The organism is Neobacillus sp. plas4 (assembly GCF_057221695.1).
This window is the reverse complement of record NZ_CM170152.1, coordinates 5,851,223-5,966,565: the sequence shown is the minus strand read 5'-3', so window position 1 is coordinate 5,966,565 and position 115,343 is coordinate 5,851,223. Positions and strand designations below refer to the sequence as shown.

The window sequence follows — 115,343 nt, the reverse complement described above, 5'->3', positions numbered from 1 at the left end:
TACAAGATACCAAGCTGCCGTTTTTAAAAGAAGGAAGGCAATACCTTAGCACGCAGGGCTATCAGTCTATTGTAAGGAACTCAGGCGGTTTAGCTGTGGTCCTTGACGAAGGCGTATTAAATATTTCGTTGATACTGCCGGAAAAGGAAAAAGGAATCGATATCAACCGCGGCTATGATACCATGTGGCAGCTCATTCAAAACATGTTTGCGGAATTCAATCAATTAATTGAGGCAAGAGAAATCGTCGGATCTTACTGCCCAGGAAGCTATGATCTGAGTATTGATGGGAAAAAGTTCGCTGGTATTTCGCAGCGGCGCCTCAAAAAAGGGGTAGCTGTTCAAATCTATTTATGCGTGAATGGCAGCGGCAGTGCGCGGGCAGCACTGATCCAGAAATTTTACGAGATTGCCAAGAACAAGCAGGAGACAAAATTAACCTATCCGGAAATTGTACCGGAAGTGATGGCCTCTCTATCTGAGCTGCTTGGCAGGGAATTTACCGTCTCCGATGTCATGCTTCGGCTGTTAACCCAATTAAAAAACAACAGTGACCACCTTTACGCCGGACAGCTAAATGAGCTCGAATTAGACCTCCTCCCCGGCTATTATCAGAGAATCATCGAACGTAATAAAAAGCTGGATGAAATGTAAAAAGCCGTAAATCTGACTGGATTTACGGCTTTTCCTTAAGAGGATATTGTCCTTCTCCCGATTATTCTTGAAGGCGCTTCCGCCTTATTCCGCGACTTTCTCTAAATTCCCATTTCGGTCCATTTTAAATTTTGTCGCAGGTCTTTCTTCTTCCTCGAACAATACCAGCTTGCGCGCACGGTTCATGATCTTCATGAGTGTCTCGTAATCTTCTTGGATGGTTTCGGTGTTTTGCTCAAGACCCTCAATTTTTGCAGACATTTCTTCATTTTGCTTGCGCAACTCTGCAATTTCGCGTTTCAATCTTTCATTCTCACTTTTTAATGCTTCATTTTGAAGATTGGAATGATTAAAGTTTTGTAAGAAATCAATAACGCTGTCAATTGATAAACCAGATGACGCAACTGGTGTTGGTACAGTTCTGTAAGTTGGAACTGTTGGCTTTACATAGGTTTCAGATGCAGCTTCAGTTGATAAATCTGGCATTTCCATACTAGTCTCCATAGGCATTTCTACGGATGTTGATAGTGTTTCGAAATCAGTTGTTGATGGGACTGGAGGATTATAGAGTAACTTTTTCTTTCCTCCTTGGTCTTTCCCTAAAACTCTTTGTCTTTGTTTCCGTTGCTTTTTTGCTAATTGTAAGGCTTTTTCGTAGCGATGGCGCACAACGGCATTCCATCTGAATCCACAGGCTGCAGACGTCCGATTTAACTTGTCGCCTACCTCTTCAAACGCGTTCAACTGGGTACTGCCTTCACGTACATGGCGAAGGACCGTTTCAGCTAACAATAGATCATCTTCATCTGTCCAAGCATCTTGACGAACTTTCATATCTTTCAACTCCCTTAATAAATAATGATAATGAACTCATGACGAGTTTTTAAAAGTTCTAGTCTTATCTTGGACAAGATATTCAAGCTTTATACCAAAATCTTGCAAGGATAATAGTTTTTTTAAATGAAAGAGTTACAAGGATTGCTAAAGCTCAACTTTGGTGCTTTTTGGAACAAAATTTAAGAAAAGAGCCTGCAAACTAAATCTTAAGCGCAAAATAGCCTTTTGCACGTTAAAATCGGCTTTAAGATTTTAACAACGAAGCTTATTAAACAGCCATTGCTAAAGATTGCAACTTGCAATAGGTGAATAGAAATTGTAAAATACCTAAGGAGTTAAACCGTAAATATATTGGATAAAATAGTAGTAATAGATAAGAAAAGCGCAAGCGCCCTGTTCAGCGGCGTATGGCCTGGAGCGCTCCAACTGAGATAATGGAAACACGAAGAGCCGGAGGCGCATTCGTGCTTGACTTATCGTAGGGCGGAGAGCGAAGGACACTAGCCGCTAGGGCGCTGGAGCTGGACAGTTATCAAAGTTCAAAAACTTATACTATCTTACTTTTTAGAAAGGGTGGAAGTAATGTCAAATGAATTCCGCGTGTGTGATGATTGTCAGGCCGTGAATCTAAAGACATTAATCCCTCGTTTGAAAGAATTGGATCCTGAAGCTGAAATTAAAATTGGCTGCCAATCCTATTGTGGACCTGGCCGGAAAAAAACATTTGCCTTTGTCAATAATCGTCCGGTTGCTGCCCTAACGGAAGAGGAATTAATGGAGAAAGTAAATAAAAAGTTAAAATGATCACCTATGACTAGCGAGCCTTAGGTGATTTTTATTTTCATCTTAATGTCGAAAAATCCTGCAGAAAATTGTTGGAAATTGGGATATAATAGAAGAAAGTTTAGAGGAAGAGGGAAGAGAATGCGATATTCGGCGGAAAAACTGAATGAAGAAAAAGTGTTTAAAGACCCTGTTCATCGCTACGTACACGTACGTGACCGTGTGATTTGGGATCTGGTCGGAACAAAAGAGTTTCAACGTTTACGCCGTATCAAACAGCTTGGTACCACCTTTTTGACCTTTCACGGTGCAGAGCACAGCCGTTTCAACCATTCTCTCGGAGTATATGAAATTGTCCGCCGCATCATTGACGATGTGTTTGCAGGCAGACCGGAATGGAATGATGAGGATCGTCTCCTTACGCTATGTGCCGCACTCCTCCACGATTTGGGGCATGGCCCATTTTCCCATTCATTTGAAAAAGTGTTTGACTTCGATCATGAAGAATTTACCCAAGCTATCGTATTAGGAAATACGGAGGTTAATGCGATCTTAAAAAAGGTAAGTCCAGATTTTCCTCAGCAAGTGGCAGAAGTCATTGCGAAAACATCGGCAAAAAAACTGGTCATCAGTTTGATATCCAGCCAAATTGATGCCGATCGGATGGATTATCTGCAGCGCGATGCGTATTTTACTGGGGTAAGCTATGGGCAATTTGATATGGAGAGAATTCTTCGCGTTATGAGACCGAAGGAAGATCAAGTGGTCATTAAAAAAAGCGGAATGCATGCCGTTGAGGATTATATTATGAGCCGCTATCAGATGTATTGGCAGGTTTATTTCCACCCTGTATCCCGCGGTGCGGAGGTCATTTTATCAAAAATTCTCCACCGTGCGAAGCAGCTATATGAAAACAATTATTCTTTTAAATATGAACCGATTCACTTTTATACTTTCTTTACCAATCAGGTAACGTTAGAAGACTATCTAAAGTTAGATGAATCGATTATTTTGTTTTATTTTCAAATTTGGCAGGAAGAAGCTGACCCGATAATAAGTGATCTTTGCCGGCGCTTTGTAAACCGCAATTTATTTAAATATGCCGAATTTGACCCTGCAAAGGAATATAAGAAGCTCGCAGAACTAACGAGGATGTTTGAAAAAGCAGGGATTGACCCGGAATATTATTTAGTGGTCGATTCATCGTCCGACTTACCATACGATTTTTATCGTCCAGGTGAAGAAGAGGAACGGCTGCCGATTCATTTATTAATGAAAAATGGGGAATTACGAGAGCTTTCCCGGGAGTCGGAAATTGTTGACGCCATTTCTGGTAAACGGAGAACGGACCATAAGCTGTATTTCCCTGCTGATTTTTTAGAGGACGACTCCTCAAAAAAAGAGATTAAGAAACAAATACGTGCTTTATTAGAGATATAACCTTGGATTAGGAGATGAGGAGTGTGTTAAAAGACCACGCCAAACTGATGCAGGCGATTTTAGTATCCGGAGAAATTATCGGGAGAAAAAAGCTGCAAAAGATGATATATATTGCAAAAAAGGTGGAATTTCCATTTCAAGAGCGGTTTCAGTTTCATTTCTATGGTCCTTATTCGGAAGAGTTAACATTACGGGTCGAAGAGCTGTGCAATATGGGTTTTCTCAATGAGGTCAAGGAGAAAAAAGGCGGTTACTTTCAATATCGTTACACCCTGACAGACACGGGAAAAGAGTTTTTAAGCTTGAACGTAGTGGATATGCCGTTTTTACAGGATTGTCTTGGAGATATGAACGAACAAAATGCTAGATTCCTCGAGCTTGTTTCGACTGTTTTATATTTTGATAATCTATCAAAGGAAGAGGTAGCTGAAAAGGTATTTACCTTAAAGAGCAGCCAGAAATATACAGAGGAAGAAATTGACCAGGCTTACGCTTATATTGAATCGCTGAAAGAAAAAGCAAAGCTAACTGTTCAATAATGGAAAAGCGTCTGTGTCTTTGAATTTATGTTCAAAGATACAGACCCTTTTTTAATTAAAAATAAATATGAATTTTTCAACTTTGAGAATTGTCTAGCGCAAGCAGCCTAGGGGCTCGGGTCATAAGCTTGTCTAGTTTCGGCTCCTTGGGACTCGAGTCATAAGCCGCCCCCTGAAGAAGGCAAAGAGCGCCTTCTTGCAGGGTTCGTCTTATGACTTCGTCCCAGAGCAGTCGCCTCCACATTTCTGACAATCCGTCAAGAAGGTTAAAGAACAACCTTCTCGCCGGCTCGTCTTATGCCTGTCGCCCCTGGACGAGGCGCTTCCGCTTTTCTATTTATCGCTTGCTCTTACACCCGCGACTCCGTAATGTTCTTTTTGCATTTCTTCAATGAAAACGACAACGGCTTCTTTAGGGGCTCCGGTTGTTTCGCTGACAGCATCCGTCACTTTTTCAACGAGTGCTCTCTTTTGGTCGTCGGTACGTCCTGGCAGCATTTTTACTGTAACATATGGCATGGTTTACTCCTCCTTTGATTACTACAAAGATAGTTTAGCAAACATTTTCATTTTATATCCAGTTTAAGGTATACTTATAGGAAAAAAGAGGAGAAGGGGAAACGAATTTGGAAGGATTTCTTGCCTATTCACTGAGGGACATTCCCTATGTCGCGATTACGTTAATGATTGCGTTTACGTTTCATGAATTTGCTCATGCCTACGTTGCCTATAAATTCGGGGATCATACGGCACAAAAGCAGGGGCGATTGACATTAAATCCGCTTAAGCACCTAGATCCATTTGGGACGATATTAATTTTCATTGCTGGATTTGGCTGGGCTCGTCCTGTGCCAGTAAACCGCTTTTTCTTTAAAAAGCCGCGCCTCGCAGGGGTGTTGGTCTCTGTTGCAGGACCACTTAGTAATTTAGTATTGGCGCTGATCGGATTTTTAGCTGGGTATGGATTAGCGCGAACTGGATTGGGAGCAAATCTGACAGGTTTTTATGAATTCCTGGATATTTTTAATTGGCTCAACCTAGTTCTGTTTGTATTTAATTTATTACCATTCCCGCCATTAGATGGCTACCGAATTTTGGAGGATTTGGCGCCGAACGATATCCGGGCAAGAATGACGCAATTTGAACAGTACGGTGTATTGATCTTTCTGATTTTGGTCATTACTCCTCTTGACCGCTACACCATCCAGCCGATTTTCCAATTCATACTTCCTGGACTATGGGAAGGAATCGATCTTTTCTTTTATAATTTGTTTTTTTAACTTGACTAGCGCAAGCAGCCTAGGGGCTTACGCATTACTATATAGGAGGTTTCGAGTTTTAATGGAAGAAAATAAGAAGAAATTAGGCTTTAATATAATTAAACCGGACCCGACAGATGGACATAAGGGCTTTGGCAAAGGGGCTTTGAGCCTTGATAATGTTTCTCCTGTAATTATTGATGTTGATGCCGGTGACGCGATCATAGATGTCGGCGCAATGCACGCGCGCAGTGTGGTTGAGAAGGGAATTAAATTCCTGAAGACCAAGGAAGAAGTTCCAAATGCGAAACCTTATTGGCTTGTATGGGTAACGGTGGATCGAAAACAAGAGGGTCCTTATTATGCGGGGGTGACGGCCTGCGAAATGACAGTCGACCGGGAAATTCGCCGCGGTTATAAATCCCTGCCTGAGCACGTCAACCGCATGGATAAATCGTTAAAAAGACATATCATCGTCGACCATATGGATGATAAATCAAAAAAAATCTTATCAGATTTCCTGAAAAATCATAATCAAGATATGTGGAATCATTCGACAGAGGAATTGAAAAAGGGGTTAGCAGTGGAATAAAATATTTTTACAATAGCATTTTTTAGTAATTCGTTGTAAAATTATATACAGTGTGTAAACACTGTAAGACTAGGACAGGAAAAGCTCCGGGGCTTAAATCGCTTCCCGGAGCTTTTCTCATTTTACCAGTTAAATATCCTCTTATACCAAGGGTCCTTTGGATCCTTTTTATTTTTTACAGGCTTTTCATTATTATGCTCTAAATGATCGATGCAGTATTCGGTTGGTTCGGTGCCTGCCACGAAATAGGTAAAGCGGCGGACAGGACAGTCCTTTGAAGCAAGCTTGCCGTTTTCAGGATTGACGTAAACCCCTTTAACTCCCTCTTTCGGAGGGGTAAATCCTTTAACAGGCTTACCCTTCAAGGATTCCTCCATGAACTTTGCCCAGATGTTTTTTGCGTAGCTTTTTTCAGCCGTAAGGGTAATCGGCTTACCAACATCATGACCTGCCCAAACAGCGGTAACCAGCTGCGGAGTAAATCCAATCATCCAGCTGTCTGTTTCCGTTGAACCGGATTTCCCCGCATAAGGACGAGTGATATCATCAATAAGGGAGTTGCCGGTAACCTTCGCATAGCCATTCAGCTTCTTATCAAACATCCCTGTCATCATTTGTGTCATGACAAAAGCTTTAGCTGGATCTAACACCTTTTCGGCTTCGGGATTACTTTCATAGATAACATTTCCATTATAGTCTTCTACTTTTGTAATCAATGTTGGCGTAACCTTTTTTCCGCCATTGGCAAATTGGCTGTAAGCATTTGCCATTTCGATGACCCGGACTCCTGAAGTTCCTAAGGCAAGTGACGGAACTTCATCCATTTTCGTCGATATCCCAAATTTTTTCACCGTTTTGATTAATGTTTCCGCACCTATAAAAAGATGCGTTTTGACAGCGTAAATATTATCAGAAACAGCAAGTGCCTGGGCTAGGGTAATTTCCCCGTCGGCATACTTATTATTAAAGTTATGCGGTGCATATTCTGACCGATTATCATCCATTTTGAAGGTCGTTTTTTCACTTCTTAATGTGGAGGATGGTGTGAATCCTTGACTAAGCGCCGCATAGTATAGGAGCGGCTTAATGGTTGAGCCGGGCTGCCTGACAGCTTGAACAGCTCGGTTAAATGGACTTTGTTCATAATCGCGTCCGCCCACCATCGCACGTACATGACCATTTTTCGGATCCATGGCAATCAGACCGACTTGAATTTCTGAATCACTTGCAATGGTTTCTTGAATTTGTTTTTCGGCTGCTTCCTGCTGCTTCAGATCAAGCGTTGTATAAACCTTTAGTCCGCCGAGAGCAATCGTTTGTTCATTAAGCTTAAGCTGATTTTTCAAGGCGTTTTTAACAGCGTCCTGAAAGTAAGGGGCTGCTTCTACCGTTTTATGTGGATGTTTACCGACAAAAGTAGGTACAGTTTCCTTTGCCTTTTGGGCTGTCTCTTTGTTTATATAGTCATTTTCAATCATTGAGTTTAGAATAATGGTTTGACGCTTTGTCGCATTTTCCAATGATGCTAACGGTGAATATAGACCAGGTCCTTTTGGAACACCTGCTAACATCGAGCTTTCAGCAAGGGATAATTCAGAAGCATTCTTTCCAAAATAAAATTGGCTGGCTGCCTGAACACCATAAGCACCGTGACCATAGTAGATGGTGTTTAAATAGCCTTCAAGAATTTCTTCTTTCGAATAATTCATCTCAATCCGTATTGCATAAAAGGCCTCATGTAGTTTCCGCGCCCATGTTTTGTCGTGCTCTAGAAAGAGATTTCGTGCATATTGCTGGGTAATGGTACTGGCTCCCTGAACCTTTGCCATTGCCTTTACGTCTGCAAGGAGGGCACCGGCAATTCGTTTATAGTCAAAACCATTATGGTCATAAAAATTTTTATCTTCTATTGAGATGGTGGCATTGATTAAATCTGGCGAGATTTCTTCGAGGGGTACCCAATACCGTTTTTGACCGCTATTGCTCTCGCCTATCAGGGTTCCGTCACTTGAAAAGAATAAAGTAGATTGAGGAACAGCAAGCGGCGGAGCACCGAGAATTTTGGCATAACCAAGAATTCCAAGAAAAACAATCATCATACAGCCAAAGCCTATCAAACTAATGAAAATAAACGCACGTAAGTATTTAATTGTTTTTCGAAACCCATGATTTGTTATCAATTCCACAGCAATACCCTCCTTCACCAAATTTGAAAAATCACATTCACATTTTTTCAGAAAAATCCCATAGTAATAGTATTGAAACAAAACCAAGTTTTTAAACGACTAAATAGAAATTTTTTCTAGGGTTTTGATAGATTTTGCTAGACTTTTCTTTATGTTTGTAATTCAATAGTTTGGGTACTATAAAAATGGAATGATTTGATAACGATGGATGCTTAATAAAACAGTATGTGGAAGGATGATGAGGATGTCGATTTGGTTCACAGAGAAACAAACCGAAAACTTTGGAATCACCATGAAAATAAATAGAACTTTACATACGGAGCAAACAGAGTTCCAAAAGCTTGATATGGTGGAAACAGAAGAATGGGGCAATATGCTTCTTTTAGATGACATGGTTATGACCTCTGTGAAGGACGAATTTGTTTACCACGAAATGGTGGCACACGTTCCATTATTCACACATCCAAATCCTGAAAATATTTTAGTTGTTGGCGGCGGCGATGGTGGCGTTATTCGTGAGGTCTTAAAGCACCCAAGCGTGAGAAAGGCAACGCTGGTCGATATTGATGGCAAGGTAATTGAGTACTCGAAAAAATATTTACCTGAGATTGCAGGTAAGCTTGATGACCCACGAGTAGATGTGCGTGTTGATGACGGCTTTATGCATATTGCAAAAAGTGAAAATGAGTATGACGTGATCATGGTAGACTCCACTGAGCCAGTAGGGCCGGCGGTAAACTTATTTACAAAAGGGTTCTATGCGGGAATCTCGAAGGCGTTAAAAGAAGATGGCATCTTTGTGGCGCAGTCCGATAATCCTTGGTTCAAGGCAGATTTAATTCGCAGCGTCCAGCGTGACGTCCGCGAAATCTTCCCGATTACTCGTCTGTATGTAGCAAACATCCCAACATACCCAAGCGGACTATGGGCATTCACCATCGGATCCAAAAAATACGACCCGCTAGAAGTAAGCGAAGACCGCTTCCACGAAATCGAAACCAAATACTATACCAAAGAACTGCACAAAGCAGCATTCGTCTTGCCAAAGTTTGTTGGGGACTTGGTGAAATAGACGCGGTGATAGAGTAGTGGTGACAGTGTTGCGGTGACAGTTGATGCGGTGACAGGCACCGCCCGTGGACACTGTCCATCTCAGGCGGACAGTTAGTGACTGAAACGATTAAAATATGGGGACGACGGTCGTTATAAACTGTTTATAGTGACCGAAATGAGTATGAAATAGGGATTATGGTCACTATAGAGAGCTTATAGTGACCGTAATCTGGTTGAAATTGAAATAAGGTAACATAGAGGTTTATCTGATTTATTACATATACATATAAGGTGAGGTTAGAAAGATGCGTTTTGATGAGACTTACTCTGGTAATGTGTTTATAAAGAGTCATCCGAGTTTTGAGGAGAGCAGGGTTGTGCTTTACGGTATGCCGATGGACTGGACGGTGAGTTTTCGTCCGGGGTCCCGCTTCGGTCCTGCTCGTATTCGTGAAGTATCAGTTGGTTTGGAGGAGTACAGCGCCTATCTAGATCGTGAGCTGGAAGACGTGAAATATTTTGATGCCGGCGATATACCGCTTCCTTTTGGGAATGCGCAAAGGAGCTTGGATTTGATTGAAGAGTTTGTGGATCAAGTTTTGGCTGCTGGTAAATTTCCTTTTGGCATGGGCGGCGAGCATTTGGTATCTTGGCCAGTTATGAAGGCAGTTCATAAGAAATACCCTGATTTAGCGATCATTCATATGGATGCTCATACGGATCTTAGAGAGAACTATGAAGGCGAACCATTATCGCACTCCACTCCGATTCGCAAAATTGCTGAACATATCGGGCCGAAAAACGTGTATTCGTTTGGTATCCGCTCTGGTATGAAAGAAGAATTCGAATGGGCGAAAGAGAACGGCATGCATATTTCTAAATTTGAAGTCCATCAGCCATTAAAAGAGGTACTTCCAGAGCTAGAAGGACGTCCTGTTTATGTCACGATTGATATCGATGTGCTAGATCCTGCGCATGCGCCGGGAACAGGTACGGTGGACGCTGGAGGGATTACCTCTAGGGAGCTGCTTGCCTCCATTCATGAAATTGCCCGCTCTGGTGTCAATGTTGTCGGCTGCGACCTTGTTGAAGTCGCACCTATTTACGATTCATCAGAACAAACAGCGAACACGGCAAGTAAGTTAATTCGTGAAATGCTGCTTGGCTGGGTGGAATAAAAATTTTTTTGGTGCCTGTCCCAATCGAGGGGCAGGCATCTTTTGAATTGTGTGGTTTCTATATGTATAATGATAAAAGTGTGCAATTAGAAAAATTCAAATAGCCTGTAATAGGTTCATTTTTTAAAAAAAGGGTGTGCGTTTCGTTTGTCAATCCCTGAATTACCAGTGAAAATTAATGTAAAAACGACCATTGACCAAGATGAGACTTTTGAATTGTTGGTATTTGGTACATACTTTGAAAAAGGAAATACGGCCTATCTTCGCTACGAGGAAGCGATGGAAGAAGGAAGTGTCCGGACGATTGTGAAAATGGGCAGCGAGGAAGCCTTGATTTTACGCGGCGGTGCGGTTAAGATGCGCCTGCCATTTGAAGTGAATCGTAAGTTGAAAGGCAATTATGAAATGCCGTTTGGTCAGTTCGCAACAGACACAATGGCCAAGAGGATGGACTATTCCTATGAAAGTGGTAAAGGGCGCTTCAGTGTTCTGTATGATTTTTCAATGGAAGGTGCACCGGCGAATACATATGAGTTAGAAATAGCGTTTCAGGAGGAAAAAGGATGAACATTGTTGAACAGGTTCAAAGTAGATTAAAAGAGGAAATTCGGGCTGCGGTTGTGAAGGCAAATCTGGCAACAGAAGAGCAGATTCCAGATGTGATTTTGGAGATACCGAAGGAAAAGGCACATGGGGATTATTCCACCAACATGGCGATGCAGCTGGCTCGTGTTGCAAAGAAGGCGCCGCGCATGATTGCAGAAGCGCTGATTGAGAATTTCGATCATTCCAAAGCCTCAATTGAAAAAATTGAATTGGCGGGCCCAGGGTTTATTAACTTTTATATGAACAATGCGTACTTAACGGATTTGATTCCGACGGTTCTTGAGGCAGGAGAAAAGTACGGGGAAACAAACGCTGGAGGCAAGGAAAAGGTTCAAGTCGAGTTTGTTTCAGCCAATCCAACCGGTGACCTTCACCTTGGGCATGCACGTGGTGCTGCGGTCGGTGATTCACTTTGCAATATTTTAGCGAAAGCAGGCTATGACGTTTCTCGCGAGTACTATATTAATGACGCAGGTAATCAGATTAATAATCTTGCCAAGTCGGTAGAGGCACGTTATTTTCAAGCGTTGGGTCAAGATAAGTCAATGCCGGAAGACGGCTACCATGGAGCGGATATCATTGGAATTGGGAAGTCACTTGCAGAAGAGTTTGGCGATAAGTATGTGAACGTGGATGAGCAGGAACGGTTTGAATTTTTCCGTGAGTACGGGTTGAAATACGAAATGGCGAAATTGCAGAAGGACCTTGAGGACTTCCGTGTCTCATTTGATGTTTGGTACTCTGAAACATCCCTTTATAAAAATGGAAAGATTGATGAGGCATTAAAAGTGCTTCGTGAGCGCGGCTATATTTATGAGGAAGAGGGCGCAACCTGGCTAAGTTCAACCGATTTCGGCGACGATAAGGACCGCGTGCTCATCAAGCAGGATGGATCATATACGTATTTGACGCCGGATATTGCTTACCATAAGGACAAGCTTGACCGCGGTTTTGAAAAGCTGATCAATATTTGGGGAGCAGACCACCATGGTTACATCCCGCGGATGAAGGCGGCAATTCAGTCACTAGGTTATGGTGCAGACGCCCTCGAGGTCGAAATCATTCAGCTTGTACACCTTTATAAGAACGGCGAGAAGATGAAGATGAGTAAGCGTACGGGTAAAGCCGTAACGATGCGTGATTTGGTCGATGAGGTCGGCCTCGACGCCACTCGTTATTTCTTTGCGATGAGAAGCGCTGATACCCATATGGACTTTGACTTAGATTTAGCGGTATCGGAATCGAATGAAAACCCTGTGTATTATGCTCAATATGCGCATGCGCGGATTTGCAGCATCTTGCGTTCAGGTGAAGAGCAAGGAATTACAGTGGATAAACATGCTGATTTTTCATTAATCGGCGCTGAAAAAGAGATTGAATTATTGAAGAAGCTTGGCGAGTTCCCGCAGGCGGTTGGGGAGGCGGCGTTGAAGCGCGTGCCGCACCGCATCACGAACTATATCATGGAATTGGCGTCAACCTTCCATAGCTTTTACAATGCGGAAAAAGTGCTCGACAGCGAGCAGCCAGAGCGCACTAAGGCGCGCCTCGCGTTAATCAAAACCGTACAAATCACACTGCGCAACGCCCTCGCGTTGATCGGTGTCTCAGCTCCAGAAAAAATGTAAAATTGGTATGGCCCCCTTTAAGGGGGCTATTTTTATTGGGCGGCTATTTTTACTATTTACCTCTGCGTGAAGTGTCCATCTGGGGTGGAAAGTGTCCATGAGCGGTGACAGGCACCAATTATTCATCACTGCATATTTGACCGTTTTTTGGTAAATATTATTAAGGTAATTTTATGATGAGGAGTGGCCCTGATGAATGTAGGTAGAGCGAAGGAAATTGCAGAGTCTATGGAGTCTTATAATGTTACTTATGAGGGAAGTTCAGTAATCATTCAGCATGTGGATGAAAATACGAAGATGGCGCGGATTTATGCAAAGTCAGATCCGGAGAATGAACGGGAAGTTCCAGTGTTAAATCTTATTGAAGAGTAGAAAAGAGTCTCCTGCAGAAGGCAACGGGTTCTCTTTAAGGGCAAAATACTGAAACAGGGTACAAAATCGCAATGATTTTTCGTACCCTGTTTTTTATTGAACTATCAACGTTTTTAATCAAACGAAATTTAACTAGAAGATTGCTTACCAAATAAAAAATTGTGAATATATATTAATTTGTATTAGATCTTCGGGCAGAAGAAGGCAAAATTCCCTCGTTTGAGTCTAAAGTCAAAATACAAGAAAAAGCATGGCGACTTCTTATCGAATACCATGCTTTTTCATTTAACTTTTGCACCTTAAAAGAGATTCCATTACACCTATTTCCTATTACACACCTTGTGAATGTTTATGGTTTGGCAATTTGCTTTCCGGGTCGTTATTGCCTTGCTTTCTATTTTTTTCTTGCTTTTTTTGGTTTTCGGCTAATTTTTGTACGAATTGGCTGGTGCTTTCCATCGACAATCCCTCCTTGTGTGAATCTGTTGTTACTTTAACCATTCCTCCTTGAAAAAATGCTGGGAGTTATTTCACCTCAATGGCTGCCCCGCTGATTCGTTTGAAACCGCGCACCTTACTCGTTTCCTCGACCAATCTCAATGTTGCTTGGTCTTTTGCCTTCGCCTCAATCATAAAATCTACATCCTGTCCGAAATCCTTCAGCATTTTTACAAATGGCAGAATAAATTCGAGGTCAACATAGTCGGCGTGAGACCGAAATTCCTTTTCGCCCTTAGGCGAGGAAATATGGATTTTCGGAACGAGGTCAACATGGTCCCATGTCTTAAAAATCCGCGGTATTAACTCCTCAAGCGGTGGTTCACAAAGGTTGGCCATGTGGTGATGAAAGTCAAACACAAATGGCACCTTTTCCTTTTCACAGGCAATCAGTGTTTCCTCTGTATTATAGGTTTTGTCGTCATTCTCCAAGGTCATGGCGCGTTTGATATGGAGCGGCAGCTTTTTTAGGTTTTCGTGAAACCGGACAATCGTTTCCAACTTATCCCCGTAAGCACCGCCAATATGAATATTCATCATGCCCCGGTCCTCGACGCCCATGGCTTCAAACATTCGATAATGATATTCCATATCGATGACGGCATTATCGGTTATTTTCACCTGGGGAGAAGTAAACAAAGTGTATTGATTGGGATGAAAGCTAACCCGTAAATGATGTTTTTTGATTAATTGCCCTAATTCCTTCCACTGTTTCTTAAAGGGAGTTACAAAGTCCCAAAACACCTCGGGATGCGTGGCTAACGGTACAATCGAACTTGAAAGCCGGTACAACTCAATTTCATGGGCAAGATTAAAATAAAACATTCGGAGCGTATGGGCTAAATTGAGTCGTGTGAGCTCTAGCAGTTTATTTTTACGCTCTTTCTCCGATAACTGCTGATAGCGTGTAAATGTTAGTGTCTTCGACGGTGAAGCGTCCCAGAGAGTGATGGCCGTCGATACATAGCCGAAGCGGATTTTCATGAAACAAACTCCTTACTATAAAAAGAATGAAATTGTACCGGCAATGCCTTCCTTTATGGACCTGAGAATGTTTCGCTTATTTAGGTCATTCAGCCTCAATGGTTTTGAATCAAGAACATCTTTATGGAGGACATCCCTAAACCGATCTACAAAGGCAGGGTCATAAAAATAGCAATTAATTTCTTTGTTTAAAAATAAACTTCTTTTATCAAAATTAGCCGTACCGATATCACACAGATGATCGTCAATGATGATTGATTTTGCATGGTAAAAACCATTCTTATACTGAAAAACCTGTGCTCCTGCTTTTAGCATCAAACGTAAATAACGGTATGAAGCCTCTTGTACAAGCATATGGTCAGTTATATAGGGCACAACAATGGTAATCTTAATGCCGCGCTGTGCCGCACGAAGCAGTTCATCGATGAGTTTTTTGCTTGGAATAAAATACGGAGTACCAATGGTAATCGACTTTTTTGCGTTTAGAATTAAGTGGAAATACTTATCTTCAAGGCGGCCTGCCTCCGTTGGAACAAGTTGATGTGGTACCGTCCCTTTGGGCTGCTCAGGAGCATAACGAGAATCAACTACCACATGGTCAGAAGCGTATTCATTCCAATCAATAAAAAATTCACGTTGCAGGTACGGCACACTTTCGCCGGTAATTTTTAAATGATAATCACGCCAGGGACTCAGCTTCGGATCTTGGTCGATATATTCTTTGCCAACATTAAAGCCGCCAAGATAACCAATTTTGCCATCAATAATTGAAATCTTACGGTGGTTCCGCACCTGGGAGGAATAAAAAAGGAATGGAAGCCGTAATCGATTGCTAAAGGCAAATTCAACACCTGCACTACGCAATTCTTTTATTGCCGGCTTTTTCACTTGATAACTGCCAACCCGGTCGACCAGCAGCCTGACTTCGACACCTTCCTTGGCTTTTTCTTTTAAAATATCGAAAAACTGCTGGCCAAAATGATCATCCCTAACGATGTAAAAGAGGATATGAATATGGCTTCGTGCCATTTTCAATTCATGAAAGTAATCAGCAAACAGTCCTTTTCCATGCGGGAAAATATCAAAGTTTCCGTATAGAATCGGGGTTTCCCGTTTGTTGAAAAAGGAGCGATGCCTTTTTCTCCCGATGGAAAGATCAAGATAAAACCAAACAATGATAAGAAGTATAAGAGCGATTACTATGGATGGTAAATTCATTCAGTACCGTCCTCCAATCCTAACTTTTATGTTTTCCAAACAGAGCTTATAGTATGAATCAAAAGAATTAGTGAAAAAACCCTTTGACTGAATGCTCATTCATTATATAATAGGTTTAATAGTAGTCAGAAAATTTTACTGTTTTCAAAATTTTCTACTAAAACCAAACAATTGGATATTACAAAACAAAGGGGGCGTTAATGAATGAATGGGCTTTTATGGGTGAATCTCATTGCATTTCTTGCTGTAACCGCTTACGCAGTCAGTCTGTTCGTTTACGTGGTTAAAACAAGGATTGCATTCATTAAGCTGGGGAAAAAGGTTGAGTTTGACAACAAGGTGAAAGACCGAATGCAAAAAATTTGGGTCAACGTATTTGGGCAGAAGAAACTGTTAAAGGACAAAAAAAGTGGAATCATGCATGTGATGTTCTTTTATGGATTTATCCTCGTCCAATTTGGTGCGATTGATTTTATCTGGAAAGGGTTAGTACCAGGATCTCATTTGCCTTTGGGACCGCTGTATGCTGGGTTTACTTTTTTCCAAGAAATCGTCACACTGATGATTTTAGTTGCTGTTATTTGGGCATTTTACCGACGTTATGTTGAAAAGCTTGTCCGTCTGAAACGCAATTTTAAATCGGGGCTTGTACTGATTTTTATTGGCGGATTAATGCTTTCTGTACTTGTCGGTAACGGAATGGGCATCATCTGGCATGGCCATGAAGCCACATGGACAGAGCCAATTGCCTCATTGATTGCGATTATTTTTTCAGGAATTGGTGAAACAGCTTCGATTGTCATTTTTTATGTCGCTTGGTGGGTGCACCTGCTATTCTTATTAACCTTCTTAGTCTATGTTCCGCAATCCAAACACGCACACTTAATTGCCGGACCGGCAAATGTTTATTTTAACCGTTTAGAGAAACCAGGTAAGTTGAAGAAGGTCGATTTTGAGGACGAGTCCCAAGAATCCTTTGGGGTTGGGAAGATTGAAGATTTTACACAGCACCAAATGATTGATTTTTATGCTTGTGTGGAATGTGGACGCTGTACGAATATGTGTCCAGCAACAGGTACAGGTAAAATGCTGTCACCGATGGATTTAATCGTGAAAATGCGTGACCATTTAACGAATCATGGTGCCGCTGTTACCTCAAAACAGCCGTGGGTGCCGACTTTCGCGTTTGGCAACACCACTGGTAACCAAATCGCATTGGCTGCAAGTGGTCAAGGTGCCCAAGAATCAGCAGCTACACTTGCATACAATCCAAGCTTAATTGGCGATGTAATTACCGAAGAAGAAATCTGGGCGTGTACAACCTGCCGAAACTGTGAAGACCAATGTCCGGTTATGAACGAACACGTCGATAAAATTATCGACCTGCGCCGCTATCTTGTTTTAACAGAAGGTAAGTTAGACGCTGACGCTCAGCGCGCGATGACCAACATTGAACGTCAGGGTAATCCGTGGGGCTTAAACAGAAAAGAGCGCGAAAGCTGGCGTGAGGTTCGTGAGGATGTTGAAATCCCAACAGTAAAAGAGATGAACAAAAAAGGCGAAGAGTTCGAATACTTATTCTGGGTTGGATCAATGGGATCCTATGATAACCGCAGCCAGAAGATAGCCCTTTCCTTTGCAAAGCTCCTAAATGAAGCAGGCGTTAAGTTTGCCATTTTAGGGAATAAAGAGAAAAACTCAGGCGATACACCACGCCGTCTTGGCAATGAGTTCTTGTTTCAAGAGCTTGCAACAAAGAATATCGAGGAGTTTGAAAAGGCTGAGGTTAAGAAAATTGTCACGATTGACCCGCATGCCTACAATATTTTCAAAAATGAATACCCTGACTTCGGTTTAGAGGCAGAGGTTTATCATCATACCGAGGTTCTTTATGAACTGGTTCGTGACGGAAAGCTTGTACCTAAACATGCCGTCAATGAAAAGATTACCTTCCATGACTCTTGTTATTTAGGACGTTACAACGATGTTTATGATCCGCCAAGGGAGATCTTGAAATCAATCCCAGGTGTGCAGCTTGTGGAAATGGAAAGAAACAGAGAGACCGGAATGTGCTGTGGCGCTGGCGGCGGTTTGATGTGGATGGAAGAAGAAACAGGTCACCGCATAAACGTTTCTAGAACAGAGCAGGCACTTGCCGTTAATCCTTCAGTGATCAGTTCCGGATGTCCATACTGCTTAACAATGTTATCTGACGGAACAAAGGCGAAAGAAGTAGAAGAAAAGATTTCTACTTATGATGTGGCCGAATTGTTAGAAAAAGCAGTTTGTGGGGAAGTAGCTTAGGCGCTAGAGCTATACAAGTGTTCAGGCAGAAGTTGAATGTTTAATTAATTCATAAAATTTTGAGAATTTTTTGTAAAACAATTCAATTTTTGCCTTTTTTTATGTAAAATAGATAGTGGATAGGAAAACGTTTTCGGTTAAATTTTTTTTCGTTCTATTTCGAGCGAGCGTTCAGTCGGTAATGATTTAAAGCGATAAAAGGGAGAGTGTTTCACATGGGAAGATCAGTCATATTAAGCGGAGTTCGAACACCTTTTGGAAAGTTTGGCGGCTCTCTTAGCAGCTTAACGGCTTCACAGCTTGGCGGTATTGCAGTTAAAGAGGCGATTGCACGCGCTGGTCTAAATCCGGAAGAGGTCCAGGAAGTCATTTTAGGGACTGTTTTACAAGGAGGACAAGGACAAATTCCATCACGCCAAGCAGCGAGGGAGGCAGGACTTTCTTGGGAAGTAAAAACAGAAACCATTAATAAGGTGTGTGCCTCTGGGATGCGGAGTGTTACGCTCGGTGATCAAATTATCCGAGCTGGTGATGAAGAGGTGATTGTAGCCGGTGGAATGGAATCGATGAGCAATGCGCCATATATTCTGCCGAAAGCTCGCTGGGGCTTAAAAATGGGCGATTCGTCTGTAAAGGATTTAATGGTCCACGATGGTTTGAGCTGCAGCTTCACTGGCGTTCATATGGGAACATACGGGAATTCTACTGCAGAGGAAATGGAAATCAGCCGTGAAGCACAGGATGAATGGGCATTAAGAAGTCATCAGCGGGCAGTTGCTGCCATTGAAAACGGAATTTTTGCAGAAGAAATCGTATCTGTCACCGTACCTCAGCGAAAAGGGGCGCCGGTTGTCGTTGAACATGATGAATCACCACGAAAAGACACCTCTATTGAAAGACTTTCAAAATTAGCACCTGTGTTTAACTTTGACGGCACGATTACGGCCGGAAATGCACCTGGTGTCAATGATGGTGCGGCGGCACTCGTCATTATGAGTGAAGAAAGAGCGCAACGAGAAGGCCGAAAGCCGGAAGCGGTGATCTTAGGTCATGCAGCAGTAGCCGTCGAGGCAAAGGACTTTCCACAAACACCGGGACTTGTCATCAACAGCTTATTGAAAAAGACCGGGAAAACAGTAGACGAGATTGACTTGTTTGAAATTAACGAGGCGTTTGCAGCCGTAGCATTGGCGAGCAGTCAAATTGCCGGACTTGATACCGAAAGGCTTAATGTTAATGGCGGTGCGGTCGCATTGGGACACCCAATTGGAGCGAGTGGAGCTCGTATCATTATCACGTTAATGCACGAATTGAAGCGCCGCGGCGGTGGAATTGGTATTGCCGCGATCTGCAGCGGCGGCGGTCAGGGCGATGCGGTTATGATCGAGGTGCCAAGGAGTTAATTTTTTTCCAGATAATGTCTAATTGTCCAAAAGGACTTGATTTTTAGCCAAAACAGCTTGGAATTTGTCCAAAAGCCGGTAAAAATTGTCCAAAACACTTGGGAAAATAGCCAAAACACTAAGAAAAATGGCCAAAACCAAAATCATCGAAAAAGCTAGCTAGGTATTTTTTAAAAAAAAGGGGCTTGAACAATTTTCAGGCCCCAATCGGAGGGGAAGCAATGAAGGTTCAAAAGATAATGGTAATTGGAGCAGGTCAAATGGGGTCTGGAATTGCCCAAGTTTGTGCTCAAGCAGGCTATCAGGTTTATTTGAATGACTTAAAGCCTGAATTTGTCGAGCGTGGCTTAGGGGTTATCAGCAAAAATCTTTCACGGAATGTAGCAAAAGGCAAAATGACAGAAGAACAAAAACAGGAAGTCCTTCAGCAAATTTCCGTATCCACTGACTTACATGATGCCCGTGAGGTCGACCTCGTTATTGAGGCAGCAGTTGAAAATATGGAAATCAAAACAAAAATCTTCGCACAGCTAGATGAAATCACACCAACAGAAGTAATTTTAGCAAGCAATACATCCTCACTACCCATCACAGAAATAGCTGCAGCTACTAAACGCCCGGAAAAAGTAATCGGAATGCATTTTATGAATCCAGTACCTGTTATGAAACTTGTAGAGATCATTCGCGGATTGGCAACATCTGATGAAGTTTATCAAGTGATTGAAGATATGACGAAAACATTGGGGAAGGTACCAGTTGAAGTAAATGACTTTCCTGGATTCGTTTCGAACCGAATTCTGCTGCCGATGATCAATGAAGCGATCTACACCCTTTACGAAGGAGTGGCAACGAAGGAAGCAATCGATGAAGTAATGAAGCTTGGAATGAATCACCCAATGGGTCCGTTGACCTTAGCCGATTTTATTGGTCTTGATACATGCCTTTATATTATGGAAACCCTGCATGAAGGCTTTGGCGACGATAAGTACCGTCCATGCCCGCTGCTGCGTAAGTACGTGAAAGCCGGCTGGCTTGGCAAGAAATCCGGTCGAGGCTTCTACACATACGAATAGTTTGGAGATGAAACTATGAATCTTAGATTTACAGAAGAGCAGGAAATGATGCGGAAAATGGTTCGTGATTTTGCGGAGAACGAAATTGGCCCGTTTGTACAGCGAATGGAGCAGGGCGAATTTCCTGGTGAAATTCTTTGTAAAATGGGCGAGCTTGGTTTGATGGGCATTCCGGTTCCAGAGAAGTACGGCGGTGCCGAGATGGATTTTGTCTCCTACATCATTGCAATTAATGAGCTTTCTAGGGTTAGCGCGACGGTTGGAGTTATCCTTTCCGTTCATACATCTGTCGGAACCAATCCGATCCTGTATTTTGGGTCGGATGAGCAAAAGGGGCGATTTTTACCGAAGCTGGCATCAGGTGAGTATTTGGCGGCATTTTGTTTAACAGAGGCGGGCTCAGGTTCAGATGCAAAAAGCATGAAATCCCGCGCGGTAAAGAAGGATGATCATTATGTGATCAATGGCTCGAAGATGTTTATCACAAATGGCGGGGAAGCCGATGTTTACATTGTTTTTGCTTCGACAAATCCTGAATTGGGCAGCAAAGGAATCTCCGCCTTTATCGTGGAAAAAAATTCACCCGGCCTTGTGATTGGCAAGGATGAACATAAAATGGGACTCCATGGCTCAAGAACGCTGCAGCTTTCTTTTGAAGATATGCGTGTTCCTGTGGAGAATCTGCTTGGCCAAGAAGGCGAAGGATTTAAAATTGCAATGGCCAACCTGGATGTGGGTCGAATTGGGATTGCGGCACAAGCGCTGGGCATTGCCGAAGCTGCATTAGACGCAGCTGTTCAGTATGCGAAAGGTCGCGTGCAGTTCGGTAAGCCAATTGCGGCACAGCAAGGGATTGGCTTTAAGCTGGCGGATATGGCTACCAATGTGGAAGCCGCCAGACTATTACTCTATCGGGCAGCGGATTTACGTGCACAAGGATTAAAGTGCGGGCTGGAGGCCTCAATAGCAAAATTATTTGCCTCGAAAACAGCAGTAGAAACCGCGACGGAAGCAATTCAGGTGTTTGGCGGTTATGGCTATACAGAAGATTATCCAGTCGAACGCTACTTCCGCGACGCAAAAGTAACTGAGATTTATGAGGGAACCAGTGAGATTCAGCGGATTGTGATTAGTAAGTATCTTTGAATTGTAGATATCTTACTGGAATGTGTAGATACCTAGGCAAAATGTAGAAGCTGTGTGGTTATTTGTAAAAACGTTATGGTTTTTTGTAAAAGCTGTACAGTTTCCATAAAAATGAGAGAAAAATTACTTGAGGGGGACATATAAAATGAATTTTCGCTTAACGGAAGAACATGAAATGATTCGGAAAATGGTACGGGATTTTGCTCGAAATGAGGTAGCACCGACTGCGGCTGAGCGTGACGAGGAAGAGCGTTTTGACCGTGAGATTTTTGATAAAATGGCGGAGCTTGGGTTAACAGGGATTCCGTGGCCAGAGGAGTACGGCGGAATTGGAAGCGATTACCTCGCTTATTGTATTGCGATTGAAGAGCTTTCCCGCGTTTGCGCGTCAACAGGCGTAACGCTTTCTGCACACACTTCCTTAGCTGGCTGGCCGATTTTCAAATTTGGGTCTGAAGAGCAGAAGCAGCAATATCTTCGTCCCATGGCAGAGGGCAGTAAAATCGGAGCGTACGGGCTGACAGAACCAGGGAGCGGCTCGGACGCAGGCGGAATGAGAACAACAGCGCGACGAGACGGTGATCATTACATCCTTAATGGTTCAAAAATCTTCATCACAAACGGTGGGATTGCTGATATTTATGTGGTGTTTGCGGTAACGGATCCATCAAGCAAACATAAAGGAACGACAGCATTTATCGTAGAAAGTGACTTCCCAGGCTTCTCCGTAGGGAAAAAGGAAAAGAAACTCGGCATTCGTTCATCGCCAACAACGGAAATTATTTTTGAAGAGTGTAGGGTGCCTGTCACCAATGTACTTGGTGAAGAAGGCGAGGGCTTCAAGATTGCGATGATGACACTGGATGGCGGACGTAACGGCATTGCCGCGCAGGCGGTTGGAATTGCACAGGGTGCGCTTGACGCTGCAGTCGATTATGCGAAGGAACGCCAGCAGTTTGGTAAGCCAATTGCTGCTAACCAAGGAATCGGCTTTAAGCTGGCAGATATGGCGACAAACATTGAAGCCTCGAGACTATTAACCTATCAAGCTGCATGGCTGGAATCACAGGGTCTGCCGTACGGCAAGGAATCTGCAATGTCAAAATTATTCGCTGGTGACACTGCGATGAAGGTGACAACCGAGGCGGTTCAGGTATTTGGCGGCTACGGCTATACAAAGGATTATCCAGTGGAGAGATTCATGCGCGACGCAAAAATCACGCAAATCTATGAAGGAACACAGGAAATCCAGCGTCTCGTAATCTCTCGAATGATTACGAAGTAAGCGGAAGCTCCTTGGTCGGGAAGAAAACTGGCTAGACGCTAAAGCTGGACAGTATACAAAGTTCAAAAGAAGTTACTTTGAACAAAGGGCGGTAAAAGGGATGAAAAAGCGTGAGGTGCAGGCTTCGGTGAAAGATGAACGCCTTGTACAAAGAAGGCGTGATCAGATGATCAAAGGGGCCGTATCACTTTTTAAAGAAAAGGGGTTTCACCGGACGACGACAAGGGAAATTGCCAAAGCATCGGGATTTAGCATTGGGACGTTATACGAATATATTCGCACGAAGGAAGACGTGCTCTACTTGGTTTGTGACAGCATTTATGAACATGTAAGCGAACGGCTGCAAGAGGACCTTGAAGATATGCAGGGCACATTGGAAAGTCTGAAGTATGGAATCGCCAATTATTTTCGGGTTATTGATGAAATGCAGGAGGAAATTTTGGTGATGTACCAGGAGGCCAAGTCGCTTACCAAGGATGCCCTGCCGTATGTGTTGAAAAAGGAAATTGAAATGGCAGCCATGTTCGAAAAACTAATTACATTATGCGTTGAAAATGAGGAATTAAACTTAACAAACCAACAAATCAAACTCCTTTCTCATACGATTATTGTCGAGGGACAGATGTGGAGTTTCCGCCGTTGGTCATTGCAAAAGCTCTATACATTGGATGAATATATTGAATTACAAACGGAATTATTGTTTTCGGGGATTAACGGAATGAGTCAGGTACAGAAGAAAAGTCCGCGAGCGTTGTAAAGTCGGGAAAAGAATTCTAGGTTCATTTTTAAATAAGGGGGAGACAAATGAGTACTACGGGAATTTATCAGCCGAAGCACCATATTCGTTTTGTAACTGCGTCTAGTTTATTTGATGGGCATGACGCATCGATTAATATTATGAGAAGAATCCTTCAAGCGAGCGGGGCAGAGGTTATTCACCTTGGTCATAACCGCTCGGTCGAGGAGGTTGTCAATGCGGCGATTCAAGAAGACGCGCAGGGGATCGCGATTTCTTCGTATCAAGGCGGCCATGTGGAATACTTCAAATATATGTATGATTTGCTGAAGGAGAAGGGTGCACCAAACATCCGCATTTATGGCGGCGGGGGCGGCGTTATTATCCCGCGTGAGATAAAGGAGCTGCATGATTACGGGATTGCCTGGATTTTCTCGCCGGACGATGGGCGGGCGATGGGGCTGCAAGGCATGATCAATCGGATGCTGGAGGAATGTGATTTTCCAACGGTTTCGGCAGATCACGCAGATCACATTGAAAAGCTGCCAACTGGTGATGTGAATGCCATTTCAAAATTGATTACCCTTGCGGAACTTCATGTTGACAGCAATCGTGAAGCGGCGGCTGCAGCTGAAAGTCTGCTTGAAAAGGTAAAAACCCTAACCAAGGAAATTCCGGTTGTTGGGATCACGGGAACGGGTGGTGCCGGAAAAAGCTCGCTGACAGATGAATTGATTCGCCGGTTTATTAATGAACTACCTGATAAAAAAGTGGCGATTTTATCGGTTGACCCGACGAAGCAAAAGACAGGCGGCGCGCTTTTAGGTGACCGAATTCGAATGAATGCGATTTTCCACCCAAATGTATATATGCGAAGCCTTGCAACGAGATCGTCGAAATCGGAGTTGTCGCTTGCGATAAAGGATGCGGTTACGGTTGTGAAGGCGGCAGGCTTTGACTTGGTGATTGTAGAAACGAGCGGAATCGGGCAGGGGGATGCCGAGATTACTGAGATTTGTGATGTGGCTCTATATGTGATGACAAGTGAGTTCGGGGCACCTTCACAGCTTGAAAAGATTGATATGATTGACTTTGCTGATTTGATTGTAATCAATAAATTTGAACGCAAGGGCTCTGAGGATGCATTAAGGCAGGTGCAGAAGCAATATCAGCGCAGTCATATGCTGTTTGAAAAAGACACAAGTGATATGCCGGTATATGGTACGATTGCGAGCCAGTTTAATGATCGCGGCACGAATGGTTTATTTGCCGCGTTAATTGAAAAAATAAATGAAAAAATGGGCACGGATTGGGTGACTTCATTTACAAAGGCTGCGTTAGTAGAAAAGCAAAACGTCATCATCCCAACCGACCGCCGTTATTATCTTCGAGAAATATCAGAAACCGTTCGCCGCTATCATGCAAAAGCTGAGGAGCAGGCAAATATTTCCCGGAAATTGTTCCAGCTTGAGGGAGCGATTGCCGCAGTCAAAGAAACAGAAAACGAGGAAGTTATAGCTGCCCTAGAGGCGATTAAGATAGCAACAGAAGAGAAATTAACAGCTGAGTCGAAGAAAATCCTCGCGGGCTGGGAAAAAACAAAGGCAGACTATGCAGCGGATAAATTTGTAACGAGAATTCGGGACAAAGAAATCATCACTGTACTAAAAACAAAGAGTCTTTCCGGGATTGATATTCCAAAGGTGGTATTGCCGCGCTATAAAGATTACGGTGAAATTCTTCGCTGGGTGTATCGTGAAAATGTGCCAGGTTCATATCCGTATACGGCTGGTGTATTCCCGTTCAAGCGTGAAGGCGAAGATCCGAAACGTCAGTTTGCCGGGGAAGGGACGCCGGAACGTACGAACCGTCGTTTCCACTATTTATCAAAGGATGATGATGCTAAACGCTTAAGTACTGCCTTTGACTCGGTGACATTGTATGGAGAGGACCCGGACCATCGTCCTGATATTTTTGGGAAAATTGGCGAAAGTGGTGTTAACATTTGTACACTTGATGATATGAAAAAGCTTTATGACGGCTTTGATCTTTGCCACCCATCAACATCGGTTTCGATGACAATTAATGGTCCTGCACCGATTATTTTAGCAATGTTCATGAATACTGCAATTGATCAGCAAGTGAAGAAAAAAGAAGATGAGCTTGGCCGCATTCTGACTGTTGAGGAATATGCTCAAGTAAAGGCATTTACACTAAAGACGGTGCGCGGTACGGTACAGGCGGATATTTTAAAAGAAGACCAAGGTCAAAATACATGTATTTTTTCAACAGAGTTTGCACTGCGGATGATGGGCGATATTCAGCAATATTTCATTGACCAACAGGTGCGTAACTATTATTCCGTTTCAATTTCCGGGTATCATATTGCGGAAGCGGGAGCTAACCCAATTTCGCAGCTGGCGTTCACGTTATCCAATGGCTTTACCTATGTTGAGTATTATTTGAGCCGAGGCATGAAGATTGATGATTTTGCACCAAACTTATCGTTCTTCTTCTCTAATGGACTAGATCCGGAATACACGGTTATTGGCCGGGTGGCCCGTCGTATTTGGGCAACTGTAATGAAGGATAAATATGGTGCAAGTGAGCGCAGTCAGAAGCTGAAATACCATGTGCAAACATCAGGCCGTTCGCTGCATGCACAGGAAATCGACTTTAATGATATTCGGACAACGTTACAGGCATTGATGGCCTTACAAGATAACTGTAATTCGCTCCATACCAATGCTTATGATGAAGCGATTACCACACCAACAGAAGAATCGGTGCGCCGTGCAATGGCGATTCAAATGATTATTACGAAAGAGCATGGGTTAGCAAAAAATGAAAACCCACTTCAAGGCTCGTTTATTGTGGAAGAACTGACTGACCTGGTGGAGGAAGCGGTGCTGCAGGAATTTGAACGTTTAAATGACCGCGGCGGCGTTCTCGGCTCGATGGAAACTCAGTATCAGCGCGGTAAAATTCAGGATGAGTCGATGCACTATGAAATGAAGAAGCATACCGGCGAGCTGCCAATCATCGGCGTAAATACGTATTTAAATCCAAATCCTCCTTCTGCAGAAGAAATCGACAGCATGGAACTGGCGAGAGCTTCCTACGAGGAAAAAGAATTACAAATTACAAACTTACGTACATTCCAACAAACACATGCGGCAGAAACCGGCAAAGCTTTAGAACGATTAAAGGCAGCAGCCGTTAACAACGAAAACATCTTTGCTCAACTAATGGAAACTGTAAAAGTAGCCAGCCTGGGCCAAATTTCAAAAGCACTGTATGAAGTAGGCGGACAGTTCAGAAGGAATATGTAAATCTTTTATGCAATGGCTTATGATTATATAAGCCATTGTTTTTTTATAAGCTGTGTTAAAGCAAAACATTGATATTGGCACCTGTTGATTTGCGCGGAAGGCACGAAGACTCCTGCAGGAGTACGGAGCAAGTGAGACCCCACAGGCGCTTGCGCCGAGGAGGCTCACCGCAACGCCTGCGGAAAGCGAAGTGCCTGGAGCGCAAATCAACAGTCCAGTTTAACACAGCCAACAAAAATAATTTTTTAACTAGTACAAATAGTATCTATTTTTCTTATATAATAGATTAGCGAACATCATTGTGTCCCGGGGCGGGTGTAGATAGATGAAAAGGAAATACACGTTTTTATTTTTACTCATAAGTGCCTGGCCATTATACTATCTCTATCAACATCAATTAGGGGCCATTTCCTTCCTAGTGCTGGCTATTTTCTTCTTTGTACAGGCGATGAAAGAGCTGAAAATGCTAAAAAACGAGAAAAAATTGGATATACCCAGCAAGACTCGGGAAAAAAACAAACAAAACAGTAGATAGAACTAGCATAAACGGGAGAATAATGTTTATAATGAAGAATATGTCAAAAAACTGGCACATAGGTGCCAAAGCTAGACATAGGCGATTTGCCCGTTATCACTCATAATAGAGTGTTAAATAGAGAAAGGAAGTGCCGATATTGAGTTTACAAGGTTACTCAAAAGAGCAATTAAAAGAGTTTTCCCTCATTGAGTTGGCGTATGAATATCTAAAAAACAGCAAACAACCAATTTCCTTCAATGACCTAATCAAAGTAATTGCTGCAGAGACAGAGCTTTCAGAAGATAGTATTAGATCAAGAATTGCACAGTTTTATACAGACATCAACATTGATGGCCGTTTTCTATCCTTAGGTGACAATCGTTGGGGACTTCGCGTATGGTATCCAGTAGATACAGCGGAAGAAGAAGTAGTTACCGTAATTAAGCCGAAGAAGAAAAAGGCGAAAAAGGTTGTCGAAGACGACTTTGATGATATTGATGAAATTGATGAGGATTTCGAAGATGAGTTGGATGACTTTGTCGATGAAGATGACCTTCTAGATGAGGATGAAGATGAGGATGATGATCTGCTCGATGATCTTGATGAGGTCGACGATTTAGACGATGACGAAGATGTCATTGAAGATGATGATGAATTCGAAATTGATGCGGAAGAAGAACTAGATGAGGATCTTGAGGACGAAGAAGATCTTGATGAAGTAGAGGATGAAGACGACGACTTATTATAGGCTTGACTTTTTAATCCTGCACTTGTACAATCTTTTTTGGGCTCCTTAAAAGAGGAACGGATCATAATTAGCTTATAAAGCGCTCCCTTACGATTTTTGTATGTGGAGTGCTTTTTTATTTTTCCATGGAAATGGACATATAGCTCTCTCGGCAAATGCCGAGACTTCTTTATTTTTTAAAAAATTTATAAAAGAAGCCTTAAACAACTTAAAGAATGCACAAACTGAATTAGAGGAGGATTATTTTATGACGAAGTATATTTTTGTAACTGGCGGTGTGGTTTCATCGTTAGGAAAAGGTATTACCGCAGCCTCTTTAGGCCGTTTGTTGAAAAATCGAGGATTGAATGTAACGATCCAAAAATTCGATCCATACATTAATGTGGACCCAGGAACCATGAGTCCGTATCAGCACGGTGAAGTGTTTGTAACCGGTGATGGCGCAGAAACAGATTTGGACTTAGGTCACTATGAACGTTTTATTGATATCAACTTAAACAAGTACAGTAACGTGACGACAGGAAAAATCTATTCTACTGTTTTGCGCAAAGAGCGCCGCGGCGATTATTTAGGCGGTACGGTTCAGGTTATCCCGCACATTACCAATGAAATTAAAGACCGCGTCTTCCGTGCAGGTAACGAAACCAATGCAGATGTGGTAATTACTGAAATCGGCGGGACTGTTGGAGATATTGAATCACTTCCATTCTTGGAGGCTATTCGCCAAATTAAGAGTGATATTGGCAGCTCAAATGTCATGTACATTCACTGTACTTTAATTCCTTACATTAAAGCAGCCGGTGAAATGAAGACAAAGCCAACGCAGCACAGTGTAAAAGAGCTTCGCAGCCTTGGTATTCAACCAAATATTATCGTTGTTCGTACTGAAATGCCGGTTTCACAGGATATGAAGGATAAAATTGCCTTGTTCTGTGATATCGATTCAAAAGCCGTGATTGAATGCCGCGATGCGGATACACTTTACTCGATTCCGCTTGCCCTTCAAGAGCAGCATATGGACGATATTGTGTGTAACCACTTGAAGTTAACGACACCAGAGCCAGAAATGACCGAATGGATTGCACTTGTGGAGAAAGTTCAAAATCTTTCTGGTAAAACACGTATTGGTTTGGTTGGAAAATACGTTGAACTTCAAGATGCCTATATTTCTGTTGTCGAAGCGATGAAGCATGCAGGTTATGCATTTGACGCGGATGTAGAAATTAAGTGGATCAACGCGGAAGAAGTGAGTGCTGAAAATGTTGGAGAGCTTTTGGATGATGTAGACGGAGTCCTTGTTCCGGGCGGCTTTGGTGACCGTGGAATTGAAGGGAAAATCCAAGCAACCCGCTATGCACGTGAAACCAAGAAACCATTCCTTGGAATTTGCTTAGGCATGCAGCTGGCAACGATTGAATACGCACGTCACGTTCTTGGATATCAAGATGCACATTCCGCTGAGTTTGTCCCTACTACTCAGCACCCAATCATTGATTTGCTTCCTGAGCAAAAGGATGTAGAGGATTTAGGAGGAACATTAAGACTTGGACTTTACCCTTGCCGTGTGATTGAAGGGACAAAAGCGTACGCTGCCTATGAGGATGAAGTGGTGTATGAGCGTCACCGTCACCGTTACGAGTTTAACAATCATTACCGTCAGGAAATGGAAGAGGCAGGATTTGTGTTCTCTGGGACAAGCCCAGATGGCCGTTTAGTGGAAATTATTGAGCTGACAGACCACCCATGGTTTGTTGCGTCACAGTTCCATCCGGAATTTGTTTCAAGACCAAATCGTCCACAGCCGCTTTTCCGTGACTTTATTAAAGCGACATTGGAAAAATAATTCTTTTTGGCCAGTTCACTATGTGGGGAACTGGCCTTTTATGCGTATTTTTTTCCAGTAAATGTCTAATTGTCCAAAACCCTTTAAAAATGTCCAAAACCACAAGGAAATTGTCCAAAACGACAGGAAAATTGTCCAAAACCACAAGAAAAACGTCCAAAACAACAAGAAAATAGTCCAAAACTCATAAATACATGTTCAAAACAAAAAAACGACCTCAATTAAGGTCGTAAACATCACTCATATTCCGCTAAAATCTCATCAATGGTAAATTTTAAGCCATAATAAACATACAAAGCTGCCATCGAAGACGGATATCCGTAACGATTCCCGAAATCGTCCGGTAACAAACCTTTTGTTAACTGTAAATTGATATGGACATCTGCCAATTCCGCTAACTTCCCATCTGGAATTTCTGTTGACACCGCAACAAAGGGGATATCTTTTTCCTGAAGTTTCAAAGCCCAATCAATCGCCTCTTGATCACCAGCAGTCCGGGTAAACAGCAACACTCTGTCAGCACTGGTCAATTCTTCAGCATTCGTTAATATCCTCGCTCCCTTTAAGGGTTCCGCTCCTTCCAAGGCATCAAACTCAATTGCCTTCATTTCTCGAAATCCTAGCAAATAAATCGTTTGTCCTTGAGCAAGCAAGCGGGCGCCATCCTCAAAGGAAAATTCTTCTTTATCGCTGATTTTTTTAAATAATCCAGTTAATTGGGTGGTAAACATTTTTAACACATTCAAGCCCTCCTTCACAAGGTTATTATAGCGTTTTAAAAAAATAAAGGAAAATTACCATAAAATACCTCTAAATAATTAGAGGGTTTTCGAAGTAAATGTCGAAGATTATCTAGTGGAAGAAATAGGTATCATTAGATAATTTTAATAGGGTGAAAGAGGTGGAGTTATGAAGGAAAAAATTTTAATTGTTGACGACCAATTTGGGATCCGGATTTTATTAAATGAAGTTTTCTCAAAAGAAGGGTATCAAACCTTTCAGGCAGCAAATGGAATTCAAGCACTAGATATTGTCACGAAGCATGACCCTGATCTCGTCCTATTGGATATGAAAATACCTGGTATGGATGGTATTGAGATTTTAAAAAGAATGAAAGTAATTGATCCTGAGATTCGCGTGATTATCATGACGGCTTATGGGGAGCTGGATATGATACAAGAAGCCAAAAATCTGGGTGCGATTACTCATTTTGCAAAGCCTTTTGATATTGATGATATACGGGCAGCTGTGCGAAAACACATCCCTCAAAATGCAAATTAAAGCAATTTTGCGATAAAAATAATTGTCGAAAACTGGTGCCGCTTTCATTGTGAACATTAAAAAAACTATTCATCTTTAATGGAATTTTATGAATCTGTTTGGTATGATACTTATGAACTTTTGACTTGACCATTATCTTTCTCGGAGAATACATAATCAGTAAAATGGTAGGAAATCCTTAATAGGAAAGCCCTAATTCGAAGAGATAAAAACCTATACCAAGGAGGAAATAAAATGCCTTTAGTTTCAATGAAAGAGATGCTAATCAAAGCGAAAGCGGAAGGCTACGCTGTTGGGCAATTTAACATTAATAACCTAGAGTTTACCCAAGCCATTCTTCAAGCTGCACAAGAAGAGAATTCACCAGTTATTCTTGGTGTTTCTGAAGGTGCGGGCCGTTATATGGGCGGTTTCAAAACAATCGTGAAAATGGTAGAAGGTTTATTAGAAGATTACAAAATTACCGTTCCTGTTGCGATTCACTTGGACCATGGTTCAAGCTTCGAAAAGTGTAAAGAAGCAATTGATGCAGGCTTTACGTCTGTTATGATTGACGCTTCTCACCATCCATTTGAAGAGAACGTAGCAACTACTTCTAAAGTGGTTGAATATGCTCATTCAAAAGGTGTTTCTGTTGAAGCAGAATTAGGAACAGTTGGCGGACAAGAAGACGATGTTGTGGCAGAAGGCGTTATTTACGCAGATCCTGCGGAATGTAAAGAACTTGTTGAGCGTACTGGTATCGACTGCCTTGCACCAGCACTTGGTTCTGTTCATGGTCCATACAAAGGTGAACCACAGCTTGGTTATAAAGAAATGGAAGAAATCGGTAATGCAACTGGCCTTCCACTAGTACTTCATGGTGGAACTGGTATTCCAACTCATGATATTCAAAAATCCATTTCACTTGGTACAGCGAAAATTAATGTAAACACTGAAAACCAAATTGCTTCAGCAAAAGCGGTTCGTGAAACATTAGCAGCGAAACCAAATGAATACGATCCACGTAAATACTTAGGACCAGCTCGTGACGCGATTAAGGCAACCGTTATCGGCAAAATGCGCGAATTTGGTTCTGCAGGTAAAGCTTAATTTTAAAAGTAATAGTGACCTCGGGGGTAAACCCCGAGAACTCTATTGGATAGAATAGTTGAAACCGCCCCTAGTGAAGTGGGCGGTTTTAATGTATAATAAAAAGATTGAATATTTAGAATGATTTTTGGTATCGTCTAAATTTACCATTTTTTAAACTTTTTTTGATATTGATACATGAAAATAATATATTGGTGTAAACTAGAGGTTAGACAAGTTGTCGGATTATGTAATTTGCTATTGGAAATAAATGGTTTATACTAGATTTTATAAAGGTAACAGTCCATCCCAATGGCGTAGAAGGGAGTCGAAAATGGAAAAACTTAAAATTGCGGGCGGATATCCGCTTAAGGGAACCGTAAGAATAAGTGGTGCCAAGAACAGTGCAGTTGCGTTGATACCAGCAACCATTTTAGCAGAATCACCGGTAACAATAGAAGGGCTGCCGGATATTTCAGATGTAGAGATACTGAAGGACTTGCTTGAAGAAATCGGCGGTAAAGTAGAGCTTTCAAATGATTTTGATATGACGGTTGATCCATCAACGATGATTTCGATGCCATTGCCCAATGGAAAAGTGAAGAAGCTTCGTGCGTCTTACTATCTTATGGGGGCGATGCTCGGCCGTTTTAAAAAGGCTGTCATCGGTTTGCCAGGTGGATGTCATCTTGGCCCTCGGCCCATTGACCAGCATATAAAGGGATTTGAAGCACTTGGAGCCCAAGTTACCAATGAACAGGGAGCCATTTATTTGCGTGCGGACGAGCTCCGAGGCGCACGAATTTACCTTGATGTCGTCAGCGTCGGTGCAACGATTAATATTATGTTAGCAGCCGTACGTGCAAAGGGCAGAACGATTATTGAAAATGCAGCAAAAGAACCGGAAATTATTGATGTAGCTACCCTGTTAACAAACATGGGTGCAAAAATCAAAGGTGCTGGTACGGATGTGATCCGGATTGATGGAGTCGATAGTCTTCACGGCTGTCGTCATACAATTATTCCCGATCGAATTGAAGCCGGTACGTATATGATTTTAGGTGCCGCAATGGGTGAAGGCGTTTTAATTGATAATGTCATTCCACAGCACTTAGAATCATTGATTGCCAAGCTCCGAGAAATGGGTGTAACCATTGAAACCGGCGACGATCAGGTGTTTGTCAGCAGTTCGGAAAAATTGAAAGCTGTTGATATTAAAACACTAGTCTATCCTGGTTTCCCAACCGACCTGCAGCAGCCGTTCACAACGCTGTTAACAAAAGCGACAGGATCTAGTGTAGTAACCGACACCATTTATGGTGCCCGTTTTAAACATATTGATGAATTAAGAAGAATGAATGCCAATATAAAAGTAGAAGGCCGCTCTGCGATTATTAGCGGACCTGTGAAGCTTCAAGGTGCAAAGGTAAAGGCGAGCGATTTAAGAGCTGGAGCCTCGTTGTTTATTGCAGGTTTGATGGCGGAGGGAATTACCGAGGTGACAGGTCTCGATCACATTGACCGCGGCTATAGCCAGCTAGTAGAAAAACTGAATGGGCTCGGTGCAACGGTTTGGCGTGAAGCGTTATCAAAAGATGAAGCCGAACAGCTGAAAAATACGTAAATAAGCTATACTAATCTTCCTAATATGTTATACTAAATGATATTAATAAAGGTATAAATGAATTGGGGGATTAGAACATGGAGAGAAGTCTATCAATGGAGCTTGTTCGTGTAACGGAGGCTGCTGCACTTGCTTCTGCACGTTGGATGGGACGCGGGAAAAAGGACGAAGCAGATGGTGCTGCCACATCGGCAATGCGTGATGTGTTTGACACGATTCCGATGAAAGGAACCGTTGTGATTGGTGAAGGCGAGATGGACGAGGCTCCCATGCTCTACATTGGTGAAAAACTTGGTAACGGATATGGTCCGCGTGTGGACGTCGCAGTTGACCCGCTGGAGGGAACCAATATCTTAGCTTCGGGCGGCTGGAATGCACTGGCTGTTTTAGCAGTAGCCGATCATGGCAATTTACTGCATGCACCAGATATGTATATGGAAAAGATTGCTGTCGGGCCTGAAGCGGTAGGTCTTATCGATATTAATGCTTCTGTTCTCGATAACCTAAAAGCAGTGGCAAAGGCGAAGAACAAGGATATTGAGGATGTTGTGGCCACCGTTTTGGATCGTCCACGCCATGCTCATATCATTGCACAGCTTCGCGAAGCGGGCGCTCGAATTAAATTGATTAATGATGGAGATGTCGCAGGTGCCATCAATACTGCCTTCGATGATACAGGCGTAGACATTCTATTTGGTTCTGGCGGTGCACCGGAAGGCGTCATTTCAGCAGTTGCCTTAAAATGCCTCGGCGGTGAAATTATTGGGAAACTGCTGCCGCAAAATGATGCAGAATTAGCACGTTGTGTTAAAATGGGACTAGATGTTGACAAAGTGCTTCGCATGGAAGACCTTGTAAAAGGGGACGACGCAATTTTCGCTGCAACCGGGGTTACAGACGGAGAGCTTCTGCGCGGTGTTCAATTTAAGGGTTCTTATGGATCGACTCATTCCATCGTTTTACGTGCCAAATCTGGAACGGTCCGATTTGTGGAAGGCCGTCACAGTTTGAAAAAGAAACCGAATTTAGTGATCAGATAAATATTTTTTTACACCTATGTAAGAGACTAGATATGGAATCTAGTCTCTTATCTCCATAAAAAAGCGGCCTTCTCCCACAATTAGAAAATTTCCAGTTGATTAATTTTTAACCCAAGGGGTACAATAGATAGTGTTTTATAAATTCTGCTATTCTATTCATTTCTATTTTTCCTCCATTTTTATAGTATTCAAAACCCTCTATTATACGAATAGTAACTCCGGTGACGGGATAGAGTAAAAATTTTAAAGTGTGGTGTACTATGGACTTAACAATATCTAGTTTAGAAAACATGAAGCTGAAGGAGCTTTATGAACTTGCACGTGAATTTAAAGTGACCTACTACAGCAAATTATCGAAAAAGGAACTTATTTTTGCAATTTTAAAATCACGTGCCGAACAGCAAGGTTATTTTTTTATGGAAGGCGTACTTGAGATTATTCAATCTGAAGGATTTGGATTTTTACGGCCAATCAACTATTCTCCAAGTTCGGAAGACATTTATATCTCTGCGTCACAAATCCGTCGTTTCGATTTAAGAAATGGGGATAAAGTATCGGGTAAGGTCCGGCCTCCAAAAGAAAATGAACGTTATTACGGACTTTTACATGTAGAAGCAGTTAACGGTGAAGACCCAGAATCAGCTAAAGAACGCGTTCACTTCCCAGCATTAACTCCTCTCTATCCAAATAGACATATAAAACTTGAAACCACTCCAAAACATATCTCAACACGAATTATGGATGTAGTTGCTCCAGTTGGATTTGGACAAAGGGGCTTAATTGTCGCACCTCCTAAGGCAGGGAAAACAATGCTGTTAAAAGAAATCGCCAACAGTATTACGACGAATCATCCTGACGTGGAATTAATCGTGCTCTTAATCGATGAACGTCCGGAGGAAGTAACCGACATTGAGCGATCCGTATCGGGTGATGTTGTCAGCTCGACGTTTGACGAGGTACCAGAGAACCATATTAAAGTTGCAGAGCTCGTTCTTGACCGCGCAATGCGCTTAGTAGAACATAAGCGTGATGTAGTAATTTTGATGGACAGTATCACACGTTTGGCTCGTGCCTATAACCTTGTGATTCCGCCAAGTGGCCGGACACTTTCCGGTGGTATTGACCCAGCGGCTTTCCACCGTCCGAAGCGTTTCTTCGGGGCAGCCCGGAACATTGAAGAAGGTGGAAGCTTAACCATCCTGGCAACTGCGTTAGTCGACACAGGATCACGGATGGATGATGTTATTTATGAAGAATTTAAAGGGACAGGAAATATGGAACTGCATTTGGACCGTCAGCTTGCAGAACGCCGTATTTTCCCAGCGCTCGATATTCGCCGCTCCGGTACACGGAAAGAAGAGCTGCTTCTTCCAAAAGACCATTTGGACAAGCTCTGGGCCATCCGAAAATCCATGTCCGATTCACCGGACTTTGCCGAGCGCTTCATGAAAAAATTAAAACAAACCAAATCCAACGAAGAGTTCTTTGCGCAGATTGGGGAAGAATTAAAGGGTAGAAGATCATAGGAAAAGCGGAAGCGCCTTGGTCAGCCCCGACAGCTGCTTGCGGACCTGTGGATGAAGTCATGCTTTTCGACTTCATCTGCAGGACCGAAGTGACCTCGAGGGGCTAGGCGCTGGAGCTAGACAATAAAATAAATCCATTAAAACCCATCTTGCCAAAATAGATTCACCTTGTTATAATGGGTGCAGTGTCTTTTTAGTAATTAATGCCGAGTCTTAAGACAGGCATATATATAACTCTGTTTCTCAAGGATTCAGGGCGGAAGGAGATGAAAAGAATGAAAGCAGGAATTCATCCAAATTACAAAACAGTACAGGTGACTTGTGCTTGCGGAAACACTTTTGAAACTGGTTCAGTGAAAAAAGAAATTCGTGTTGAGACTTGTTCAGAATGTCATCCATTCTATACTGGTCGTCAAAAATTCGCTGAAGCTGGCGGACGTGTTGACCGTTTCAACAAAAAATACGGTCTTAAAGATCCCAACGCTCAATAATAATTGCACAAAACAGGCAAGCAGAAACTTACTTGCCTGTTTTTTATTGAATAAAACATGATGAATTTTAAAAATATAGACGTAATAGGGTTCGTACATAGGAAGGAGACGCCGAATTATGTATTTAATGAAGCAACTCGGATGGGTTGAGGTTATCTGCGGCAGTATGTTCTCAGGAAAATCAGAGGAATTGATCCGTCGTGTCAGACGTGCTCAATTTGCTAAACAAAAAATAGCTGTTTTCAAACCGAAAATTGACAATCGCTATAGTGAACAATCTGTCGTTTCTCATAATGGCACCTCTTTTCATGCGAAACCTATCTCTCATTCAATAGAGATATTACACCATGTAGAGGCAGATATTGATATCATTGCCATTGATGAGGTGCAATTCTTCGATGAAGGGATTGTTAGGGTTGTACAACAGCTTGCAGACAGCGGCCATCGCGTCGTTGTTGCGGGTCTAGATATGGATTTCCGCGGTGAGCCTTTCGGGCAAATGCCAGCATTAATGGCCATTGCAGAAACCGTAACAAAACTCCAAGCTGTATGCAGCGTATGCGGATCTCCATCAAGCAGGACCCAGCGCCTAATCGACGGAAGGCCTGCATCGTACCATGACCCCGTCATCCTAGTCGGTGCCTCAGAAGCATACGAACCAAGATGCCGCCACCATCACGAAGTACCGAAAACAGCATCACGGGTGCCTGTCACCGTTTATACAGAATAGGACATTTATGCATTCGTTTATGCATTCGTTCATGCATTTAAAGCCTGGGGAGTAAGTCTTCTCAGGCTTTTTTGTGTTTTGGTTGTTGGCAGGATTTGCTTGGACGTTTTGGATGTGGTGAGGGAATGATAGTGGTAGGAGGTGCAAATGATGAAAAAATCGCTGTTTTTCTTGTTGTTTTCTGTTCTTGTGCTTTCGGCATGTCAGGCAGGAAATGAGCAAACCGCTTATGATTTGCGCAATGATACCACGAGCCCAAATTTAATGTCTAACCCTTCAGGTTACCACCCGAACTATGATGTGGGTCCGAGGTCTGACCAGAATCCGAATTTCCTTAATCTAAGGGGAACTTCTTTAAATGATGCCTCTAATCGGAATAATATGGGCACAGATATTGATATCGCTCGAGATATTGTCAATCGAACAGGTGATTTTACGGCTGAATCTATTTGGATTAATAACGCTGGTGACCAGATGACAGTATCGGTAGATCGGAAAGGCCGGCTAAGTGGAGATGAACGGGATAGAGCTATAAACACCCTTCACAAAAAACTCGTCCAAGCACTGCCGCGTTATGACATTAATATAAGAGAACGTTAACATGCTCTGGCTTCAGGGCGTGTTTTTTTTACATAGGGTGCGGATGATAAGACTTATAGCCAAAATTTCATTCTAGGCGCCGTTCTTGGACGTTTCCGTGCCCAACATAACAAAGCTCAAAGCCTTAATAATAGAACTAAAAAAATTTTTCCCCCTGAATTTGGTTTTGACGGGGGTTTTCACCTATACTATAATTATAATGTTATGGACAAAAACTAGAGGTGGTAACTGTGTTTGATCGTCTTCAATCTGTTGAAGATCGTTATGAAAGATTAAATGAGCTTTTGAGCGATCCAACAATCATTAATGATTCAAAAAAACTTCGTGAATATTCAAAAGAACAATCTGATATACAAGAGACTGTACAAACGTATCGTGAATATAAAGAGGTCCGTGAACAGTTCAACGATGCCAAGGCGATGCTTGAGGAAAAGCTCGACGCGGAAATGCGTGAAATGGTCAAGGAAGAAGTTCATGAGCTAGAAAAGCAAATTGAGGAACTCGAAGCAAAAATGAAGGTCCTGATGATTCCGAAGGATCCGAACGATGACAAGAACGTTATCTTTGAAATCCGCGGTGCTGCCGGAGGCGAGGAAGCAGCTTTGTTTGCGGGTACCCTTTACCGCATGTACAGCCGTTATGCAGAAGCGCAGGGCTGGAAAACGGAATTGATTGACGCCAATCCAACAGGTCTTGGCGGCTATAAGGAAATTAGCTTTATGATCAATGGGCAAGGTGCCTACTCTAAATTGAAGTTTGAGAATGGCGCTCACCGTGTGCAGCGTGTACCGGAAACAGAGTCCGGCGGACGGATTCATACATCGACGGCGACCGTGGTATGCTTACCGGAAGCAGAAGATGTGGAAGTGGAAATTCATGATAAAGATATCCGTTTTGACGCGTTTGCTTCCAGCGGTGCCGGCGGGCAGTCTGTTAACACGACGATGTCAGCGGTTCGTTTAACACATATTCCGACGGGAATTGTTGTATCCATCCAGGATGAAAAATCGCAGCACAAGAACAAGGACAAGGCGATGAAGGTACTACGTGCGCGCGTCTATGATAAATTCCAGCAGGAAGCGCAGGCGGAGTATGATTCTGTTCGTAAATCTGCGGTTGGTACCGGTGACCGTTCTGAACGTATTCGTACGTATAACTTCCCGCAAAATCGTGTAACCGATCATCGTATTGGTTTAACTCTTCAGAAGCTCGATCAAATCATTGAAGGCAAGCTCGATGAAATCATCGATGCGTTAACGTTAGAAGATCAAACGAGCAGGCTCGAAAGTGGTTCAGATGAGTAAAAAGATTTATGAAGCTCTGCAATGGGCTTCTTCTTTTTTAAAAGAAGCCAATCGTGATGAAAATGCCGGCGAGTTGCTGCTGCGTCATATCACCGGGATGTCACGGGCGCAGCTATTTGCCAATGTTCGGGATGATCTCAAGCCTTCTCAATGGGAAGCGTTTGAAGCAGGTGTCACCGAACATGTAAAAGGAACGCCGGTTCAATACATAATCGGTTTCGAAGAGTTTTATGGACGGACCTTTTTCGTAAATGAAGAGGTCCTCATTCCGAGACCGGAAACCGAAGAACTCGTCTATGAAACGTTGAAGCGGATCAATAAACGGGAATTAAAGGTCGTGGATATTGGGACAGGCAGCGGGGCGATTGCGATTAGTTTAAAGCTTGAGCAGCCGTCATTAACGGTCTATGCCTCCGATATTGCAGAAGAGTCATTAGCTGTCGCAAGAGAAAACGCTAAGCAGCTCGAAGCGGACGTCCAGTTTGTGCAAGGGGATTTACTTCAGCCCTTTCGCGGGCAGAAGCTTGATGTGGTGATCTCGAATCCCCCTTATATCCCATTAAGTGATATTAGTACGATGTCAGTAGTGGTCACTGAGCATGAGCCGCACCGGGCTTTATTTGCTGGTGAGGATGGACTTGATTTTTACCGCCGCTTTATGGTGGAACTGCCCGAAGTAATAGCACCAAGCGCGCTGGTTGGCTTTGAGATTGGGGCCGGACAGGGGGAGGCGGTAGCCGACCTTTTTAAAAAAGCGTTTGGAAATGTGAAGGTAGAAGTTCTTAATGATATTAATGGCAAGGACCGGATGGTGTTTGCGGAAATTAGTGAATAACGAAAATTCGTCTTAGAGTTATTATGTCTGTAATCGAGTAACCAGCAAAATTAAAATAAGCGGACATTTTCCGGTTACATGCAGAATGGAGCTCATTTCGGAGTAAATAAGCGTATTTTTCCGGTTATGTAAAACAAAATCTCCCATTTTCGAAGTTTTAAAGTCAATAGGCGGAATTTCTCCGTCTATTTATGCTCTTTTTTATTATAAATACGAATTAAGCGGAATTTCTCCATCTATTATCCGCTCGGGTGCTTACCCTGAACTCCCTCAACCGTTAAGTACGGACCCCTAATGACAACAGGTGCGAAATCAGCAGACCAGCTAATATTAAGCGGAAATTCTTCGTTTACCCACATGGAATATTGAAGTATGTACCATAATCATTGGTGCATACTTTTTTACTTTAGAAACTAGAATTTTTTAAAATTTAATAGTTTAAGATTCTTTGTATTTGTCCACAATGAGGATAGTGAAGGGACGGTGCGGAGAATGAATAGTAAAGTATTGGTTTGGTCTTATTTAATCGTATTATCGTTGGGAACGATATTGAATTTATATATACCTAAAACGGAAGCGTTAGCGAAGGACTCGGTTGTGATTCCGGCGGAGGCCATCAGGCTCCGGATTCTAGCAAACAGTGATAGTGCAAAAGATCAGGAGATTAAACGAATGGTCCGTGACGAGGTGAATGAACAAATCACGTTGTGGGTTCAGGAGTTAACATCATTGGAAAAAGCGAAAAGTGTACTGACTTCGAAGTTGCCGGAGGTACAAAACATTGCGGAAAAGGTTGTGGCGGAGCAGGGATCGACACAGAGTGTAAAAGTAGAATTTGGTAAGGTTCAGTTTCCTACTAAATTATATGGTGAGTTTTTATATCCAGCTGGGGAGTACCAAGCAATCTTGATAACACTAGGTGAAGGGACAGGCGCCAATTGGTGGTGTGTGTTATACCCGCCATTATGTTTCTTAGATTTTTCAAATGGAGTAGCGGTACAGAGTGATGGTTTTGAGGATAGCCATACGGCTCAAGCGGCAGAGATTGAGAAAAAGGTAGAAAAGGAACCGGTTGCTGAGGAAGTTTCCGATGAGCCGAAGAAGAAGGTTATAGAAGAGGAAGTTTCCAACGTGACGAAGGAAAAGGTAAAAGAAGAGGCTGCTCCTGTAAGGAAAGAAGCTCCTTCTAAAAGGATTGTAGAAGAAGTTACCGAGGAAGAACAAGTAGAAGTGAAAAAGCAAGCGGTTGTAGCAGAGAAAAAACAAGTGGTAGTAGCAGAGGATACTGAAGAGGATGTACAACCAGTAGTAGAAAAAGAAACGGAAAAGGTTACGGAAGTAAAAAAGGAAGCAAAGAAAGAAAAAATAGCTCCAGTTTATACTGCAGAGGATGAAAAGCCTGTAAAAGTAAAATTCTTTGTTGTTGAGATGTTTGATAGTATTTTCAGATAAGGGTCATCGCAGATATAATTCAATTAGCGCAGATATATTGGAATGAACGCAGATATATTTCATTTATCGCAGATAAAACGAAAGTAACGCCGATATCTACCAGCCAGTCTCAAAAATGAGGCTGGTTGTTTATTTTTACTAGTTTTTGCATGTATTTAGTTCTAGTTCTCTTAATTATTCATAATCATAGAGTATAAACTAAAAGAGGTGGTAGACATGCAAGGACTTATTCGCTGTGCAAACAAAGAGGATTTGGGCACTTTAAGAGAGTTTCTAACGAGAGCGAACCTTGGGAGTGATGGTTTAACAGAGGGAACGATAGAATACTTTTTATTGCTGGAGGATGAGAACGGGGCCATCAAGGGTACACTGGGGATGGAGGTGATCGAAGGCTGTGGATTATTACGTTCCTTAGTCGTTTCACCAGGTCAGGCAGAAAAGGATATCGTCCTGTTGATTACCCAAATGATGCAATTAGCAAAAGAAAAAGGCATGAAAAGTTTGTTTTTGGCAACCAATAAAGGAGCGACAGTGCCGTTTTTCGATTTACTAGGTTTCGAGAAGGTAGAGCGTGACGAATTACCTGCAGAGCTTTATACCTTAGAACACATAAAACACATTTTAAATGTGGATAACTCGTTATTTTTAAAATTTTCACTATAATTGTGGATGGAATCCACAAAGTTATCCACTTTTTCCAGTAAGTTATCCACAATTTGTGGATAAGGGGTTGTGTTTATACACACCATCTAATATACTTTCAAAGGTAATATGAGACAAAGAGCCTAAATTCGGCAAAATTCGATAACATTTGCGCTTCAGAAAAAAGGTGGATAATTATGAACACAAAAATCTGGATAGTGGATAAATATGTGGATAACCTTGAAAATAATCCACAGGTTGTGGTAGCCGCTCATTTTTTACAGGAAAATGAAGTGGTAGCACTGCCGACGGAAACGGTTTATGGACTTGGAGGAAATGCGGAAAGTGATGAAGCTGTGGAAAAAATCTTTGCTGCCAAAGGCAGACCGAGTGATAATCCACTGATTATCCACATTGCGGATAAAAATCAGATCAACGCGTTTGTTACCGAGCTTCCTAAAAAAGCTGAAATCCTAATGGAAAGGTTCTGGCCAGGACCTTTAACCATTATTTTTAAAAAGAAAGATGGAGTCCTGTCGGAAAAGGCTACGGCGGGTTTAGATACGGTCGCTGTCAGGATGCCGGACCATCCTGTGGCAATTGCGCTGTTAAAAAAATGCGGGCTGCCGATTGCAGCTCCAAGTGCAAATAGCTCGGGGAAGCCTAGCCCGACGAATGCACAGCATGTGGTTGAGGATTTAAATGGGAAAATTGCCGGTGTGCTTGATGGCGGACCGACGGGTGTGGGCGTTGAATCGACGGTTCTTGACTGCACCGAAGAAATTCCTATTATTTTGCGTCCAGGCGGGATAACGAAGGAGCAGCTTGAGACTGTGATTGGTGAGGTTCATCTTGACGCGGCCTTAAGCGATGAAGCTTCTAAGCCGAAAGCTCCGGGGATGAAGTATCAGCATTATGCACCGAACGCACCGCTTTTTCTGGTGAATGGAAGCAGGGAGTTCCTGCGGCGTTTAATAGAAGAAAAGCAAAATGAGGGGCTGCGAGTCGGGGTGCTGGCAACGGAAGAAAGTGTGGAGTACTATCACGGCGACGTTACCATTGCATGCGGAAAGAGAAGTGAGCTTGAAAGTGTAGCCACAGCTCTGTATGAAACGTTAAGGAACTTTAACCAAGAAAAAGTGGATATCATTTTTAGCGAAATGTTTCCGAATACAGGTGTTGGCCATGCGATCATGAACCGGCTGCAAAAGGCGGCAGGGAATAAAATTATCCACGAATAAACGGCAGGTGTCCCATGGAGGGATGCCTGTTTTTTTATAATTCTAAAACCCTTTGGACGTGCATATGTTAAATCAGGGCAAGTCCGAGGGGGTCGAGGTTTAAGTGTACGGGATGATTGGAGAATTAGTGACGCTGTTGTTAATGGCGTTTGCGCTGGGAATGGACGCCTTTTCTGTTGGTCTAGGAATGGGAATGTTCAAGTTAAGGCTGCGGCAAATATTTAAAATCGGAATCACCATTGGTTTCTTCCATGTGTGGATGCCACTTGTCGGCATGCTTGCAGGAAAATTTTTATCCGATAAATTTGGAACGTTTGCATCCATCGTTGGAGGATTGCTGCTGATTGTGCTTGGGGCGCAAATGGTATGGTCAAGCCTTCGAAAAGGTGAGCAATCGGTTATGACGCCAGTTGGATTTGGCCTGATCATTTTTGCAACAAGTGTCAGTCTTGATAGCTTTTCACTGGGGCTCACGTTAGGGATATATGGGGCCAAAACGCTGTTGGTCATTATCTGCTTTGGCGCAGTTGCAACGGTGTTAACGTGGGCAGGGCTGCTGCTCGGAAAAAAAGCACAAGGCTGGCTTGGCTCGTATAGCACTGCGCTTGGAGGCAGTATTCTGTTAGCATTTGGAATCAAATTACTTTATCCGGTTTTTAAAGGCCTTTTTTCATTATAGATAAAGCATGGTAAAATAGTACATATCGAAAGGAGGGGCAGTATGCAGCGCATTTTGTTTGTGTGTACAGGTAATACGTGCAGAAGTCCAATGGCAGAAGCAATTTTAAAAAATAAAAATATTGACGGTTTTGAAGTCAAGTCGGCGGGAATATATGCAGCAACCGGGAGTGAGGCATCTGCTCACGCCAAAAAGGTGCTCGATGACCATCAAATCGAGCACGATCACTCCTCTACTATGCTTGACACTGAAGCTGTCCGATGGGCAGATGTAATCTTAACCATGACAGCTTCCCACAAGTATGCCATTCTGCAGCAATATCCTGAAACATCAGATAAGGTTTTTACGTTAAAGGAATTTACTGGTGAGGAATTTTATGTCGATGTGGTCGACCCGTTTGGCGGCAGCTTGGCCATCTATCAGGAGACCTATCAGGAATTGGATCAATTAATTACTAAAGCAATTGAAAAAATACAAAGCTCTCAGTGATGAGGGCTTTATATTTTTTTACGGGTATGTCAATATTAAGTCAGAATAGCAGAAGGATTCTGGAGCTGGACAGTCATCAAAGTTCAGTTATATAGTAGGTTAAAAGGGATCATAACAGGAGGTTTTTAATTATGAAAGTAGCGTTAGCGTCTGATCATGGCGGTGTCAATATTCGGAAGGAAATTGCCAATTTAATGGACGAGCTTGGAATTGAATATCAGGATTTCGGCTGTGATTGTGAAACATCTGTCGATTATCCGGATTATGCCCTGCCGGTTGCGGAAAAGGTGGCAAGCGGTGAATTTGAAAGAGGGATTTTGATTTGTGGAACGGGAATTGGGATGAGCATTGCAGCAAATAAGGTAAAGGGAATCCGGTGTGCTCTTGTGCACGATACATTTAGTGCCAAGGCAACACGTGCACATAACGACACCAATATCCTCACAATGGGTGAGCGTGTGATTGGACCAGGACTTGCACGTGATATTGCACAGATTTGGTTGACTGGTGAATTTGAGGGCGGCCGCCATGCCACTCGTGTTGGGAAAATCAGCAATTACGAAAACAAATAGGATGATGACAATGATTCAAGAATGGGAAAAAGAGCTTGAAAGTATTCTTTCGGAATTTCAAGCCCAGGCTTCATTAAAGCGTGGTCAGTTATTTGTGGTTGGCTGCAGCACCAGTGAGGTAATGGGTGAGAAAATTGGAACATCTGGAACGGTTGAAGTGGCGGAAATGATTTTCCGTCAGTTGCGTTTGTTCGCACAAGAAACGGGTGTTAGTTTAGCGTTTCAATGCTGCGAGCATTTGAACCGGGCGCTTGTTGTTGAAAGAGTTGTAGCAGAGGCTAAGGCGTTGGACGAGGTATCCGTGGTTCCGGTTCGTAAGGCAGGCGGGGCGATGGCAACCTTTGCGTTTGAAAATTTAGAGGATGCTGTTGTTGTTGAATTTTTGAAAGCAGATGCCGGAATCGACATTGGGCTCACTTTCATCGGTATGCACTTGAAGCATGTTGCGGTACCGATAAGAGTTTCCCAGAAAAAAGTAGGACATGCGCATGTAACGTTAGCGAAAACACGGCCAAAGCTTATTGGCGGTGCGAGAGCTGTCTATGAAAAGACGAAGGGAAATACAAGTTGCAGTTAGTTAAAAAACGAATGTTCAATTGGTTTATTCGTGTAAACGTTCGGATAATGTCGAATTCAGTCTATCTTTAAACGGTTGAAAATAAAAAAAGTGAGGATTTTCCGAAATCCCCATTTCTCTTTTAGAGAGAAACGTGCTATTATATAGAGGAAATTTTCAAAATGTTAATTACGATTCAAACATACAGGGGGGATTACCATGAAGCATTTGTCGAATCAGGACAAGCAGGTATTTGAAGCAATTCAACAGGAATTAGGACGCCAGCGTGGAAAAATTGAATTAATAGCATCAGAAAACTTTGTTAGTGAAGCGGTAATGGAAGCACAGGGATCTGTGTTAACAAACAAATATGCAGAAGGCTATCCAGGCCGCCGTTATTATGGCGGTTGTGAATATGTGGATATTGTAGAAGACCTTGCCCGCGATCGTGCGAAGGAGATCTTCGGTGCGGAGTACGTAAATGTTCAGCCGCATTCTGGTGCACAAGCCAACATGGCAGTATACTTTACTGTTCTTGAACAAGGCGACACAGTGCTTGGTATGAACCTTTCACATGGCGGCCACTTAACGCATGGCAGCCCAGTTAACTTTAGTGGTGTTCAATATAACTTTGTTGAGTATGGTGTGGATGAAACGACGCATCGAATCAACTATGACGATGTTTTAGCAAAAGCGCGCGAACACAAACCTAAGATGATTGTTGCAGGTGCAAGTGCGTATCCACGAGAAATTGATTTTGCGAAATTCCGTGAAATCGCAGATGAAGTCGGCGCATATTTAATGGTTGATATGGCTCATATCGCTGGACTTGTGGCAGCAGGCCTTCATCAAAATCCAGTTCCGTATGCTGATTTTGTAACTACTACGACACATAAAACCCTTCGTGGACCTCGCGGCGGAATGATTTTATGCAAAGAGGAATTTGGCAAGAAAATTGACAAATCCATCTTCCCTGGTATCCAAGGCGGACCGCTTATGCATGTTATTGCTGCAAAGGCTGTTGCTTTTGGTGAGGCGCTTCAAGATAGCTTTAAAGAATATGCTGGTCAAATCATTGCCAATGCAAAGCGTTTGGCAGAAGGTTTAGAGAAGGAAGGCATCAAGTTGGTTTCCGGCGGTACAGATAACCACTTGCTTCTTTTAGATATGCAGACGTTAGGCCTAACTGGTAAGGTTGCGGAAAAAGTTCTTGATGAAGTGGGGATTACAGTTAATAAGAATACAATCCCATTTGATCCGCAAAGTCCATTTGTAACAAGCGGTATTCGTATTGGTACTGCTGCTGTTACAAGCCGTGGTTTTGGCTTAGAAGATATGGATGAAATTGCTTCCATCATTGCGTTTACCTTAAAGAACCATGAAGACGAAGCGAAGCTGAAGGAAGCGGCTGCTCGTGTTGAGAACTTGACAGGTAAATTCACGCTATATCCTGAATATTAAGCATTTTGAAATCGACTCTGATTAGGGTCGATTTCTTTTTTGTGCTCTAGTTGCTACTTAGAAAGTTTTTCTGTAAAATGAGACGGAGTTAAATTTTCGAAAAGGGGCGATTAGTATGGCAAAGGTATACGTCTTCGACCATCCACTTATTCAGCACAAGCTTACATACATTCGTGACAAAAATACAGGAACGAAAGAGTTCCGTGAATTGGTAGACGAAGTGGCAACACTTATGGCATTTGAAATCACAAGGGATATGTCACTGGAAGATATCGAAATTGAAACGCCTGTTTGTCTGACAAAATCAAAGGTGTTATCTGGAAAGAAAATCGGGATTGTCCCAATCCTGCGAGCGGGAATTGGAATGGTGGATGGAATTTTAAAATTAATTCCGGCTGCCAAGGTTGGCCATGTCGGCTTATACCGTGATCCAGAAACATTACTGCCGGTGGAATACTATATTAAGCTTCCAAGTGATGTGGAAGAACGTGAATTCATCGTGGTCGATCCGATGCTGGCTACGGGCGGATCTGCGAATGTGGCCATTGACAGCTTGAAAAAGCGCGGCGCGAAACACATTAAGTTTATGTGTTTGATTGCGGCCCCAGAAGGCGTGGAAGCTGTGAAGGAAGCACACCCTGATGTTGACATCTATATTGCTGCGTTAGATGAAAAGCTGAATGACCATGGTTACATCGTGCCAGGTTTAGGTGATGCTGGAGATCGGTTGTTTGGGACGAAATAGGATAGGTTTAGTTGGCTGAGTGGACTTCATGTTTGCTTGGCTTTTTTGTGTTTGGGTGGGTTTTCTGCGTGTTTTTTGTTTAATTTTTTACCGAAAATTGTCTAATTGTCCAATACTCTTTGAAAAATGTCCAAAAGACACAGAAATTTCGCCAAAACCATCAGGTAATTGTCCAAAACCACCAGAAATTTATCCAAAACACTCAAAAAAATGTCCAAACACATTTTCCCCCCGAGAGCCCACTAAAAGTTCACCGTATCTCCTTATTATGTTCGCAGGGAAATGACCAAAAAAATTGAATTAACCTCTTATTATGAAAAAGAGGTGATGTTTAGTTGATTATGTTGGAGTTAAAGCTGCCAGTTCAGGCGGAACAATGTATCGCATTACTAAAAAGAATGCCAAAAAGACACCCAATGATGTCTACTGTTGAAAAAGATTTAAAAGCGTGGCTGAAGGGATATTATGGGGAACAGGCAGCAGGTTATTACCTTTCGTTTTTACTGAAGATGATTATTATATCTATCATGGATTGCGATTGAAGGATAAAAACTGGTTCCAGATGGATGTGTTACTGGTATCTGCTAAGTTTATCCTAATAATCGAAGTGAAAAATATCTCAGGTAAATTGAAGTTTAATAAGGGATCGGACCTGATGACGAGGGAACTCAATGACCTAGAAGAAGGCATGGATAATCCAATACAGCAGGTGAAAAGGCATCATCTCCAATTTAATAATTGGTTGAAGGGTCACCAATTCAAAGGGATTCCGGTGGGGCATCTAGTGGTAATTAGTAAAACGTCTACAATTATTGAAACATCCCCTGACAACCTACAAATTTTTCGAAAATTAATTTATGCGGAATCATTGCTTGATAAGATCAGAGAATTAGAAGAAAAATATGAAAAACACCGATTACCTAAAAAGAATCTTGCCCACCTGTCAGATACCCTCTTAAATGAACACACTATCCTCATTACAGACATTCTCCAAAAATACAATCTCTCTCAAGATGAATTGAAACCTAGCGCACTGTGTATAACTTGCAAAAAAACGATGGAATTCATATCAGCAAGCTGGCGGTGTTCTGATTGTCAGACCATTTCTAAAACAGCGCATATCTCAGCGATAAGTGATTATTTCCTCCTTTACAATCAGACAATCACAAGGAAACAATTGGCTGAGTATCTAGAGATTACCTCCACTCAAGCAAAATATCTTCTGGAATGCCTTAACCTCCCCTCCACCGGCACAAAACGCAGTACCAAATACTTTCTACCAAAAAACTGCATACTTTCCCCTCATAAAGAAAACGATATGAAAAAAGGGGAATTTTTTACATGAAAAAATGGACACTTCTATTGGTAATGATTTTCTCCCTCCAAACAACTACATCCGCGAGGTCGCTTGAGACACCTCCGATTCCAAAACAAAGGATTGCCATTGTGGTGCTTAAAAACCAGCAATCCCCTCAGGATATTCAACAAATGATTAAACCCTATAAGGACATTCATTTGCGCCGCGTTTTTCAAGAAGCGATATATGGCTTTTCGGTAGAAGGAAACCCAGCGTCGATTGAGAAACTCGGGCAGAACAGCAAAGAAATCATTAGCGTTTCACCGATAAACGAATATAAGGTCCAAACCGAGGAAAGTGTCAAAATTATTGGCGGCGACGAGATTCGAGGCCTTTTTGATAAACAAAATCGCCGTTTGACGGGGAAAGGTGTAACCGTTGGCGTCATCGATACCGGTGTGGATTACACCCATCCGGATTTGAGACGGAATTTTGCGGGCGGGCATGATCTAGTTGATAATGACACCGATCCGATGGAAACCAAAATCATCGGAAGAGCTACAGTCCATGGCACCCATGTGGCAGGAATTATTGCGGCGAATGGAAAATTAAAAGGAGTAGCTCCGGAAGCAAAAATTCTCGCGTACCGTGCCCTCGGACCTGGCGGCGGCGGAACAACGGAGAATGTGCTGGCCGCCATCGAACAGGCGATGAAAGATAAAGTCGATATTATGAATCTCTCGCTGGGTAATGACATCAACGGTCCCGACCTGCCGATCAGCTTGGCACTGAATAGAGCGGTAGAGAAAGGGATTGTCGCGATTGCCGCTTCGGGAAATTCAGGTCCGAATGTCTGGAGTGTCGGTTCCCCAGGAACAGCCTCAAAAGCCATCTCGGTTGGGGCTTCAACTCCAACGATTGAAATCCCTTACTTATTAATAGAAGGAATCCGGGATAAAATGCGGATCCAGCCGCTGGAGGGGTCGAGTAGTTGGAAGCTTGATCGTTCCCTGTCCATTGTGGAAGCTGGTATCGGAACAAAAGAAGAATTAAAGAATGTTATGGGGAAAATTGCTTTGATTAAAAGAGGAAAGATTACTTTTTCTGAAAAAGCGAAAAATGCCCGCGAGGCTGGAGCCAAGGGTGTCATCATTTACAATAATTTAAGCGGGAGCTTTATGGGGAATCTGGAAGCGCCGATGGATATCCCGGTGGGGTCCATAACAAAGAAAGAGGGGGAGCTATTAAAAAGTAAAACCGATTCATTGGCAGGTATTTCTGTCAGCCAGGAAAGGGATTTGCTTGCAGACTTCTCGTCAAGAGGACCGGTGACCGACACCTGGGAGGTAAAGCCGGATATTGTGGCACCCGGTGTGGCCATTAACTCGACGATTCCAGGAGGATATATGTCTTTACAGGGGACCAGCATGGCAGCGCCGCATGTGGCAGGGGCCTGCGCTCTAATTAAACAAGCGCACCCAGAGTGGACACCTGAACAAATTAAGGCTGCACTGATGAATACGGCCAAACCATTATTGAAAAATGGCAAGCTTTATCGGACATATGAACAGGGGGCAGGAAGAATTCAAGTCACAGAGGCAGTGAAAGCAACATCCCTGGTCACCCCAAGTTCGCTCCGATTTGGTAAATATGAAAGTGAAGGCGATATTCATAAAGCTTTTTTGAATGTGGAAAATCTCAGTGATAAGCCGGTGCGTTACACATTTGATATCCCGAAGAATAAAGATGGCTTAAAATGGCGTTTCCCCATGGCGTTCACAGTTGAGGCAGGCGGGAAGCGCGATGTTAAAATTGAATTAGAAGTAGATCCAGCGCAATTAAAAGGAAAAATTCATGATGGGTATCTGACGATTCATGCGGGGGCCAATTCGATTCAAATACCTTATATCTATGTGCTGGAAGAGCCGAACTACCCAAGGGTAATGGGATTTGACTTTAAGGATGGCGACCAAGAAGGAACCTACCAATACGAGGTCTACCTTCCCGGCGGAGCAGAGGAGTTTGGAATTGCCCTATTCAATCCGGATGATTTCCGATTTGTTGGCTTTTTAGCTACCAACCAAAATGTAAAAAAAGGATTAATTAACGGTCTCATAACAGCTGATGCTCTTCCACCTGATGGTGTCTACCTGGCTAAAGTCTTCGCGAAAAAGGCGGGGAAGGAAGACTTTATTGAAACAATGATTGTGATTGGGGAAGTGGTTCGATAATAAGTGGCGAGTAAAAAAATGGTGGTGCACAGTAAAAGGAAAAATGCACCACCGTTTATCATTTTGTTCACAAAATGGTCACAATTTCAGCGGAAAAGTTAGGGTGGTATACACTACAATAATAGTGTTAACTTAAACTTCCAATTGGAAGAAATTACGCAGTATAGATTGTGGATATTTTCACGTAAATTCATTGACATTGCAGAATTGCTATTGTATGCTAACAAAGGGTATAAAATGAGAGGGTTTTCAGATGAATCGACAGAATCCTCAGAATTTCTACCTGTTTTTCTTTGTACATACTACCTCGAACTTTGTATTCTCATATAGCGGGGATGCGATACTTATGAGTAAGGAAAACCGCAATCCATTTAAAGCCTATGCCTTAATGTCCACCATTCTGGCGTCCTTAGTTGGATCGATTTTAATCGGTCTTTTTGCGGGCCGATGGCTGGATAAACAGTGGGGTACAGAGCCAATTTTCTTAATAGTTGGATTGTTTATCGGTTTAGCAACTGGTATTTACACAATGCTCGTTACAATCCGCAAGTTCAACTCGGGAGATTAAAACAACCATGCAGGAATTTCAAACAATGTTTATCCGACAGCGAAAGTGGATGTTTTTTTTATTGTCTTTTTATGTGCTTGGTTGGGGGTTCACTGCGCATCAATCAATCTTTCTTGGATTGATTCTTGGGACAAGTTTGAGCCTCTTTAATTTGTGGTTGATGGCGAGAAAAATCGACAAAGCCGGACAAGCAGCAGCTGAAGGAAGACAACTTCGTTCACTTGGATCTTTTTCACGAATGGCAACCGGTGCTTTAGCGATTGTCATCACAATGAGGTACCCTGAGCAATTCCATCTCATTAGTGTGGTTATAGGATTAATGACATCCTACATTGTCATTATGATAGATTTTTTTAGTCACAATTACTTTTTACATAAATAGTGGGGGAAGCGAGGTGAATACTGTTGCATCATGAAGCTCCAATAGTTACGTTTCTTGGACTCCAATTTAATCTAGCAAACGTTTTGATGATTACGATAGCAAGTGCCATTGTCTTTTTGATTGCCATCCTATCTACTCGTAATCTGGCCATGAAACCAACCGGAATCCAAAACTTCATGGAATGGGTCATGGACTTTGTTAAAAACATCATTAACAGTACGATGGATTGGAAAGATGGCGGACGGTTCCATGTACTCGGAATCACCATCATCATGTATATCTTTGTATCCAATATGCTGGGACTGCCATTCTCGGTAGTTGTGGACGGAGTACTTTGGTGGAAATCACCAACAGCAGATCCGGCTGTTACCTTGACGTTAGCCACATTGATAGTGGGATTATCGCACTTCTATGGTGTCAAAATGAGAGGTGCAGGAGCATATGGAAGGGAATTCTTTAAACCATTCTGGTTCATGTTCCCAATAAAAATTATTGAAGAGTTTGCAAATACTCTGACTCTAGGTCTCCGTCTTTACGGAAACATTTATGCGGGGGAAATTTTATTAGGTTTACTCGCGGCTGGTTTAGCAACCGGTGTGGGCGGAACAATCGCCGCTGCACTACCAACGCTCGTGTGGCTTGGCTTCTCAGTCTTTGTCGGCGCCATCCAATCATTTATTTTCTGTATGTTAACAATGGTGTACTTAGCTCACAAAGTGAGCAGCGACCATTAAGATAAACCGTTCTTAATTATAAGAACAAAAATATATGTATTTATTTTTTCATACACTAAAGGAGGAAATTTTCAATGGGTTTAATAGCAGCAGCAATCGCAATTGGTTTAGCAGCACTAGGTGCAGGTATTGGTAACGGTCTTATCGTATCAAAAACAGTAGAAGGTATGGCTCGTCAACCAGAATTACGCGGTACACTTCAAACTACAATGTTCATCGGGGTTGCGTTAGTTGAGGCGATTCCTATCATCGCGGTTGTTATCGCGTTCATGGTTCAAGGTCAATAATCGAACGCGCTTAGTAGCGTTTATGAAGATGGCGAAGATCATTCGTGAGAACCTTCGCCATTCGTTTATGTTCAATACTGGGCATTAACGATTGATTTCGACAATTATTTCGACTGATATAGAGGTTGGTTTAAGGGAAAGACCTTGAAAGGAGTGAATCGCGGGTGTTAACAAATAGTTTTGTATTAGGTGCAGCAGCCCATACTGGTGTGAACTGGGGAGATATAGTTTTCCAGCTTGTGATGTTCATCATCTTAATGGCATTGCTGAAAAAATTCGCTTGGGGTCCTTTAATGGGCATCATGAAACAGCGTGAAGATCATGTAGCGGGTGAAATTTCAGCTGCAGAGCAAAGCCGCACAGAAGCTAAAAAGCTATTAGAAGAGCAGCGCTCTCTATTAAAAGAAGCTCGTTCCGAAGCGCAAGTTTTAATTGAAAATGCGAAAAAGCAAGGCGATATTCAGCGTGAAGAAATCATTGCAGTCGCTCGTACTGAAGCGGACCGCATGAAAGAATCTGCTAAGCTTGAAATCGAGCAGCAGAAAGAAAAGGCAGTTGCCGCTATTCGTGAACAAGTTGCTTCCTTGTCTGTATTAATTGCTTCTAAAGTTATTGAAAAAGAATTGAATGCAGCAGACCAAGATAAACTCATTAACGAATATATTCAAGAGGCAGGAGATCAGCGATGAGCAACTCCATGGTAGCAAAACGCTATGCGTTGGCTCTTTTTCAAATCGCTAAAGAACAGCAGCTTCTTGGAGTAATAGAAGAAGAACTTCGTGTAGTGAAAGAAGTATTTGTATACAATAGCGATTTAAAAGCAGTTTTAAAGTCTACAAAGCTTTCAATGGATAAGAAAAAAGAGATTTTATCAGCCGCTTTTACAACCGTTAATCCATATGTACTGAATACACTATTGCTCTTGATTGATCGCCATCGTGAAGATGAGGTCATCGAAGTAGCGAACCAATTCTTTGAATTAGCGAATGAAGAGTCAGGAATTGCCGATGCTGATGTCTACAGCACGCGTGAGCTTACCGAAGCAGAACGCGAAGCAATCTCTGCAACGTTTGCTGCAAAGATTGGAAAGAAATCATTAAGAATTGAAAATATCGTGGATTCCGAATTGCTCGGCGGCATTAAGCTCCGAATCGGAAACCGTATATACGACGGGTCTTTGCGCGGAAAGCTAGACCGTTTAGAACGCAAATTATTAAGCTAAGATTCGTAGATAGGGGTGAAACTCATGAGCATCAAAGCTGAAGAAATTAGTGCCCTGATAAAACAGCAAATTGAAAACTATCAGGCTGAAATTCAAGTGAGTGATGTCGGTACAGTTATCTCCGTTGGTGACGGTATCGCACGTGTTCATGGCCTCGACAATGTCATGGCTGGAGAACTTGTTGAATTTTCAAACGGCGTTATGGGTATGGCTCAAAACCTTGAGGCAAATAACGTTGGTATTATCATTCTTGGACCTTTCACTGAAATTAAAGAAGGTGACGAGGTTCGTCGTACAGGACGCATCATGGAGGTTCCAGTAGGTGAGGAACTAATTGGTCGTGTTGTTAACTCTTTAGGACAACCAGTTGATGGTATGGGTCCGATCAATACTACAAAAACTCGCCCTGTTGAAGCAGTAGCTTCAGGCGTTATGGCTCGTAAATCCGTTCATGAGCCATTACAAACAGGTATTAAAGCGATTGACGCGCTTGTTCCAATCGGACGCGGTCAACGTGAGTTAATTATCGGAGACCGTCAAACAGGTAAAACATCTGTTGCAATTGATACAATCTTGAACCAAAAAGGTCAAGACATGATTTGTATCTACGTTGCTATCGGTCAAAAAGAATCAACCGTACGTGGTGCCGTTGAATCATTACGTAGATATGGAGCATTAGATTACACAATTGTTGTAACGGCTTCTGCTTCACAACCAGCTCCATTGTTATTCTTAGCTCCTTATGCGGGCGTTGCAATGGCTGAAGAATTTATGTATAACGGTAAGCACGTATTAATCGTATATGATGATTTATCCAAACAAGCGGCTGCATACCGTGAGCTTTCCCTATTACTTCGCCGTCCTCCAGGTCGTGAAGCATATCCAGGGGATGTATTCTACTTGCACTCCCGTTTATTAGAGCGTGCAGCGAAGTTGAACGACACATTAGGTGCAGGTTCAATCACAGCATTGCCATTTATCGAAACACAAGCAGGTGACGTTTCTGCTTATATCCCAACAAATGTTATTTCCATCACAGATGGACAAATTTTCTTACAATCTGACTTATTCTTCTCCGGAGTACGTCCAGCGATCAACGCAGGTCTTTCCGTTTCTCGTGTAGGAGGATCCGCGCAAATCAAGGCGATGAAGAAGGTAGCAGGTACATTACGTCTTGACCTTGCTTCTTACCGTGAATTAGAAGCATTTGCTCAATTCGGTTCTGACCTTGATAAAGCAACACAAGCGAAGCTTAACCGCGGTGCCCGCACCGTTGAAGTTCTAAAACAAGATCTTCACAAGCCGCTTTCTGTAGAAAAGCAAGTTGCAATCCTTTATGCATTAACACGCGGTTTCCTTGATGATATTCCATTAACGGATATCCGTCGTTTTGAATCTGAACTCCTTAATTGGTTAGACCACAACCGCAAAGACTTGTTAGACCATATTGTGAAGACGAAAGATCTTCCTTCTGATGACGATATGGCTGCTGCAATCAACGCCTTCAAAAAGACGTTCGCAGTTTCCGAATAAGTAGGGTCTGACAATATTTGATGGCGAAGGTGGTTGGGAAAAGGGAAACAGGCACTACAAAAGCGTGCCTGTCACCCTTTTCCCACCATTGTAGCCCCGAACAACATTCTTTGTAAGAGGGTGGTGAGAACCTATGGCATCATTACGCGATATAAAAAATAGTATTAATTCTACAAAAAAGATGAGTCAGATTACCAAAGCAATGGAGATGACTTCTGCAGCTAAATGGAATCGTGGAGTAGCGAATGCAAAAGCATTTGTTCCTTACATGGAAAAAATCCAGGAAGTTACCGCAGCTGTCGCAATGGGAAGCAATGGAGTCAATCATCCAATGCTGCAATCTCGTCCTGTTAAGAAAACGGGATATATTGTTATGACATCTGACCGTGGTCTTGCTGGCGCTTATAACAGTAATGTTATCCGTCGTGTATTCCAAACAATCCAATCACGTCACAAGTCGAAAGATGAGTATGCGATTATTGCAATCGGTCGTGTGGCCCGTGACTTTTTTGTTAAACGCGGAATCAATGTCACTCTTGATATTGTTGGTGTATCCGATCAGCCAAGCTTCGAAAGCGTTAAAGACATTACCAGTAGTACTGTAGGTATGTTCTCCGATGGAACCTTCGATGAACTTTACGTATATTACACTCATTATAAAAGTGCAATTACTCAAGAAGTAATCGAGAAAAAGCTGCTTCCACTAACGGATATCTCGGCTTCTACAAAACTTACATCGTATGAATTTGAGCCATCTGCAGAAGAAATTTTAGAAGTTCTCCTGCCTCAATATGCTGAGAGCTTAATTTATGGTGCTCTATTAGACAGTAAAGCGAGTGAGCATGCTGCTCGGATGACTGCGATGAGAAATGCTACTGATAATGCGAAAGAAATGATCAAAAATTATTCATTAATATACAATCGTGCCCGTCAAGCAGCGATTACACAAGAAATTGCGGAAATCGTCGGCGGTGCGGCGGCACTAGAATAGAACGAAAAGCGGAAGTGCCTTGACCAGGGGCGACAGGCATAAGACGAGCCGGCGAGAAGGTTGCTCTTTAACCTTCTTGACGGATTGGCTTATGACCCCGAGCCCCTAGGCGCTGGAGCTAGACAATAATTTTTGTCGGGGGAACACCCTTTCAAAAACCAACTTTTTTAAAAATGAACCCCACTTGGGGGCCTTATTAAGTCTTGCTGGGCGGGAATGAGTTCATCGTTCCCGACTACATTTCAGGACTATGACTAGTAAAGTGTGATTCACTAGATCCCTTTTTAAAAGGGATTTTGTGAAAAAGTAAGATAGGAGGGAAAATGATGAACAAAGGACGCGTTCTTCAGATTTTGGGTCCGGTTATTGACGTTAAGTTTGAAAACGGCCAATTACCTGAGATTTATAACGCTTTGCGAATTGAATACAAAGCGCAAAGTCAAACTGAAGTTGATATCAACTTAACCCTTGAAGTAGCCCTTCATTTAGGTGATGATACGGTTCGTACAATTGCAATGGCTTCCACTGATGGTGTAATGCGTGGAATGGACGTTCTTGATACAGGGGCTCCGATTTCTGTACCGGTTGGTAACGTAACTCTTGGCCGTGTATTTAACGTATTAGGTGAAGCAATTGACCTTAAAGAAGAAATTCCAGCGAGTGAACGCCGAGATTCGATTCACCGTGAAGCACCAACTTTTGAAAATCTTTCTACTGAGGTAGAAATTCTTGAAACGGGTATTAAAGTAGTAGACTTGCTTGCACCTTACATTAAGGGTGGTAAGATTGGTCTGTTCGGTGGTGCCGGTGTAGGTAAAACGGTTTTAATCCAGGAATTGATCAATAACATCGCACAAGAGCACAGCGGTATTTCTGTATTCGCTGGTGTTGGTGAGCGTACACGTGAAGGTAATGACCTTTATCATGAAATGACGGATTCAGGCGTTATCAAGCAAACAGCGATGGTATTCGGACAAATGAACGAGCCGCCAGGAGCACGTATGCGAGTTGCCTTGACTGGTTTGACGATGGCTGAATATTTCCGTGATGAGCAAGGACAAGACGTATTGTTATTCATCGATAACATTTTCCGTTTTACGCAAGCAGGTTCGGAAGTATCGGCGCTATTAGGCCGTATGCCTTCTGCGGTAGGTTACCAGCCAACTCTTGCTACTGAAATGGGTAAATTAGAAGAACGGATTACATCTACTAAAACAGGTTCTGTTACTTCAATCCAAGCGATTTACGTACCAGCCGATGACTATACGGATCCGGCTCCGGCTACTACTTTCGCTCACTTAGATGCAACGACTAACCTTGAGCGTAAGCTATCTGAAATGGGTATCTACCCTGCGGTGGATCCACTTGCTTCTACTTCTCGTGCATTGTCACCTGAAATCGTTGGGGAAGAACATTACAATGTAGCGCGCCAAGTACAATCAACTTTACAACGTTACCGTGAATTACAGGATATCATTGCGATCCTTGGTATGGATGAACTTTCTGATGATGATAAGTTAGTGGTACTTCGTGCACGTCGTGTCCAAAACTTCTTATCACAAAACTTCCACGTTGCTGAACAGTTTACTGGTCAGCCAGGATCTTATGTTCCAGTAAAAGATACGGTTCGTGGGTTCAAAGAGGTCCTTGAAGGTAAGTATGACCACCTTCCAGAAGACGCATTCCGCTTAGTTGGACGTATTGAAGACGCAGTGGAAAATGCAAAACGCATGGGTGTAGAGGCCTAAAGCCTGTCAGGAGGGTAAAAAATGAAGACGATAAAAGTCAGTGTTGTTACTCCCGATGGCCCGGTGTATGAGTCAGATGTGGAAATGGTTGTTACGAAGGCTCAAAGTGGTGAATTAGGTATTTTACCTGGACATATCCCAATGGTTGCTCCTTTGGCAATTGGCGTTGTGCGTCTCAAGAAGTCTGGAGCTAAACAAGACGATCTTGTTGCTGTCACTGGCGGTATTCTTGAGGTTCGTCCTGAAAAGGTAACGATTCTTGCTCAAGCCGCTGAAAAAGCAGAGGATATCGACGTGGAACGTGCACATAGAGCGAAAGAACGTGCCGAGCAGCGTATGAAAGATCAGAAGACGGAACACATCGATTTCCGTCGTGCCGAGCTTGCCCTGCAACGTGCCATCAACCGTTTATCGGTTACAGGAAAACAATAATAGTTATGATACAAACCCCTGCTGGTCTTTGGACTGGCGGGGGTTTTTTGTGTTTGGATTTGGTAGTAGTTGGAGTTTGGGCTATGGTCAACGGAGGAGGAGAAATGGTAGGTAGGAGGTTGGACGGCAAGTATTTGCTGGATTGAATGGATGGTAAGGGTTGAATTATGGATTTCAGAGGAAGAAAATGACGATGGCCAGTCTGACGACTGGCTTTTTCGGTGTTTGGTAGGGTGTGTGAATTTGTTAGGCAGGTAAACAAGGGGTTTAGGCAGGTGAAAGAAGGTTAGAGGCGGGTAAGAGGTTGAATTAGGCAGGTGGAGGGGGAGAAATGGCAGGTAGGAGGTTGGGCCGCTAGTTTTATAGCTGGTTTGAATGGATGGTGTGGGGGAACTTATGGATTTCAGAGGAAGAAGATGACGATGGCCAGTCTTACGACTGGCTTTTTCGTTGTTTGGTAGGGTGTGTGAATTTGTTAGGCAGGTAAACAATGGGTTTAGGCAGGTGAAAGAGGGTTAGAGGTAGGTAAGAGGTTGAATTAGGCAGGTAGAGGGGGAGAAATGGCAGGTAGGGGGTTTGGCTGCTAGTTTTATAGCTGGTTTGAATGGATGGTGAGGGGGATATTATGGATTTCAGAGGAAGAAAATGACGATGGCCAGTCTTACGACTGGCTTTTTCGGTGTTTGAAAGGTGTGGGAATTTGTTAGGCAGGTAAACAATGGGTCTATGCAGGTGAAAGAAGGTTGGAGGCAGATAAGAGGTTGAATTAGGCAGGTAGAGGAGGAGAAATGGCAGGGAGGAGGTTGGGCCGCTAGTTTTATAGCTGGTTTGAATGGATGGTGTGGGGAAATTATGGATTTCAGAGGAGGAAGATGACGATGGCCAGTCTTACGACTGGCTTTTTCGGTGTTTGTAAGGTGTGGGAATTTGTTAGGCAGGTAAACAATGGGTTTATGCAGGTGAAAAAAGGTAAGAGGCAGGTATGAGGTTGAATTAGGCAGGTGGAGGGAGTGAAATGGCGGGTAGGAGGTTGGGCGGCAAGTATCAAAGCTGATTTGAATGGAAGGTGAGGGAATTCGAAAGGGCAAGTGGGAAGAATATGACGATGGCCAGTCTTTCGACTGGCTTTTATAGGAAGTTAGTAGGATGTTCATTATATTTATTCCATTTTAATAGAAAGTTTTGAATGATTTGGGTAATCTTGAATATGATGGTGGTACAAGTAGATGTTTGTAAATTGATGTTTTGTAGGCTTGGTTACTAGTTAGTGTATTTTTTATGACAATTCTCACTGACATTTCCATTTTTTTGTTGTTAAATGTCGATATGGAGGGAAATCCCGGCTCTTGCGGGCCTATTACTAGGCACGTCATCTTCCGCTACGCTTCAGATCACGTGCACCTATGTACAGGGGTATCAATTCGCTTTTGCGTCATCTCTGAAGTGATTCCTGGGAGCCCTTTCTGCGAGATCACGCAACGCTCAGGGGGTGGGGCCTTTGTGTCTCAAAACCAGTTTTGTGGTAAAATTGAAAATTCTATTGCCATGTACTAACGCACATTGCGCTTCCGCTTTCGCGTCCGCTTGCAAAACTCCCCATGCCAAGACGTTTTTGTGAGCGAGCTCCCAAACGTTTGGCATGGGAAGTTTTGCGGCAATAGAATTTTCAATTTTTATTAAGGTGGTGTTGTCGACACAAGTTTGTAACAATGCTATAATGTTATCGGTTACAAGTTTCATTGTTAAGAAAATTTACAACATTGGAGGGGATGGACATGGAACTTTTGAATTTATATCAGAATAATTATCTGATTGTTTTCGTGTTCTTATGTCTAGGGGTGCTGCTGCCGTTGGTGGCTTTATTTTTAGGTAAATTTTTACGTCCTCATAAGCCGAGTGTCGAAAAATATACCACATATGAAAGCGGTATTGATCCATTTCACGATTCTCGTGTACAATTCAATGTCCGCTATTATATTTTTGCCCTTATGTTTGTTATTTTTGATGTAGAGACTGTATTTTTATATCCGTGGGCGGTTGCCTATGATAAGCTTGGAGTTTTTGCGTTAATTGAGATGTTGATTTTTGTCGTTATGCTATTAATAGGCTTAATCTACGCCTGGAAGAAGAAGGTGCTACGATGGACTTAAAACTAGATGACCTGACGCCACAGGAAATGAAAGAGTTAGAACGAAATGTATTTTTCGCGACGCTGGAGCAAATAAAGGCTTGGGCACGAAGTAATTCGTTGTGGCCAATGACTTTTGGTCTGGCTTGTTGTGCGATTGAGATGATGGGTACGGGTGGAGCCAACTATGACCTTGACCGGTTTGGGACCATTTTTCGAACATCACCAAGACAATCGGATTGTATGATTGTTTCTGGTACCGTTACCAAGAAGATGGCACCGATTGTACGCCGTTTGTATGATCAAATGCCAGAACCGAAATGGGTGATTGCGATGGGATCTTGCGCTACTGCGGGTGGTCCATATGTGAAATCATATTCGGTTGTAAAGGGTGTCGACCAGATTGTCCCTGTTGATGTTTATATTCCTGGGTGCCCGCCGAACCCGGCCGCATTAATTTATGGAATTAATAAATTAAAGGAAAAGATTCGCTATGAGGCGAAGACTGGGAAGAAGGTGATCTAACCGATGAGCGGGGAAAAGGATCTCGATCAATTAAAAAGGGAAGCGGCTGAGAAGGCGAAAGCGGCAGCATTAGCGAAGCGTCAAGCGAAGGCAGCCGGTACGGAATCACAGCAGGACAAACCTTCTGAACAAGGTTTAAGTCAGGAAGTGAAGCCAGCAGAACCAACTTCAACTCAGCCAGCGGGTACGCCTGCAGGAGCGGAGGATGGCGCAGACCTTGCAAAGAAAAAGGCAGCGGCAGCAGCGAAGGCAAAGGCGGCTGCACTGGCTAAGAAGAAGCGTGAAGGTATAGAGGAGGAAGCTGCACCATCTGATCCGGTTCAAGCAGAAGAGGCCCCTGCAGCGGAGGATGGCGCAGACCTTGCAAAGAAAAAGGCAGCGGCAGCAGCGAAGGCAAAGGCGGCTGCACTGGCTAAGAAGAAGCGCGAAGGTATAGAGGAGGAAGTTGTATCGTCTGATTCGGCTCAAGCAGAAGAGGCCCCTGCAGCGGAGGATGGCGACGACCTTGCCAAAAAGAAGGCAGCGGCGGTAGCGAAAGCAAAAGCGGCAGCAGCAGCAAAGCGAAAAGCGATGGAGTTAGCTGCGGGAAATGCACCAGCTGAAGAGACGTCAACACCAGATGCTGAAGCAGGAGCAGGGAATGACAGTGATGACCTCGCGAAGAAAAAGGCAGCGGCGGTGGCAAAAGCGAAGGCGGCGGCAGCGGCGAAGCGCAAGGCCATGGAGCTAGCCGGTGGAGAAGCATCAGTTGAAGAACCTGCTGGAGATGACGCAAAGGCAAAAGCGGCAGCGGCGGCCAAAGCCAAAGCAGCGGCGGCAGCGAAAGCAAAGGCAGCAGCAGCGGCAAAAGCGAAAGCAGCTGGAGGAGACGGAGCTGGCGCGAGTGACGATGAAAAAGCCAAAGCCAAAGCAGCAGCAGTAGCGAAAGCAAAGGCAGCAGCGGCAGCCAAGGCAAAAGCAGCTGGAAAAGGCGGCGACACAGCAGCAGCTGAAACTGCACCTGCGGAACCATCACCAAACCAGCATTTCTTAGATAAGTACAGGAAGGTTATTGAAGAAAACCTTGGATCTGATGTTTTAGAAGATTCTTATATTAATAAATTATCGAAGGACGTTCCAACACTTGTTGCGAAGAAAGATACATATTTCAAGGTAGCACAATTTTTAAAATACAATGAGCTCCTTGGATTCGATTATCTATCTGAGCTTCATGGAACAGATTTTGTAACACATATGGAAGTGTATGTGCACTTATTCTCATACAAAAATCGCCAATCAGTGGCATTAAAAGTGAAGATAGACCGCGATGAACCAACAATCGAGTCCTTGCAGCCAATTTGGGCAGGAGCGGACTGGCCTGAGTGCGAAACTTATGATTTACTAGGTATTAAGTTTACCGGACATCCAAATTTACATCGGATTATGCTTGGAGAAGATTGGGTTGGCTATCCACTGCGTAAAGATTATGAACCGTATGATGTGGAGGTGTAACCAATGATTAGAACTGAAGAAATGCTGCTTAACGTCGGTCCTCAGCATCCTAGTACACACGGAGTATTCCGGCTGGTTGTCAAGATCGATGGCGAAATCATCACGGAAGCAACACCGGTCATCGGCTATTTACACCGCGGAACGGAAAAATTGGCAGAGAGCCTGCAATATACACAAATCATCCCGTACACTGACCGGATGGACTATTTGTCCGCGATGACAAACAACTATGTCATCTGTCATGCTGTCGAAACGATGATGGGCATTCAAGTGCCGGAACGGGCCGACTTCCTCCGGGTAATGGCAATGGAATTAGGGCGTATCGCCAGCCACCTTGTTGCCTGGGGTACGTATATCCTTGACCTTGGTGCCACAAGTCCGTTCATCTATGCGTTCCGTGACCGTGAAATGATTATCAATATGCTAAACGAATTATCAGGTGCTCGTTTGACCTTCAACTATATGCGTGTCGGCGGGGTAAAGTGGGACGCTCCGGAAGGCTGGGTCGACAGTGTTAAGGAATTTGTTCCTTATTTACGCGAACAGCTGAAAGGTTACCACAACCTCGTATCTGGAAATGAAATCTTTTTAGACCGGGTAAAAGGGGTTGGCGTTTATTCAAAAGAAGACGCCATTAACTATTCACTCAGCGGTCCGAACCTTCGCAGTACCGGCGTGAAATGGGACCTCCGCAAAGATGAGCCGTACTCCATTTACGACCGTTTTGACTTTAATGTCGTGACACGTGACGAAGGGGATTGCTTGGCACGTTACCATGTCCGCCTAGAAGAGATTGAAGAATCCCTGAAAATCCTTGAGCAGGCCTGTGAACAGTTCCCTGCAGAAGGCGAAATTATGGCAAAGGTGCCAAAAATCATTAAAGCACCAAAAGGGGAAGCATTTGTTAGAATTGAATCTCCACGTGGAGAGATTGGCTGCTATATCTCAAGTGACGGTAAAAAAGAGCCGTACCGCTTGAAGTTTAGAAGACCTTCATTTTATAATCTGCAGATTCTCCCGAAATTATTAGTAGGCGAAAACATTGCAAACTTGATTGCGATTTTAGGGGCAGTTGACATTGTCCTCGGGGAGGTGGACGGCTAATGGTAGAAGAGTTGCTCCAGTCAAGTCCAGGCTTGATGAACTTTGGTATCTTCTTTTTACTCGCAGTTGTCTTACTATTGGTAGTCTTAGGTTTCGTAACATATGCGATATTAGCAGAACGTAAGGTTTTAGGATACATGCAGGCCCGTCACGGCCCTAACCAGCTCGGCGGTAAGTGGGGATTATTGCAAACCGTAGCCGACGTTCTGAAACTCTTAATAAAGGAAGACATTATTCCAAAGGCAGCCGACAGGCCGTTATTTATCATCGCGCCAATCATTGCCTTCACACCGGCCTTCATGGTGCTCGCGACCATTCCGTTTACGGACAAATTCCAATTCGCGGATATCGGGGTTGGCCTGCTCTATTATATTGCTGTTTCCGGAATGACCGTATTTGGTATGGTACTCGGCGGCTGGGCGTCCAACAATAAATATGCGCTCCTAGGAGGAATGCGTGCGGGTGCACAAATGATCTCCTATGAAATACCGCTCGTTATGTCCGTGCTGGGAGTTATCCTATTAACCGGAAGCTTGAACTTGTCAGATATCGTTGCACAACAGGGAGAAACAGCTTGGTTCATTCTCTTGCAGCCAGTAGCGTTCATCGTGTTTTTCATCGCATCCATTGCGGAATTAAACCGGACGCCATTTGACCTGCCAGAATCAGAGAATGAATTGGTTGCCGGATACTTTGTTGAGTACTCTGGATTCCGTTGGGCATTCTTTATGCTTACAGAATATGTTTATATGTTTGCGATGTCATCCTTAATTACTGTCATATTCTTAGGCGGATGGCTGCCACCATTTGAATTCTTAGGATTTATCCCTGGAGCAGTATGGTTCGCACTTAAATTTTGTACTGTTGTCTTTGTTTACATGTGGTTACGGGCAACACTTCCACGTTTCCGAATCGACCGATTAATGGAATTCGCTTGGAAGGTACTATTCCCAGTTGCACTGGCAAACATCTTCTTAACAGCATTAATCAAAACATTATTTTTTTAAGGCTTCTTGAAAAAAGAACCTAGTGGGGCAATCGCGATAAGCACAGTCCTTAAAAGGGTTTATCATACGAATGTAGTTTGTATTTTTAAAATGAAAAAGGGGTGAAAAACGTGCTTGGATTTACAAAAGGCTTGAAATATACCCTAAAACAGCTGACGAAAGAAAAGGTAACCTATAATTATCCAGATGAGCCGCTTCCGCTTCCGGACCGTTTCCGTGGAATTCAAAAGTTCTATCCGGAAAAGTGTATCGTGTGTAATCAGTGCATGAACATTTGCCCGACGGAATGTATTAATCTAACGGGGAAAAAACATCCGGATCCAACGAAAAAGGGGAAAATCATCGATACCTACGATATCAATTTCGAGATTTGTATCCTTTGTGATTTGTGTACAGAGGTTTGTCCAACGGAAGCGATTGTCATGACCAATAACTTTGAGTTAGCGTCATACAGCCGTGATATGTTATTTAAAAACCTTGAATGGTTAGATGAGAACGACGAAAACGTACGGCAGGTGAATAAACCATGACACTTTCAGGCGAGTTTATCGCATTTATGGGCCTCGCCCTTGTCGCTATCATTGGCGGCGTCCTGTTATTGAACCTTACCAAAGTCGTGCATATGGTAGTTGCCCTCATCTTCACATTCGTTGCCATTGCCGGGATTTACGTGGTACTGTCAGCAGAATTTGTTGCTGCGGTGCAAGTATTGATTTATTCCGGTGCAATTACCATTATCATGCTGTTTGGGATTATGTTAACGAAGCATGATGATAATGAGGAAACAACCACAGGCAAATGGAGAAAGGTGTTTATTTTTCTAGGCGTAGTGGGCTTTGCGGCAGCAGTATACATTGGGATTTATGATTTCAATGTCGTACAGGTTCCAACAGACCTCCATGTCGACAATACAATGAAAATTGGGGAAGCCCTGTATTCTAAATGGGTGATTCCGTTTGAAGCAACATCGGTTTTACTATTAGTGGCACTTGTCGGATCGATTGTTCTGGCAAAGAAAGAAGAGAAGGAGGGTGACAAGGAATGAGTTCAGTTCCTGCTTCAGCCTTCCTGGCACTCGCACTGATTTTATTCTGTATCGGATTGTACGGGGCACTGACAAAGAGAAACACTGTTATCGTCCTCATCTCAATCGAACTTATGCTGAATGCCGTCAACATTAACCTGGTAACCTTCAGCAAATACGGAGTGGCACCATCCATTACCGGACAAATCTTCGCGTTGTTCATGATCAGCGTAGCCGCTGCAGAAGCAGCAGTAGGTCTGGCAATCTTAATTGCCCTGTACCGCAACCGCAAAACCGTCAACATCGACGAAATGGATACAATGAAAAATTAATTTGTAGTGGATATATTTTTTTTAGTAATGCGGTGCCTGTCACCGCAAAAAGACACTGTCCATTCCAGGTGGACAAATTGGTAATTAATGGTGTGTGCCTTTGTTGGTCAGTTAGTGTCCGCCTCAGGTGGACAGTGTCCACGCCGGTGAATTTTATTGAAAAAATTCACCCTGGGTGACAGGCACCATATTTGGGCACCATAGTTGCACCATTTTTAAAAAAGGGGATTGTGATGATGATGGAAAATGCATGGATCATACCGCTTTTCCCGCTATTATCGTTTTTGATTCTTCTTCTATTTGGTAAGCGTCTCCGGGATGCGAGTGCGTATGTGGGTATTCTCGCAACGCTGGCCGCGCTTGTGTATTCGTTGTTGGTGTTGTTCGAGCGTTTTACGCAACCAACGTTTAAAACTTCAACGGAGTGGCTCAGGATAGGAGATATTTCTTTAACAGCGGGCTTTGAAGTGAATCAATTGAATGCATTAATGCTTGTGATTGTCTCGCTCGTCAGCTTCCTTGTTCATACATATTCAAAGGGATATATGCATGGGGATGAGCGGTTTCCAGTATTCTATGCCTATTTAGGACTATTTACATTTGCAATGCTTGGCTTGGTCATCTCGCCAAACCTGCTGCAAACGTACATTTTCTGGGAGCTTGTCGGAGTCGGTTCCTTCCTCTTAATCGGATTCTATTTCAACAAAGAAGAAGCGAAGGCTGCGGCAAAAAAAGCGTTCATTATGACTCGTATCGGGGACGTTGGTCTCTTGATCGGGATGATTTTATTATTTTGGGAAACAAAAAGCTTTGAATACAGTGAAATTTTCCGTGCTGTTGAGGCCGGTGCTGTATCAACGACGATGATTACCTTAACAGCGATCTTAATCTTTATCGGAGCTGTTGGTAAATCAGGTCAGTTCCCGCTTCACACCTGGTTACCGGACGCAATGGAAGGTCCGACACCTGTTTCTGCGTTAATCCACGCGGCAACAATGGTTGCAGCCGGTGTATACCTGGTTGCTGCACTATTCCCGCTGTTTGCAGCGAGTGAAACAGCACTGTTAACGATTGCCGTCATCGGTGCGTTTACGGCAATTTTTGCAGCCAGCATCGGTCTTGTTCAAACCGATATTAAACGCGTTCTAGCATACTCGACTGTCAGCCAGCTCGGCTACATGATGTTAGCATTAGGCTCTGCTGGATATGTTGCCGGTGTTTTCCACCTAATGACACATGCTTTCTTCAAAGCATTGCTGTTCTTAGCAGCCGGAAGTGTGATTCACGCCGTACACACACAGAATATCGAAGAAATGGGCGGACTTTGGAAAAAGCTAAAGTTTACCGCACCGCTATTCTTAATCGGAACACTTGCCATCAGCGGTGTACCATTATTCTCGGGGTTCTTCAGTAAAGATGAAATTTTAATCGCAGCCTGGGAAGGCGGACATCCAATTCTGTTCTTACTGGCGCTGGCGGCGGCATTTATGACCGCGTTTTATATGTTCCGCTTATTCTTCATGGTATTTACCGGAGAAGCGCGGAGCCCAATGAAAAATGTTCACGAATCACCATCGGTTATGACGTTCCCAATGATCGTTCTTGGCGTCCTCGCCATCATCGCTGGTTACGTGCAAACACCATTCAACCACAACCTGGGTGCATGGCTTGTGGATGGAAATGAAGCACTTGGACATAGCCATATCGCAGGTCCAATGTGGATTATGATTGCAGCAACGGTTGTATCCTTAGCAGGTATCTACCTTGCTTACCTGATTTACTATAAGCGTTCCATCGCACGCAACTGGCTTTCTGGCAGCGGCGATACGCTTCACAGCATTTTGCTGAACAAATATTACATTGACGAATTCTATCAAATGTCGGTAGTGGCCATCACAAAAGGAATCAGTTATTTCTTACGCTTTATTGATGTTTTCCTTGTCGAGGGAATCATGAAGGGCGTAGCAGGGATTGTTCAAGGCCTTGGAGCGGCTGGATCGAAGATGCAAAGCGGTCAAATCCAAACCTATGCAGCCGTTGCTTTTGTTGGTCTGGCATTACTAGCGGTCATCTTTGTGTTAACAGGGGGGTACTTATAAATGGATCTTTCTTTCGTTCTATCAATATTAGTATTCTCCCCGTTACTTGGAATCATCGTTTTGGCCCTGCTGCCGAAAACGCAGGAAAAACTGATTAAAATCGTTGGCTTCTTAGCCACACTGCCAGCACTGGGAATTGCCATGGGCTTATATCTCCACTATCTAGCAGGTAAAGCGTTAAGTGACTTTAATGTAGCAAAAGAATGGATTACCTTCGGCGGCCTGCAGGGGACTGAGGCTGGCTATTGGCAAGTAAACTATGAGCTTGGCGTCAGCGGCTTAACCATGCTGTTAGTCGTCCTGACAGCCGTAGTGGCAACACTTGCAGCGATTGCCTCCATTTATATTAAACACGAATGGAAAGGCTACTTCATGCTGTTCCTGTTGCTAGAAATCGGAATGCTCGGAGTATTCACCGCTGAAAACTTAGTTCTATTTTTCTTATTCTTTGAAATTACTTTAATCCCAACCTTCTTCCTAATCGGAAAATGGGGTTATTTTGAAAAAGAAAAAGCTGCTTACAGCTTCTTAATCTACAACGGTTTAGGCTCAGCTGTACTGTTAATCGTGATTATGATTCTGTTTGCAAAAACGGGAACAACCAATATCGAAATCTTGACACAAATTATGAACGATCCGAATATCCCGCTTTCGGGAGACTTAAAACTTGGTCTATTCATTGCGCTTCTGATTGCCTTTGGCGTAAAATTACCAATCTTCCCGTTACACAGCTGGATGCTTCGCGTTCACGTACAAGCACCGCCATCAGTTGTTATGATTCACTCTGGTATTCTATTGAAAATCGGTGCGTACGGATTAATTCGTTTTGGAATGGGAATTTTTCCGGAGCAGTTTGAAACCCTAGCGGTATTAATCGCCATCCTTGGGGTCGTAAACCTCCTCTACGGAGCGTTCCTGGCGTTCATTCAAACCGACTTTAAAATGGTTTTGGCCTACTCCTCGATTTCTCACATGGGAATCGTATTAATCGGGTTAGCTGCCATGAACGAGGCAGGCGTGCAGGGAGCAATTTTCCAAGTGGTTTCACACGGATTAATCTCAGCGCTGTTGTTCTTCCTAGTGGGTGCCTTCTATGAGCGCACCGATACTTCACTCATGGAGAACCTTGGCGGAATGGCAAAGGGAATGCCAATTGCCTCCGGCTTCTTGCTGGCAGGCGCGATGGCTTCGCTTGGATTGCCGGGATTGTCCGGATTCGTCAGTGAATTTATGGCATTCTTAGGATTATTCGAAGAAATGCCTTGGATCGCTGCGGTCGGCTGCATCGGGATTATCATGACTGCCGTCTATTTATTACGTGCCGTACTCGGCATTACCTATGGTCAATCACACCGAGAGTTTACAGGAATCGTTGATTTAAAGGGCGTTGAATTCGTACCGGTTCTAGTCCTGATTGGCTTAATACTCTTAATTGGAGTAGTACCAAGCGTTCTAAGCTCACCGCTTCAAGCCACACTTGAAACGATTATGCTAGGGTTAGGAGGGTGATGAAGGATGAGTCTTGAGGAATTAACATCATACAATTGGGGCATCATGACACCAGAGTTCATCATCGTTGGTGTTGCAGCGCTTCTTACATTAATCGATTTATTTATGCCGAAAAAACAAGACCGCCGCATCCTTGGCTGGGTGGCGATTGCCGCGATTTTCGCCGCAATGGCTTCCCTTGCTGGGCTGGTAGGTGCAGCGCCTGAATCCATTTTAGACGACACGTTCCGTCTTGATTCTTTTGGAAAAGCATTCAAATTCCTGCTTCTTGCAGGTGCGGCACTTGTACTCTTTTTAGCTGTCTCCTATAAGGGAGATGAGGGTCTGGAAGAGTACAAAGGAGAATTTTATTATCTATTCCTAACCGGATTACTCGGCGGAATGATTATGACTTCAAGCGGAGATTTAATCACATTATTTATTGGTCTTGAGTTGTTATCCATTTCTTCTTATATTTTAGCGGGTATTAAGAAGCGCAATTTGAAATCAAACGAGTCGGCGATGAAATACGTCATCAATGGTTCAATAGCCACTGCGATTACGATGTTCGGAATGAGTTATGTATACGGCTTAACGGGAACAACAAATTTAATCGCCATTGCTGGTGCACTCCAGGGCTTAGCAGACCCGCAGCATGCGTATTTGCTCGGACTGGCGTTCTTAATGATCTTCGTTGGATTGGCCTTTAAACTCGCGGCTGCTCCGTTCCATATGTGGGCACCAGATGTTTATCAAGGGGCACCAACGCCGGTTACAGCATTCCTAAGCGTTGTTTCAAAAACAGCAGGCTTTGTGATTGTGGCGCGGATTTTGATTTCTGTGTTCGGTGTAGCAGCTACAGAAGGTCCAGGCTCGATGCCAATTCTTTATAATATGCAGGACTATATCGCGGTCGTTGCCGGTGCAACAATGATTATCGGAAACGTGGTCGCACTAAGACAAAGCAATATTAAAAGAATGTTTGCCTACTCAAGTATTGCCCATGCGGGTTACGTTCTTGTGGCGTTCACGTCATTGAGTTCGAACTTCTTTTATACGGTTTGGTTCTATTTATTAGCTTACTTATTCATGAACCTAGGGGCTTTTGCCATCATTCAGTTGGTGGAGGAGAAGACAGGTTCGACACGGATCGCTGATTTTGCAGGCTTGTATCGCCGCTCACCGGTTCTTGCGGTTGCAATGGGGATCTTGTTGGTTGCACTAGCAGGCTTCCCAGGAACAGCAGGCTTCATTGGAAAGATGAACATTTTTATTGGTGCCTTTATGGTCCAGGAGCCGCATTATGTATTGGCGTCCGTTATGATTGCCACAACAGTAGTGTCGTACATCTATTACTTCGGCATCATGACACAAATGTTCTTCCGCCCAGCAGCGGACGACAGCAAGTTTCCAAAGATTCCAGTTGGAATCGTGGTTGTTCTCATCGTCACCGTCGCAGCGTCGATACTGTTTGGAATTTTCCCAGACATTGCCGTCGACTTCGTGAACGAAAACTTCAACCAATTTGCAGACTTTTTACAATAGGGAGAATCACCGGCCGGCAACTTTGGGGGAAGGACCCGGCCATGGTCAAAACCATTGGGGCTAAATATAAAAAGAAGAGGCAGGGGGCCTCTTCTTAACAAAAAGTAACGGTCCTTCGGAGGGACCGTTACTTTTTGTTTTATTGCAAAGGATCCGGGACTTTTCTTTTTTCCTGCAGATCTTCCTTCGAATCACTATTCTTCATTTCATTGCCAAGCTGCTTTAGTTCGCTCCAATCCTGTGCCATCGAACTATTGTTTGCTGCCGCTAAGGAATTCATGTCATCCATATCATTAGACATTCTATTCTTGACCAGAACTAATATTTTTCCTTCTTTAACAGAGTTCCCGTAGTATTCAGCCTCATCGTCAGGAATACCGATACCAATTAAGGCACCTGTTAAGCCTCCTAGACCTGCACCCGCTATGGCTCCGATTAAACTTGAAGCAATCGGGCCAGCGGCGATGATTGGGCCGGCTCCAGGGATTGCCAGAGCACCTACTCCTACAAGTAAACCTGTCAGGCCGCCAAGTGTTCCACCTGCCAATGCACCTGTCGCAGCACTTTCTTCCGCTACCGTACCGGTTTGATCGGCAATATGATTCACATTTTTGAGATCTTGTCCCACGACACAGATATCCTGCTTGTTGTATCCTTGTTTAACAAGATCTTCAATGGCTAAAATCGCTTCCTGTTCTGTTTCATAAACACCTACTACCGTCCTTTCAACCTTGTTCAATTTGAACTCCTCCTCTATTATTTGTTTCGAAAGATTCATAGTTTATCGGTAACTATCTTGATGATTCATCCTTTATTTTCCCAACTTCTTCTTTAACTTTACCTTTAGCTTGATCGACTTTACCTTCGGTTTCTGTTGAACGGTCATCCGTCAGTTTACCCCATTGCTCTTTTGCCTTTCCTTTAATGGTATCTACATATCCATTCACTTTATCTTTATTCATTTTGTTCAGCCTCCTTGTTTTTATATTTACTGTAGTCTTCTTCTTACTTAGCGTTATTGGTTAGAACCATCACCAATACCGCTATCCTCAACTTTTTTCTCTACATCTTTCTTTGCTTGTTTTAATTCTTCTTCTACTTTATTGACTGCATCTTCGGCAGTTTGCTTCGTGTCTTTATCTACTGAGTCTTTCAGTTGTCCATCACTGACCCCATTATCCTGGTCAACCCCATCACCGCATCCCGTTAATACAGCAAGCGTAAGAGAAACAGCCAATCCACCAACTAGTAAACTTTTCTTCATACTAACAGCTCCTTCGTCGTGTTTTGTTCTGCTCTTTTTATATTCCCATTTAGAAAAATCTGAAACTTTTTTTAGTAAAAAAGTGTGGCTATACCGTTTTCTTTCTATTAAATAGCTTTTTTAAAAAAATTTAAGTTGCTAGAAAATGAACATTTTTTGTTTAGCTTACTTACTTAAAGGGTAAAAGCATAGTAGACAAATTAAAGGAGGAAATAACAATGAATAAAACGTGGAAAAAGAAATTAATGATGACAGGTATGATTTTTGGATTAACACTTGGTGCGCTGACAGGCTGTGGAGACGGAGTGGATCAGGATAATGGCGTCACGGATGGAGAACAAAAGGATGAGTTAGAGAATAAAAATCCAGAAACAGACTAAATTTGAATTTGGGACCTTATCTAGTAAAAAGTAGAAAAGGAGATAGGTAGAATGAATCTAAACTCGATGATGACAGGATGGACTTCATACTTTTATCAGCTTCCCAACCTATTATTTGCCCTTTTAGTCTTATTGGTTGGCTGGCTGATTGCCAAAAGCATAGGAAAAAGTGTGGAAGCCCTTTTAAGAAAAACAAGATTTGACGATAAGTTGTTTGCAAACATAGGGACAAGGAAATATTCTTCGGAAGTTATTATTGGAAAAATTGTGTATTATATCTTACTGGTAGTAGTGTGGATTATCTTTTTTAATATGCTTAACTTAAGTCTTATTGCCACGCCGCTTGTACAAATGCTCACGATGATTACAGCAGCGATTCCAAACGTTTTAAAAGCTGCACTGATTTTACTTTTAGCCTGGGGTATTGCGTCGCTGCTTCGTATGTTATTTAAAAAGGGTGCGGCTCTGCTGCATTTAGAACGCCGATTCGTTCAATGGAAAATCGCCATCAGTCAAAGTGAAGCGGTAAATAAGGTTAACAGTATCGCAAATGCAATTTTCTATTTTGTCCTTCTACTATTCTTGCCTGGAGTATTAGGAGCCTTGCAGATCGAAGGAGTCTCAGAACCATTTGCTGATACGCTTTCAACCTTACTGGCCTTTATACCTAAGCTATTTGCCGCGGCCCTGATTGTGTTTGTCGGCTGGTTAATTGCGAAAATAGTCCGAGATATTTTAACAAACTTCTTAAGCAGTATTGGGACTGAAAAGCTTGGCCAGCGTTTGGGAATCGTAAAAACGACGGATACGACAAGTCTTTCCAGTATTATCGGAAACATCGCGTTTATTTTAATCTTAATCCCAACCATCATTACAGCCTTAGAAAAGCTTGAATTAAAGGGCATTTCGGATCCAGCTATTGCTATGCTTCAAGATGTTGTATCGGTGATCCCGAACATTGCTGTGGCCGTAATTCTTATTTTAATCGGGATATGGCTTGGAAAATGGGTGGAGAAAGTCGTTGCACAAATGCTGTGGCGATTAAAGGTTGATAGTGTCTTTACCCACATGGGTGTCGGCTCACTTAAGCCTGAGCAATCAACCTATACACTCTCTCAAATCATTGGATTGATAGCAAAAATTGTCGTCATTTTATTATTTACTGTCGAAGCATTACAAATTGTCCAATTGGAGTTCCTTGTCGTCTTAGGAACAGCTGTGATTTCGTACTTACCGATGTTGTTTGCTGCCCTTATTATCTTAGGGATTGGTTTATACTTAGGAAACTTAGTAGAACGTATACTGCAAAATATTCTTAAAAACAGCTATTCTAGAACGCTCGCGGCGGTTGCGAAATATGCCATTTTCTCGATTACCATCTTTATGGCACTAGACCAACTAGGTGTTGCGCACTCCATCGTCAATGCGGCATTTATTCTCCTATTAGGCGGATTGGCATTAGCGTTTGGGCTTGCATTCGGCCTTGGAGGAAAAGATTTTGCTTCTAAATATCTGCGTAAACTAGACGATAAAATCGATAACAAAATAATAGAATAAGAGATTCGTTGAGGCTAAACGAACAGATAACAATCCGGATCTACATGATTTCGGATTGTTATTTTTATAGACTGTTCTCTTATTGATAGTTGTTAAAATCCTAAAACCGATTTTAACGTGGAAATAAGTATTTTAGCGCTTTAGAACTAAGTTTGCAGGCTCTTTTCTAATTGAATTTTTTTCAAAAAAGCAACAAGTCTCAAGAAAAGAGCCTTTTTATAAGAAGGGAGGAAGGCTTATCAATGACCATTGTAAATCTATTCTTGATTGCCCTTTTAATTGCACTCACGGGATTTTTTGTAGCAGTAGAATTTGCAATTGTGAAAGTACGTCCTTCAAGAATTGATCAATTGATCGCGGAAGGGAAAAAGGGTGGTGTTGCTGCTAAAAAAGTGGTAACTCACTTAGATGAATACTTATCGGCCTGCCAGCTTGGGATAACGGTTACGGCACTCGGCCTCGGGTGGCTGGGAGAACCCACCGTGGAAAAACTAATCCATCCCTTGTTTGCGGCATTAAATATCAATGAATCGATTTCACATCTAATATCTTTTATTATTGCCTTTGCCTCCGTTACGTTTTTACATGTCGTAGTCGGGGAGTTGGCGCCGAAAACGGTTGCCATTCTTAAAGCCGAGGAGGTGGCACTTTTGTTCTCTGGACCCATTATCGGGTTTACGAAAGTGATGCGGCCATTTATTTGGGCGCTAAACGGCTCTGCCAGGCTGCTGGTCGGTTTGGTTGGCTTAAAGCCGGAATCCGAACATGAAGCAGCTCATTCTGAAGAAGAGCTTCGATTGCTTTTGGCGGAAAGCTTTGAGAAGGGAGAAATCAATCAAAATGAATTAACCTATGTCAACAATATTTTTGAATTTGATGAGAGGATCGCAAAGGAAATCATGGTCCCGCGGAATGAGATAAGCACGATTGGCATTCACGATACTATGGATGAGGTGATGGATAGAGTAAGATCAGAAAATTATTCCCGATATCCGATCATTGAGGGTGATAAAGACAACATTATTGGCGTACTAAACGTCAAAGCGATACTAACGTTAAAAGTAATGGATAATGAAGCTGTGAGTCTAAAACCTTTCATTAAACCTGTGATGAAAGCCATTGAAACCATCCCGATCCATGACCTATTGGTGAGAATGCAAAGAGAACGCACTCAAATGGCTATCCTTGTTGATGAGTACGGTGGTACATCAGGATTAGTGACAGTGGAAGATATCATTGAGGAAATCGTTGGTGAAGTCAGAGATGAATTTGATGCCGATGAAGTGGCAGAGATTCAAAAGGTAAAGGAAAACCATTATTTATTGGATGGTAAAGTATTGATTGAGGATGTTAACAGTTTACTCGGAACAAACATAACCGATGAAAGAATGGATACAATCGGCGGCTGGTTTCTAACACAAAACTTTGACGTTGATATTGGGACCGAAGCCAAATACGATGGATATTTGTTCAAGGTCCGTGAGGCTGTTGGTCACCATATTTTGTATCTAGAGGTTAAAAAAATTGCCAGCTAAAGCAACATAAGAAGGCACACGTCATTTTATATAACGTGTGCCTTCTTATGTCTGGGTGATACACTATATCATGATGAGTGGTGCTCACTGACCGGCGTATGCTGGGTATTCTTCAGTTTTTCCTCCATGATTTTAATGTCCTTTTTTAATAGCTCGGATATGACATTTTTATCTCCGAAAATCAGGATCTGATCGCCTTCGTGTATTTTTGTGTGATAGATATTTTTTCTAAGTTTTAATTCGCCTCTTTGGATAAACAATACAACAAACTCTAACTTGTCATAATCATGAATCACTTCACTGATTTGTTTTTCAAAGAGAGTGGATTCTTTATAGATATGAAGATTGAGCAGCTGATCTTGTTTTTCGGACATAAAGATATCTCTTATTGGCAGTTCATCAAGTTCAATATTCTCTTTCATATCTTGCTTAAATAACTTGGATATCTTGGTTTGCACACTCTTCAACTTTAAAAGTGCAAAGACAAGTAGAACACCGCCTGCAATAAATAAAATTTCCTTCGTCCGAAGATCATCTGATAGTATCGTACTAATCGATGAAATGATAACCGCAAGGGAGAAGGCCCCGAAAAGGATTAGAAAAGTGGCTAGTTTCCTGCGAATCGGGTGACCCAAAATCAGCTCCGACTCCCCAGTTGTAAAACCTGTACCTGTCATCAACGAAATGACCTGAAATCGTGAAACCTCCAATTTGAGATCCGTCAGCCGAAAAAGAATCACAAAAACTTCGATGACTGTTGTAATGATGATGAAATAGATGAGCAGAAACAATAGATTCATACCTTCACCTCTGAATCAAAAAATGGGCTGAGGCTGCAAGCTGCCCCAACCTTTTTAACAATGCATTTTCTCCTAAGTGACACACTCTACGTTAAATACCCGATATCCGTTGTTTTAAAACTTAAACTCAAAAGAAATTTAGATTACGAGTATTTCAAAAGTATTAAACAGAGAAAAAGAAGTTTTAGAAATGAGATTTGGTGGTACTACATAAGCAAGGGTTAGAAGTTAACCCGCATGAGAAAGTCAAAGGTACGAATCTGACTGAAGACAAAAAAATCTAAAGGAGGACGTAGAAATGGCTAAAGATAACGAAACAATGAGCAGGGAAGAAGCTGGACGCAAGGGTGGAGAAGCAACCTCAAATAACCATGATAAGGAATTTTATCAAGAAATTGGCCGCAAAGGCGGAGAGGCTACTTCAGAAAACCACGATAAAGATTTCTATGAAGAAATTGGCCGTAAGGGTGGAGAGGCAACCGCCGAGAACCATGATAGAGAGTTCTATGAAGAGATTGGCCGCAAAGGCGGAGAGGCAACCGCCGAGAACCACGATAGAGAGTTCTACGAAGAGATTGGCCGCAAAGGCGGAGAGGCAACCTCAGAAAACCACGATAAAGAGTTCTATCAAGAAATTGGCCAAAAAGGTGGAGAATCGCGGAGTAAGCAGCGTGATAACGACTAAGCCAATTGAAATGGGAATGACCGATTACGGGAATCAAAAAGAAGCTTGTGCACAATTGTACAAGCTTCTTTTCTTGAAACGATTTAAAGGAGGCCTTGATATGAAACGAGTTCTATCAATGAAAGGACTTTTAACACTTTTAGGAATGGGAGTATCAGTTGCAAAGTGGTTAGCCTCTGAATCCAATAGAATGAAAGTGAAAAATATACTCGGAAAATTGAACATTACACCTTCACTCAATAAGAAGTAAACAATGCCTAATAGGAAATCAAAAAGACGTGCATGCTCTGCATGTCTTTTTGTGAACCTGCTTTTTTTGCAAATCTATAAAAATGTGGGATTAGCTTCATTAAGGAAAGGGTATTTATTCATAAAGGGGTTTTGAAGATTGGAGGTGAGGAATATGCTGCAAGCGAAGGCATTTCGATTGGGTTACGGTCTTTTGCTTATTTTTTTAATTATTTTTATCGCAATGAAAATTGATTTTATTTTCCGGCCTGTCTTTTTACTTGTCCAAACACTCTTTTTTCCCTTCTTGTGCGCTGGGGTGCTCTATTACTTATTTCGCCCACTGGTGAATTATCTTCAGTTGAAAAATATTCCAAGAACGCTATCTATCCTGTTGATCTATTTACTTTTCGGTCTCTTAATCTCATTAGTAATCTACCTTGGCGGACCACTTCTGAAAGAGCAAATGAAGAGTTTCGTTGATAGCACACCTCAACTTATTGAGGCCGTATCAGACAAATTAACGGATTTGGAACAGAGTAAATGGATCAATCATTTACAGGAAACTGACAGTGTTGATTTAGAAAAGGTTTCCGAAGCAATTACAAAGTCGGTTTCTTCAAGTCTCTCAACAATTGGAACCAATGTAATGAATATTATCGGGGTACTTGCAGGTATTGTCACGGTCTTTGCGACTGTTCCTTTTATTCTCTATTACATGTTAAAAGAAGGTGAAAAGGCGCCACAGCATATTCTTCGTTTTTTGCCAGCCAAGCAGCAGAAAAATGGACGAAAGATTTTAGCAGATTTAGATGAAGCGCTCAGCTCTTATATCCAGGGTCAAATTCTTGTTAGTTTTTGTATCGGTGTCATGCTTTTTATCGGTTATTTGCTTATAGACCTTGACTACTCCCTTCTTCTCGCGATTTTTGCAATGTTTACGAATGTCATCCCGTTTATCGGTCCGATTCTTGCAATAATTCCTGGATTGATTATTGCGTCTATCGATTCACCGATGATGGTGGTAAAAGTCCTCATCGTTATGGTTTTCGTCCAACAGATTGAAGGACACATTATTTCACCTCAGGTGATGGGGAAAAAGTTAGAGATCCATCCGCTTACGATTATATCGCTGCTGCTTGCAGCAGGACGGATAGGAGGGGTTCTTGGGTTAATCATAGCGGTTCCTGTGTATGCAGTTATAAAGGTAATTGCCCATCACACCTATCGGTTATGGAAGCTGAGAAAAGAGAAATCAATAGAAGAAAAAATCATTAAGGGGGAAAACAACGATGAACCAAAGTCATACAATGATGCCATTTTTTAACTGGATGTGGATACAAAGTTTCAAGTTTATACATGAACGGGTAAATAAAAGGAAAGAAGTAAGGGAGGTAAAATAAATGCTGTCAAAAGAAGAACTGATTTATTTTGAGAAAAGATTATTACAAATGAAAGAAGAAACCACTCAAATAATTGAAGCCAATCAGCCTTTATCGTTCGAGGATGACGGAGAATTAACAAGCTATGATAATCATTTTGCAGATACAGCCACACAATTAGAAGAACGGGAAAAACAAAAAGTTTTGCTCCAAACAGCAAACAATCTCCTCGAAGAAGTAAATGAGGCATTGGAACGGATTAAAACAGGAACTTATGGTGTTTGTGTCGACACAGGAGAAACCATTTCCTTTGAAAGGCTTAAAGCCCTGCCGTATGCCAAACGAACGGTAGAAGCGCAAAAAGAGCACGAGACAGAGAAAACAGTTAGCCTTCCGGAGGATCAGTCATTTTTAACCCCGGAAGAAGATGTAAGAGGAGATAAGCGGATTCAGACCGTGGATGAACTGATAAACGTTCATGGAAACTCGTCGTCATAACGTAACAAAAAATGTCTTCTTTTCGGTGAAAGGAAGACATTTTTATGGTGCTGGTCATAAAAAAAACGGCTGGGGTACTAGACCCCAACACCGCCTCTATTGTTGGATTTTCTCGTTATAAAATTGAACAGCATATTGTGCTCCTTCGCTCACCATATCGTTATCGGGGAAATCCTTTGGGTGCGGATTTCCGCCCTTTTCGATTGGAAGCTGTTCTGCTTTTTCAAATACAGTCGGTTTCACCTTGTGTTTCAAGTCTCGCAACATACTTTCGGCCTTAATGCGGTTAGGTTTGTTTGATAGCCATACTGCAGCTGATGCCCCAATTCCTACCGCCACTAGCGAGCTCATGCCAAATCCTCTTTTCATCATTAAAACCTCCTTAAAATTTGAACTTGTTTTGTAAATACCCGTTTCATTTCTTTATTAAACATTTTTTACGTTAGTTTTACCTTTTTTAGGGTAATCAACTGATAGGAGAGGAGGTAAGAGGTTTGGAGAGAAATATTAATTTTAAAAAATGGAAATGGGTTCAATTAAACAAGAAAGAGCAGCATGCGGTATGGGAACAGGAGACCATGCTATCAGACTGGCTGGCAGCTGTAGGTAAAAATAACAATAATTGCGTGAAAGTACATGGGTTGATCGATGGGGAAAGGGTTGTGAATGGGTCGCTTATCTATCGGCAAAATGTCGATGAGGAAGAAGACCATCATATTTTCCATTTCTATATAACGAGCCAAACATTATTTACGATTGATTTAGAGTTTACCTCTTTTAACCAACTGGATTCAGAAGTGATGCTGCGGCAGTTAAATAAAACGGAAAATGCCGTAGAAGGCTTTTTATTTTTGCTAGGGGAACTGGTGAATGACTTGCTGGTTGAGATTGACCAGTTTGAGGAGTCACTACATAAGCTGATGTGGGGTGTGAAAAAGAGGAATGAAATGCGGATTTTGGAACATGTCTTTACTCGGCGGCATGAATTGCTGGTTTGTAAAAATCTGCTGATTCCCATTCAGGAGCTGAAAATGGCGATAGAGGAAACGAATTTTCCAAACGTAAATAAGGAAGAAATATTTATTCGGACGTGCAAACGGATCGACCGGGCGCATGTGTTGCTGCAGGAGTATGAGCAGGAATTAGACTCGATTATTCATTTAGAAGAGGTTATATCCTCCCATCGTGGCAATGAAATTATGAAAACCTTAACGGTCCTGACGATTGTTTTCACCCCGATAATGGCGTTAGGGGCGCTGTGGGGAATGAATTTTAAACATATGCCTGAGCTGCAGTGGAAGTATGGCTATCTTATATCGATCATTTCTATCGTTTTGTCGACAGCGCTGCTCTATGGATACTTAAAAAAGAAGGGCTGGACAGGAGATCTTTTAAAAGGGAAAAAGAAAGGTTCATTTTTTAAATAGGTTATTTCCGTAACGATTGTTTTAAAATCTTAAAGCCGATTTTAACGTGGCAATAGTTATTTTGCGCCTTTGAATATAGTTTGGAAGCTCTTTTCTTATTAAATTTTACTGTTTTCTACAAATGCACAGTACAATCATCAATTTTTGTTAAAAAAAAGAAAGTTTAAGAAAAGAGCCTTTAAATAAAAGGTTTGAGATGCCTTGAAAGGGGTATAACACTATCAAGGTTAGAAAGTGCTAACCTAATCCTGCTAGATTCGAAAGAGGGTGGTTGAAGTATGTGGTTGCGTTCGGTAAGACCAATAGGAATGAAAAACAGCAATCTGGAAAAATAAAAGGAGGAACCGCTTATGACTAAAAATTATGTTGATGACAAGGCAATGGAACGTAGAGATGAAAACGAAATGAAAGATAGAAACAAAAGTTACGAGATTAATGAAAAAAGACGAACAGGATATATCGATGGTGAAGACCCTTCAATGAGGCAAGAGCTCCCTGGCGAGGAGATAGTAGAAGATTTACGAGAGCTTTCACGTCAGGATGAACATAAAGAAGACGACCCAACATTTTTAAGCGGTGAAAATGTCAAACATGAGAAAGACAGGCAAAGGTATGGGGATAGTATTTCTAAGACAGCCGATAAAGAATTTCAACAAAAGAATGGATAAACCCCCTCGGAGTCGCAGAATAAAAGTAACCATTAAAATAGTAATGGATTCTTAATCCACCATACACAACCTTTACTATATATAAGAGGCTTGCACAAATGGGTGCAAGCCTCTTACTGTATGTGACAAACTCACTAGGAGTTTATCACTATTCGTAACTCTTCCTAATTTTGGTATAATGCAAGAAAAATATTTTTTAAAAAAATAGGTTTAGCTTTCTATCATAGAGGGTATGTAAACAGTAAATATTTCAGAGGTGATAATGGTATGAAAATAAATATCGAAAAACATCAGGATGAGCAGGAAATATACGTGTCGGTGTCTGGAGAAATCGATGCATATACGGCACCGAAACTTCGTGAGGAGCTATTGCCGTTTTCGGAAGGAAAGGGTAAAAGCATTACGGTCAATCTGAAGGATGTTTCCTATATGGATAGCACGGGATTAGGCGTGTTTGTCGGATTGTTCAAGCAGCTGGTCAAAAATGAAGGAGAACTAAAACTGGTAGAGTTATCAGATCGGTTAATAAGGCTTTTTGAACTAACAGGATTGAGCAAAATTATGAATATTTCAGAGGTAAGGGGACGATGACACACGTGATGGATTATATTGAAATGAAGATTCCGGCGAAACCGGAATATGTTGGTGTGATCAGGTTAACAATTTCCGGAATTGCCAGTAACATGGGGTATACATACGAAGAAATTGAGGATATAAAAATTGCAGTAAGTGAAGCGTGCACAAACGCGGTACAGCATGCCTATCCGGAAGATGAAGGCGGCGAGGTCATTGTCGGCTTCGGTATTTACAAGGATAAGTTAGAAACGATGGTAGCGGACAGCGGTAAGAGTTTTAATTTTTTACAGACAAAAAACGAACTTGGCCCTTATACGGAATCTAGTACGGTTGATCAACTTTCAGAGGGAGGGTTAGGTCTCTATCTAATCGAAACACTCATGGACGAAGTCCGTGTATCGAATACTTCCGGAGTGAGCGTCTTCATGGTGAAGTATCTAGGCGGGGAGCGTGAAAACCATGACAAAACCACCTCAGGACATGAAACGAACTAAGGAAGAAGTCTATGCGTTAATCCTGGATTTTCAGGAGAACCAGAGCGAGACCGCCCAAACTCTCTTAGTGGAACAGTACACCAATCTGATTGGGAGCATTGCGAGAAAATATTCAAAAGGCCGGAATTTGCATGAAGATATTGTGCAGGTAGGGATGATTGGGTTGTTATCCAGCATTAGACGGTTTGACCCTAGTACCGGGAATCCTTTTGAAGCCTATTTAATTCCGATGGTTATTGGTGAAATAAAACGTTTTTTAAGGGACAAGACGTGGGATGTTCATGTGCCGAGACGGATTAAAGAAACATGGCCTAAATTGAATGCAGCGGTGGATGAGCTGACCAACCTCTACCAACGCTCACCAAAAATCCACGAGATTGCGGATCATATAGGAATTTCTGAAGAGGAAGTACTAGAAACCATGGAATTAGGTAAAGGGTATCAAACAGCCTCTGTGGACCAAACGATTGAAACCGGTGCGGACGGCAGCGGGGTTACACCGTTGGACGTGATTGGATCAGAAGATAAAGGATATGAAAGAGTCGACCAGCAGCTGCTAGTAGAGAGCGCCCTTCATGTATTGAACGAAAGGGAGAGGCAAATTATTCAGTGGACATTTATCGAAAACAAAAGTCAACGCGAAGTAGGAGAGTTGTTAGGAATTTCGCAAATGCATGTCTCACGTACGCAAAAAAAGGCGATTGAGAAATTGCGGAAGGTACTTGCCCGTAATACCTATCATGACGTTTAAACTAGATGGTGCCTGTCACCTAAGAAGCAAAGGGGGGAAACCCAAATGCCAATGAAGATTGTCGTTGTAGATGATAATAAAACAAACCTAATAATTGTCGAGAAAATCCTGAGGAAAGCTGGCTATAATAGGTTGCTTATGCTGTCATCTGCAGCGGAGTTATATCAGTATTTGCAGCTTGATACACCTAATCCCTGCGAAGTGCCCGTAGACCTGATATTAATGGATTTGATGATGCCGGAAATAGATGGCATTGAAGCCTGCCGGACCGTATTGGCCACTGAGCGTTTTTCTGACCTGCCGATTATTTTTGTGACGGCAATGGGCGATTCCAACAAAATGGCCGAGGCGATGGACGCGGGAGCCCTTGATTATGTGATGAAACCAATTAATAAAGTCGAACTCCTGGCCCGAATCCGTTCCGTACTAAGGTTAAAGCAAGAAAAAGACTTGCGGAAGGAACGGGACAAACGGATAGAATATGAACTTGACATAGCCAGGCAGGTGCAAAGAAGCATGCTCAGCAGTCCTATTCAGGAAAAGGACGTTAACATATCGGCCGTGTATAGGCCCACCTTTGAACTGGCCGGTGATTTCTATGCCTGGTATCAGATTAGCCCGAATCGATATGGAGTCATCCTGCTCGATATGATGGGCCATGGGATATCTTCTTCTCTTGTAGGGATGTACATATATTCCGCGTTAAAGGATACGATTACTGGAATCGCTGATCCGGAAAAGGTCATGAAGGAACTGAACCGGCGGATGATTCAGCTCCATACCCCTGATAGTTTAATGAACTATTATTTTACAGCGATTTACTTTGTCCTCGACACCGAAAAACAAACAATAGAATTCGTCAATGCTGGTCATCCTGCGGGGATTGCGATTGTGGATCAGGAAGTGAAACTTTTAACAGAAGGTTCCTGCGCACTCGGGTTTTTTGAGGAAATTGAAGTGACCAAAGGGGTCATTCCTTACCAGGAATCTGCCCGTATTTTGCTATTTACGGATGGGTTATCGGAATGGATGGAGGAGAAATATGAGGACGCAACGGAAAAGCTGATTGGCTCCTTACAAGGTGAGGGCATTGTGGATCCTGCCGCGTTACTACATCAACTTCAGCCAGGCTGGGAGCTCGTTAATCCTCCAAAAGATGATATGTGTCTCGTCTTAATTTCTACCAATTAGGCTCTTTTCTTAAACTTTATTGTTTTTTGGAAAAAAATTTTATAATATTGCTAAGTTTACGCAGAAAACAAAAAAAGTTTCATAAGAAAAGAGCCAGCAAACTAAATTCTAAGCCCAAAATAACTATTTCCACGTTATGCTGGGCTTGGCTTTAGGACTTTAACAACAACCGTTACGAAAACACCTACCTATTAAAAAGGGTGTCAGCACTGTGGCTGACACCCGATTTTGTGAGGATTACTTCGCTAGATAGGCTTCAAACATCCATCTATGCTTTTCCAATGAGGTGCGAATGTGAACGAGCAGGTCTTCAGTAGGCTGATCCTCATTTTCCTCGGCAAGTGCGATGCCTTCTGTCAATTCACCGCAAATCATGTCAAAATCATCCGCCAGCGATTGGACCATTTGCTGCGCATCTTCATCACCTGTTGCTTCCTTTAGAGTAGTAAGTTCAAGGGTCTCTTTGAGTGTAGCCACCGGCATAGCCCGTTGCGCCAGCATTCTTTCCGCAATGGTATCCAGATGTAAGGCAGCTTCATTGTAAAGCTCCTCAAATTTAACGTGCAGCGTGAAAAAGTTTTCTCCTTTTACATACCAATGGAAATGATGGAGCTTCATATGAAGAACAGCAAAGTTCGCCACCTGCTTGTTAAGAGCCTCAGTTAAGGATTTGTTTTTTGATTTCGTTTTTGTGGCAGTTGCCATATTATTACCTCCTGTATTTTGTGGTGTACCTGTTATATACCCGGAATTGTGTTATTTGAAACTATTAAATTCTCGTAGGGAAGGAATTTGGTTGATTATGTGAGAGTAAACCGAGGTTATGCGGGAGTAAATTGGCTTATGCGAGAGTAAAACTGCCTTATCTGAGAGTATTTTCTGCAAGAAGGTTGGGACAAATTTCCCATTGGGTGAGATTGCTAGAAACGATATGATAGAATCAACTAATTTTTTACAAAGGGGGAGCAAAGAATGAAGGGATTACAATTCAACATCCACACGAAAATTATTGCCGGCTATTTATTCATTTTGGTTTGCTTGGTGGTCTCCCTGTTGATCGTCATGGATCGGATGTCGGCGATGCAGAAAGAGGTCGATTATATATCGCAGCATGATATCGAGGTTCACAATCTGGCGAATCAGATTCAAAAAAATGTAGTAGATATGGAAACGGGGATGAGAGGTTATGTGATTACAGGCAATGAGGAGTACCTCGAGCCCTACAATACAGCCAGCCGGAACTGGCTCGACAACTTCAACAAACTTCACTCCCTGCTGGCCTCAAACGGGACGCAGCAGCGAAATTTAGAAGAAATAAAACCACTGATAATCAACTACATCACCGGTTCAGCAGAATATGTGGTCAATCAGAAAGAGATAAATAACCAAAGAGCTTTAGATGAGTACTTTCAGAATAACACCGGCAAAAAGAAGACAGATGAACTTCGGAAGCATTTCGATTCCTTCCTTGAACATCAAAAGAACCTGACAAATAAGCGTGTTGAGCAGTTGACTCAGAATAATAATAATCTAAAAATAACCTTGTATGGCATTATCATGATGGTTACCGTGATTACGATTGCTACGGCGGTATTTTTGTCTAATTCCATTGTCAAAACGATTAAAGAGGTGGTCACGACGATTCGAAGTGTGACGGATGCGAGAGAGACAGAGGTAGACCTTTCCACAAGAATCGAAGTCAGCACACATGATGAAACCCGAGAACTCGCAGAAGCGATGAACGAACTTCTCAGCAATCTTGAGAAACAGAATTGGATTCAGAAAAGCGTGGCGGAGATCTCGACCATGTACCAGGGAATGACGGACCTGACAGACTTGACGCATGCGTTTATCACCAAGCTTACTCCTATGCTTGGAGGTGTCTACGGTGTTGTCTACCTGCGCAGGAATCAAGGCAGCGAAGTTCGATACGTAAAAGAGGCAGGTTATGCCATTACAGGGGAAGAAGGGGCTGCGGCGAGTTTCCGGTTAGGAGAAGGGTTAATCGGTCAGGCTGCAATGGATAAAAGAATCTTCCTGATTGATAAGCTGCCAGAAGAACATTATAAAGTTGCATCGGGGTTAGGTGAATCTTCACCGCGAAATCTTCTGGTTGCGCCGATTTTAGTGGATGGCAGGGTAGAAGCGGTGGTGGAGTTCGCTTCGTTCCAGCCGTTTATGTCACAGCATTTAACCTTATTGGATCTGCTTCAGGATAAGTTCGGTTCTGCGATTACCAATGTGGCCGGTCGAATGGAAGTAGAAAGGCTGCTCGGGGAATCTCAGGTGCTAACTGAAGAACTTCAGGCGCAATCAGAGGAACTTCAAGCACAATCGGAAGAGCTGCAAATGCAGCAGGAACAGCTGCGGATTACCAATGAATATTTAGAGGAACAAAAGCAATTCGCAGAACAACGTGCGTTTGATTTGAAGAAAGCAAAGGATGAACTGGAGGACTATTCAAGGAAGCTCCAGGCGAGCTCGCAATATAAAACCGATTTTCTTGCGAATATGTCACACGAGCTGCGCACGCCATTAAACAGTATTCTGATTCTTTCGCAAATGCTGATGGAAAATGACGGCGATATGGACAGTGCAGAAGTGAAAGACTCTGCCAGGGTCGTCTACACAGCTGGAAGTGATCTACTGCGGCTGATTGATGACATCCTTGATTTATCAAAAATTGAAGCAGGTAAAATTGAAATCTTAACCGATGAAGTCAACGTAACGGAAATTCCACAAATGATGAAAAGCATGTTCAATCCGGTTGCGGTGAAAAAGAAACTAACCTTTGAGGTGCATACAGCTTCGAATGTACCTGCTGTGATTACAACAGACGGGCAGCGCCTGCAGCAAATTTGGAAGAATCTATTGTCCAATGCCTTTAAGTTTACGGAACAAGGTTTTGTCACAGTTAGAATCGAAACTGCAGATCCAGACTATGTTCAGGAATTATTGCCTGGTCTGGATGAGGAGGAATTGGTGCTGTCCATTTCTGTGAGTGATACAGGAATCGGAATCGCTCCGGAAAAACAGGAAATTATCTTCAATGCCTTTCAACAGGTGGATGGTACGACCAACCGGCAATATGGCGGAACCGGTTTAGGGTTATCGATATGCCGAGAATTTACCCGTTTGCTTGGCGGCGCGATTACGGTGCAAAGCGAGCCGGAAAAAGGAAGTACATTTACTCTGTATATCCCTTGCAGCCTGGAACCCGCAGAATATCCTCTTCAGCTTGAGCAGCTGGCGATGAATGAGGCAGCTGTAAGTGTCAGCGAGGTTGTTGAGGAACAGCAGAAGTATAGCGATGAAACAGCTGCGGCTGAAGTAGTGGAAGCTACGGATGCCCAGTTATTTAAAGGGAAGAAAGTGCTGTTAGTAGAAGATGACCAACGGAATGTATTCGCATTGGTAACTGCAATGGAAAAAAAGGGTGTAAAGGTTCAAGTGGCCGAGAACGGTAAAGCGGCGATTGAATTTTTACAGGAGCACGGAGACTTTGACCTCGTTTTCATGGATATCATGATGCCGGTGATGGGCGGCTATGAAGCGATGAAGACGATCCGGCAGGACTTGGCTATGGATAGACTGCCGATTATCGCGCTGACCGCTAAGGCAATGAAAGGCGAACGTGACAAGTGTATGGAGGCGGGCGCTTCGGATTATATTATGAAACCATTAAATATCAATCAGTTATTCTCGTTAATGCGGGTGTGGCTGACCGAGCAGGTGAATGCAGAGTGAAAGAAACAATCCAGGAAATTGTAACAGACATCAATTTGCCAGAGCCAAACGAGCTTCAGGAAATAGAAATCAAATTGCTGCTGGAAGGCTTGTATCAAATGTATGGATATGACTTCCGCAGCTACGTAAGGGGTTCGATTGGCAGAAGGATCCTAAATCGGATGAAGGCGGAGAGACTTCCGACCATTACGGCTTTGTTGGAAAAAGTGCTTCACGAACCAGGCGTGTTGGAGCGTCTCTTGAATGACTTTTCCATCCGGATGACGGAAATGTACCGAGATCCCAGCTTTTTTGCCGCCTTTCGTAACGAAGTGGTGCCGCTGCTTCGGGAGCTTCCAGAAATCCGGATATGGCATGCAGGCTGCGCCACGGGGGAGGAGGTATACTCCATGGCGATCCTGATGCAGGAGGAGGGTCTAAGCAAAAAAACGAAAATCTACGCAACAGATATGAATGAAAAAGCCCTGACTGCTGCGCAAAAAGGAGCTTTTCCGCTAAAGAAAATGCAGCAATATACGAAGAATTATTTGAAGGCGGGCGGGAAAATGGCGTTCTCCGAGTATTATACGACGGACCATCAGTTTGCTTATTTTTCACCCAGCTTGAACGAGAACCTCATGTTTGCCCAGCACAATTTGGTAAGTGACAGCTCGTTTAATGAATTCCATGTGATTTTATGCCGCAATGTCATGATCTATTTTGATAACACCCTGCAGCAGCAGGTTCATGGTCTGTTCTATGACAGCCTGGCTGCTGGCGGATTCATTGGACTCGGAAGTAAAGAATCCATTCTTGGGCTGCCAAAGGGTATGAAATATATAGAATTTAATTCATGTGAGAAGATCTATCGGAAAAAAGCAGATGCCTGAGCAGAGTCAGGCATCTTTTTTATGTTTGATAGGGTTGTTTGAAGGGTATTTCTTTTAAAAAGACTGTGAGGGAAACAGGATGAAAATAAGAATCGAGATTTTCTTTGTCATAATCATGCTTTTTTTCTGCTGGATGGTTCTTTTTACAAGATTCCCTTTTTTATGGAAGGCAATAGGTATAAGTTTGTATGCGGGTATCATTTTATACAGTGTAGCAGAGCTATGGCTGCAAAATCGGCCGGTGCCAAACACACTTTTATGGACATGCCTTTTAATTTTAGTACCCGTTGCAGGCTATATTTTCTATATCTATTCAGGACAATTGCTCTTTAAAGGGGAACTTTTTAAAAGTAAGCGGGCAAGCGACCGCGAGCTGTTCGAGGCGCTCGGTAAAAACAAAACGCCTGTTGAGGTGCCGTCCATACTTAATGGCCACCAACGAAGTTTTGTCAGCTATCTCGAACGGGTGACCTTAACCAATCAAAGCCAAAATACCAGGACCAAAATCTTAAAAAACGGAGAAGCAACCTTTCAGGAGGTAAAGCAGCGGTTGAAGGAAGCGAAGGACTTTATTCATTTAGAGTACTATATCTTTCGCTATGATCGGCTCGGGCAGGAGTTGATGGATATCTTGACCGATAAAGTAAAGGAAGGAGTAGAGGTTAGGCTAATTTATGACGCGTTTGGAAGTTTCGCCCTTTCTGAACACGATAGAAGGAAGATGGCAGAATCCGGGATTAAAATTCACCCTTTTCTGCCGCTGAGATCCGGATGGTTTACGCAAAAGTTTAATTTCCGCAATCATCGAAAAATTATTGTCATTGATGGGGAAATTGGATTTGTGGGTGGATTGAATGTTGGCGTGGAATACCTTGGTGAGGATGACAGGTTTGGGTTTTGGTGTGATACGCATGTTTTGCTGGAAGGAGAAGCTGTCCAGACACTGCATGCTGTTTTTTTATTAGATTGGAAATATGTCTGCGGCGAAACGTTGTTTGAAGACCCCCGCTATCTACAGCCGGTGCCGTTAGAGGGGGATGGTCTTGTTCACGTTGTCGCTGCTGGACCAGAAACTCGGGACATGGGTGACCATTTTTATTCGATGATTAGCTGTGCCACAGAATCCATTTGGATTGCAACACCGTACTTTATTCCGAATCAGGCCATAATGACGGCACTGCGGGTGGCGGCGAAAAAGGGCATTCAAGTTCGGCTGATGGTGCCTGAGAGTAACGACGGTTTCCTGACCCAATATGCCTCACAATCCTATTTTCCTGAACTTCTTCGTGCGGGAATTGAACTTTACACCTACCAAAAAGGCTTTTTACATAAAAAAGTAATCATTGTCGATGGTGACATGGCCTCGATCGGAACTGCGAATCTGGATCTGCGCAGTTTTCATTTAAATTTTGAGGTTAATTTGTTTCTAACAGCCACCGAAAGTATCGACGACCTTGTAAGTCATTTTGAAGAGGACCTGAAAGAATGCAGGCGGGTAAGGCCGGTTGCATTTTACAAAAGAGGTTTAGGCGTTAAATGGAAAGAATCCTTTGCCCGGCTGTTTTCGGGTGTGCTTTAATGAGAGGCATCTGTCTTTGGCAGATGCTTTTTTTGAGCGTGAATGAAATGGAGTTTCCTGTCTGAAGTGACCGAAGTCGAGTATGAAAAGGTGTTTGGGTAAATGCAGGGTTGCTGGAGTACTGTCGAAACGGTGGAGAACAAACAAGGAAGCCAGTAATTTTTCGAAATACAATAAAAAAGAAGACGCCGGCACGCGGCAATCTTCTTTTCTTTCTACAATTATGCATTCTTTCTAATCATTCTCAATACAACACTCACAATTAGCACAACAACGATAGCTCCAAGGAGTGCCGGTAAAATGTAAAAGCCTCCAATGACAGGTCCCCAGCCGCCTAGAGCAGAACCAATCCAAGCCCCGATAAACCCAGCAATGATATTTCCAATTACTCCGCCTGGAACATCACGCCCCAGAATCAAACCAGCCAACCACCCGATAACTCCTCCAATAATTAATGACCAAATAAATCCCATGAAAATTCTCTCCTTTCTATTTTTAAGTTGTTATGGTTAGTAAATACCCGGTCATTTCATCAGCTAAACCTAATAATGAAAAAACCTATCACGATTTTGTTCCGGACGTCCTTTTAAGCGGTTCTCCTGGTTGCTCACAAGCGTTCCCAGATGACGCTGGCAAACCTTTAATTCGTAAGAGAATTGAAAGAATCCTTCCCGGTCCCGCTCATCCAGACACTGATCAATTTTTCTCTTTAACAAACTGATTTTCGTAAGTAACTCTGCCTTTTTCTTCATCTTATCCCTCCCACTAATCCTTTTTAAACTAACTAAAGGGTAAATACCCCGATATCTGTTCCATTAAACTTTTTTAAAAAATAGGTTTGGGTGATTAATAGAGCGGATATATAACAAGTACAAGCTGACACATCAGCTGACTAACACTTGCGAGGAGGAATGGAAATGGAAAATGTAAAAATTGTAGAAAATGGAGTCCAGGCTAAACAGGAAATCGCTCAATTCATGATGGAGGGATTCACAAAAGACGAAATTTATTTATTTGCGCATGACTCAAACCGTTCTGAACATCTGACAGACGCACTTGAAATTAGCGAGATTGGTGTGGGGGAGCAGGGGGTCTTTGAATCGATTGCCAATGTATTTCGTTCTAGGGGCGATGAATTGCGTTCGAAGCTAGAGTCACTTGGGTTATCAGAAGCGGCAGCAGAGCGTTGTGAAGAAAAAATGGACCAGGGAAAAGTCATCGTAGTGGCATCCCAATCTGCATAATCTAAATAAAAATGAGGTGAATATTCATGAAAAAGTCAAATCAAAGTATTGAGAAATTAAGAGGTACACGAAAACGAGCCAGACATCATAATAGCAACAGCCACTCACTCATGGACTATTTTAAAAAACCTATTATCCATAGGGAGATACATGGAGATCGAGTTTACGTTCCGTTAAGAATCAGCAGGATTTGGAATGGAATCTAAATTTCATATAATTACTTATTAACTGCCTAAATACTGATTGGTTCACACATAACCAGTGTTTAGGCAGTTAATGCGTTAAAAAATTTGTCCAAATAAAAATGAAACCTTCCGCGCTTTCATCCGTCAATATGATATGCACCATCATATGCACCAATCATATGCAAAATTCAATGCATAAAGGCTGTTTTCTGTATAAATGGTGACAGGCACCGAAGTATGTTATAGTGCTCTAAAGGAGGAGTATTATGGAGGATTTTGGACAAATTGCGCTGTTAAGTATTTTTTCGCATCTGGTGTTTATTGCGCTGGCATGGTGGGCGCTGCAGTCGATTCGTTTAGATAAGCTGCTGAAGCCGAATCAAGTTTTCCAAGCGCGATTGCTTTATATATTATTGGCCATTTTCCTTGGATCGTCGGTTAGTAACTTTTTCCTAGATTATCTTCAATGGTCAAGGCAGCTGCCTTTGATTTTACAATACATACACAACTGGTAAAAATTTAGGTCTTCGTACATGTATCTTTTTTAGGGAAAATTGAGTACAATTCTCTTTGTGTGAAAAAAAGTGCAAACTGCAATAAAAAGCTCACAGCTTAGAATTATAGATAGAAATGACTTAAGCAAATCAAAATGACTTCAACGAGATTGACGAATGTAAAAACTAGAGCCTGTCTCATACAGGATTTCATCCATCAGTATGATATGCATTAATCGTATGCATAAAGGCAGTTTTTTGCATAAATGGTGACAGGCACCAACATCAAAAAGTTTGTCAAAAAGTGACGAGATTTCCCAAGTATGCTATCTCTCTCCTTGGTAACAATGGTAGTAAGGGGGAGAGTAGAGATGAAGAGAAAGACAAAGATACTTTTTAGTATAAGCATGTTGATGATAGTTGGTTTGATTGCGATCGTTGGCAGTCGATGGACTGCGGCGGGCGGCGATGTTGATTTGCTGAAAATCGCCAGTGTTTTTCAAACAGAAGATATTATGCTCGAGGAATGGACGTTTTATGCAAGGGAGCATTTGGTTGACCTGACTACAGAGAAAGAAGTGCAGGAATATGTTAAGGAGCTTCAGCAAAAGTTTCCTGGGTGGAATTGGTCGACAAGTGAGACCAGCGACAAATGGAAAGTAACTGCAGTATCTCCGACTTCTAAACACCACACAGAAATGCTTCAAATTATGGCAACCCACACAAAACAACCTGTAAATGCGTATATAGTATATAGGGTCAGCGGTAACGAGTGGAACAAGGAGATGGAGTCCTTTTTCACAAAGGAACCACTTAAAAGTAGGCTCTCCGACATATTTCGAGGAAATCCAACAGTTTTCTCTGGTATGAAGGGTAGCATCAGTGATAAGATTGATATGGCTTTACCGACTGTTGCAAATGAATTATTGAAAAGTTTTGAGGCAAAAGAAATCGAAGCGTTAAAAGAGGAAACATTCATGTCTGTATCGGCGAATTCGCCGCTCTTTTCAGACTCCATAGCGCGGGACATGAATTTACAAATTGGGATACGCTCCGAAGGATTGGGCGCAAAGACTACCATTGTAGTTGGCACACCAATCATTACGATTGAATATTAATATAGAGAAAATGGACGCGGAGGGGAATACTCTTGGAAAAGATCATCGTCCGCGGCGGAAAAAGGCTATATGGAACCGTTAAAGTAGAAGGTGCAAAAAATGCGGTCCTGCCTGTACTCGCTGCCACATTATTAGCAAGTGACGGAAAAAGTGTAATTCGTGATGTACCTACACTCTCCGATGTATACACAATTAATGAAGTATTGCGCAACTTGAATGCAGAAGTTGCCTTTGACAATAATACAGTTGTCGTTGATGCATCTAGAGTGTTGAAAGAGGAAGCGCCTTTCGAATATGTTCGTAAGATGCGTGCATCTGTCCTTGTGATGGGTTCACTACTCGCGCGCAATGGCCGTGCTCGTGTAGCTCTGCCAGGAGGATGTGCGATTGGTTCTAGACCGATTGACCAGCACCTTAAGGGTTTCGAAGCCATGGGTGCAAAAGTTAAGGTGGGTAATGGATTTATTGAAGCGGAGGTTGAAGGCCGCTTAAAGGGTGCAAAGATTTATTTGGATTTCCCAAGTGTTGGTGCTACTGAAAATATTATGATGGCAGCAACGCTTGCAAAAGGAACAACGGTTATTGAAAACGTAGCAAAGGAACCAGAAATTGTTGACCTTGCTAACTTCTTGAATAAAATGGGAGCAAATGTCCGAGGCGCAGGCACGGGCACACTTCGTATTGAAGGTGTCGATGTATTGTTTGGTGCTGAGCATCATATCATTCCTGACCGTATTGAAGCAGGAACCTTTATGGTTGCTGGTGCGATTACGGGCGGAAATGTATTGGTACAAGGTGCAGTTCCTGAACATTTATCTTCCTTGATTGCAAAAATGGAAGAGATGGGCATTACGATTATTGAGGAAGGTGACGGCGTCCGGGTCATCGGTCCTGAAAAGCTGAAGGCTGTTGATATTAAAACAATGCCTCACCCAGGATTCCCAACGGATATGCAATCACAAATGATGGCTCTCTTACTTCGTGCAGAAGGCACATCGATGATTACGGAAACGGTTTTTGAAAACCGCTTCATGCATGTGGAAGAATTCCGCAGGATGAATGCCGATATTAAAATCGAAGGACGTTCCGTGATCTTAAACGGACCTTCTAACCTGCAAGGTGCCGAAGTAACGTCTACAGACCTTCGTGCAGCAGCTGCGCTTATTTTAACAGGGCTGGTTTCTGAAGGTAATACACGCGTAACGGAATTAAAGCATTTAGACCGTGGTTATGTGAACTTCCATGGAAAATTAGCTGCTTTAGGAGCGGATATTGAACGTGTGAAAGAAGCTGAGGAAGTTTTCACAGAAGTTGATACGTTCATTACGGATTTAAACGCATAAAATTATGAGCCGAAGAGGGTACCCTAATGGGAGACATTCTTCGGTTTTTTACTTTATTTTATTATATTTTTCGAAAATTCAGTATCACTTTTTTAGTCATAAATGCTTGTCCGCCTCCATATGATGGAATGAGAAGCAGCCCAAGAAAAGGGTGCGCAAAATTTCATAATTGGAGGCTCCTACATGAAAAAATTCAAACCACTCGTCCTACTAACGTCATTCTTATTTGTCCTCACCTTACTCATTCCAGCTATTTTGGTATTGCCTTTCGGGGATGGGAAAGTCAGCGGCAAATTAGGTGAAGACCTATCCAACAAGGCCCCAAATTCCGAAGGTGCAAATCATTCCGCAGATTCCGCGGTCGAAGTGGCAGTGTACCGCTCCTCCATCGGACAAATCGATAACGTTCCACTAGAAGAATATCTCGTCGGGGTTGTAGCAGCCGAAATGCCGGTTGAATTCAAAGAGGAGGCCCTAAAGGCACAAGCCCTGACAGCGAGAACGTATATTGTAAAAAAAATGCTTAGCAAAGACAATATCGGCGTTCCCGAAGGCGCACAGGTAACAGACACGCAGCTCCACCAGGTCTACTTGAGCGAAGCACAAATGAGAAACAACTGGGGAATGGAGTTTGAATCCAACTATGCGAAGATCCTTTCAGCGGTTCGGGCAACGAGCGGGCAGATTTTGACGTATGATGGCCAGGCGATTGATGCTTCTTTCTTTTCCACCTCTAATGGGTACACGGAAAATTCAGAGGACTACTGGTCCAATGAAATGCCGTACCTGCGCAGTGTATCAAGTCCTTGGGATAAAAATTCCCCGAAATTTAATTCTGTAAAAGAAGTGAGTGTCAAACAATTTGAATCGGCCCTCGGCGTGAAAGTGGGTGCGAGCGGGACCATTGGAAAAATTGTCGAACGTACCACTGGGAAACGGGTCGCGAAGGTTGATTTTAATGGCAAGGTTCTAAGCGGCAAGGAAATTCGGGAGAAATTGGATCTAAGGTCGTCTGACTTTGATTGGGAGCGCAAAGGCAACAGCATTGTCATCACTACCCGAGGCTTCGGACACGGCGTCGGCATGAGCCAATACGGCGCAAACGGCATGGCCGCTGATGGCAAGGACTATCAGGAGATCGTGAAGCACTACTATCAGGGCGTGGAGGTTACGTCAGCGGATAGTATGATGGCTATGATTACGGCGCAGAAATAGGAAAAAGCCAGGCACTTCTTCTGGATTTTAAATTGCCTTGGGATTTTTAGGAACCCCAGGGCAGTTTTATTGCTGTAACAAACATTTCAAAAGAAATTGATTTTGCTCCATAGGAGAATCAAGTCCTAACACTTTTTCTAAATGAATGCACCCCATATAGGTTTTAAATAGGAATAAAGTCTATTGAGTTATCAGAAAAATGGAAATAAAATGAAATTGGAAACTAACCGTCCGGCCGGTGGTAAACAAAAGGGTATTAAGCCGATTGTAGGCAGACACTCTTTGGATAAAATGTTCTCTTTTTTTCATGGAAAGCAAATGCAACTGATTCTTAGATTTAAGGAGGAAGTTGAAGATGTATTTAATAAGCTTTTTAAAAAACCTCAAAAAAAAGAGCAATTGGGGGATCATCGCTTATATGTTAATAAACTCCCTTCTATTTTTACCATTTTTCTCATTAGGAACGACACTAAGTGAATTTTTATCAGTCTTATTCTTCTGTGTACTATTTTATGTGATCTCTCTCGCTGCCATGTTGTCTCCTTTAGGAGAATTTATTCTTAGGCTCAGAACGGGGTCTAGACAAATTAAAAGGCGGGATTTAGAAAGAAAACTAAAACCATTATTTGATAACGTTTATCAAAAAGCAAAAAGTAAGGATCCGGCCTTACCAAACGATATAAAGTTGTTTTTACACAATAGTCCCATTCCTAATGCTTTTGCTGTAGGCAGAAAAACGGTCTGTGTGACTAAGGGTTTGTTGGAAATGCCTGAGGATGAAATTGAAGCGATCTTAGCACATGAATTCGGCCATCTTTCTCATAAAGATACAGATTTACTATTACTTATTACTGTCGGGAATGTATTTATTAATATAGCACTTTGGTTCATTAGGCTTATTTGGTACTTCCTTACCATTCCATTAAAATTTTTACTCAGTTTACTAGGAAGTGCAGGTGATAAGCTCCATGACATTATCGTTGAGTTACCGATATGGGCATGGACGATGTTTGGCATGCTCTTTATTCGAGCATCTTCACGGCAAAACGAATTCGAAGCGGATCGTTTTGCAGCAGATTTGGGCTATGGAACAGAGTTAGCAACAGTATTAGACCGTATCGCTGGTCAAAGCCCTGATATTGGAATATTAAAAGCGATGTATTCTACTCATCCTGATACGGATGAAAGAATTGGGAGACTTCAAGATTTAGGAGCCGAATATGTAGTCTATTAAGGTAAAGGAGAAGTTACTGATATTTGATAATATTGGTAACTTTTTCATGCCAAAAGTAAGGGAGAAGGGGTACTTTGAGCTTTTTGGGAGTAATAGAAGCTGCTATTGCTTATTGTTTGGCCATAAAAAAATTAGTATCTCAAGAAATTGAAAAAATATCGAAGCCTGAAGGGAAGGGGCGCAGCGATCAATCTCATGACAACAAGGGACAGAAACTACCTCCAAGCAGGGAGAGTCCTAAGCGGCTGAATGTAGTTAATCAAAAAAATAAAAAATCTACAGGGAAACAGACAAGGCCGAAAAATAGAAAATTAAATAATAAGCAGCAAAAACGACAACATGGCTCTTTGAGAAATAAGGCTAAAAGGAGAAAAAAACGTTCAAGTACATATGAGAAATTAAAGAAGAATTCCAGCCGAAGCCCAGATCAAAAAGTTAGTCAGAATAGCAGAATTAAAAGACAGAAGGGTAATAGGAAGAGCAGGAGCCAAAGTATTGCTGCAGGTAAACACTTGGGGAGAAAAAAACAGGAGTTACGGAAGAACAGGCCATATAAAAAGAAACCAATCAGGACTCCATTTAATAAGAAAAGAGAATTACCAGGTAATCGGAGGAACACGGAGGATATTAAAAGGAAGCAGTCTAGGTCTAAAGCCATCAAGAAAAGTAAAATCCCCATAAAGCGGAAAAACACAGGATCTTCTAAAGAGGCAATCAAACAAAGAAAAAACCAACGCAATCGCCAAAATGGCAGAAAGAAGCCTGGCTATGGGAGCGGAAGAACACGATCAAATATAAAAAGGGAGTTTGATAAAACCGCAAGGAATTTTTCAAAAGAAGTGGAAGGGCTGATAAGGGCCACTCCAAAAATTAAAGGCCGCGTAAAAGAAGATTATAACAAGATAAAATCCACTTATAAGGATCTAAAACAAACATTCGGCAAAATCGCGGAGAAATACAGGGAAAAAAGGCGTGAGAAAGAGAAACAAAAGGAAATAAAACAGAAAGACAATGCTAAAGAAAATCAACAGAAAAAGAGCCCGGAAAAAAATCCAGAAGCAACGCAGCCTAAAACGAAGAGCCCGGAAAAAAATCCAGAAGCAACGCAGCCTAAAACGAAGAGCCCGGAAAAAAATCCAGAAGCAACGCAGCCTAAAACGAAGAGCCCGGAAAAAAATCCAGAGGCAGCGCAGCCTAAAACGAAGAGCCCGGAAAAAAATCCAGAAGCAGCGCAGTCTAAAACGAAGAGCCATGAAGAGAAAAGGCCAAACGCAACGAAAGAAAAGGGACCAAGCGTCGAGTCACAGCAAGGAAAGGAGCGTAAAAAAAGTCCAGTCGATAAGGTGACAAGTAAAGGAAAAAAGGGTGGCCAGCAAAAACAAAAAGAGACAAAAGATCCAGTCAAGAGCAAAAAAAAGAGAAGAACAAAGGATGGCCCGCAAAAACAAAAGCAGACAAAAGATCCAGTCAAGGGCGTAAAAAAGAGAAGAACAAGGGGTGGTCCGAAAAAACAAAAGCACAACAAAAATTGGGGTAAGAAGGTAAAAAATAGAAAAAAACGCGGTCCATCGAAAAATAAAAATACCAAAAAAAGTTTTGCCCAAAAGGTACACGATAGAAAGTCTAATCAAACACGAAAAAAAGCAAGCGGAGTTCAGCATAGCAAATTTCGCGCAAGGGCGGTTAACAGGGTAAATGTGCCCCGTATGGGACCATCTCGATCTAGATAGAGAAAAAAGGAGTGATAGAAGTGTTTACGAAAAACGAAGTTGAAATTTTAGAAGGAATGCGATTAGAAAATCAATATCGGTTAAACACTCCGCCAGAAAAAATTCAATTCATTGGGAATAACCAGCAGATACCGCTTCCCAAAAGCGTTTTGGAAAAACATCTATTATTTATCGGCGGTATTGGAACAGGAAATACGAATGCCATGTTTCAATTGGTCGACCAATTAGTGAATCATCTAAATGAAGACGATGTCATGGTCATTTTTGATACGAAGGGAGATTTTTATAACGAGTTTTATCGGGAAGGAGTGGATGTTGTCATCAGCAATGATGCAACTTCGACGCACTATTGGAACATGCTTCAAGAAGCGTTGCTAGATGGTGAAGAAGATATGGAAACGGCGATAAGAGAAATGGCAACGGCTTTATTTGATACGAAAATCAAAAACAGCGGCGGCAATTCTTTTTTCCCGGCAGCAGCAAGAGATGTATTAATTGGGATTATGAAGTTATTAATAAGAATCGAAGAAAACAGCGATGAAGCAGATAGGGATGACGAGGAATATTTCAATCTTATTAGCAATGAAAGTCTCAGCGGTTATATTCAGTCCGTTCAGATTCAAGATTTAAACGAGGAATTCGAAGAATACGAAGACTTAAAAGCATTGAACGATATGATTTCGAGAAAAAGCATGGGGCAGGCGTTAGGAGTCATGTCCGATTTGAGGCAGGTCTGCAGCGAAGTATTTATTGGGAATTTTAAAAAAGACGGTGATTTTTCCATTCGGGAGTTTATAAGAAACAAAGGCGGTAAAATCTTATTCATTGAGTACGATATTTCCATTGGCAGTGTGCTAGGTCCCATTTATAAGCTGCTGTTTGACCTAGCCATTAAAGAGGCGCTGTCCCGTAAAAAAAGCGAAGGAAATGTGTATTTCATTATTGATGAGTTTAAGCTGTTACCCAACCTTTATCATATCGAAAGCGGCATAAACTTTGGCCGTAGCCTAGGAGCGAAATTTATCATTGCTATGCAAAACGTGGAACAGATCCGGGATCCAAAGAATTATGGCAATGAATTGGCCAATAGCATTCTATCAGGAATCAGTACGACCGTATCCTTTCGTGTGACCGACCCCGCTACAAGAGATTTTATTAAAGGACTATTTGGCACCCAAACAAGAAAAATATTACATCACAACACCTCATTTCATAATACGGAGCATATCGTTACGGGGAATGTAGTGGAGGACTGGGACATTATGAATTTAAACATCGGTGAAGGAATTGTAGCCTTACCAGGCCAAAACCCAATAAAATTTCAGTTTAATGAGTATATAAAGGAGAGGGCACATGAGTAATCTACCATCATTTAATCGTGATCATAATCCATTAATGCAATTTATCGGAGGCTACTTAACCACTGCTCAAACACAGGAGAATTCGAATAAACTTTTAGGAAATATTTTAATGTCAGGGGTTCCAAACGAAGGTCAAGCAGTTTTTATTAAAAACCTGCTGCTTCAATCTTTAATGGAAAATAAATCGATTGTCATCTTTACGAATAAAGATTCCCTTTTAAATCATAGTTTAACTGCATTTCAACAAGAAATGACCGGGCAAAAAAAAATTTGGAATCTTGATTTTTCTAATTATTCAAAATCCGATACGATCAATCCATTTTCAAAGTTGGCCGTTACGGAAGTGAAAGATTTGATTATGGATATCCTGAAACAACAGCGCCCTATGAATGAAACAGAATCCATCAATATCGGGCGGTATGTAAATATGATCATAAAGGCGCTTTTGTCCTCTAATCAATCCATTAAGTTGAATGAGTTAATTGATTACGGTGATCCCAGGGTTGCAGCAAACTTAATCATGGAATCGGAGCTGCCGGAAGGAGAGATGCAGCGGACTCAAAGATTTATCAAGTCTTTTGAGTATGTGGTCCTTTATGAAACGTATTTCGACTTAATCAATGAGAAGGGCTTAGGGGATATTTTTTCAGGTGAACAAAATATGGATGATATTCTCAATTCAGGAAACATCCTTGTCATAACGGTAGATCAGTCTATTAATAAAGAATCATGTGAAGCCACTATCCAACTGTTAATGAAGTTATTATTAAAGAATTATAGTAATCGGAAAATAGATGACGGGGCTTTATTCGTATTTGATGGCATTCGCATTCAAAATATGGATTTGTTCAATAACATCCTTCAGCTAAACCAAAATAATAACGTAAGCAGTGTGTTTACAATTGAAGATGTTTCGGGGCAAATTAAACTAAGCGGGAATCAATTCATTGATAAATGTAAAACATTTGCCATTTTTACCCAAAGTTCAAATGCAAATTGTCAGTATTGGTCTGATTTTTGCGGGTACCATGAAAGTACTCAAGTATCTTGGGGCTATAGTCCAGACTCAAATGAAACCGGTAAAGGAAAAGGAGGGTTTGGATCGCAAGGTGTCGTGGAGAGACAAGAATATAAAGTGACGAATATGGGAACGAGTAAACAAGTAAAGCCAATATATAAACCAGAGGTTTTTCGCGCTTTAAAAGAAAAAGAACTGATTCTCTTCTCAAAAACCGTGAATAAAAAAAGAAAGCTCAGTTTATAACAAAAAGAGTCAAGGCGAATGGAAGCCCTTGACTCTTTTTTATAAAAAAAGACTGCCCGCAAAAAGTCATTTATCATTGACTTTTTGGGACAGCCTTACCGGTATTTCTACTGGAAAAGCAACGTCAAAAGACTGCCTAATCCAAATGCTTGAAGTAGGAAGGAAACAAGCCCCATCAAGAACTGCTTCATACACTCGAAATCGAAGTCTTGGCGTAAACGATCATGGTCTTCGCGAAGCGCAGCGTTTTCACGTTTCTGCTTTGACACAGTATTGACGAGCTCAGAAAAATGATGAATTATCATTTTCTTGAGATATTTGTCAAATACTTTATTCAACTGTTGTTGGCACAAATACTTCTTGCGTCCATCAGAAGAATAGTTTTGCTGGATCAAACTTGAGTAACGTTCATACGTTTGTGCTAAGCGTTTCCAATAATAACCTAGGTTACCATAATGTTTTGCCTCAACAAAATAACGTATGGCAATTTTCCTGAATTCCTTTACTTCCTGAAACTTTTCCATAAGTATTTCCCCCTATATATATGAATATTTTCAATCCAATATTTGTCTTATAAAAATCGCCCCCTCCCTCGTGAATACACTAAAAGGTTAATGTACTCACGAAGGGCGGCGATTCCGCCAAACAAATATGGATGTTCAAAGATATTCAGAAAAAGGGAGAGTGAAACACCGGTAATCATATTATATGCTGGAATCAGATAAAAGAGAATATTCTAATTATTTTTGAGGCTTTTGGTCCATAAATAAAAAATAAACCACCGCTTATCGCAGTGGCTGCATTCCTTTTATCATACCCAGGGCTTTTCCGAGCCTTTTAAACCGATTTTTAAAGAGTGCCCCCCTAATAAAATAAAAACACACCGCAATTCCGGTGAAGTCTTTTACAAGGTCGAACCAGGACGCTGAGCGGTAGGGATAGAAGGATTGGTGTATTTCATCTGATACCCCGTAAAGTCCTGCTATAACGGCACAGAGGACGTTCAGAGCAGGTGTAAATGGCGCATGGCGCGTTAGAAATGCTAAAACTAGCAATACATATAAAATCGCGAACTCTATTAAATGCAGGGATTCCTTGATGGTTCGATCAAGCCCTGAATCTGGGAGTTCGACAAAGTGGTTGGATGGGAGACTGGACATGATCCAAATTGCGCTCGCATACGCGAAAGGCAGGATTCGCAAGAGCCATTTTACAACTTTCATAAAAAATTTCCTCCATAATAAAAAATGTATGCATAAAAACTTCGGCACTTTCAAAAAATAAGTACAAAATTTTTTATTACTAGTGTATATAATTCTACTTATCTGTTCAGAATGATTGCTGAGGTGATGAAAATGAGAGAGGAAGAAAACAAACGATCTTCTCAAGGTTCCAGCGTTAAACGCTTTTTCAAAAAGCGTTGGGTATTTCCAGCCATTTATATTGCAAGTGCAGCAATCATTTTGACAGCCGTTCTATGGTTCCAAGGCAGTGACAATGCAACAGACAAGTTTGATTACGAGTCTTCAGACTTAACTGGCAAAAAGAACGATACGCCAGCACTCGAGGTAAACTCAGCATTAGAAAACTTAAAAATGCCTGTGAAGAATCCAATGGATACAACAGTCAAAATGGAATTCTATGATTTCAACGCAAGTGAAGAAAAACAGGAAGCAGCATTAGTATTTTACAACAATACCTATGTTCCGCATACTGGAATTGACTTTACATCTAAAGATGGCGAAACGTTTGAAGTCGTATCGGCCCTTAGCGGTACCGTTTCGAGAGTTGAAGAAGATGCCACTCTTGGAAATGTCATTGAAATCCAACACGATAAAGATATTGTAACACAGTATCAATCCGTTAAAGATGTGAAGGTTAAGGTTGGCGACAAGGTAAAACAAGGACAAGTGCTTGCCATGGCTGGACAAAGCTTGTTTGATGAAGAATCTGGAACGCATGTACATTTTGAAATCCGCAAAGATGGTGTAGCTGTTAATCCGACTAGCTATTTCAACAAACCGGTAAGTGAATTACAGGAAGAAGCACAAGCGGATCAAAACGCAGAAGATACAAAAAATCCAAAGCAACAAATGATCGAGGATCCTGCGACTGATGAAGAGAAAGCTCCTGCAGAAGAAGAAGGAACTCCATCAGATGAGAAAACTCCATCCAAAGACGAATCTTCTGAGTCAAAAGATAAAACAAACTCTTAATCATGAACAAAGGGGAAAGGGGAATCTACTTTCCTCTTTTTTTTTGCATATTTTGACTGATTTCATTTTACATAATTATGGTAAAATTATTAGAAAGGGGGGATTTTTTTGAAAAAAGTAATAGGGCTGCTGGTGTTGGCGGTTCTCCTAGTGCTAGTGGCTGCTGGCTGCAGCAAGGAACCTCAGCCTCAGGATCAATTGGCAGCATACATAAAGGCTTGGAATGAGCAAAAGTTTGATCAGATGTATGAGTACCTGACAGAGAGCTCCAAAGAGGTGATATCTAAGGAAGACTTTACAACCCGCTATCAAAAAATCTACGACGACCTACAGATTACTGACCTCAAGATTACCTTCGAAAAACCAAATGATGAAGAAGAATTGCCCAAGGACCAAGACAATGTAACCTATGATTTTTCCGCAACGATGAACAGCATTGCCGGACCTATCGAATTTACACATAAAGCAAAGATGAAAAAAGAAGAACGTGATAAAAAAAATAACTGGTATGTGGACTGGAACACGACATATATTTTTCCAGAATTAAAGGATGGCGACAAAATCGGGATTAGCACTGTAAAGCCAAAGCGCGGGCAAATATTTGACCGGGCACTCAATACACTTGCTTATAACGGCCTGGTATACGAAGTGGGCGTGGTTCCTGGGAAGATGGAAGGGCAGGAAGGACCAGTTATTGAGCAATTGGCCAGTCTTCTAAAAATGACACCGGAGCAAATCAACAAAGCGTTAAACGCCAGCTGGGTAAAGCCGGAATTGTTCGTGCCGTTAAAGAAAGTTTCCATGGATGATGAGGAACGTATCGCTCAATTAATCGCCTTAGAACCAGTACAAACCAAAAAGGTCGAGGCCCGGATTTATCCATTTAAAGAAACAGCTGCGCATTTAATCGGCTATGTTGGCTCAATTACAGCTGAGGAGCTGGAAAAGGTTAAGGACAAAGGTTATACAAGTACAGATATTATCGGAAAAAGAGGGCTCGAGGAAGTTCTTGATGAGCAGCTGAAAGGAAAAAGCGGTGTGAAAATTACGATTAATAAGCCTGATGGCAGCACCGAAATACTTGCAGAAAAAGCAGTCGAAGATGGCCAGGATATGAAGCTTACGATTGATATTGAACTGCAAATGAAGATGTATAATGAGCTTGTTGGTGAGGCAGGCTCAGGAGCGGCGATAAACCCAGTTACGGGGGAAACGCTGGCACTTGTCAGCAGTCCGTCGTTTGACCCCAATCAGGCCGCCTTGGGCTTCTCAAGTGACGAATGGAAACAGCTTCAGAATGATCCACAAAAGCCTATGACAACCAGGTTCAATAAATCGTATGCTCCAGGCTCTGTTTTCAAGCCGCTTACGGCTTCGATTGGCCTGAAAAATAATAGTATTACACCTGAGCAAACGATGAATGTTAACGGGCTGAAATGGCAGAAGGGTGCCTCCTGGGGAAATTATTTCGTGACGCGGGTTCATGAAGCGAATTCAGTGAATCTAGAAAAAGCAATGGTCTTCTCGGATAATATTTATTTTGCGCAGACGGCGTTGGGAATCGGCAAAGACCAGTTTACCGCGGGGTTAAAGGAATTTGGTTTTGAAGAAGAGTTTGATTATCCATTCCCGCTTGAAAAATCAACGATTGGGAACTTGGATAAGGAAATCGGCTTAGCAGACTCCGGCTACGGTCAAGGTCAAATTCAAATGAGTATCGTTCATCTACTTGAAACCTATACTCCTTTTGTAAACGGTGGGAATATGGTGAAACCAACCCTCTTGCTTGACGCGGAAAAAGTGGAGAAAGCTGTGGTATCACCTGAAATAGCTGCGACCATATCTGGAACGCTGCGAAAGGTTGTAGGTGATGCCGATGGAACGGCTCATTCAGCAGAAATCGCAGGCACCCCGCTGGCTGGAAAAACGGGCACGGCTGAAATCAAACAAAAGCAAGGGGAAAAAGGGACGGAGAACGGCTGGTTCATCGCCTATAACACAAACGCTCCAGATTTAATGGCAGCGATGATGATTGAAAACGTTCTAGGCCGCGGGGGTTCACAGATTCCTGTGGGTAAAATAAAAAATATATTTATGCAAAAGTAGCAGAAACCAGCAAATGGTTTCTGTTTTTTTGTTGAAACAAAGGATATTTAAAACTGAACAAGCAAAAATAATAAAAAAAGACAGGAGAACAACAGTGAATCAGAATCCTCCCATTCGAAGAAGGCGGGCACATTTATCCCAGTTTTCCACAACCGTTCTGCATCCTAGAAATCCCTGGGTGATTGCTTTTTTTTCGTTTTCCTACCCGGGATTTGGCCATTTATTACTTGACCGGTATATTGCGGGATTTATCCTCATACTATGGGAAATGTTTATAAATCAAAAGGCAAAAATAAATCTTGGTATCTTTTATTCTTTAACAGGTGATTTTTCCAAAGCAATGGAAGTGATAGATGAACGCTGGCTTATTCTTTATGTGGCAATCTACATGTTTGGAATTTGGGACGGTTACCGAACGACCATTGACCTGAACAAACAATATATTTTAGCCAATCGTGAGAACGCACCGATTCAGCCGAATTCTATAGGCCCATGGGATTTGAACTTCCTAGATAAGAGGAACCCATGGGTGGCAGTGTTTTGGTCGGTGTTGTTTCCGGGGCTTGGTCACTTTTATATCCACAAAGTGCTAGTAGCATTTTTTATGTTTGCCTATACCGTGGCCATCATGTATTTTGGGGATCTTCCACAAGCCATTCACCTTACGATGATCGGCGATTTCGATTTATCTAAACAAATCATAAATATGCAATGGGCCATGTATTTACCGTCAATTTTCTTTTTTATTCAGTACGATGCCTATACTTCTGCTATCCACTACAATGCATTGTATGAAAAGGAAATGGCAAAATACTTGCGCGATCATTATCAAAATAAACAATTTAAATTTCCAATCTAGAAGTGAGATGAGTAGATGTTTGTTATTGCAACATTTGAGAATTCTATTTACATCGAGTTAGCGATTACAGCACTTGAAGAGCAGGGAATCTCAAAGGAAATGATTCTGGCAGCTCCGCTGGAAAAGCGGAAGAAACTAAGAGGATTGTTTGATTCCATACATAAATCAGATGGGTTCAGTTTATTTGACGGTCCTGCCATTTTAGGTACATGCCTCATGCTTTTAGGAGCTATTTATGGCTACGTGCTTGAATGGGGTCCGATTATTTGGGGGATCATCGGGGCCATTTCTGGATTGCTTATCGGTTTTTTTATTAAGATGCTCATGCTTAAAATAAACAAAAGAGGGAGCAAAAAAATCACATCAGAAATCGTCCTTATGGTCCGTTGCGAGGAGCAAAAGTGGGAAAAGGTTGAAGAAATCTTATGGGATAATCTCGCTCTGGGAATGACCAAAATATAAATACCACCCTTCTAAAAATCAGATGGGTGGTATTGGTATTTTTTTAGGTCAATGCTGCCATTTAGCCCGATTTCGACACCCTCGCTTTCGAGGGAGAAGAGCTGCTCTTGGTAGGATTCATCGTCCTGTATGGCTATTTGGCCTTTTGTATTGACCACACGGTGCCAAGGGAGGCGGTGCTTCCTGCTCATGGAGTGCAGGACCCGAACCACCTGTCGTGCTGCTCGCGGACTCCCAGCTTCCCGCGCTATTTGTCCATAGGTCATGACCTTTCCTTCTGGGATAGATTGAATAATAGTTACGACTCTCTCCGTAAATGGCTGCATTTTTACAAAATCCTTTCCGTTTCATCCTTCTTATTATAGTTTAAGATTTATTTTTATAAGGCCCTTTTCCTAAACTTTGTTGCTTTTTGAAAAAAATTTAATGATTGTGCTAAGTTTCTGCAGAAAAAATAAATTTAATGAGAAAAGAGTATGCAAATTTAAATTCTGAAGCGCAAAATAACTAATTCCAAGTCAAAATCGGCTTTAAGAATTTAACAAAATCATATAAAAAACAGACTTTTATAAAATTTTCATTCGACAATTTGTCACGACAAATTTCTCAGGAAATATTCAAAGTCCATGTTTCATCTCTTTAGAAAATACAGACGGAATGCGGATTACAGCCATTTCGCGTTAGTGTCGAAATAAGAAACAGGGAAATTATTTTACCTTTAAAATGTCCGATTTTTCTAAAAATTTACACCGTACCTTGTCCCGATTAGATAATTCGTGCATATATTCGTATCCAAGCTAATAAACTGATTACAAACCTTTACAAAGAGAGTGTTTGAGGTGAAGAGTCGTTTGAGGCTTTTATGGATTCAGTTGGGGACATGATTATTCATCGTATTACCGTATAACTGCATAAATGGTGACAGGCACCATTTATGCAGTTATACGGAAGCAGTATTTCGTCTTAGTGATAAGCGGGTCTCATTTCGCACTTCTCACATCCAATTTAGGGAGGGCGAGTGGTGTGCACGATTACATCAAAGAGAGAACTATCAAGATTGGAAAGTATATCGTGGAGACGAGAAAAACAGTTCGTGTCATAGCGAAGGAGTTTGGCGTATCCAAAAGTACTGTCCATAAAGATTTGACAGAGAGACTTCCTGAAATAAATCCTGAGCTTGCAAATGAGGTTAAAGAAATATTAGATTATCATAAATCGATTAGACATCTCCGGGGTGGAGAGGCGACAAAAATGAAGTACCAGAAGGAAGAAAAAGAAGGTGAGGCCGTTAAATAGGCCGATTTTCAGAAAGTATCTCTGCGATAAAGAAAAAATGTTTTAAAATGGCCATTTTCAATGACTTCTTGGTGCATTCTAAGAAAGTCGGGGAAATGGCCATTTTTAATGGTTAAAAACCAGCATTCTCTTGCAAGAAAACTTTTCCGACAAAGTTCTACAGATTTTTTTATTAACAGTATGGAAATTTAAAGGAATATGGTACAATTAGCAATTAGGAAAGTATGACCGTTTCAAGGAGGAAAGAAAAGAGAATGTTTGCTAGGGATATTGGGATTGATTTGGGAACGGCTAACGTGTTAATCCACGTAAAAGGCCGTGGAATTGTATTAAATGAGCCTTCTGTTGTAGCCATCGACAGGAACACAAATCGCGTTCTTGCAGTTGGGGAAGAAGCTCGCCGTATGGTCGGACGTACACCTGGAAACATTGTCGCGATTCGCCCGTTGAAAGATGGAGTAATCGCAGACTTTGACGTTACAGAAGCAATGTTAAAACATTTTATTAATAAGTTAAACGTGAAAGGCTTTTTATCGAAACCGCGTATTTTGATTTGCTGTCCAACGAACATCACAAGCGTTGAGCAAAAAGCGATTAAAGAAGCGGCTGAAAAGAGCGGCGGCAAGAAGATCTATTTAGAAGAGGAGCCGAAAGTGGCAGCAATTGGCGCCGGAATGGAAATTTTCCAACCGAGCGGTAACATGGTTGTAGATATCGGCGGTGGAACAACAGATGTTGCCGTCCTTTCAATGGGTGATATCGTAACTTCCTCCTCTATAAAAATGGCCGGCGACAAATTCGACATGGAAATCCTGAATCACATCAAGCGTGAGTACAAGCTATTGATCGGTGAACGCACAGCTGAGAATATTAAAGTCAACATTGGAACCGTATTTCCTGGATCACGCTCGGAAGAAATGGAAATTCGCGGACGAGACATGGTCAGTGGATTGCCACGTACCATCACCGTTCGTTCAGAAGAAATTGAAGGAGCTTTACGTGAGTCTGTGGCTGTTATCGTACAGGCGGCAAAAAGCGTTCTTGAGCGCACACCGCCAGAACTTTCAGCAGACATCATCGACCGCGGCGTTATCCTAACAGGCGGGGGAGCTCTGCTCCATGGAATCGACACCTTGTTAGCGGACGAACTTAAAGTACCAGTCCTAGTGGCAGAAAATCCAATGGACTGCGTGGCAATTGGAACCGGAATTATGCTCGACAACATTGACCGCATTGCGAAGAGGAAACTCGGGTAAACAGGTAGGCCATCTTAAGTCTGATGACACTAGTCGTTAGGCTTTTTTTGTTGCGGTGACATTGTTGCGGTGACAGGCACCATTTATGCAAATTCTGCTGATTATGCAATAATTTTTGCATATTTGGTGCATTTCACTAGATTTACAGGCTAGATTCCGCCACTTTTTGCCATGGAAATACTTTTTCTGCAAAAAAACTACTAATTATTTTTTATTATAGAGTATAATATTAGGTAATATGAAATAACTGCTGAAGAATGGGCAAACTATATGTCCAATACAATAGATGGATTTCGTTAAAGGGGAATAAATGATGTCAGTAAATCATCTAAACCAGGTTAAAACGAGGGAAGAATATAAAAAGATACAGGATGAGCGAAATAATTCTGTAGAAGGCCCTCCGGCTCAAAAGGCTTCTAAACCCAAAAAGGCTCAAAAAGCAGAAGTGGCGAATAAGCGGATTCGGATCCGTCTGGTGCCTATTTGGCTTCGAATTGTCCTTTTGGTCGTTTTTACAGGGGTTTCTATGATCGCAGGGGCAGCAATCGGGTATGGTGTGCTTGGGAATGGGAAACCGGGAGACGTGCTAAAACAATCGACGTGGACACATATTATTGATTTAGTGGAAAAAAAATAACCGAGGAAGGGCCTAAGCCCTTCCTTTTTGTATCCTCTTAATAGTAAAATGTAGATATCAGGTTCTATGAGGAGGTACTAAAAATGTTGGACGTAACACAAATAAAAGAAATTATCCCCCATCGCTATCCATTTTTGCTGGTAGATAAAATTTTAGAAATTGAAGAAGGGGTTAAAGCGGTCGGCATTAAAAATGTTACAGCGAATGAAGAGTTTTTCAATGGTCATTTCCCTGACTATCCAGTAATGCCTGGCGTGCTGATTGTTGAGGCGCTTGCACAGGTTGGAGCGGTTGCTATGTTAATAAAAGAGGAAAATCGCGGCAAATTGGCCTTTTTTGCTGGAATTGACGGGTGCCGTTTCAAAAGACAAGTGAAACCTGGCGATCAGCTAAGATTGGAAGTAGAAATCATCCGTTTGCGCGGTCCAATTGGAAAAGGTAAAGCTGTAGCAACAGTAGATGGCGAAGTGGCTTGTGAAGCAGAAATAACATTTGCATTAGGAAAATAACCGGTGATATCACCGGTTGTTTTTTTTGTAATAGTCCTTTCAATCTTGGGGAAAATAACTTTAGACCGTTAAAAGGGTCAATATTTTTCCTATGGAAAGGGGCTTTTACGATTGAAGAAAAAGCTGTTATTAATGCTACTTAGTGCGGTTCTATCTGGATTTATGTTAGTGGGTTGTAACAATAATGACAATGACCAAAATCCGCCGCCGCCAACAAATGATAAGGTCGATACTCCACTTGATAACGATAACAATATGGATGGTAACGACAACGATGACGGGTTAAACAACACGAACACTCGTTATAACAACAACAATAACGGGATGAACAACCACTACCCTGAAAGAGAAGACATCAACACGCCTAATGATAAAGACCCAGGCAGAGACAATAACACACCACGGGAAGACATCATCGAAGACGATATTGATAGAAACGACCGTGACAATAAAGACGAATAATGAAAGGGGCAGGCTACGCAGCCTGCCCTTTTAATCGTGCTTAATTTTTAATTTCGGTTTGCTTTTCATTTTATCTTTAAATTCCTCTAGAAGCGCTTGACCGCCAAGGCCCTTTTCAAGGAGGCTGTCGAGCAGCAGCTCCGAATAATCGCTTCTGGTTCGGCGCAGCCGGCCTTCTAATAGGACACTCATATGGTGTTCAAATTTTGTTAACGAGGCAACTTTTGTCTGAAAATAGGCTGGGTCGTTATCACGTTTGGTTATCACAGCTTGAACAATAATTTCGGAGCTTTCATCGTGAATTTTTTTAAAGTAGTCATAAAGGGTTAAATCCGTATAGGCTTCGAGCAGCCAGCTGGCTCGTTCATTTTCTTTATTAATTATCAATCCATCTTCCAAGGGGACTTCCACAGAAGTTCCATCCTCCACCACTTCCAAAGCGACTAACTTAAAGGATTTCATTTTACACTACCTCCCTTTTTCGATTCACGGCTACACTTATTTTCTAAATTATACCATAGTGGTGAAAGAAACAAATGTCGAAAAATATTTGTCGTAATTTGCAATTTTTTTATTTGAGGGAAAATAGACATTCCAAATCTGCATTTTCACCTAGTGAAAAATCACTTTTGGAGCTTAAAACAAATTGAATTTAGAAAAACCGTGATTTTACAGCAGTAGGGCTAAGGGACTATGATTAAGCCATCAAATGGAGAGGAGAATTGGAATGATCAATCAAGTGACGCTTGTAGGTAGATTAACGCGGGATCCGGAATTGAGAAAGACAACCGATGGGCTATCTGTTACTTCGATAACCTTGGCGGTAAGTCGACACTTTCGGAACCAGCATGGGGAAATTGAAGCAGACTTTGTTCAATGTACACTTTGGAAAAAAGAAGCAGAAAATACGGTACGATATTGCCGAAAGGGTTCGATCGTAGGGGTAACAGGGAGGCTGCAAACCCGGCATTATGACAACAAGGAAGGGAAACGGGTTTACGTAACCGAAGTGGTAGCGGAGTCCATTCGCTTTCTAGGGGCCAAACCAGCCCAAAGCCCTGTAGAGCCGCCGCCGGTAACGGTGAATGTGATGAAGGAGGAGCTGCCGTTTTGAGTAATCACGATGATGTCGCCCATAGTTTAGAGCAGCTGCTTGAAAGTTTGATAAAAATGGTGGGTCGCGCCAACCAGAATAACAACGACCTGCAAAAAAAGATCATGCATATGAATCAAAACATGGATAGCCTTCAGAAAAGAATTAGTCAGCTAGAATGGATTATGAAAGGGCAGCTTATGGAAAAAGAGCGAAGCCCAATCAGAAATTACCCCACACATCATCACCCGCACATTACATCCAAGGTTCATGACCATATCTCAGTTCATTTTTGAAAAAATAATTTTTTGAAAAAAAGACTCCTCATTGCTGTTAGGTTAAATTACATTCGTAATTCGGTTCCTTATTGAATATTTTCCCCGAAAACAGTTGTTCCCTAGTTAGAGAAAAGTGATGCCCTCCAATATAATCCCCATTTCCGGCCAAAAAGCGCCGGAATTTTTTTGCCTTTTGATGTTTAAAAAAATAGCAGTTGGGTAAAATATAACAAAACCCCCTGTTTTATTTTTCTAAGGCCGCTGATCATCGATCAGCGGCCTCCTTTTTTAGATATTTTTATGTTTTTTACTAGCTTTTATTTGATACGTTAATAAATCGACAAAAAATGCACGGCGCTTTGGGGTCATTAGATGAATATCTAGAAGAAATTTTTTCAATTCAGGCTCTTGCTGGAGAAGTTGAAGGATGATGCCTAAATCATGATCTTCAAGACTTTCCTTCGTCATGTAGCCAGGTTCCTCGACTTTTGGCAGTAGTTGGTCCAACTCCTCAACCAATACTCTTTTTCCACTTGATAGATTTCAGCAAATCGTATGACCGTTTGATAATTGGGTTTGTGTGACAACTTTTTGAACACAGACAATAGTAGGGTGTAAGCTACGGAATGT

General features: G+C 42.3%; 121 protein-coding genes and 1 pseudogene (1 of these 122 cut by a window edge). 102 read left to right on the top strand and 20 right to left on the bottom strand.

The genetic code is table 11. The features are described 5' to 3' along the window. Positions 1-653: the 3' portion of an octanoyl-[GcvH]:protein N-octanoyltransferase gene (lipL, locus tag AC2TFD_RS29685; RefSeq protein WP_484674666.1), read on the top strand. It extends 178 nt beyond the left edge of the window; the window shows 653 of its 831 coding nt (coding positions 179-831); its start codon lies beyond the left edge, outside the window; the stop codon is at positions 651-653. 84 nt (positions 654-737) lie between these two features. Here lipL and AC2TFD_RS29680 read toward each other — a convergent pair whose 3' ends face one another. After that, complete coding sequence (locus AC2TFD_RS29680) at positions 738-1,487, bottom strand: RsfA family transcriptional regulator (protein ID WP_484674665.1); 750 nt, start codon at positions 1,485-1,487, stop codon at positions 738-740. 585 nt (positions 1,488-2,072) lie between these two features. Here AC2TFD_RS29680 and AC2TFD_RS29675 point away from each other — a divergent pair. The 3 genes from AC2TFD_RS29675 to AC2TFD_RS29665 all read left to right on the top strand — a co-directional run bounded on the left by AC2TFD_RS29675 (position 2,073) and on the right by AC2TFD_RS29665 (position 4,252). Further along, entirely contained in the window at positions 2,073-2,294 is a 222-nt protein-coding gene (locus AC2TFD_RS29675; protein WP_179598768.1) for a YuzB family protein, read from the top strand. A gap of 120 nt (positions 2,295-2,414) precedes the next feature. After that, positions 2,415-3,713: an HD domain-containing protein gene (locus AC2TFD_RS29670; RefSeq protein WP_335569570.1), complete on the top strand. Its 1,299-nt coding sequence runs from the start codon at positions 2,415-2,417 to the stop codon at positions 3,711-3,713. Positions 3,714-3,736: 23 nt separating this feature from the next. Further along, positions 3,737-4,252: a YwgA family protein gene (locus AC2TFD_RS29665; RefSeq protein WP_484674664.1), complete on the top strand. Its 516-nt coding sequence runs from the start codon at positions 3,737-3,739 to the stop codon at positions 4,250-4,252. Positions 4,253-4,585: 333 nt separating this feature from the next. Here the strand turns inward: AC2TFD_RS29665 and AC2TFD_RS29660 are convergent, their stop codons facing one another. After that, positions 4,586-4,771, bottom strand: coding sequence for a 2-hydroxymuconate tautomerase (locus tag AC2TFD_RS29660; protein ID WP_045515968.1), 186 nt, complete (start codon positions 4,769-4,771; stop codon positions 4,586-4,588). 107 nt (positions 4,772-4,878) lie between these two features. On the opposite strand from AC2TFD_RS29660, the gene AC2TFD_RS29655 reads away from it, so the two are divergent. After that, positions 4,879-5,532 (top strand): site-2 protease family protein, encoded by a 654-nt coding sequence (locus tag AC2TFD_RS29655; protein ID WP_335508846.1) that lies wholly within the window; start codon positions 4,879-4,881, stop codon positions 5,530-5,532. Between the two features lie 61 nt (positions 5,533-5,593). Further along, the gene (locus AC2TFD_RS29650; RefSeq protein ID WP_484674663.1) at positions 5,594-6,103 is read left to right on the top strand and encodes a YwhD family protein; all 510 of its coding nucleotides are present in this window, start codon (positions 5,594-5,596) and stop codon (positions 6,101-6,103) included. A gap of 122 nt (positions 6,104-6,225) precedes the next feature. Here AC2TFD_RS29650 and AC2TFD_RS29645 read toward each other — a convergent pair whose 3' ends face one another. Beyond that, positions 6,226-8,289, bottom strand: a complete 2,064-nt coding sequence (locus tag AC2TFD_RS29645; protein WP_484674662.1) for a transglycosylase domain-containing protein — start codon at positions 8,287-8,289, stop codon at positions 6,226-6,228. A gap of 244 nt (positions 8,290-8,533) precedes the next feature. Between AC2TFD_RS29645 and speE the strand changes: the two genes are divergently transcribed. The 5 genes from speE to AC2TFD_RS29620 all read left to right on the top strand — a co-directional run bounded on the left by speE (position 8,534) and on the right by AC2TFD_RS29620 (position 13,126). Beyond that, positions 8,534-9,361 (top strand): spermidine synthase, encoded by an 828-nt coding sequence (gene speE, locus AC2TFD_RS29640; RefSeq protein WP_335508852.1) that lies wholly within the window; start codon positions 8,534-8,536, stop codon positions 9,359-9,361. A gap of 286 nt (positions 9,362-9,647) precedes the next feature. After that, positions 9,648-10,520 carry an agmatinase gene (gene speB, locus AC2TFD_RS29635; protein WP_335508854.1) on the top strand — a complete coding sequence of 291 codons (873 nt, stop codon included), beginning with the start codon at positions 9,648-9,650 and terminating at the stop codon, positions 10,518-10,520. Positions 10,521-10,667: 147 nt separating this feature from the next. After that, entirely contained in the window at positions 10,668-11,087 is a 420-nt protein-coding gene (locus tag AC2TFD_RS29630) for a YwiB family protein (protein WP_335508856.1), read from the top strand. Beyond that, positions 11,084-12,754: an arginine--tRNA ligase gene (gene argS, locus AC2TFD_RS29625; protein ID WP_484674661.1), complete on the top strand. Its 1,671-nt coding sequence runs from the start codon at positions 11,084-11,086 to the stop codon at positions 12,752-12,754. Before AC2TFD_RS29630 ends, argS begins: the two co-directional genes overlap by 4 nt. Before the next feature lie 192 nt (positions 12,755-12,946). Beyond that, a complete protein-coding gene (locus AC2TFD_RS29620; RefSeq protein WP_335508861.1) occupies positions 12,947-13,126 on the top strand; it encodes an H-type small acid-soluble spore protein in 180 nt (59 codons plus the stop codon). Positions 13,127-13,456: 330 nt separating this feature from the next. Here AC2TFD_RS29620 and AC2TFD_RS29615 read toward each other — a convergent pair whose 3' ends face one another. The 3 genes from AC2TFD_RS29615 to cls (AC2TFD_RS29605) are packed head-to-tail and all read right to left on the bottom strand — an operon-like array spanning position 13,457 to position 15,826. After that, the gene (locus AC2TFD_RS29615; protein ID WP_484674660.1) at positions 13,457-13,627 is read right to left on the bottom strand and encodes a DUF4023 family protein; all 171 of its coding nucleotides are present in this window, start codon (positions 13,625-13,627) and stop codon (positions 13,457-13,459) included. Between the two features lie 24 nt (positions 13,628-13,651). After that, entirely contained in the window at positions 13,652-14,608 is a 957-nt protein-coding gene (gene uvsE / locus AC2TFD_RS29610) for a UV DNA damage repair endonuclease UvsE (RefSeq protein WP_484674659.1), read from the bottom strand. A 15-nt stretch (positions 14,609-14,623) separates the two neighbouring features. Beyond that, positions 14,624-15,826, bottom strand: a complete 1,203-nt coding sequence (gene cls / locus AC2TFD_RS29605; protein WP_484674658.1) for a cardiolipin synthase — start codon at positions 15,824-15,826, stop codon at positions 14,624-14,626. A 204-nt stretch (positions 15,827-16,030) separates the two neighbouring features. Here cls (AC2TFD_RS29605) and AC2TFD_RS29600 point away from each other — a divergent pair, with 204 nt between their 5' ends. From AC2TFD_RS29600 to pyrG, 10 genes are all read left to right on the top strand, one after another. Further along, positions 16,031-18,130 carry a (Fe-S)-binding protein gene (locus AC2TFD_RS29600; protein WP_484674657.1) on the top strand — a complete coding sequence of 700 codons (2,100 nt, stop codon included), beginning with the start codon at positions 16,031-16,033 and terminating at the stop codon, positions 18,128-18,130. A 215-nt stretch (positions 18,131-18,345) separates the two neighbouring features. Then, positions 18,346-19,533, top strand: coding sequence for an acetyl-CoA C-acetyltransferase (locus AC2TFD_RS29595; RefSeq protein WP_335508869.1), 1,188 nt, complete (start codon positions 18,346-18,348; stop codon positions 19,531-19,533). Between the two features lie 221 nt (positions 19,534-19,754). Further along, entirely contained in the window at positions 19,755-20,606 is an 852-nt protein-coding gene (locus AC2TFD_RS29590; protein ID WP_335508872.1) for a 3-hydroxybutyryl-CoA dehydrogenase, read from the top strand. Positions 20,607-20,621: 15 nt separating this feature from the next. Beyond that, positions 20,622-21,752 (top strand): acyl-CoA dehydrogenase, encoded by a 1,131-nt coding sequence (locus AC2TFD_RS29585; protein WP_484674656.1) that lies wholly within the window; start codon positions 20,622-20,624, stop codon positions 21,750-21,752. A gap of 145 nt (positions 21,753-21,897) precedes the next feature. Further along, complete coding sequence (locus AC2TFD_RS29580) at positions 21,898-23,037, top strand: acyl-CoA dehydrogenase (protein ID WP_484674655.1); 1,140 nt, start codon at positions 21,898-21,900, stop codon at positions 23,035-23,037. 100 nt (positions 23,038-23,137) lie between these two features. Next, positions 23,138-23,794, top strand: coding sequence for a TetR/AcrR family transcriptional regulator (locus AC2TFD_RS29575; RefSeq protein WP_335508878.1), 657 nt, complete (start codon positions 23,138-23,140; stop codon positions 23,792-23,794). Positions 23,795-23,841: 47 nt separating this feature from the next. Then, a complete protein-coding gene (gene icmF, locus AC2TFD_RS29570) occupies positions 23,842-27,105 on the top strand; it encodes a fused isobutyryl-CoA mutase/GTPase IcmF (RefSeq protein WP_484674654.1) in 3,264 nt (1,087 codons plus the stop codon). Positions 27,106-27,430: 325 nt separating this feature from the next. Beyond that, entirely contained in the window at positions 27,431-27,640 is a 210-nt protein-coding gene (locus AC2TFD_RS29565) for a hypothetical protein (protein WP_484674653.1), read from the top strand. A 139-nt stretch (positions 27,641-27,779) separates the two neighbouring features. Then, a complete protein-coding gene (gene rpoE, locus AC2TFD_RS29560; protein WP_335508885.1) occupies positions 27,780-28,370 on the top strand; it encodes a DNA-directed RNA polymerase subunit delta in 591 nt (196 codons plus the stop codon). A 247-nt stretch (positions 28,371-28,617) separates the two neighbouring features. Continuing rightward, positions 28,618-30,213, top strand: coding sequence for a CTP synthase (gene pyrG / locus AC2TFD_RS29555; protein ID WP_335508887.1), 1,596 nt, complete (start codon positions 28,618-28,620; stop codon positions 30,211-30,213). A gap of 236 nt (positions 30,214-30,449) precedes the next feature. Here pyrG and AC2TFD_RS29550 read toward each other — a convergent pair whose 3' ends face one another. Next, entirely contained in the window at positions 30,450-30,953 is a 504-nt protein-coding gene (locus AC2TFD_RS29550; RefSeq protein WP_484674652.1) for a DUF2529 domain-containing protein, read from the bottom strand. Positions 30,954-31,122: 169 nt separating this feature from the next. Between AC2TFD_RS29550 and AC2TFD_RS29545 the strand changes: the two genes are divergently transcribed. The 44 genes and pseudogenes from AC2TFD_RS29545 to nuoN all read left to right on the top strand — a co-directional run bounded on the left by AC2TFD_RS29545 (position 31,123) and on the right by nuoN (position 72,720). Further along, positions 31,123-31,494, top strand: a complete 372-nt coding sequence (locus AC2TFD_RS29545) for a response regulator (RefSeq protein ID WP_335508890.1) — start codon at positions 31,123-31,125, stop codon at positions 31,492-31,494. Positions 31,495-31,728: 234 nt separating this feature from the next. Next, the gene (locus AC2TFD_RS29540; protein ID WP_484674651.1) at positions 31,729-32,586 is read left to right on the top strand and encodes a class II fructose-bisphosphate aldolase; all 858 of its coding nucleotides are present in this window, start codon (positions 31,729-31,731) and stop codon (positions 32,584-32,586) included. 313 nt (positions 32,587-32,899) lie between these two features. Further along, a complete protein-coding gene (locus AC2TFD_RS29535; RefSeq protein WP_335508895.1) occupies positions 32,900-34,189 on the top strand; it encodes a UDP-N-acetylglucosamine 1-carboxyvinyltransferase in 1,290 nt (429 codons plus the stop codon). A 77-nt stretch (positions 34,190-34,266) separates the two neighbouring features. Further along, positions 34,267-35,229: a class II fructose-bisphosphatase gene (gene glpX / locus AC2TFD_RS29530; protein WP_335508897.1), complete on the top strand. Its 963-nt coding sequence runs from the start codon at positions 34,267-34,269 to the stop codon at positions 35,227-35,229. A 260-nt stretch (positions 35,230-35,489) separates the two neighbouring features. Next, positions 35,490-36,755 (top strand): transcription termination factor Rho, encoded by a 1,266-nt coding sequence (gene rho / locus AC2TFD_RS29525; protein WP_335508899.1) that lies wholly within the window; start codon positions 35,490-35,492, stop codon positions 36,753-36,755. Between the two features lie 275 nt (positions 36,756-37,030). Beyond that, positions 37,031-37,246, top strand: a complete 216-nt coding sequence (gene rpmE, locus AC2TFD_RS29520; protein ID WP_335508901.1) for a 50S ribosomal protein L31 — start codon at positions 37,031-37,033, stop codon at positions 37,244-37,246. A gap of 118 nt (positions 37,247-37,364) precedes the next feature. Next, positions 37,365-37,976, top strand: a complete 612-nt coding sequence (locus tag AC2TFD_RS29515; protein WP_484674650.1) for a thymidine kinase — start codon at positions 37,365-37,367, stop codon at positions 37,974-37,976. A gap of 150 nt (positions 37,977-38,126) precedes the next feature. Next, a complete protein-coding gene (locus AC2TFD_RS29510; protein WP_484674649.1) occupies positions 38,127-38,576 on the top strand; it encodes a hypothetical protein in 450 nt (149 codons plus the stop codon). 230 nt (positions 38,577-38,806) lie between these two features. Further along, positions 38,807-39,880 (top strand): peptide chain release factor 1, encoded by a 1,074-nt coding sequence (gene prfA, locus AC2TFD_RS29505; protein ID WP_335508907.1) that lies wholly within the window; start codon positions 38,807-38,809, stop codon positions 39,878-39,880. Further along, a complete protein-coding gene (gene prmC / locus AC2TFD_RS29500) occupies positions 39,873-40,715 on the top strand; it encodes a peptide chain release factor N(5)-glutamine methyltransferase (protein WP_484674648.1) in 843 nt (280 codons plus the stop codon). The genes prfA and prmC overlap by 8 nt, the downstream gene beginning before the upstream one ends. A 492-nt stretch (positions 40,716-41,207) precedes the next feature. Next, positions 41,208-42,167, top strand: a complete 960-nt coding sequence (spoIIR, locus tag AC2TFD_RS29495; RefSeq protein WP_484674647.1) for a stage II sporulation protein R — start codon at positions 41,208-41,210, stop codon at positions 42,165-42,167. A 216-nt stretch (positions 42,168-42,383) separates the two neighbouring features. Continuing rightward, positions 42,384-42,830, top strand: a complete 447-nt coding sequence (locus AC2TFD_RS29490; protein ID WP_335508914.1) for a GNAT family N-acetyltransferase — start codon at positions 42,384-42,386, stop codon at positions 42,828-42,830. Between the two features lie 176 nt (positions 42,831-43,006). Then, on the top strand, positions 43,007-44,050 hold the full coding sequence (locus AC2TFD_RS29485) for an L-threonylcarbamoyladenylate synthase (RefSeq protein ID WP_484674646.1): 1,044 nt from the start codon (positions 43,007-43,009) through the stop codon (positions 44,048-44,050). A 112-nt stretch (positions 44,051-44,162) separates the two neighbouring features. Next, complete coding sequence (locus tag AC2TFD_RS29480) at positions 44,163-44,729, top strand: manganese efflux pump MntP (protein ID WP_420489002.1); 567 nt, start codon at positions 44,163-44,165, stop codon at positions 44,727-44,729. Positions 44,730-44,771: 42 nt separating this feature from the next. Next, positions 44,772-45,218, top strand: coding sequence for a low molecular weight protein arginine phosphatase (locus AC2TFD_RS29475; RefSeq protein WP_484674645.1), 447 nt, complete (start codon positions 44,772-44,774; stop codon positions 45,216-45,218). Positions 45,219-45,349: 131 nt separating this feature from the next. Continuing rightward, positions 45,350-45,790, top strand: a complete 441-nt coding sequence (gene rpiB / locus AC2TFD_RS29470) for a ribose 5-phosphate isomerase B (protein WP_335508922.1) — start codon at positions 45,350-45,352, stop codon at positions 45,788-45,790. Between the two features lie 10 nt (positions 45,791-45,800). Further along, a complete protein-coding gene (locus AC2TFD_RS29465) occupies positions 45,801-46,367 on the top strand; it encodes a TIGR01440 family protein (protein ID WP_484674644.1) in 567 nt (188 codons plus the stop codon). 198 nt (positions 46,368-46,565) lie between these two features. Then, complete coding sequence (gene glyA / locus AC2TFD_RS29460; RefSeq protein ID WP_335508924.1) at positions 46,566-47,807, top strand: serine hydroxymethyltransferase; 1,242 nt, start codon at positions 46,566-46,568, stop codon at positions 47,805-47,807. Positions 47,808-47,922: 115 nt separating this feature from the next. After that, positions 47,923-48,552 carry a uracil phosphoribosyltransferase gene (gene upp, locus AC2TFD_RS29455; protein WP_335508926.1) on the top strand — a complete coding sequence of 210 codons (630 nt, stop codon included), beginning with the start codon at positions 47,923-47,925 and terminating at the stop codon, positions 48,550-48,552. A 335-nt stretch (positions 48,553-48,887) separates the two neighbouring features. Continuing rightward, the gene (locus AC2TFD_RS29450) at positions 48,888-49,094 is read left to right on the top strand and encodes a hypothetical protein (RefSeq protein ID WP_335508929.1); all 207 of its coding nucleotides are present in this window, start codon (positions 48,888-48,890) and stop codon (positions 49,092-49,094) included. 20 nt (positions 49,095-49,114) lie between these two features. After that, a pseudogene (locus AC2TFD_RS29445) lies at positions 49,115-49,288 on the top strand (nuclease-related domain-containing protein); the annotation flags it as partial. A gap of 48 nt (positions 49,289-49,336) precedes the next feature. After that, the gene (locus tag AC2TFD_RS29440; RefSeq protein WP_484676394.1) at positions 49,337-49,897 is read left to right on the top strand and encodes a hypothetical protein; all 561 of its coding nucleotides are present in this window, start codon (positions 49,337-49,339) and stop codon (positions 49,895-49,897) included. Continuing rightward, complete coding sequence (locus AC2TFD_RS29435) at positions 49,894-52,080, top strand: S8 family serine peptidase (protein WP_484674643.1); 2,187 nt, start codon at positions 49,894-49,896, stop codon at positions 52,078-52,080. The genes AC2TFD_RS29440 and AC2TFD_RS29435 overlap by 4 nt, the downstream gene beginning before the upstream one ends. A gap of 346 nt (positions 52,081-52,426) precedes the next feature. Beyond that, entirely contained in the window at positions 52,427-52,648 is a 222-nt protein-coding gene (locus tag AC2TFD_RS29430) for an AtpZ/AtpI family protein (protein ID WP_335508960.1), read from the top strand. Positions 52,649-52,655: 7 nt separating this feature from the next. Beyond that, a complete protein-coding gene (locus AC2TFD_RS29425; protein ID WP_335508932.1) occupies positions 52,656-53,030 on the top strand; it encodes an ATP synthase subunit I in 375 nt (124 codons plus the stop codon). A 23-nt stretch (positions 53,031-53,053) separates the two neighbouring features. Continuing rightward, positions 53,054-53,764, top strand: coding sequence for a F0F1 ATP synthase subunit A (gene atpB, locus AC2TFD_RS29420; protein WP_335508934.1), 711 nt, complete (start codon positions 53,054-53,056; stop codon positions 53,762-53,764). A gap of 74 nt (positions 53,765-53,838) precedes the next feature. Further along, positions 53,839-54,051: a F0F1 ATP synthase subunit C gene (gene atpE, locus AC2TFD_RS29415; protein WP_335508936.1), complete on the top strand. Its 213-nt coding sequence runs from the start codon at positions 53,839-53,841 to the stop codon at positions 54,049-54,051. Between the two features lie 164 nt (positions 54,052-54,215). Further along, positions 54,216-54,740, top strand: coding sequence for a F0F1 ATP synthase subunit B (locus AC2TFD_RS29410; RefSeq protein ID WP_335508939.1), 525 nt, complete (start codon positions 54,216-54,218; stop codon positions 54,738-54,740). Further along, entirely contained in the window at positions 54,737-55,273 is a 537-nt protein-coding gene (locus tag AC2TFD_RS29405) for a F0F1 ATP synthase subunit delta (protein WP_335508940.1), read from the top strand. The genes AC2TFD_RS29410 and AC2TFD_RS29405 overlap by 4 nt, the downstream gene beginning before the upstream one ends. Positions 55,274-55,297: 24 nt before the next feature. Beyond that, on the top strand, positions 55,298-56,806 hold the full coding sequence (atpA, locus tag AC2TFD_RS29400) for a F0F1 ATP synthase subunit alpha (RefSeq protein WP_335508942.1): 1,509 nt from the start codon (positions 55,298-55,300) through the stop codon (positions 56,804-56,806). A gap of 133 nt (positions 56,807-56,939) precedes the next feature. Beyond that, positions 56,940-57,797 (top strand): ATP synthase F1 subunit gamma, encoded by an 858-nt coding sequence (atpG, locus tag AC2TFD_RS29395; protein ID WP_484674642.1) that lies wholly within the window; start codon positions 56,940-56,942, stop codon positions 57,795-57,797. A 326-nt stretch (positions 57,798-58,123) separates the two neighbouring features. After that, positions 58,124-59,545 (top strand): F0F1 ATP synthase subunit beta, encoded by a 1,422-nt coding sequence (gene atpD, locus AC2TFD_RS29390; protein WP_335569553.1) that lies wholly within the window; start codon positions 58,124-58,126, stop codon positions 59,543-59,545. A gap of 21 nt (positions 59,546-59,566) precedes the next feature. Continuing rightward, complete coding sequence (locus AC2TFD_RS29385) at positions 59,567-59,977, top strand: F0F1 ATP synthase subunit epsilon (protein ID WP_335569552.1); 411 nt, start codon at positions 59,567-59,569, stop codon at positions 59,975-59,977. A 1,775-nt stretch (positions 59,978-61,752) separates the two neighbouring features. After that, positions 61,753-62,127 (top strand): NADH-quinone oxidoreductase subunit A, encoded by a 375-nt coding sequence (locus tag AC2TFD_RS29380; protein WP_063254613.1) that lies wholly within the window; start codon positions 61,753-61,755, stop codon positions 62,125-62,127. Then, positions 62,118-62,630: a NuoB/complex I 20 kDa subunit family protein gene (locus AC2TFD_RS29375; RefSeq protein ID WP_335520234.1), complete on the top strand. Its 513-nt coding sequence runs from the start codon at positions 62,118-62,120 to the stop codon at positions 62,628-62,630. The genes AC2TFD_RS29380 and AC2TFD_RS29375 overlap by 10 nt, the downstream gene beginning before the upstream one ends. A 3-nt stretch (positions 62,631-62,633) precedes the next feature. Beyond that, positions 62,634-64,121 (top strand): NADH-quinone oxidoreductase subunit C, encoded by a 1,488-nt coding sequence (locus tag AC2TFD_RS29370; RefSeq protein ID WP_335569551.1) that lies wholly within the window; start codon positions 62,634-62,636, stop codon positions 64,119-64,121. 3 nt (positions 64,122-64,124) lie between these two features. Next, on the top strand, positions 64,125-65,225 hold the full coding sequence (locus tag AC2TFD_RS29365; RefSeq protein ID WP_335510925.1) for an NADH-quinone oxidoreductase subunit D: 1,101 nt from the start codon (positions 64,125-64,127) through the stop codon (positions 65,223-65,225). Beyond that, on the top strand, positions 65,225-66,232 hold the full coding sequence (gene nuoH, locus AC2TFD_RS29360; protein WP_335569550.1) for an NADH-quinone oxidoreductase subunit NuoH: 1,008 nt from the start codon (positions 65,225-65,227) through the stop codon (positions 66,230-66,232). Before AC2TFD_RS29365 ends, nuoH begins: the two co-directional genes overlap by 1 nt. Positions 66,233-66,342: 110 nt before the next feature. Then, positions 66,343-66,762 (top strand): NADH-quinone oxidoreductase subunit NuoI, encoded by a 420-nt coding sequence (gene nuoI, locus AC2TFD_RS29355; RefSeq protein WP_063255622.1) that lies wholly within the window; start codon positions 66,343-66,345, stop codon positions 66,760-66,762. Continuing rightward, positions 66,759-67,277, top strand: a complete 519-nt coding sequence (locus tag AC2TFD_RS29350) for an NADH-quinone oxidoreductase subunit J (protein WP_335569549.1) — start codon at positions 66,759-66,761, stop codon at positions 67,275-67,277. The genes nuoI and AC2TFD_RS29350 overlap by 4 nt, the downstream gene beginning before the upstream one ends. Beyond that, the gene (gene nuoK, locus AC2TFD_RS29345) at positions 67,274-67,588 is read left to right on the top strand and encodes an NADH-quinone oxidoreductase subunit NuoK (RefSeq protein WP_335569548.1); all 315 of its coding nucleotides are present in this window, start codon (positions 67,274-67,276) and stop codon (positions 67,586-67,588) included. The genes AC2TFD_RS29350 and nuoK overlap by 4 nt, the downstream gene beginning before the upstream one ends. Positions 67,589-67,824: 236 nt before the next feature. Continuing rightward, positions 67,825-69,687 (top strand): NADH-quinone oxidoreductase subunit L, encoded by a 1,863-nt coding sequence (gene nuoL / locus AC2TFD_RS29340; protein ID WP_335510915.1) that lies wholly within the window; start codon positions 67,825-67,827, stop codon positions 69,685-69,687. Then, positions 69,688-71,196: an NADH-quinone oxidoreductase subunit M gene (locus AC2TFD_RS29335; RefSeq protein WP_484674641.1), complete on the top strand. Its 1,509-nt coding sequence runs from the start codon at positions 69,688-69,690 to the stop codon at positions 71,194-71,196. A 6-nt stretch (positions 71,197-71,202) separates the two neighbouring features. Then, positions 71,203-72,720 carry an NADH-quinone oxidoreductase subunit NuoN gene (nuoN, locus tag AC2TFD_RS29330; RefSeq protein ID WP_484674640.1) on the top strand — a complete coding sequence of 506 codons (1,518 nt, stop codon included), beginning with the start codon at positions 71,203-71,205 and terminating at the stop codon, positions 72,718-72,720. Positions 72,721-72,859: 139 nt separating this feature from the next. Here nuoN and AC2TFD_RS29325 read toward each other — a convergent pair whose 3' ends face one another. Genes AC2TFD_RS29325 through AC2TFD_RS29315 form a run of 3 tightly spaced genes read right to left on the bottom strand, consistent with a single transcriptional unit; the run spans position 72,860 to position 73,984 of the window. Continuing rightward, positions 72,860-73,459 carry a general stress protein gene (locus tag AC2TFD_RS29325; RefSeq protein WP_484674639.1) on the bottom strand — a complete coding sequence of 200 codons (600 nt, stop codon included), beginning with the start codon at positions 73,457-73,459 and terminating at the stop codon, positions 72,860-72,862. Between the two features lie 52 nt (positions 73,460-73,511). Beyond that, positions 73,512-73,682: a CsbD family protein gene (locus AC2TFD_RS29320; protein ID WP_484674638.1), complete on the bottom strand. Its 171-nt coding sequence runs from the start codon at positions 73,680-73,682 to the stop codon at positions 73,512-73,514. Positions 73,683-73,735: 53 nt separating this feature from the next. After that, on the bottom strand, positions 73,736-73,984 hold the full coding sequence (locus AC2TFD_RS29315; protein WP_484674637.1) for a hypothetical protein: 249 nt from the start codon (positions 73,982-73,984) through the stop codon (positions 73,736-73,738). Positions 73,985-74,202: 218 nt separating this feature from the next. On the opposite strand from AC2TFD_RS29315, the gene AC2TFD_RS29310 reads away from it, so the two are divergent. From AC2TFD_RS29310 to AC2TFD_RS29300, 3 genes are all read left to right on the top strand, one after another. Beyond that, entirely contained in the window at positions 74,203-74,364 is a 162-nt protein-coding gene (locus AC2TFD_RS29310; protein WP_484674636.1) for a hypothetical protein, read from the top strand. 51 nt (positions 74,365-74,415) lie between these two features. Continuing rightward, positions 74,416-75,921: a mechanosensitive ion channel gene (locus AC2TFD_RS29305; RefSeq protein ID WP_484674635.1), complete on the top strand. Its 1,506-nt coding sequence runs from the start codon at positions 74,416-74,418 to the stop codon at positions 75,919-75,921. Between the two features lie 242 nt (positions 75,922-76,163). After that, on the top strand, positions 76,164-77,456 hold the full coding sequence (locus AC2TFD_RS29300; protein ID WP_484674634.1) for a hemolysin family protein: 1,293 nt from the start codon (positions 76,164-76,166) through the stop codon (positions 77,454-77,456). Positions 77,457-77,524: 68 nt separating this feature from the next. Here the strand turns inward: AC2TFD_RS29300 and AC2TFD_RS29295 are convergent, their stop codons facing one another. Further along, positions 77,525-78,256: a TrkA C-terminal domain-containing protein gene (locus AC2TFD_RS29295; RefSeq protein ID WP_484674633.1), complete on the bottom strand. Its 732-nt coding sequence runs from the start codon at positions 78,254-78,256 to the stop codon at positions 77,525-77,527. A gap of 298 nt (positions 78,257-78,554) precedes the next feature. Here AC2TFD_RS29295 and gsiB point away from each other — a divergent pair, with 298 nt between their 5' ends. The 4 genes from gsiB (at position 78,555) to AC2TFD_RS29275 (ending at position 81,049) form a co-directional block, all read left to right on the top strand. After that, positions 78,555-78,941, top strand: coding sequence for a glucose starvation-inducible protein GsiB (gsiB, locus tag AC2TFD_RS29290; RefSeq protein ID WP_484674632.1), 387 nt, complete (start codon positions 78,555-78,557; stop codon positions 78,939-78,941). After that, a complete protein-coding gene (locus tag AC2TFD_RS29285) occupies positions 78,928-79,191 on the top strand; it encodes a hypothetical protein (RefSeq protein ID WP_484674631.1) in 264 nt (87 codons plus the stop codon). Before gsiB ends, AC2TFD_RS29285 begins: the two co-directional genes overlap by 14 nt. A gap of 153 nt (positions 79,192-79,344) precedes the next feature. Next, the gene (locus AC2TFD_RS29280; protein WP_484674630.1) at positions 79,345-80,496 is read left to right on the top strand and encodes an AI-2E family transporter; all 1,152 of its coding nucleotides are present in this window, start codon (positions 79,345-79,347) and stop codon (positions 80,494-80,496) included. Positions 80,497-80,572: 76 nt separating this feature from the next. Then, the gene (locus AC2TFD_RS29275; RefSeq protein WP_484674629.1) at positions 80,573-81,049 is read left to right on the top strand and encodes a TraR/DksA family transcriptional regulator; all 477 of its coding nucleotides are present in this window, start codon (positions 80,573-80,575) and stop codon (positions 81,047-81,049) included. 96 nt (positions 81,050-81,145) lie between these two features. Here the strand turns inward: AC2TFD_RS29275 and AC2TFD_RS29270 are convergent, their stop codons facing one another. Beyond that, on the bottom strand, positions 81,146-81,418 hold the full coding sequence (locus AC2TFD_RS29270; protein WP_335510889.1) for a hypothetical protein: 273 nt from the start codon (positions 81,416-81,418) through the stop codon (positions 81,146-81,148). Between the two features lie 125 nt (positions 81,419-81,543). Between AC2TFD_RS29270 and AC2TFD_RS29265 the strand changes: the two genes are divergently transcribed. From AC2TFD_RS29265 to AC2TFD_RS29240, 6 genes are all read left to right on the top strand, one after another. Then, positions 81,544-82,476: a magnesium transporter CorA family protein gene (locus AC2TFD_RS29265; protein WP_484674628.1), complete on the top strand. Its 933-nt coding sequence runs from the start codon at positions 81,544-81,546 to the stop codon at positions 82,474-82,476. Positions 82,477-82,826: 350 nt separating this feature from the next. Further along, on the top strand, positions 82,827-83,144 hold the full coding sequence (locus AC2TFD_RS29260) for a hypothetical protein (RefSeq protein WP_335510885.1): 318 nt from the start codon (positions 82,827-82,829) through the stop codon (positions 83,142-83,144). Between the two features lie 267 nt (positions 83,145-83,411). Then, a complete protein-coding gene (locus AC2TFD_RS29255; RefSeq protein WP_335510884.1) occupies positions 83,412-83,735 on the top strand; it encodes an anti-sigma factor antagonist in 324 nt (107 codons plus the stop codon). Continuing rightward, entirely contained in the window at positions 83,732-84,214 is a 483-nt protein-coding gene (rsbW, locus tag AC2TFD_RS29250) for an anti-sigma B factor RsbW (RefSeq protein ID WP_335510881.1), read from the top strand. Before AC2TFD_RS29255 ends, rsbW begins: the two co-directional genes overlap by 4 nt. After that, the gene (gene sigB / locus AC2TFD_RS29245) at positions 84,180-84,965 is read left to right on the top strand and encodes an RNA polymerase sigma factor SigB (RefSeq protein WP_335510879.1); all 786 of its coding nucleotides are present in this window, start codon (positions 84,180-84,182) and stop codon (positions 84,963-84,965) included. The genes rsbW and sigB overlap by 35 nt, the downstream gene beginning before the upstream one ends. 51 nt (positions 84,966-85,016) lie before the next feature. Then, entirely contained in the window at positions 85,017-86,156 is a 1,140-nt protein-coding gene (locus tag AC2TFD_RS29240) for a PP2C family protein-serine/threonine phosphatase (RefSeq protein ID WP_420489023.1), read from the top strand. Between the two features lie 237 nt (positions 86,157-86,393). Here AC2TFD_RS29240 and AC2TFD_RS29235 read toward each other — a convergent pair whose 3' ends face one another. Next, positions 86,394-86,861, bottom strand: coding sequence for a Dps family protein (locus tag AC2TFD_RS29235; protein ID WP_335510876.1), 468 nt, complete (start codon positions 86,859-86,861; stop codon positions 86,394-86,396). Positions 86,862-87,218: 357 nt separating this feature from the next. On the opposite strand from AC2TFD_RS29235, the gene AC2TFD_RS29230 reads away from it, so the two are divergent. The 3 genes from AC2TFD_RS29230 (at position 87,219) to cls (AC2TFD_RS29220) (ending at position 92,351) form a co-directional block, all read left to right on the top strand. Further along, positions 87,219-89,903, top strand: a complete 2,685-nt coding sequence (locus AC2TFD_RS29230; RefSeq protein WP_484676389.1) for an ATP-binding protein — start codon at positions 87,219-87,221, stop codon at positions 89,901-89,903. Beyond that, positions 89,900-90,772, top strand: coding sequence for a CheR family methyltransferase (locus tag AC2TFD_RS29225; protein WP_335510872.1), 873 nt, complete (start codon positions 89,900-89,902; stop codon positions 90,770-90,772). Before AC2TFD_RS29230 ends, AC2TFD_RS29225 begins: the two co-directional genes overlap by 4 nt. A gap of 79 nt (positions 90,773-90,851) precedes the next feature. Beyond that, positions 90,852-92,351, top strand: coding sequence for a cardiolipin synthase (gene cls, locus AC2TFD_RS29220; RefSeq protein ID WP_484674627.1), 1,500 nt, complete (start codon positions 90,852-90,854; stop codon positions 92,349-92,351). 221 nt (positions 92,352-92,572) lie between these two features. Here the strand turns inward: cls (AC2TFD_RS29220) and AC2TFD_RS29215 are convergent, their stop codons facing one another. Further along, on the bottom strand, positions 92,573-92,824 hold the full coding sequence (locus tag AC2TFD_RS29215; protein ID WP_335510868.1) for a GlsB/YeaQ/YmgE family stress response membrane protein: 252 nt from the start codon (positions 92,822-92,824) through the stop codon (positions 92,573-92,575). Positions 92,825-92,893: 69 nt separating this feature from the next. Further along, positions 92,894-93,103: an IDEAL domain-containing protein gene (locus AC2TFD_RS29210; protein WP_335569533.1), complete on the bottom strand. Its 210-nt coding sequence runs from the start codon at positions 93,101-93,103 to the stop codon at positions 92,894-92,896. Positions 93,104-93,268: 165 nt separating this feature from the next. Between AC2TFD_RS29210 and AC2TFD_RS29205 the strand changes: the two genes are divergently transcribed. From AC2TFD_RS29205 to AC2TFD_RS29160, 10 genes are all read left to right on the top strand, one after another. Continuing rightward, on the top strand, positions 93,269-93,595 hold the full coding sequence (locus AC2TFD_RS29205; RefSeq protein ID WP_335510864.1) for a YflT domain-containing protein: 327 nt from the start codon (positions 93,269-93,271) through the stop codon (positions 93,593-93,595). A gap of 26 nt (positions 93,596-93,621) precedes the next feature. Further along, the gene (locus AC2TFD_RS29200) at positions 93,622-93,801 is read left to right on the top strand and encodes a hypothetical protein (RefSeq protein WP_484674626.1); all 180 of its coding nucleotides are present in this window, start codon (positions 93,622-93,624) and stop codon (positions 93,799-93,801) included. A 242-nt stretch (positions 93,802-94,043) separates the two neighbouring features. Further along, positions 94,044-94,295, top strand: coding sequence for a DUF1146 family protein (locus tag AC2TFD_RS29195; protein ID WP_484676388.1), 252 nt, complete (start codon positions 94,044-94,046; stop codon positions 94,293-94,295). Positions 94,296-94,645: 350 nt separating this feature from the next. After that, positions 94,646-95,392, top strand: a complete 747-nt coding sequence (locus tag AC2TFD_RS29190; RefSeq protein ID WP_335569531.1) for a YwmB family TATA-box binding protein — start codon at positions 94,646-94,648, stop codon at positions 95,390-95,392. 32 nt (positions 95,393-95,424) lie between these two features. Next, positions 95,425-96,735, top strand: coding sequence for a UDP-N-acetylglucosamine 1-carboxyvinyltransferase (gene murA / locus AC2TFD_RS29185; protein WP_335569530.1), 1,311 nt, complete (start codon positions 95,425-95,427; stop codon positions 96,733-96,735). 183 nt (positions 96,736-96,918) lie between these two features. Then, entirely contained in the window at positions 96,919-97,950 is a 1,032-nt protein-coding gene (gene spoIID / locus AC2TFD_RS29180; protein WP_484674625.1) for a stage II sporulation protein D, read from the top strand. A gap of 355 nt (positions 97,951-98,305) precedes the next feature. Beyond that, the gene (locus AC2TFD_RS29175) at positions 98,306-99,184 is read left to right on the top strand and encodes a M48 family metalloprotease (RefSeq protein ID WP_484674624.1); all 879 of its coding nucleotides are present in this window, start codon (positions 98,306-98,308) and stop codon (positions 99,182-99,184) included. Positions 99,185-99,258: 74 nt separating this feature from the next. Next, positions 99,259-100,914, top strand: coding sequence for a hypothetical protein (locus tag AC2TFD_RS29170; protein WP_484674623.1), 1,656 nt, complete (start codon positions 99,259-99,261; stop codon positions 100,912-100,914). A gap of 20 nt (positions 100,915-100,934) precedes the next feature. Then, positions 100,935-102,275 (top strand): type IV secretory system conjugative DNA transfer family protein, encoded by a 1,341-nt coding sequence (locus AC2TFD_RS29165; protein WP_484674622.1) that lies wholly within the window; start codon positions 100,935-100,937, stop codon positions 102,273-102,275. Then, positions 102,268-103,539: a hypothetical protein gene (locus AC2TFD_RS29160; protein WP_484674621.1), complete on the top strand. Its 1,272-nt coding sequence runs from the start codon at positions 102,268-102,270 to the stop codon at positions 103,537-103,539. The genes AC2TFD_RS29165 and AC2TFD_RS29160 overlap by 8 nt, the downstream gene beginning before the upstream one ends. A 107-nt stretch (positions 103,540-103,646) precedes the next feature. Here the strand turns inward: AC2TFD_RS29160 and AC2TFD_RS29155 are convergent, their stop codons facing one another. After that, entirely contained in the window at positions 103,647-104,063 is a 417-nt protein-coding gene (locus AC2TFD_RS29155; RefSeq protein ID WP_484674620.1) for a hypothetical protein, read from the bottom strand. A gap of 261 nt (positions 104,064-104,324) precedes the next feature. Continuing rightward, complete coding sequence (locus tag AC2TFD_RS29150) at positions 104,325-104,762, bottom strand: VanZ family protein (RefSeq protein WP_484674619.1); 438 nt, start codon at positions 104,760-104,762, stop codon at positions 104,325-104,327. A 132-nt stretch (positions 104,763-104,894) separates the two neighbouring features. Between AC2TFD_RS29150 and spoIIQ the strand changes: the two genes are divergently transcribed. From spoIIQ to AC2TFD_RS29130, 4 genes are all read left to right on the top strand, one after another. After that, complete coding sequence (spoIIQ, locus tag AC2TFD_RS29145; protein WP_484674618.1) at positions 104,895-105,755, top strand: stage II sporulation protein SpoIIQ; 861 nt, start codon at positions 104,895-104,897, stop codon at positions 105,753-105,755. Between the two features lie 108 nt (positions 105,756-105,863). Next, the gene (locus AC2TFD_RS29140; RefSeq protein ID WP_484674617.1) at positions 105,864-107,861 is read left to right on the top strand and encodes a penicillin-binding transpeptidase domain-containing protein; all 1,998 of its coding nucleotides are present in this window, start codon (positions 105,864-105,866) and stop codon (positions 107,859-107,861) included. Between the two features lie 94 nt (positions 107,862-107,955). After that, the gene (locus AC2TFD_RS29135; protein WP_484674616.1) at positions 107,956-108,720 is read left to right on the top strand and encodes a hypothetical protein; all 765 of its coding nucleotides are present in this window, start codon (positions 107,956-107,958) and stop codon (positions 108,718-108,720) included. A gap of 15 nt (positions 108,721-108,735) precedes the next feature. Then, positions 108,736-109,182, top strand: a complete 447-nt coding sequence (locus tag AC2TFD_RS29130) for a hypothetical protein (protein WP_484674615.1) — start codon at positions 108,736-108,738, stop codon at positions 109,180-109,182. An 11-nt stretch (positions 109,183-109,193) separates the two neighbouring features. Here the strand turns inward: AC2TFD_RS29130 and AC2TFD_RS29125 are convergent, their stop codons facing one another. Beyond that, a complete protein-coding gene (locus tag AC2TFD_RS29125) occupies positions 109,194-109,508 on the bottom strand; it encodes an MGMT family protein (RefSeq protein ID WP_484674614.1) in 315 nt (104 codons plus the stop codon). A 697-nt stretch (positions 109,509-110,205) separates the two neighbouring features. Between AC2TFD_RS29125 and spoIIID the strand changes: the two genes are divergently transcribed. From spoIIID to AC2TFD_RS29100, 5 genes are all read left to right on the top strand, one after another. Beyond that, positions 110,206-110,478, top strand: a complete 273-nt coding sequence (spoIIID, locus tag AC2TFD_RS29120; protein WP_007086083.1) for a sporulation transcriptional regulator SpoIIID — start codon at positions 110,206-110,208, stop codon at positions 110,476-110,478. A 254-nt stretch (positions 110,479-110,732) separates the two neighbouring features. Next, positions 110,733-111,734 (top strand): rod shape-determining protein, encoded by a 1,002-nt coding sequence (gene mreB / locus AC2TFD_RS29115; protein ID WP_335510844.1) that lies wholly within the window; start codon positions 110,733-110,735, stop codon positions 111,732-111,734. A gap of 313 nt (positions 111,735-112,047) precedes the next feature. Continuing rightward, the gene (locus AC2TFD_RS29110) at positions 112,048-112,371 is read left to right on the top strand and encodes a DNA-directed RNA polymerase subunit beta (protein WP_484674613.1); all 324 of its coding nucleotides are present in this window, start codon (positions 112,048-112,050) and stop codon (positions 112,369-112,371) included. Between the two features lie 83 nt (positions 112,372-112,454). Beyond that, complete coding sequence (gene fabZ, locus AC2TFD_RS29105) at positions 112,455-112,880, top strand: 3-hydroxyacyl-ACP dehydratase FabZ (RefSeq protein WP_335510840.1); 426 nt, start codon at positions 112,455-112,457, stop codon at positions 112,878-112,880. A 132-nt stretch (positions 112,881-113,012) separates the two neighbouring features. Next, positions 113,013-113,342 (top strand): hypothetical protein, encoded by a 330-nt coding sequence (locus tag AC2TFD_RS29100; RefSeq protein WP_484674612.1) that lies wholly within the window; start codon positions 113,013-113,015, stop codon positions 113,340-113,342. Between the two features lie 30 nt (positions 113,343-113,372). Here the strand turns inward: AC2TFD_RS29100 and AC2TFD_RS29095 are convergent, their stop codons facing one another. After that, on the bottom strand, positions 113,373-113,804 hold the full coding sequence (locus tag AC2TFD_RS29095; RefSeq protein WP_335510835.1) for a YwpF family protein: 432 nt from the start codon (positions 113,802-113,804) through the stop codon (positions 113,373-113,375). 265 nt (positions 113,805-114,069) lie between these two features. On the opposite strand from AC2TFD_RS29095, the gene ssb reads away from it, so the two are divergent. After that, positions 114,070-114,456, top strand: a complete 387-nt coding sequence (gene ssb / locus AC2TFD_RS29090; RefSeq protein ID WP_484674611.1) for a single-stranded DNA-binding protein — start codon at positions 114,070-114,072, stop codon at positions 114,454-114,456. After that, positions 114,453-114,731 (top strand): hypothetical protein, encoded by a 279-nt coding sequence (locus AC2TFD_RS29085; RefSeq protein ID WP_484674610.1) that lies wholly within the window; start codon positions 114,453-114,455, stop codon positions 114,729-114,731. The genes ssb and AC2TFD_RS29085 overlap by 4 nt, the downstream gene beginning before the upstream one ends. 270 nt (positions 114,732-115,001) lie before the next feature. Here the strand turns inward: AC2TFD_RS29085 and AC2TFD_RS29080 are convergent, their stop codons facing one another. Continuing rightward, entirely contained in the window at positions 115,002-115,232 is a 231-nt protein-coding gene (locus AC2TFD_RS29080; RefSeq protein WP_484674609.1) for a hypothetical protein, read from the bottom strand. Between the last annotated feature and the right edge of the window lie 111 nt (positions 115,233-115,343).

What these genes read in the sequence shown, in the direction of transcription:
- AC2TFD_RS29270 (WP_335510889.1), bottom strand. Translation starts at nt 81,418, where the DNA reads ATGAAAAGAGGATTTGGCATGAGCTCGCTAGTGGCGGTAGGAATTGGG.
- AC2TFD_RS29480 (WP_420489002.1), top strand. Translation starts at nt 44,163, where the DNA reads ATGATTGGAGAATTAGTGACGCTGTTGTTAATGGCGTTTGCGCTGGGA.
- AC2TFD_RS29670 (WP_335569570.1), top strand. Translation starts at nt 2,415, where the DNA reads ATGCGATATTCGGCGGAAAAACTGAATGAAGAAAAAGTGTTTAAAGAC.
- AC2TFD_RS29485 (WP_484674646.1), top strand. Translation starts at nt 43,007, where the DNA reads ATGAACACAAAAATCTGGATAGTGGATAAATATGTGGATAACCTTGAA.
- AC2TFD_RS29405 (WP_335508940.1), top strand. Translation starts at nt 54,737, where the DNA reads ATGAGCAACTCCATGGTAGCAAAACGCTATGCGTTGGCTCTTTTTCAA.
- AC2TFD_RS29280 (WP_484674630.1), top strand. Translation starts at nt 79,345, where the DNA reads ATGCTGCAAGCGAAGGCATTTCGATTGGGTTACGGTCTTTTGCTTATT.
- AC2TFD_RS29205 (WP_335510864.1), top strand. Translation starts at nt 93,269, where the DNA reads ATGGAAAATGTAAAAATTGTAGAAAATGGAGTCCAGGCTAAACAGGAA.
- AC2TFD_RS29660 (WP_045515968.1), bottom strand. Translation starts at nt 4,771, where the DNA reads ATGCCATATGTTACAGTAAAAATGCTGCCAGGACGTACCGACGACCAA.
- AC2TFD_RS29350 (WP_335569549.1), top strand. Translation starts at nt 66,759, where the DNA reads ATGACACTTTCAGGCGAGTTTATCGCATTTATGGGCCTCGCCCTTGTC.
- AC2TFD_RS29680 (WP_484674665.1), bottom strand. Translation starts at nt 1,487, where the DNA reads ATGAAAGTTCGTCAAGATGCTTGGACAGATGAAGATGATCTATTGTTA.
- mreB (WP_335510844.1), top strand. Translation starts at nt 110,733, where the DNA reads ATGTTTGCTAGGGATATTGGGATTGATTTGGGAACGGCTAACGTGTTA.
- AC2TFD_RS29235 (WP_335510876.1), bottom strand. Translation starts at nt 86,861, where the DNA reads ATGGCAACTGCCACAAAAACGAAATCAAAAAACAAATCCTTAACTGAG.
- speE (WP_335508852.1), top strand. Translation starts at nt 8,534, where the DNA reads ATGTCGATTTGGTTCACAGAGAAACAAACCGAAAACTTTGGAATCACC.
- pyrG (WP_335508887.1), top strand. Translation starts at nt 28,618, where the DNA reads ATGACGAAGTATATTTTTGTAACTGGCGGTGTGGTTTCATCGTTAGGA.
- uvsE (WP_484674659.1), bottom strand. Translation starts at nt 14,608, where the DNA reads ATGAAAATCCGCTTCGGCTATGTATCGACGGCCATCACTCTCTGGGAC.
- AC2TFD_RS29385 (WP_335569552.1), top strand. Translation starts at nt 59,567, where the DNA reads ATGAAGACGATAAAAGTCAGTGTTGTTACTCCCGATGGCCCGGTGTAT.
- upp (WP_335508926.1), top strand. Translation starts at nt 47,923, where the DNA reads ATGGCAAAGGTATACGTCTTCGACCATCCACTTATTCAGCACAAGCTT.
- ssb (WP_484674611.1), top strand. Translation starts at nt 114,070, where the DNA reads ATGATCAATCAAGTGACGCTTGTAGGTAGATTAACGCGGGATCCGGAA.
- AC2TFD_RS29240 (WP_420489023.1), top strand. Translation starts at nt 85,017, where the DNA reads ATGAAGATTGTCGTTGTAGATGATAATAAAACAAACCTAATAATTGTC.
- AC2TFD_RS29490 (WP_335508914.1), top strand. Translation starts at nt 42,384, where the DNA reads ATGCAAGGACTTATTCGCTGTGCAAACAAAGAGGATTTGGGCACTTTA.
- AC2TFD_RS29425 (WP_335508932.1), top strand. Translation starts at nt 52,656, where the DNA reads ATGCAGGAATTTCAAACAATGTTTATCCGACAGCGAAAGTGGATGTTT.
- AC2TFD_RS29600 (WP_484674657.1), top strand. Translation starts at nt 16,031, where the DNA reads ATGAATGGGCTTTTATGGGTGAATCTCATTGCATTTCTTGCTGTAACC.
- AC2TFD_RS29310 (WP_484674636.1), top strand. Translation starts at nt 74,203, where the DNA reads ATGAATAAAACGTGGAAAAAGAAATTAATGATGACAGGTATGATTTTT.
- AC2TFD_RS29255 (WP_335510884.1), top strand. Translation starts at nt 83,412, where the DNA reads ATGAAAATAAATATCGAAAAACATCAGGATGAGCAGGAAATATACGTG.
- AC2TFD_RS29545 (WP_335508890.1), top strand. Translation starts at nt 31,123, where the DNA reads ATGAAGGAAAAAATTTTAATTGTTGACGACCAATTTGGGATCCGGATT.
- AC2TFD_RS29230 (WP_484676389.1), top strand. Translation starts at nt 87,219, where the DNA reads ATGGATCGGATGTCGGCGATGCAGAAAGAGGTCGATTATATATCGCAG.
- nuoK (WP_335569548.1), top strand. Translation starts at nt 67,274, where the DNA reads ATGAGTTCAGTTCCTGCTTCAGCCTTCCTGGCACTCGCACTGATTTTA.
- AC2TFD_RS29430 (WP_335508960.1), top strand. Translation starts at nt 52,427, where the DNA reads ATGAGTAAGGAAAACCGCAATCCATTTAAAGCCTATGCCTTAATGTCC.
- AC2TFD_RS29260 (WP_335510885.1), top strand. Translation starts at nt 82,827, where the DNA reads ATGACTAAAAATTATGTTGATGACAAGGCAATGGAACGTAGAGATGAA.
- spoIIQ (WP_484674618.1), top strand. Translation starts at nt 104,895, where the DNA reads ATGAGAGAGGAAGAAAACAAACGATCTTCTCAAGGTTCCAGCGTTAAA.
- AC2TFD_RS29295 (WP_484674633.1), bottom strand. Translation starts at nt 78,256, where the DNA reads ATGAATCTATTGTTTCTGCTCATCTATTTCATCATCATTACAACAGTC.
- AC2TFD_RS29125 (WP_484674614.1), bottom strand. Translation starts at nt 109,508, where the DNA reads ATGCAGCCATTTACGGAGAGAGTCGTAACTATTATTCAATCTATCCCA.
- AC2TFD_RS29110 (WP_484674613.1), top strand. Translation starts at nt 112,048, where the DNA reads ATGTCAGTAAATCATCTAAACCAGGTTAAAACGAGGGAAGAATATAAA.
- AC2TFD_RS29535 (WP_335508895.1), top strand. Translation starts at nt 32,900, where the DNA reads ATGGAAAAACTTAAAATTGCGGGCGGATATCCGCTTAAGGGAACCGTA.
- AC2TFD_RS29370 (WP_335569551.1), top strand. Translation starts at nt 62,634, where the DNA reads ATGAGCGGGGAAAAGGATCTCGATCAATTAAAAAGGGAAGCGGCTGAG.
- atpD (WP_335569553.1), top strand. Translation starts at nt 58,124, where the DNA reads ATGAACAAAGGACGCGTTCTTCAGATTTTGGGTCCGGTTATTGACGTT.
- AC2TFD_RS29620 (WP_335508861.1), top strand. Translation starts at nt 12,947, where the DNA reads ATGAATGTAGGTAGAGCGAAGGAAATTGCAGAGTCTATGGAGTCTTAT.
- AC2TFD_RS29595 (WP_335508869.1), top strand. Translation starts at nt 18,346, where the DNA reads ATGGGAAGATCAGTCATATTAAGCGGAGTTCGAACACCTTTTGGAAAG.
- AC2TFD_RS29100 (WP_484674612.1), top strand. Translation starts at nt 113,013, where the DNA reads ATGCTACTTAGTGCGGTTCTATCTGGATTTATGTTAGTGGGTTGTAAC.
- AC2TFD_RS29175 (WP_484674624.1), top strand. Translation starts at nt 98,306, where the DNA reads ATGTATTTAATAAGCTTTTTAAAAAACCTCAAAAAAAAGAGCAATTGG.
- prmC (WP_484674648.1), top strand. Translation starts at nt 39,873, where the DNA reads ATGAGTAAAAAGATTTATGAAGCTCTGCAATGGGCTTCTTCTTTTTTA.
- AC2TFD_RS29160 (WP_484674621.1), top strand. Translation starts at nt 102,268, where the DNA reads ATGAGTAATCTACCATCATTTAATCGTGATCATAATCCATTAATGCAA.
- rho (WP_335508899.1), top strand. Translation starts at nt 35,490, where the DNA reads ATGGACTTAACAATATCTAGTTTAGAAAACATGAAGCTGAAGGAGCTT.
- AC2TFD_RS29510 (WP_484674649.1), top strand. Translation starts at nt 38,127, where the DNA reads ATGAAAAAATCGCTGTTTTTCTTGTTGTTTTCTGTTCTTGTGCTTTCG.
- nuoH (WP_335569550.1), top strand. Translation starts at nt 65,225, where the DNA reads ATGGTAGAAGAGTTGCTCCAGTCAAGTCCAGGCTTGATGAACTTTGGT.
- AC2TFD_RS29585 (WP_484674656.1), top strand. Translation starts at nt 20,622, where the DNA reads ATGAATCTTAGATTTACAGAAGAGCAGGAAATGATGCGGAAAATGGTT.
- AC2TFD_RS29540 (WP_484674651.1), top strand. Translation starts at nt 31,729, where the DNA reads ATGCCTTTAGTTTCAATGAAAGAGATGCTAATCAAAGCGAAAGCGGAA.
- spoIIR (WP_484674647.1), top strand. Translation starts at nt 41,208, where the DNA reads ATGAATAGTAAAGTATTGGTTTGGTCTTATTTAATCGTATTATCGTTG.
- speB (WP_335508854.1), top strand. Translation starts at nt 9,648, where the DNA reads ATGCGTTTTGATGAGACTTACTCTGGTAATGTGTTTATAAAGAGTCAT.
- AC2TFD_RS29130 (WP_484674615.1), top strand. Translation starts at nt 108,736, where the DNA reads ATGTTTGTTATTGCAACATTTGAGAATTCTATTTACATCGAGTTAGCG.
- AC2TFD_RS29380 (WP_063254613.1), top strand. Translation starts at nt 61,753, where the DNA reads ATGGAACTTTTGAATTTATATCAGAATAATTATCTGATTGTTTTCGTG.
- AC2TFD_RS29095 (WP_335510835.1), bottom strand. Translation starts at nt 113,804, where the DNA reads ATGAAATCCTTTAAGTTAGTCGCTTTGGAAGTGGTGGAGGATGGAACT.
- AC2TFD_RS29465 (WP_484674644.1), top strand. Translation starts at nt 45,801, where the DNA reads ATGATTCAAGAATGGGAAAAAGAGCTTGAAAGTATTCTTTCGGAATTT.
- AC2TFD_RS29335 (WP_484674641.1), top strand. Translation starts at nt 69,688, where the DNA reads ATGGATCTTTCTTTCGTTCTATCAATATTAGTATTCTCCCCGTTACTT.
- nuoL (WP_335510915.1), top strand. Translation starts at nt 67,825, where the DNA reads ATGATGGAAAATGCATGGATCATACCGCTTTTCCCGCTATTATCGTTT.
- glpX (WP_335508897.1), top strand. Translation starts at nt 34,267, where the DNA reads ATGGAGAGAAGTCTATCAATGGAGCTTGTTCGTGTAACGGAGGCTGCT.
- rpiB (WP_335508922.1), top strand. Translation starts at nt 45,350, where the DNA reads ATGAAAGTAGCGTTAGCGTCTGATCATGGCGGTGTCAATATTCGGAAG.
- rpmE (WP_335508901.1), top strand. Translation starts at nt 37,031, where the DNA reads ATGAAAGCAGGAATTCATCCAAATTACAAAACAGTACAGGTGACTTGT.
- AC2TFD_RS29150 (WP_484674619.1), bottom strand. Translation starts at nt 104,762, where the DNA reads ATGAAAGTTGTAAAATGGCTCTTGCGAATCCTGCCTTTCGCGTATGCG.
- spoIID (WP_484674625.1), top strand. Translation starts at nt 96,919, where the DNA reads ATGAAAAAATTCAAACCACTCGTCCTACTAACGTCATTCTTATTTGTC.
- atpE (WP_335508936.1), top strand. Translation starts at nt 53,839, where the DNA reads ATGGGTTTAATAGCAGCAGCAATCGCAATTGGTTTAGCAGCACTAGGT.
- sigB (WP_335510879.1), top strand. Translation starts at nt 84,180, where the DNA reads ATGACAAAACCACCTCAGGACATGAAACGAACTAAGGAAGAAGTCTAT.
- gsiB (WP_484674632.1), top strand. Translation starts at nt 78,555, where the DNA reads ATGGCTAAAGATAACGAAACAATGAGCAGGGAAGAAGCTGGACGCAAG.
- argS (WP_484674661.1), top strand. Translation starts at nt 11,084, where the DNA reads ATGAACATTGTTGAACAGGTTCAAAGTAGATTAAAAGAGGAAATTCGG.
- AC2TFD_RS29375 (WP_335520234.1), top strand. Translation starts at nt 62,118, where the DNA reads ATGGACTTAAAACTAGATGACCTGACGCCACAGGAAATGAAAGAGTTA.
- AC2TFD_RS29435 (WP_484674643.1), top strand. Translation starts at nt 49,894, where the DNA reads ATGAAAAAATGGACACTTCTATTGGTAATGATTTTCTCCCTCCAAACA.
- AC2TFD_RS29590 (WP_335508872.1), top strand. Translation starts at nt 19,755, where the DNA reads ATGAAGGTTCAAAAGATAATGGTAATTGGAGCAGGTCAAATGGGGTCT.
- glyA (WP_335508924.1), top strand. Translation starts at nt 46,566, where the DNA reads ATGAAGCATTTGTCGAATCAGGACAAGCAGGTATTTGAAGCAATTCAA.
- AC2TFD_RS29580 (WP_484674655.1), top strand. Translation starts at nt 21,898, where the DNA reads ATGAATTTTCGCTTAACGGAAGAACATGAAATGATTCGGAAAATGGTA.
- cls (WP_484674658.1), bottom strand. Translation starts at nt 15,826, where the DNA reads ATGAATTTACCATCCATAGTAATCGCTCTTATACTTCTTATCATTGTT.
- AC2TFD_RS29475 (WP_484674645.1), top strand. Translation starts at nt 44,772, where the DNA reads ATGCAGCGCATTTTGTTTGTGTGTACAGGTAATACGTGCAGAAGTCCA.
- AC2TFD_RS29615 (WP_484674660.1), bottom strand. Translation starts at nt 13,627, where the DNA reads ATGGTTAAAGTAACAACAGATTCACACAAGGAGGGATTGTCGATGGAA.
- AC2TFD_RS29675 (WP_179598768.1), top strand. Translation starts at nt 2,073, where the DNA reads ATGTCAAATGAATTCCGCGTGTGTGATGATTGTCAGGCCGTGAATCTA.
- AC2TFD_RS29275 (WP_484674629.1), top strand. Translation starts at nt 80,573, where the DNA reads ATGCTGTCAAAAGAAGAACTGATTTATTTTGAGAAAAGATTATTACAA.
- AC2TFD_RS29565 (WP_484674653.1), top strand. Translation starts at nt 27,431, where the DNA reads ATGAAAAGGAAATACACGTTTTTATTTTTACTCATAAGTGCCTGGCCA.
- nuoN (WP_484674640.1), top strand. Translation starts at nt 71,203, where the DNA reads ATGAGTCTTGAGGAATTAACATCATACAATTGGGGCATCATGACACCA.
- AC2TFD_RS29300 (WP_484674634.1), top strand. Translation starts at nt 76,164, where the DNA reads ATGACCATTGTAAATCTATTCTTGATTGCCCTTTTAATTGCACTCACG.
- AC2TFD_RS29155 (WP_484674620.1), bottom strand. Translation starts at nt 104,063, where the DNA reads ATGGAAAAGTTTCAGGAAGTAAAGGAATTCAGGAAAATTGCCATACGT.
- AC2TFD_RS29315 (WP_484674637.1), bottom strand. Translation starts at nt 73,984, where the DNA reads ATGAAGAAAAGTTTACTAGTTGGTGGATTGGCTGTTTCTCTTACGCTT.
- AC2TFD_RS29365 (WP_335510925.1), top strand. Translation starts at nt 64,125, where the DNA reads ATGATTAGAACTGAAGAAATGCTGCTTAACGTCGGTCCTCAGCATCCT.
- AC2TFD_RS29320 (WP_484674638.1), bottom strand. Translation starts at nt 73,682, where the DNA reads ATGAATAAAGATAAAGTGAATGGATATGTAGATACCATTAAAGGAAAG.
- cls (WP_484674627.1), top strand. Translation starts at nt 90,852, where the DNA reads ATGAAAATAAGAATCGAGATTTTCTTTGTCATAATCATGCTTTTTTTC.
- AC2TFD_RS29200 (WP_484674626.1), top strand. Translation starts at nt 93,622, where the DNA reads ATGAAAAAGTCAAATCAAAGTATTGAGAAATTAAGAGGTACACGAAAA.
- AC2TFD_RS29650 (WP_484674663.1), top strand. Translation starts at nt 5,594, where the DNA reads ATGGAAGAAAATAAGAAGAAATTAGGCTTTAATATAATTAAACCGGAC.
- AC2TFD_RS29190 (WP_335569531.1), top strand. Translation starts at nt 94,646, where the DNA reads ATGAAGAGAAAGACAAAGATACTTTTTAGTATAAGCATGTTGATGATA.
- atpA (WP_335508942.1), top strand. Translation starts at nt 55,298, where the DNA reads ATGAGCATCAAAGCTGAAGAAATTAGTGCCCTGATAAAACAGCAAATT.
- fabZ (WP_335510840.1), top strand. Translation starts at nt 112,455, where the DNA reads ATGTTGGACGTAACACAAATAAAAGAAATTATCCCCCATCGCTATCCA.
- icmF (WP_484674654.1), top strand. Translation starts at nt 23,842, where the DNA reads ATGAGTACTACGGGAATTTATCAGCCGAAGCACCATATTCGTTTTGTA.
- atpG (WP_484674642.1), top strand. Translation starts at nt 56,940, where the DNA reads ATGGCATCATTACGCGATATAAAAAATAGTATTAATTCTACAAAAAAG.
- AC2TFD_RS29210 (WP_335569533.1), bottom strand. Translation starts at nt 93,103, where the DNA reads ATGAAGAAAAAGGCAGAGTTACTTACGAAAATCAGTTTGTTAAAGAGA.
- AC2TFD_RS29215 (WP_335510868.1), bottom strand. Translation starts at nt 92,824, where the DNA reads ATGGGATTTATTTGGTCATTAATTATTGGAGGAGTTATCGGGTGGTTG.
- AC2TFD_RS29515 (WP_484674650.1), top strand. Translation starts at nt 37,365, where the DNA reads ATGTATTTAATGAAGCAACTCGGATGGGTTGAGGTTATCTGCGGCAGT.
- AC2TFD_RS29575 (WP_335508878.1), top strand. Translation starts at nt 23,138, where the DNA reads ATGAAAAAGCGTGAGGTGCAGGCTTCGGTGAAAGATGAACGCCTTGTA.
- AC2TFD_RS29305 (WP_484674635.1), top strand. Translation starts at nt 74,416, where the DNA reads ATGAATCTAAACTCGATGATGACAGGATGGACTTCATACTTTTATCAG.
- rsbW (WP_335510881.1), top strand. Translation starts at nt 83,732, where the DNA reads ATGACACACGTGATGGATTATATTGAAATGAAGATTCCGGCGAAACCG.